The sequence below is a fragment of the Streptomyces sp. NPDC101234 genome (genome assembly GCF_044767525.1).
Lineage (GTDB): Bacteria > Actinomycetota > Actinomycetes > Streptomycetales > Streptomycetaceae > Streptomyces > Streptomyces sasae.
This window is the reverse complement of sequence record NZ_JBIWOA010000011.1, coordinates 1-112,153: the sequence shown is the minus strand read 5'-3', so window position 1 is coordinate 112,153 and position 112,153 is coordinate 1. Positions and strand designations below refer to the sequence as shown.

Here is a 112,153-nt window from a genome sequence, read left to right as displayed (position 1 = left end):
CCCCCAACCAGTCCGCCAACACCATGAACGCGGCCTTCGTCGAGTCGATCGCCGCGATCGCCGACCGCCTGGAGGCCGAGAAGGACTCGATCCGGGGCGTCATCTTCACCTCCGCCAAGAAGACCTTCTTCGCCGGCGGCGACCTGCGCGACCTCATCCGGGTCACCCCCGAGACCGCCCAGGACCTCTTCGACGGCGGCCTCGCCATCAAGCGCAACCTGCGCCGCATCGAGACCCTCGGCAAGCCCGTCGTCGCCGCCATCAACGGCGCGGCCCTGGGCGGCGGTTACGAGCTCGCCCTCGCCTGCCACCACCGGGTCGCCCTCGACACCCCCGGCACCAAGATCGGCTGCCCCGAGGTCACCCTCGGCCTGCTCCCCGGCGGTGGCGGAGTCGTCCGCACGGTACGCCTCCTGGGCATCGCCGACGCCCTGCTGAAGGTCCTCCTCCAGGGCACCCAGTACAACGCCACGCGCGCGTTGCAGAACGGCCTGATCCACGAGGTCGCCGCGACCCCCGACGAACTGCTGGCCAAGGCCCGCGCGTTCATCGACGCCAACCCCGAGTCCCAGCAGCCCTGGGACAAGCCCGGCTACCGGATCCCCGGCGGCACACCCGCCAACCCCAAGTTCGCCGCCAACCTGCCCGCGTTCCCGGCCAGCCTGCGCAAGCAGACCAACAACGCCCCCTACCCGGCGCCGCGCCGCATCCTCGCCGCCGCCGTCGAGGGCAGCCAGGTCGACTTCGAGACCGCCCAGGTCATCGAGGCCCGCTACTTCGTCGAGCTGGCCGCCGGGCAGATCTCGAAGAACATGATCCAGGCGTTCTTCTTCGATCTCCAGGCCGTCAACTCCGGCGCCAACCGCCCCAAGGGCGTCGAGCCCCGCAAGGTCACCAAGGTCGCCGTCCTCGGCGCGGGCATGATGGGCGCTGGCATCGCCTACTCGTGCGCCCGCGCGGGCATCGACGTCGTCCTCAAGGACGTCTCGACCGAGGCCGCTCAGAAGGGCAAGGGTTACTCCGAGAAGCTGTGCGCCAAGGCCGTCGCCAAGGGCCGCACCAGCCAGGAGAAGGCCGACGCGCTGCTCGCCCGGATCACGCCCACCGGGGACCCGCAGGACCTGGCCGGCTGCGACGCCGTCATCGAGGCCGTCTTCGAGGACACCGCCCTCAAGCACAAGGTCTTCCAGGAGATCGAGTCCGTCGTCGCCCCCGACGCGCTGCTCTGCTCCAACACCTCCACCCTGCCCATCACCGCCCTCGCCGAGGGCGTCGAGCGGCAGAGCGACTTCATCGGACTGCACTTCTTCTCGCCCGTCGACAAGATGCCGCTCGTCGAGATCATCAAGGGCGAGCGCACCGGCGACGAGGCCCTCGCCCGCGCCTTCGACCTGGTCCGGCAGATCAACAAGACGCCGATCGTCGTCAACGACTCGCGCGGCTTCTTCACCTCGCGCGTCATCGGCCACTTCATCAACGAGGGCGTCGCCATGGTCGGCGAGGGCATCGAGCCCGCCTCGGTCGAGCAGGCGGCCGCCCAGGCCGGCTACCCGGCCAAGGTGCTCTCCCTGATGGACGAGCTGACGCTCACCCTGCCCCAGAAGATCCGCCGCGAGTCCCGGCTGGCCATCGAGGAGGCCGGCGGCACCTGGCAGGCGCACCCGGCCGAGGCCGTCATCGACCGCATGGTCGACGAGTTCGGCCGCCCCGGGCGCAGCGGCGGAGCGGGCTTCTACGACTACGCCGAGGACGGCAGCCGTGCCGCCCTGTGGCCCGGCCTGCGTGAGCACTTCACCGAGCCCGGCCACCAGATCCCGTTCCGGGACATGCAGGAACGCATGCTCTTCGCCGAGGCGCTGGACACCGTGCGCCTCCTGGAGGAGGGCGTCCTGACCTCGGTCGCCGACGCCAACATCGGATCGATCTTCGGCATCGGGTTCCCCGGCTGGACGGGCGGTGTGCTCCAGTACGTCAACGGCTACGACGCCTACGGCGGGGCGAGTGCCGGGCTGCCCGGCTTCGTGGCACGCGCGCGTGAGCTCGCGGAGACCTACGGCGAGCGGTTCACCCCGCCCGCGCTGCTGGTCGAGAAGGCGGAGAAGGGGGAGACCTTCACCGACGCGCGCTGAGCCGAGCGCGTCACCCGGCCGACCGGCCTGTGTCGTTGAGCGACACGCCGGGCTTGCTCCCGGGGGAGGCGGAACCGGACGCTGACCGAACCGGTCCCGGTCCCGCCCCCCGGAGGAGCCCCCATGGGATACCGCCCCGCCCTCGCCCTGCTGGAGATCCTGCGCAGCGAGGGCGTGGACCGGATCTTCGGCAACCCCGGCACGACCGAACTGCCCTTCCTGGCCGCCCTGTCGGGGGCCGCCGACGCCCCCGAGTACGTCCCCGGCGTGCACGAGGGCGCGGTCGTCTCGATGGCCGACGGCTACGCCCGCGGCACCGGCCGCCCCGCCTTCGTCAGCCTGCACATCGCGGCGGGCCTCGCCAACGGCCTGATCGGCCTCCTCAACGCCCGCCGCTCCCGCACCCCGCTGGTGGTCACGGCGGGCCAGCAGGACCGCCGCCACCTCCAGCAGGACCCCATGCTCTCCGGCGACCTGACCGGCCTCGCCCGCCCGGCGGCGAAAGCGGTGTACGACCTCCAGCACGCCCGCGACCTGCCGCTGGCCCTGCGCCGCGCCTTCGCCCTCGCGGTACGGCCGCCCGCCGGGCCGGTGTTCCTGTCCGTCCCGATGGACCTGCTGACGGAGGACACGGAGGTCGAGGTCCCGGCCCGCACGGCGCCGCCGGTCCTCGGCCCGGCAACCGGCCTCGACCACGCGGCCGAGCTGCTGGCCGCCGCGCACCGGCCCGGGATCGTGGCCGGGGACGGAGTCGGCCGCGAGGGCGCGCTCGCCGAACTGATCCTGGTGGCCGAGGCCTGCGGCGCCCCGGTGCACCATCAGCCGATGGCCGACTGCCTGAACTTCCCCACCACGCACCCCCTGTACGCCGGGATGCTCCCGCCCCGCCATGACGCCATCCGCAAGGATCTCGCCCGCTACGACACCCTCTTCATCGCGGGCGCCCACGCCTTCACCCCGCACCACTACAGCCCGGGGCCCGCCCTGCCACCGAACCTTACGGTCGTCCAACTCGACTCGGACGCCGACGAGATCGGCCGCAACTTCCCGGCCGCCGCCCCACTGGTGGGCGGACTGGCCCCCTCGCTGAAGCGGCTGGCCGGCCTTCTGCGGGACCGGGTGCCCATGGCGGCGTCCCGGATCAGCGAGGCGGGCGACCGGCACACCGTCGAGCGCGCGGACGCCGAGGCCGCCGCGCGCGCCGCCTACTCCCCGGCACCCCTGGCCCCCTGGGCCGCCGCCCACGCCGTCGCCGACGGGCTGCCGCCGGATGCCGTGGTGGTCGAAGAGGCCATCACCGTAGGTCTGTTGCTCCGCCGCCTGGTCCGCCTCGACCGTCCCGGCAGCTACACCCACACCATCGGCGGCGGCCTCGGCTGGGGCATCGGCGCCGCCGTCGGCCGTGCCCTCGCCGAACCCGGCCGGCCCGTGGTGGCGGTCCTCGGCGACGGCTGCGCCCTCTTCGGCCTCCAGGGGCTGTGGAGCGCGGCCCGCGAGTCGGTACCGGTGCTGTTCGTCGTCATGGGCAACGGCTCCTACCGCACCCTCCAGGACACGTACGCGTCGATGGGCGGCAAGGGCGGCTGCCCGGGGACGGAACTGGGGGAACTGGACTTCACCCGGGCCGCCGACTTCTTCGGGGTGGCTTCGGTACGGGCGCGCAGTGCCGATCATCTGCGCGAACTGGTGGCTAGGGCGGGGGAGTTGCGTGCCCCGCTTCTGGTGGACGTGCCACTGCGCTCCTGAACTCCCCCTGCCGTACACCTTGTCGTCCCGCCCCCACCAAGACGACCATCGCTGCATGTCGGACCGTCAGCCTCCGAAGTCCGTGCTCGCCCGCGGCGCCCTCCTGCTCCGTGCCTGCGGGGACTGCGAGACCGCGCTCTCGCTGGCCGAGCTCGCCCAGCGCAGCGGCCTGCCGAAACCCACCGTGCACCGGCTGGTCGGCGAGCTGGTGCGGCTGGGGCTGGTCGAGCGGACCGCCGAGGGCAGCTACCGGCTCGCGCTCGCGCTGTTCGTGCTGGGGCAGTCGGCGCCGTCCGTGCGGGAGTTGCGGGACGCGGCGCTGCCGTACCTGGGCGATCTGCACGAGGCGACCCGGGAGAACGTGCATCTGGCCGTGCCGGACGGCTCCGACACCCTCTTCCTGGAGAAGGTCACCGGCCGGCGCGCCACCCCGATCGTCTCTCGCAGCGGCGGCCGGCTGCCCGCCCACTGCACCGCCACCGGCAAGGTCTTCCTGGCCCAGGACCCGTGTCCGCCGCAGCGCACCCTGCCCCGGCTGACCCCGCGCACCCTGGTACTGCCGGGCCAGCTCGCCCGCGACCTCGCCCTCACCCGGGCCCGCGGCTTCGGCGTGAACCTGGAGGAGGCGGAGGTCGGCATCTCGGCGGTCGCGGCGCCCGTGTACGCGCTCGGCCGCGGCTCCCGCCCGGTCGCCGCGCTCTCCGTGACCGGCGGGACCCGGCGCCTCGACGTGGACCGGGTCGGCGCCTCGGTCTGCGCGGCGGCACGGGCGCTGACCCGGAGACTGTCGGCCTGAACGGCGGCACGGGGCCCCTCGGAATCCATCGGGCGCAGGCGCCCCCCCGTAATCCGTCGGGCGCGGACGCCCCCTCGGAATCCGTTAGGCGCGGGCGCCACGCCCCCGGAACCCGTCAGCCCAATCCCTGCTGCATCGCCACCGCCAGCCCCTGCTCCGTGAGCCCCTCCCCGGACAGCTCCCCGGCGATCCGGCCGCGCACGAACACCAGCACCCGGTCGCACACCTCCGTCAGCTCGGCGAGGTCGGTCGAGGCGAGGAGTACGGCCGCACCGCCCGCCGCCAACTCGCCCACGATCCGGTGCATCTCGGCCCGTACGCCGATGTCGACGCCCCGGGTCGGATCGTCCAGGACGACGATCTTCGGGTCGGTGCCGAGCCACTTGGCGAAGACGACCTTCTGCTGGTTGCCGCCGGACAGCCGGGCCACCACGTCGTACGGCCCACCGCGCAGCCGCAGCCGTTCGGTCAGGTCGACGGTACGGCGGACCAGTTCGGCGCGCGCCGGCAGCACCCCCTCCCGGCCCAGCGCCAGCCAGGTCACCGACGTCGTGTTCTCCCACACCGTCCGGTCCGTCATCAGCCCGTACCGCTTGCGGTCGCTGGGCACGAAGGCGACCCCCGAGCGGATCGCCTCCCGCAACGAGCCCGGCTGTCCCCGGCCGCCGATGTCCACCCGGCCGGCCGACACGGCCGTACGCCCGCACACCACCTCCAACGCGTCCAGATGGCCCGCCCCTTGCAGCCCCGCGACCCCGACCACCTCTCCCGCCCGCACCGCCAGCGTCACATCGGCCAGCCGGCCCGGCACGCTCACCCCGGACAGCACCACCGGCGTCGGCCCCTCGGCCGCCGCCCGAGCCCGGCGCACCGGCTGCTGCGGACCGCCGCCGCCCAGCATCGCCGCCACCAGCTGCGGCACGTCCACCTCGGCCCGCCGCACGCCCGCCAGCGCAACCCGGCCGTCCCGCAGCACCGTCACCCGCTGTGCGAAGCGCATCACCTCGTCCAGGAAGTGGGTGACGTAGAGGACCGCGATGCCCCGGGCGGTGAGGGTGCGCAGGACGCGTTCCAGGCGGTCCACCGCTTCCTTCGGCAGCGCGGACGTCGGTTCGTCCAGGACCAGGAGGCGGGGGCTGCGCAGCAGGGCCCGGGCTATCTCCGTCAATTGCTGGTCGGCTAGGGGAAGTTCGGCGAGACGGGTGCCGAGGTCCACGTCCAGCCCCAGTTCGGCCAGGACCGGTCCCGCCGCCCGGTCCATCGCCGCCCGGTCGACGAGGCCGAACCGGCGCAGCTCCCCGTCCGGGAAGAGGTTCTCCCGCACGGTGAGGTCGGGGAACAGGCTCAACTCCTGGGAGACGACGGCGATCCGGGTGTCGTCGGCCAGGCGGACCGCACCCGCGTCCGCCGTCAGCGTGCCCGACAGGATCCGCACCAGAGTCGACTTGCCGGCGCCGTTCTCACCGACCAGGGCGTGCACCTCGCCGGTGCGCAGCGTGATCGACGCGCCGTCCAACGCCCGTACCCCGCCATAGGACTTGACGACATCGTCCGCCACCAGGACCTCGGTCATCTCAGCGGGCGTCCTTCAGCGGCCTGAGGTTGGCCTGCTCGTCGCCGAGCAGTTTGTCGATCGTCGGTTTGTACCAGTCGTAGGCCGCGGTCGCCGACTTCTGCCGGGCGATGATCGCGTCGATGCCGGAGGAGTCGACCACCGCGCCGGGGGAGAGGAACCAACCCTGCGGCAGTTTGCCGCCCTTGTCGCGGACCGCCTCGACCAGCATCGCCGTGGAGAGATAGCCCTTGAGGAAGTGCTGCGGGTCGATGGTGACGAAGTTCGAGCCGTCCTTGACCGCCTCCAGCGTCTTCGGGTCGACGTCGAAGCCCGCCGTCAGCCACTTCCCGTGCTCCGACTTCTTGATCTTGGCGAGGTTGTAGCTGTCCGCGTCCCCGACCCCCAGGAAGGCGAGCGCGTCCGGATGCGCGTTGACCTGCGCGGACCATGAGCTGTAGTTCTGCCCGGGATCGCTGTACGTCTGGAAGGGACCGAGCACCTTGACGCCCGGCGCCTCCTTCGCGAAGGTGTCGGAGATCCCCTTGGCCCGGTTGTCCAGCACGGGGGTGCCCGGGTTCGGCACTCCGATGACGATCTCCCCCTGGGGATTCGCGCCGAGCCGCTTCAGCGCCTCCTTCGCCATCAGCTCACCGAGGGCGTAGTTGTCGTTGCCCACATAGAAGTTCACCTTGCTGCCGTCGGTGGGCGAGGTGTCCAGGGCGACGACCGGGATGCCCTGGTCGACGGCGCGGGCGGCGGGGCGGGTGAAGATCGGCGGGTCCAGGTTCTCCAGGACGATGCCGTCCTTGGCGCGGGTGGTCAGGTTCTGGAAGAGCTGCGCCTCGGCCGGGCCGTCCGTGTTCGGCGGGCCCACCGCCTGGAAGTCGACCTTGCCCGCGTGGCTCGCGGCACTCTGCGCGCCGAGCACCATCTCATGGGCGAAGTTGAGCGAGATGTTGGCGACCGCTATGCCCATGTTCAGCTTGTCGCCCTTCCCGGAGCCGCTGTTGCCGCAGCCGGCCGCACCGAGCAGCAACAGCGCGCCCAGCGCGGCGGACACCGTACGGAATCGGGGGTGCATCACGGCCTCCCAGGCTCATCGGGGCTCATTTGCGTCGGCGCCCCGTGCGGCGCAGCGCGCTGTCCGCCGCGACCGCGACGAGGATGACCCCGCCGGTCGCGAACGACGTCCAGTTGATGGGTACTTCGAAGAACACCAGGCCCGCCGCCACGACCGACAGGATCATCGCCCCGGCCACCGCACCGACCACCGAACCCCGCCCGCCGGCCAGCGGGGTGCCACCGATGATGCAGGCCGCGATGGCCTGCAACTCGTAACCCTGGCCGAGGGTCGGGTCGCCGGCGCCGTAGAAGGCGAGCGCCAGGGCGGCCGCGCACGCCGTGGTCAGGCCGGACAGCGCAAGGGCCTGGATCCGGGTACGCACCACCGGGATACCGCTGAACTCGGCCGCGTCCGGATTGGAGCCGATCGCCCGCACCCGCGCCCCGAACCGGGTCCGGGACAGCACCACGGCGAGCACCACGGCCACCACCAGCAGCACCCACAGCGCGAACGGCACCCCGCCCGGATCCCCGCCCGCGAACGTGAAGAACGAGTCGTCCAGAGGGAGATCGGTGATCTGCCTGCCGTCCGCGAGCGCCAGCCCGACACCCCGGTACAGCATCAGCGTGCCCAGCGTCACGATGAACGACGGCAGCGCGAGCAGTGTCGTCACCAGGGCGTTGAACACCCCCAGCACCGCCCCCGTCACCAGCATCACCGGCACCGCCAGCCAGGCCTCCACCCCGGCCCGCACCAGCAGCGCCCCGACCACCAGGACCATCGCGTACGTCCCGCCCACCGACAGGTCGACCTCGCGCATCGCCAGCGCGAACACCATCCCGCACGCCATCAGCGAGATGTAGACCGAGTTGTGCGCGGTGGTCAGCAGGTTCCCGCTGCTCAGGAAGTCCGGGTACGGGATGCCGATCCCCGCCACGAGCAGCCCCAGCACGAGCAGCACGCCCAGCTCGTCCCGGACCAGCCGGCGGGGCAGCGGGCGTCGGCGCGGCCCGCCGCCCTGTCCACGGGCGCGCTCGGCATCGTCCACGGCACGCTCGGTCTCGGTCATCGGGCACGGCTCCCGTACGGCTGGCGCTGGGGGTGCGGCCCGTCCGGTGGATCAGGCCGCGCCCCGCAGCGTCGGTCCCCCGGCCGCGCACGGCAACCGGCCCGTTCCGGCGAGTGAAATGCGGGCTTGCCCGCGGCCCCGACGACTCCTCACACTCACCGCATGCAGACGCGGACCGCACTGGTGACCGGAGCGGCACAGGGCCTCGGGCAGGAGTTCGCGGTCGCGCTCGCCGGGCGCGGCTACCGGGTCGCCGGCCTCGACCTCGTCCCGCAGGGCGAGACCGCCGGAAAGGTCCTGGACTATCTGGAACTGGTCGCCGACGTCACCGACGAGGAGCAGGTACGGGCAGCACTGCGGCATGTGACCGACGCGTTCGGCACCCTGCACGTCGTCGTCAACAACGCGGGCGTCTACCCGGCGCGGCCCTTCGAGGAGACGACCGCCGAGGACTGGCGGCGGGTCATGCGCGTCAACCTGGAGGCGCCGTTCCTGGTGACCCGGGCCGCGCTGCCCCATCTCAAGGCGGCCGGATGGGGCCGCATCGTCAACATCGTGTCGGCGGCCGTGTTCACCGCACCGCCCGACATGGTCCCCTACGTCGCCTCGAAGACCGGCCTGATCGGCTTCACCCGCGCGCTGGCCGCGGCCCTCGGGCCGTACGACATCACCGTCAACGCGATCGCGCCCAGCATGGTGCGCACCGCCACAGCCGAGCGCACGGTCGGCGCGGACGGCGGCTTCGACCTCGTCCGCTCCCAGCAGGTCGTGCCGCGCACCCAGGAGACGGCCGACCTGGTCTCCACCCTGCTGTACGTGGTGGACGAGGGCAGCGGCTTCCTGACCGGGCAGACGCTCAACGTGTCAGGAGGGTCGGCCTTCCTCTGACTCCGGGCATGATTCCGGGAGCCATTGGTGGACCTCCGCCTTCAGAGACCGCTGGAAGGTCGTCAGCAGGGCCTGCACGATCAGCGGCTGCATGTGCGCGGACAGGGACTTCACGTCCTCCTCGGCCCGCTCCGCCACCTCGGCCCGGAACAGCTGCGACAGCTCGTGGGCGGCGGCCCGCGAGTGTTCGGTCAGCACCGTGCGCGCCGCGAGGATCGCCTTCTCGGACAGCGGTACGTCGAGGAGCTGCACGGCGAGCCGGAGCAGGCCGGGATCGATGCGGTAGGCGTCGCCGTCGGGCCGTACGACGTCCATGGCGACGAGCCGCTCGACGTCCTCCCCGTCCAGCGGCCGCCCGGCCCGCCGCCGCAGCTCCTGAGCCGTCACCGTCTCCTCCGCGTCCGGCGCCCAGGAGGCGACCACGGCCCGGTGGATCGCCAGGTCGTGGTCGCTGAGGCCGGGCGGCAGCCGGTCCAGATAGCGCTCGATCGCCGCCAGCGTCATGCCCTGGTGCTGGAGCTCCTCGATGAGCGCCAGCCGGGCCAGATGCTCCGGCCCGTAGTGGCCGACCCGGCGCGGGCCGATCACCGGCGGCGGGAGCAGCCCCTTGGTGCCGTAGAACCGGACCGTGCGGACCGTGGTGCCGGCCCGGACGGCCAGTTCGTCGATCGTGAGCGCAGGCTCCCCGGAACCACTGTCGGTGTCGGTCGTCATGCGCAGCAGTATCGCTGTCACACCGGCACTGTGACACCTGCGGCTCACCCGCGACGGCTGACCATCTGTTCGACCGATGTTCGCCCGGATGTCACGGTCATGACCTTGTGAGAAGTGCCGCTCTGTGACCTGCGCCATCGCATACTCCCTGGTCAGCGGGGGAAGGTGGCGCCTTGGTCTGTGCCCACCACCGAGCGCGCCGACCGAGAACGTCCGGACACCCGAGCGCGACCCGCTCGGGCGCACCAGAGAGTGGAACCACCTGTGAGCAAGGACGCCGTGGACACGGCACAGGCCGTCGCCACCCGGACCGACGCGGCCCAGGCGCCCGCGGACGCGGGCGACGCCGGCTACAGCAAGGACCTCAAGGCCCGCCACGTCAACATGATCGCCATCGGCGGCGCGATCGGCACCGGCCTCTTCCTGGGAGCCGGCGGACGCCTCCACAACGCCGGCCCGGCCCTCGCCCTCGCCTACCTGGTCTGCGGAATCTTCGCCTTCTTCGTGGTCCGCGCCCTCGGCGAGCTGGTCCTGTACCGGCCCTCCTCCGGTTCCTTCGTGTCGTACGCGCGCGAGTTCCTCGGCGAGAAGGGCGCCTACGTCGCCGGCTGGATGTACTTCCTGAACTGGTCGACCACCGGCATCGCCGACATCACCGCGATCGCGCTCTACACGCACTACTGGTCCATGTTCACCAGCATCCCCCAGTGGACGCTCGCGCTGGTCGCCCTGGCCGTCGTCCTGGCGGTGAACCTGATCTCGGTGAAGATCTTCGGCGAGATGGAGTTCTGGTTCGCGATCATCAAGGTCGCGACCCTGGTCGGCTTCATGCTGATCGGCATCTTCCTGCTGGCCACCCAGCACAAGGTCGACGGCCACACCCCGGGCCTGAGCACGATCGCCGACCACGGCGGTGTGTTCCCGCACGGCCTGATGCCGGTCGTCCTCGTCATGCAGGGCGTGATCTTCGCGTACGCGGCCCTGGAACTGGTCGGCGTCGCGGCCGGCGAGACCGCCCAGCCGGAGAAGGTCGTCCCGCGCGCGGTGAACTCGATCATGTGGCGGGTCGGCCTGTTCTACGTCGGCTCGGTCGTCCTGCTGGCCCTGCTCCTGCCCGGCTCGGTCTACTCGGCCGACGAGAGCCCCTTCGTCACGGTCCTCTCCAAGATCGGCGTCTCGGGCGCGGGCGACGTGATGAACATGGTCGTCCTCACCGCCGCGATGTCCTCCCTGAACTCCGGCCTGTACTCCACGGGCCGCATCCTGCGCTCGATGGCGACGGCGGGCTCCGCCCCGAAGTTCACGGCCCGGATGAACCGCAGCCAGGTCCCCTACGGCGGCATCCTGCTGACCTGCGCGGTCTGCGTGCTCGGTGTCGGCCTGAACTACCTGATGCCGAGCCAGGCGTTCGAGATCGTGCTGAACGTCGCCTCCCTCGGCATCATCAGCACCTGGGTGATCATCATGCTCTGCCACCTGGTCTTCGTCCGGCGTGCCAAGGCGGGCATGGTGGAGCGCCCCGCGTTCCGTCTCCGCTTCAGCCCGTACACCGAGATCGCCACGGTCGCCTTCCTGCTGGTCTGCCTCGGCATGATGTGGAACGACCCGGAGGTCGGCCGCAAGACCCTGCTGCTCATCCCCGTGATCGCGGCCCTGCTCGTGGCCGGCTGGTTCGGCGTCCGCCGCAGGGTCTCCGCGACGGCCGACCAGGAACTCTCCCAGCTGACGAAGTAGAAGGTCAGCGCCACTGTCAGTGGCATCGCCTACGGTGGCGTCATGTCGGAGAGTCCGGAGATCACGTACATCCGGGGTGACGCCACCGCGCCGTCGGGCAAAGGCGTCAAGGTGATCGCCCATGTCTGCAACGACCTGGGGGGCTGGGGAAAGGGCTTCGTCCTGGCGCTGTCGCGCCGCTGGCCGGAGCCCGAGAAGGCCTACCGCGCCTGGCACCGAGACCGCGCACACAACGACTTCGCCCTCGGCGCGGTCCAACTGGTCCGCGCCGACCGCTACATCTGGGTGGCCAACATGATCGGCCAACGCGGGACCAGGACGGGCAGCAAGGGAGTACCGGTCCGCTACGAGGCCATCGACACGGCGCTGGGCAGCCTGGCCGACAAGGCGCTGGAACTCGGCGCGTCGGTGCACATGCCGCGCATAGGGTGCGGGCTTGCGGGCGGAAAATGGTCCCGAGTCGAACCGCTGATCAAGGAACGGCTGGTGGGCCGGGGGGTCGCGGTCACGGTGTACGACCACGGCGAGGACTCGTCCCGGCACTGACTGCTTCGGTTCGGCAGGGCCACGGACCTCCACGTCGGCGGCGCGACGATCGTAGCCGTCATGACAGGCCGAGCCGTTCTGCGAGAACGGTGAGCGCGCTCGTGACCGTCGTCCCGGCCGTGGCGAGTGCTCCGGCTTGCCGCAGACTTTCCGTGAAGCGCTGCAAATGCCCGGCAGCCACCTCACGGTCCGGCTCATCCCGCTCCAGTGCGTTTCGCACCGTACCCAGCTCCCGCTGCGCCGCGGCCCGCTCATCCGCCGTCAGCCGCATCCGGTTCAGGGCAACGTGCAGTGTGGCCAGCAGATTCACCAACTCTTCGCTGCTGTCGTCTCCCTCGCGCACGATCTGGTCACGTGCGGCGGTGTACTGCCGACCGCTGCCGGCGTTGACGGAGCCCTGGACGTTCCGGAAGTCATATGTGGCACCGGTGCCAGGCATGATGGTTCCTCTCGTCTGGATGAGAGTCTGGCGAGTGGATTCTTCCCGACGTTTTCGTGCAGCCTTTGAAAGGTCCTGTCCTGTACCGGCGAGGAGGCCGCCGAATGCGAATGCGGAGAATCCCAGCATAAATCGCGGAACGCCGAAGATCTTTAGGGCGACGAAGCCATTTTCTTCGGGTGGCAAATTGGCGCTTTGGAATATCGCGGACATGGAGAGTGCGAAGCCCGTGATGGCGATCGGGCTCCCGGCGATCATGATCAGTCGGCCGAATCCCCGGCCTTGGAAGAGTTCGTCCTGGGGCTCGTAATCGGCGTCCACGATGACCCGGTTATCGTTGCCGTGGATGTCGCGTCCCGCAACGTACTGCTGACCCCCGCCGATGTTGGCCGGTCCGTGGACATCATGGAGGTACGTTGCCGGCCTCGGCGGGTCGCTGGCTGATGGCGGGATGAATTCACCTGACATTTTTTCCTGCGTCTCCGTGCTGTCGTTCGATCGGCGGATCGCGAAGTCGATGGTCCTTCTCGCATCGAACGGCATTTCGATGACATTGCAGTGGTCCACTCCGGGGTGCCGTATGCATCCGCTCTTTCTGGAAGATGTGGGTAGAGCATATGGAGCCGCGCCGACCGGGACAGCCGAACTATGGACTCCGTTTTGAAGCGTGTCGGCTGACGTGCGCCGCAGCTGTGTCCGCGAGTTCCTGCTGTTCTACCGAAAGAGTGAATAACGAGGTGCGGACCTGACGACCTGTCCTGGGCCGTGTGGTGCGCTCTGTGCAGGGCGCACCCTGGAGACCCTCCTACTTCAGGGCTGCGATGATCACGGCGAACGTGGAGATGCCGATCGTGAAGGTGGCGCCGAAGGCGATGAACCCCCGAGCGACCGCTGCTGGAGTGAGGGCGCCTTCCCACTTGGCGATCCCGAACCCGATGGCGCCCGCCAGGACGGAAAGCACAGTGAGAACGATGAACGCGAGCATCAGGAACATCACGTCGTGGACGCTCATGTGGCACCTCGCGGCTGCTGCGTGCAATCAGTCCTGACGGGCGGCGGCTGGGAGACCCGGATCCGAAGCGTGCGAGTGGCCCGGTGGAGGAACGTGGGGAAACGGGTCTGATGAATGATGAGCGTTTCGTCGTGTGAACCGCACCGAGAGTTGTTTCGCATGACCGATTCCTGAAGCCGTGGGGTGAGTTCGCCTGGGAAGGCGACCCTGCTGAGGGAACGCCGTGCCGGAATCACGCTTCGCTGCCGATGGGGTGGGGACAAGGCTGCAGCCGCGGCGACGAATGAGAACGGGATGGCGGTCGTCGGCACGAGACGCTGGAAGACAAGGGAGATGTCGATCACGAGTGCACCGCCTGGATCGCTGGGTGCCGGTGGGGAATTACGACGATCCCTGGGCAGAACCCGCCAGCGGGCCGGTTGGATGGTTCTCCGGTGACAACCGCGATTGTCCAGCGAACAACCGAGCGGGAGGGTGTGTGGCCGCCAGGGGGAAGCGACCGGGGCGACCTTGGGGATCGCCACGAGGGTCGTGTGACGAGATCAACCAGCTGGTTGCGCTGGTGCGTTCCTGGCTTGACGAGACATCGGTGTCGGTGGCACAGCTTCATCGGCAACTCACGCCGGACCACTTCGTCGCGAAGTCCGTGCCCGAGTTGCGCCGGCTTCGGGACTTGCTGTCCGGCGAGGCGCTGGAGTGGGACCTGGTCGAAGCCGTGGCCGATGTCTGCTTCCCGCACGAACCAGCTGACCGCGCCGGGCAGCGGCTTCAGGTGGCACGAGAGTTGTGGGACCAGGCACAGATCAGCCCGGGACCGATCAAGGAGACGCAGGAGCTGGCGCTCGCCCGGGACCTGCTGGCGGCCAAGGACCGGACCATCGAGGTCTATGAGGAGATGCAGCGCGTCAGGCAGGCCTACGAGGCCAGCGAGCGAGGTTGGCACCAGGCGCTGCAGATCTCCACGCTGCTGTTTGCCATGCTCGGCCAGGCCCAGGCCAAGGTTGCCGAGCTGAAACGTCGGGTCGACGCCCTGCAGTCATTGCCGACCCAGGACCTGGGAGAGCACCAGGCGCTGGAGCTGCGTCTCTCCCGTGCGCAGTGGCAGCAGGCCGAATTGCGCGCCCAGCTGGCGCGAGCCGAGCAGGAGCGGGACACCGCGCAGCAAGTCGCCGACCATGCCGCACGCCGCATGCAGGATCTGGAGGCAGACCTTGCTGACCTGCGTATCCGGACGGGGCACGACAACGCCGCCCCGTCGAAGGACGTGATCCCGCAGGCACCCTTGCTCGACCGGAATCCGATCAGACCCGACGACGCAGCTCTCGACGACGTCGACCGCGCGTTGGAGAAGGTACGCGCTGTACTCGACGAGGAGCACGAAGCCGTTCAGCAGGCCGCTGACGACGTGGGCTTCCCGACCGTTCAGCGCCGGCTGCCCGACGCCGACGACACCGAGGTGAGCATCGTGCCTGAGCAGGCGCAGCATGGGCGAGCGTCAGCTCTACCTGGCGTCGTGGAGGACCGAGAGATATTCGAAGTTGTCCGGGACAACAGGGACAACCGGACGGGCAGCCCCAAGACGTCCTTTCGCTCCGGCTCGAAGTGGCTCCGCCGGGCGTTCCGAGTCCACGGGCGGGCAGGCGGTGCTGGACCAGATCGGCCGCAGGACCGACCCGGGCCGGAGCCGGACAGGCAATCGCTGGAGCCCGAACCGGGCCGGTCCGGTGAGACCGCTGCACTGAGAGACAGCCGCGACACGCGACATGACCCGCGCCGCCGACACGAGGCCGGCGAACGCCGCCGCGAGACGGCGGTCTCCCTCCAGCGCTCCCTCCTTCCGCAAGAACTCGAAGAACCGGATGACTTGCGCATTGCGGCCACTTACCAGCCCGGTGGCTCCGAGGCGGCGGTGTGCGGCGACTGGTACGACGTGATCACCCTGGGAGGCGGCCGAGCGGCCTTGGTGATCGGCGACGTGATGGGCAGAGGCGTACGGGCTGCGGCTGTCATGGGTCAACTCCGCGCAGCGGTCCGTGCGTACGCCCGTCTGGACCTTCCTCCGCACGAGATCCTTCAGCTCTTGGACGGCCTCACGACGGAGATGGACGCCAACCAGATCGCCACGTGCGTGTACGCCGTCCACGATGCGAACGAGGGCCGACTGGTGTACGCCGCCGCCGGCCACCTGCCGATCCTCGTCCGCGATGACCGCGGAATCGTTGTGCGTGCCGACGAGCCGACCGGACCGCCACTCGGCACGGGCGGCTGGGCCTACACGTCGGGTTCGATCCCGCTGGGCTCCGGCTCCACGGCGGTGCTCTACACAGACGGCCTCGTCGAACGCCGTGACCAGGATATCGACGATGGTATTGCTGCTCTGGAACAGGCCCTGTCCGTGGCGAGTGGCCCGCCGCAGGCCGTCTGCGACTGGCTGGTCCGAGGCCTCGGTGTCCCTGCCGACCATGCCGACGACGTGGCCGTCCTGGTCCTCCAGCAGCTGGACCGCAGGGGGCCGGACGCCGCGCTGTTCCGCAGCGCGGCCCTGGAGCTCCTGGGCGGGGTGGAAGTCGCCCCCCCGTGCACGTGCGTTCGTCTCCGGGGTCCTGACGAGCTGGCGTTTTCCGCCGGCATTGCATGACCGGGGCGTCCTCGCCGCAAACGAACTCGTAGTCAACGCCCTCAAGTTCGGTACCCCGCCCATGCGCCTGCACCTCCGCCGCACGAACCGCCGCTTGGTCGTCGAAGTGAACGATGGCGACGACCACCTCCCACGCCGCCGCCACACGGAATCACAGGATGAGTCAGGCCGGGGCATCGCTGTCGTCGCGACGATTGCGTCGAACTGGGGGGCACGGCGGACACCGGGCGGTGGCAAGGCGGTCTGGTGCGAGTTCACGCTTGATGCGTGACGTCTTGTGGTGGAACGCGGTTCCCCGCGCCGCCCGCAGCCGCGACACCGGGAAACGGGCGCGCCTGCCGACAACCTCGGCTCCGGTGCCGCGGAACGCCCGTCAGACGCCTCGTCTGCCCGAGGCGTCTGACGGTGCTCATGGCGTACGTCGCCACAGTCCTCCGCATCCGCACCCAGGACCGGTGGGCGGGGTTCGGTGAGATGGCCGCCCCTCCCCGGGGACCACTGGGGCTTCCCCAGCCCACCGAATCCGGCAACCCCTCAGTGTACGCCGTTCGTAGCCTCGATCTGCTTCCAGGACTTCGGCTGCACCGGAGCCACCGCGGCCCTGAAGGCCGGCGCGGCCGGCCTGGTCGGCTCGAAGAGCCACGCATCGAACAACGACCCCAGCGACTTCCCCGACACCTTCTCCGCATACGCCTCGAAGTCGGCCACGGATGCGTTCCCGTACGCGTGCTCCTTCGGCCACCCCTTCAGGATCGCGAAGAACGCGTCGTCGCCGACCGCGTTCCGCAGCTCCTGAACGGCCAGCGCCCCCCGGTCGTACACGGCGATGTCGAACTGGTCGTCCGGACCCGGGTCGCCCGGCTTGACCGTCCAGAACGCGTCGTCGGCCGGATGCGACGCGTACACGTAGTCGGCGAGCTCCTGCGTCGTGCCCTCGCCCTCGTGCTCGGACCACAGCCACTGCGCGTACCGGGCGAACCCCTCGTTGATCCAGATGTCCTTCCAGCCCTTGAGGGAGACATCGTCGCCGTACCACTGGTGGGCCAGCTCGTGCACGACCACGGAGGTGTTGGAGCCGTTCGCGAACTGCTTCGGGCTGTAGTAGACGCGGGTCTGCGTCTCCAGCGCGTACCCGGTGGTGGTGTCGGGCACATACCCGCCGGCCGAGCTGAAGGGGTACGGCCCGAAGTAGCCGGAGAGCCAGTCGACGAGTTCCCCGGTCCGCTCCACGCTCGCACGTGCCGCCCCGTCGTTGTCGCCGAGGTCCTTGCTGTAGGCGTTGACGACCGGCACCCCGCCCTCGGAGGTACTCGTCGTGATGTCGAACTTCCCGACCGCCAAAGTGGCCAGATACGTCGCCTGCGGCTTGTTCTGCCGCCAGTTCCAGCGGGTCCAGCCGAGCTTCGAACTCGTCGACTGGAGCAGCCCGTTGGAGATGACCTGGGTGCCGTCGGGCACGGCCACCGAGACGTCGTAGGTGGCCTTGTCCAGCGGGTGGTCGTTGCTCGGGAACCACCACCAGGCGGACTCGGGCTCGTCCGCCGCGACGGCCCCGTCGGGCGTGCGGTGCCACGTGTCGAAGCCGTACGCGCTCTTCGTCGACGGCACCCCGCTGTAGCGGACGACGACGGTGATCGGCGTGTCCTTCGCGAGCGGGGTCTTCGGTGTGATCACCAGCTCGTGCTGACCGGACGTGGTGAAGGCGGCCTGCGCGCCGTTGACCCGTACCTCGCTGACGTCCAGCAGGAAGTCCAGGTCGAAGCTGGACAGGTCCTGCGTGGTCCGCGCCAGGATCGTCGCCGTACCCGCCAGCTCGTCGGTGGCCGGCTGGTACTGCAGCCGCAGGTCGTAGTGCGAGACGTCGTACCCGCCGTTGCCGTAGTACGGGTAGTAGGGGTCACCGATGCCCGGCGCGCCGGGGCTGTAGCTCGCGGCCGATGCCGGGATCGCCAGCAGGAGGGAGGCCGCCGCGAAGACACCCGGCGCGAGGATTCTGCGGTGCACGAGAACTCCAAGTCGGTAGGGGGCCGAGGCGTGCGCCCGCCACACCGGGGCGGGGACGCCAAGTCGATGGAGCACATTCGGTGGAGCACGAAACTGTTCGCAGCCTATTCAGTCCCTGTGCCCCCTGGCCTGTCCACGGCCCCTGCTGTCACACGATCGCCATTCGGCCGCAATCAGCCCTGTCGGTCCCTCAGATGCCCCCTTCTGCACAGGAGTTGACCGAGGTAGCGTCCGCCGCATGCCGAAACGTACGCGCTTCACGATCTGGAGACCGTTCGCCCTCGCGGCCGTCGCCACCCTGATCGCCGCCTTCCTCACCCCCGCCGTGGCCCAGGCCGCCGGCGCCCCGCGCGAGAGCCGACCGGTCTACTCGTACGCGAACGCCATCCGCGAGGCCGTCTGGGTGGACACCGGGCTCGACTCCGACGGCGACGGGAAGACCGACCGGGTCGCCGCCGACATCGTCCGGCCCGCCGAACCCGCGGCGCAGGGCCGCAAGGTGCCGGTCATCATGGACGCCAGCCCCTACTACTCGTGCTGCGGCCGCGGCAACGAGAGCCAGCTGAAGACGTACGACGCGCACGGCAACGTTGTCCAGATGCCGCTGTTCTACGACAACTACTTCGTGCCCCGCGGCTACGCCTTCGTGGGCGTCGACCTGGCCGGCACCAACCGCTCCGACGGCTGCGTCGACGTCGGCGGCCGCTCCGACATCCAGTCCGCGAAGGCCGTCGTCGACTGGCTGAACGGGCGGGCCAAGGCCTACAGCAGCCGTACCGGCACCACCACGGTCAAGGCGACCTGGACCAACGGCAGGACCGGCATGATCGGCAAGAGCTGGGACGGCACCATCGCCAACGGCGTCGCCGCCACCGGCGTCAAGGGCCTGAAGACGATCGTCCCGATCAGCGCCATCTCCTCCTGGTACGACTACTACTTCGCCCAGGGCGCCCCGCTGTACGACTCGGGGCCGGACTGGCTGGCGGGCGCCGTGGAGAGCGACGCGGCCCAGGCCAGGTGCAAGGCCGTACAGCAGAAGCTGATCGACGGCGCTCCGCGCAGCGGCGACTGGACCGATCTGTGGACCGAGCGGGACTACGTCAAGGACGCCTCCAAGGTGCGTGCCAGCGTGTTCCTCGTGCACGGCATGCAGGACCTCAACGTCCGCACCAAGCACTTCGGCCAGTGGTGGGACGCCCTCGCGAAGAACGGTGTGCAGCGCAAGATCTGGCTCTCCCAGACCGGGCACGTCGACCCCTTCGACTACCGGCGCGGCGCCTGGGTCGACACCCTGCACCGCTGGTTCGACCATGAACTCCTCGGCTACGACAACGGCATCGACCGTGAGCCGATGGCCGACGTCGAACGCCACCCCGACCAGTGGGTGACCTCGCCGGTCTGGCCGCCGCGCGGCACGCAGACCACCACCCTGCGCCCGGCCGCCGGCACCCTGCCCGGCGTCGGCTCCCTCGGCCTGCGCCGCACCTTTGGCACCGAGACCTTCACCGACGACCCGAAGCAGAGCGAGACCGACTGGGCGGCCCAGCTCGCCGCCTCCACACCGGACAAGGCCGGCTTCCTCACCGCGCCGCTCACCCACGACCTGCGCCTGTCCGGCTCCGCCAAGGTCACCGTCACCGCCACCCCGACCACCTCGACGGCCCACCTGACCGCCGTCCTGGTCGACCTCGGCCCGGACACCATCCGCGACTACGCCGACGACGCAGAGGGCATCACCACCCTCACCGACCGCACCTGCTGGGGCGAGAGCACGGCGGGCGACAGCGCCTGCTTCAAGGAGACGCAGGCCAAGACCAAGACCGTCGACTACACGGTGTTCAGCCGCGGCTGGGCCGACCTCGGTACCTACGCCGACCCCGGCAAGGGCGTCCCGCTCACCCCGGGCAAGGCGTACACGATCACCCTCGACCTGGCGGCCACCGACCATGTCGTACCCAAGGGCCACCGGCTGGCGCTGATCGTCGCGGGCACGGACAAGGACCTCATCGATCCGCCGTCCAGTACTCCGACGCTCACCCTGGACCTGTCCGCCACGGCGGCCAGGGTCCCGCTGGTCGGCGGCGCGGCCGCGTTCGAACGCGCCACCTCCGGCAGCACCTGGACCGCCCCCCGGGCGAACACCCTGGACGGTGTCCGCACCCCGCGCACCGTCCGGCACGTCCCCGCGAGCTGATCCCCCTCAGGCGGCCGGGCCGGCATCCACCAGCCCGGCCGCCTCCCGGGCACACCCCCAGGCCACCGTGACCCCGGCCCCGCCGTGCCCGTAGTTGTGCACCAGCACCCGCCCGTCCGGCCGGAGTTCGCGCGCCAGCCGGACGGCGCTCCGGTACGGCCGCAGCCCCACCCGGTGCCCCAGCACCCGCGCCCCGGCGATCTCCGGCCGGACCGCCGCACACCGCGCCACGATCCCCGCCGCAATGTCCGGATCCGGTTCCGGGGACCAGGCGTCCTCCTCCGCCGTACCCCCGAGCAGCAGACCGCCGGGCTGCGGGAAGAAGTACGCGGAGGCGCCCCCCTCGGCCTCGTCCTCGGACGTGTACCAGGTGGTGATCCCCGGGTTCTCCACCACGACCAGCTGCCCGCGCACCGGACGCACCGCCGGATCCGGAACCAGTGAACGGGCCCCGAGCCCCGTGCAGTTGACCACGACCGGTGCGGGCACCTCGGCCAGCCCGGTCACCACCCGCTCCTCGACCGTGCCGCCGGCCTTGTCCAATCGCTCCCGCAGCCAGGCCAGATGGACCGGCATGTCGATCAACGGCAGCCGCGCCGACAGACCTTCGTCCGTCTCGACCAGCCCCGGCACCCGGGCCGCCCACGGACCCGGTGTGTCCAGCCGCAGGCCGCCGTGTACGCCCTCGACCAGGCGTACGCCCGTCTGCTCCGGCCGGTCCGCCAGTTCCTCGTACACGACAAGGGAGGCGAGCGCCCATTCCCCGGCCAGCGCCTCCGGCTCGATGCGGTACGGCCACCACAGCGCGCCCGCGACCGCCGAGGTCGTACGCCCGCCGGTCTCCCGCGCCCACACCCGCACCCGGCGCCCGGCCTCGGCCAGCACCACCGCCGTGGTCAGCCCGATGACCCCGGCGCCGACCACGATCACCTCGTCACTCAGCTCACGGTTCATGCGGGGACGCTAGCGGAATATGTCATGCCGCGCTCAGATCGTCCCGATCTGGGGATACTCACAGCATGTCTGCCGCATACGCGACCTTCGGCCTGGCCCCGGCGATGCGCGCCGGCGGCGTCCTCGCCGACGGCGGCTACCGGATCCACCGGGACTTCGTGGACTTCATCGTCGACGGACACCCGCTGCTGTTCCAGCTCTCCGACCTGGACGCCGTCTCCCCGCTCGCCTCCGACGTCCCGCCCGCGATCTTCACCGCCCAGGTCCGCAGCCTCTTACTGGAGTCCGGCGCACCGCTGCCCGGCGACCGCTACGTCATCTACGGCTGCCCCGAGTGCGAGGACCTGGCCTGCGGCGCGGTCACCGCGGTCATCGAGCAGGACGGTGACGACTACATCTGGCGGGACTTCGCCTGGCAGACCGCAGACCAGGCCGACCTGGAGCTCAACGGCTACCACGGCATCGGACCGTTCCGCTTCCACGGCACCGAGTACCGCGACGCCCTCGGCGCCCTCCTCGAAGACAGCGGCCCGGCGCCCGGCCGCCGCGTCCTGCTCGTCGGCGCCCGCGTCGCCCTCCTCGCCAGACTGGCCGCCGCCCTGCGCACCATCGGCATCGGCGCCGACATCGCCCGCGACACCGAGGGCGTGCCCGCCGAGGAGCTGCGCGGCTACGGCGCCGTCGCCTTCGGCCCCACCGCCGGCGAGCCCGAGCGGGCCACCGTACGCCGGGCGTTCGAGCAGGCGGGCCTTGAGGTCCCCTACGTCGACGGGCTCGCCCCGATCGTCCCCCTCCTGGTCGCCCAGATCGAACACGCCCTCGACCGCAGCCCGCTCCCGCAGCGCAGGCTGACCGGACTGGTCGCCGCCCACGGCGCGGCCGGCATCGAGATCAGCTCGCCCTGCCGGGTCCGCGTCACCTCGTACCGCCTCGACCTCCTCTCCCGCCCCCGCACCCACGAGCTCTTCGACGGCGTCCTGGAACCCGGTCACCACCACATCCCCCTGGACGGCAAGGCGGCCAGGGGCGGGTCCTTCGTGGTCGCCCGGACCTCCGGAAGCGTGCTGGTGGAGGCGGTGACGCGCTGACCCCCGGGCGCGCGGACATTAGGATCGGCGTTCTGATGACTGCCACCCTCGTCGTAAAGAACCTCGCCGCCGGGCACGGCGACCGCTCGCTCTTCTCCGGGCTCGACCTCGTCGTCGCGCCCGGAGACGTGATCGGTCTCGTCGGTGCCAACGGCGCGGGCAAGTCCACGCTGCTCCGGCTGCTCGCCGGGCTCACCGCCCCCGAGCAGGGCGAACTGCGGCTCTCCCCGCCGACCGCGACCGTGGGCCATCTGCCCCAGGAGCCGGAGCGGCGGCCGGGGGAGACCGTCCGCGAGTTCCTCGCCCGGCGCACCGGCGTCGCCGAGGCCCAGCGCGTGATGGACGAGGCGACCCAGGCCCTGGTGGACGGGGCACCGGGCGCCGACGACGCCTACGCCGTAAGCCTGGAGCGGTGGCTCGACCTGGGCGGCGCCGACCTGGAGGAGCGTGCGGAGGAAACCGCCGACTCCCTGGGCCTGGCCGTGGACCTCGACCAGCCGATGACCTCCCTCTCCGGCGGCCAGGCCGCCCGAGCCGGCCTCGCGTCGCTGCTGCTGTCCCGCTACGACGTCTTCCTCCTCGACGAGCCCACCAACGACCTCGACCTGGACGGCCTGGAACGCCTCGAACGCTTCGTGACCGGGCTCCGCGCCGGCACGGTCGTCGTCAGCCACGACCGCGAGTTCCTCATCCGGACCGTCACCAAGGTCCTCGAACTCGACCTCGCCCAGCGGCAGATCAACCTCTACGGCGGCGGCTACGAGGCCTACCTGGAGGAACGGGACGTGGCCCGTCGGCACGCCCGCGACGACTACGAGGAGTACGCCGACAAGCGCGCCGCCCTCCAGGACCGCGCGCAGATGCAGCGCTCCTGGATGGACAAGGGCGTCAAGAACGCCCGGCGCAAGGCGTCCAACGACAACGACAAGATCGGCCGCAAGTTCCGCAGCGAGGCCAGCGAGAAGCAGGCCGCCAAGGCCCGCCAGACCCAGCGCATGATCGAACGCCTGGACGTCGTCGAGGAGCCCCGCAAGGAGTGGGAACTGCGTATGGAGATCGCGGCCGCCCCGCGCTCCGGCGCCGTGGTCGCCACCCTGCGGGACGCGGAGGTACGGCGCGGGGACTTCACCTTCGGCCCGGTGTCCCTGCAGGTCGACTGGGCGGACCGGGTCGCGGTCACCGGAGCGAACGGGGCGGGCAAGTCCACGCTGCTCGCCGCGCTGCTGGGCCGGGTGGAGCTGGACTCCGGGTACGCCGCGCTCGGTCCGGGCGTGGTGGTCGGCGAGGTCGACCAGGCACGCAAGCTCTTCCACGGCACCGAGTCCCTGCTGGACGCGTTCTGCGCGGCCGTCCCGGACACCGAACCGGTCGAAGTCCGCACCCTGCTCGCCAAGTTCGGTCTCAAGCAGGACCACGTACTCCGGTCGGCGACCACGCTCTCCCCGGGCGAACGCACCCGCGCGGCACTCGCGTTGCTCCAGGGCCGGGGCGTCAACCTGCTGGTCCTGGACGAGCCGACGAACCACCTCGACCTGCCCGCGATCGAGCAACTGGAGTCCGCCCTCGACACCTACGAGGGCACGCTCCTCCTGGTGACCCACGACCGCCGCATGCTGGACGCGGTACGGGTCACCCGCCGCCTGGAAGTAGCGGCGGGCAAGGTGACGGAAGCGCCCCTGTAGGCCCCTGCCGTACTCTGCGAGCATCTTCGATCATCGGGTAGGGAGGGACCCATGGGCACACCGAAGCGACCGACCGCGCGGATCGTGAACGAACAGGACGTCCTCGCACAGTTGCGCGGAACCCAGGACCGGGTCGCGGACGCCATCACCGTCTGGGCCGGAAGCATGGGGTTCGTGTACCTGCATGCCCTGTGGTTCACGGTCTGGATCGTCTGCAACGAGGGCGCGTTCGGCGAAAGCACGGTCTGGGACCCGTACCCCTTCGGACTGCTCACCATGATCGTCAGCCTGGAGGCGATCTTCCTGTCGACCTTCGTGATGGTCAGCCAGAACCGGCAGGCCGCCCGCGAGAACGTCCGCGCCGACCTGGACTTCGAGACCAACGTGCGCTCGGAGGTGTGGTCCATCCACATGGGCCGGGCCCTCGGCGTCGACCCCGTGGAGGTCGAGCGCCGCGTCCAGGAGCTGCTCGCGGAGAACCGCGCCCGGATGAACGGCGCTCCCCAGCCTCCCAAGGAGACGTGATCCGTCGTACGACCACGTACGCGTACAGTCATCCGACTGAGGCGCGGACCGCCGCCGCGTGGAACCATGGGCGGACGTCCGGGCGAGCCGGACCCGCGCCCCAGGGAGTGCACGCATGGGCCGTCCTCGCGGCCGGGCCGGTGACGGGACATGACCGACCGGCACGGCATGCTGCTGTCCTCCGGCATCGTGGCCGCGGCCGACGGCGGAACGGCGGCACCCGTCGTCGACGCCCCCCGGCCGCAGGACGTGCGCCGCGCGGCCGACCTGCTGCGGCTGCTGGTCTCGCTGGCCGCCCTCGCGCTGACGGTGCTGCTTGCGGTCGCCACCCGCGACTTCGCCCGCAGGGCACAGCAGGGCCTGCTCGCCGCGGCCACCGCGCTGCCGCCGGACCTGCGCGACACTCTGGTCGGCACGGTCCAGGCGGTCGCCATGCTCGCACCGCCGGCCGCTCTGGTCGTCCTCGTCGTACGGCGGCGGCTCGACGCGGTGTCCCGGGTGGTGCCCGCCGCGGCCCTGGGCGCGGCCGTCGCATGGACGCTCACCCGTCTCGCGCCGGCCGGGAGCAGACCCGAGCTGTGGCCGGAGGTGCTCGTCGGCCGCGGCGGACTGGTGCACGCGGGCTGGCCGTCGGCGGTCTACCTGGCGGCCTGCGCGTCGGCGGTCGTAGCAGCCCGCCCCTGGCTGGCACGGTCGTGGCGGCTGACACTGTGGGCCCTGACCGTCGGCTGCGCCGCGCTCGGCGTGCTGGCGGCCTCGCTCGTCCCGCTGGACGCGTTCGGCGCCCTGGTCGTCGGCGGCACCGCGGGATCGGCCGTGCTGCTCATGGCCGGCGGCCCGCCCGACCGCCCGCCGGCCCAGGCCGTCGCTGACGCGCTCGTCGCCTGCGGAATCCCCCTCGCCACCCTCCACGAACTGCCGGGGGACCGCCAACTCCCCGGAGAGGGCCTGCTCTACGGCGCCGAGACCACCGAGGGCGCGCGGCTCACCGTACGTGCCCTCGCCGCCGAGGACCGCAACCGCGACCTCTTCCACCGGCTCGCCCGGCGCTTTCTGCTCCGTCACCCGGCCGACCCGGGGGAGCAGACGCCGCTCGGCGCCGCCGAGCACGAACTGCTCATGCTGGTCTTCGCCGCCCGCACCGGCGCCCGGGTCGCCGATCCCGTCATCGCCTACCCGGTGGCCGGGGGCGGCGCGGTGGTGGTGACCGTCGGCGAGGACGCCCGCCCGCTCTCCGAGCTCCCCGCGGAGGAGCTGACCGACACGTTGCTCGGCGAGGCCTGGGCGGCCGTGGCCCGTATCCAGGAACACCGGCTGGCGCATCGGGCGTTGCGCCCCGAGCACATCCTCGTCGCACCGGAACGGCACGGCCCGGCTCACCGCGTTCGCGCGGGCCCAGCTGAACGCGACGCCCGAGACACTCGGCACCGATCTCGCGGAACTGCTCGCCACCACCGCCGTACGCGTCGGACCGGTCCGCGCCACCGCCTGCGCCCTGGCCGGCCTCGGCCCCGAACGGCTGGCGAGCGCCCTGCCGTACCTGCAACCGCTCGCCCTGATCGGCCCCGCCCGCCGCGAGGTCGCCCGCCACGACCAGGCCCGCGCCCGGGAGGCCGCGGCCGGCACCCGGCGCCCCGCCCTGCGTCCCGGCGGCCGGCCGAACCTCATGCACGACCTCGCCGCCGAGGTGCGTACGGCCTGCGACGTACCGGCCGCCAAGCCGGCCCCGCTCGCCCGGTTCACCTGGCAGAGCGTCCTGGGCCTGGCGGGCGCCTTCCTGGTGCTCCACCTCGTGCTGCCGCAGCTCGCCAACGCCCCGGCCGCGCTCCACGCGCTCCGGGACGCGAACTGGTGGTGGCTGCTCGCGGTCGTACCCGTCACCTTCGTCTCGCAGGGGTTCTCGACCTTTCTGCAACTGGGGAGCATCCGCGGGCGGCTGCCGTTCTGGGCCACGTACCAGGTGCAGTTCGCCAGCTCCTTCCTGAACCGGATCACCCCGGGCAACGTCGGCGGCATGGCGCTGAACCTGCGCTACCTGCAGAAGACGGGGATCGAGACCGGCGCGGCGACGGCCTCCGTCGGCATCCAGAGCCTCGCCGGGGCGGTCTCCAACGTCGTGGTCGCCACCGTGTTCTTCACCGCGGCCGGACAGCGTCACGGAGGGGTGCACCTCGACCTGCCCGTCGGCAGGTACGCCCTGCCCGCGATCGTCCTCGTGCTGGCCGCCGGCGGGCTGCTCGGCCTCACTCCGCCCGGCCGCCGCCTCCTGCGCGAGAAGGTGTGGCCGTTCCTGCGCGCGGCCGGGTCGACACTGACCGGGGTCGCCGCCGACCCCGGCAAGCTCGCCCTCGGCATCGTCGGCGCGCTCGGCCTGCCCCTAGTCCAGATCGTCGGGCTCGCCCTCAGCCTGCACGCGCTGGGCGGCGACCTGCCCTTCGTCCAGCTCGGCGCCGCCTACATGGCGGCCCGGCTGCTCGCCAATGCCGCTCCGGTCCCCGGCGGGCTCGGCGCGCTCGAAGCGGGCCTCATCGCGGGCCTGACCGCGCTCGGCGTGCCGGCCGGCCCCGCCACCTCGGCGGTGCTGGTCTACCGGCTGCTCACGTTCTGGCTGAACGTGCCGCTGGGCGCGGCCGCCCTCGGCTTCGTACAGCGACGCGGCTACGTGTGACGCCCCTGGGGCAGTCCGAGGGGCAGTGGCTCACATCCAGTCGTCGGGCCCGGGATCGCCGCCCGCCGCCACCGTGGCGAGCCGGTCCGTGTAGTGCTTCCAGCCCTCCCGGTGCGCGTCACATGCCTCCTGGGAGGGCAGACCGCGGTGGACGAGCCGCAGAAGGGTGCCCGTGGCGACCGGCTCCAGGGTGATCTCGACCGTGGTGGAGCCGGGCGGCACGGGCATCTCGTCCTCCACCCAGCCCCAGGTGAACACCAGCCGCTTGGGCGGGTCGACCTCGACGAAGCGGCCCTCCGCGACGTGCTCGCCGGTGACCCTGGTGCGATAGGCGCCACCGGGCTCGAAGCTGAACTCGCCGTCCTCGCCCATCCAGGACAGCCACCTCTCCCGGTCGGTGAAGAAGGAGAACACCGTCTCCGGGCGGGCGGCGATGGTCCGCTCCACGGTGACCGCGTTGTCGTTCACGAGTCCGTCCCTTCCGCGCGCTCCGCCGCCTCCGCGAGTTCGGCCAGCGTGTCCAGCTTGGTCTCCCACATGGACTGCAGATAGGCGGCCAGCGGTCCCAGCGCCTCCCGGTCGGCGCGGTAGAACCGCTTCTTGCCGTCCTGCCGCAGGGTGACCAGGCCTGAGTCACGCAGCACCTTGAGGTGCTGCGACACCGCGCCGAACGTGACGTCGAACCGCTCGGCGATCTCACCGGCGGACAGCTCGGCGTCCCACACCAGCCGCAGGATCTCGCGCCGCCGGGGCTCGGCGACCACCCGTACCGCATCCATGAAAGTCATTTTAGTCGCCACTTGAATTTGCCTGCATCCCTGAGTCATTTTAGTGTGGACTAAAACGAAGGGTTCGAGACGGACCCGATCGACCTGCCCCAGGAGCACTCCATGCCCGAGATAGCGATGCAGCTGGCCATCGAGGCCGACCCGGAGACCGTGTACACCGCGATCTCCACCACCGACGGGATCCACGGCTGGTTCACCACGACGGCCACCGCCGACGAGGGCGCGCACGAGCTGGGCTTCCCGGGCGTCCCCCAGTCCTGGCGGCTGCGGGTCGTCGAGGCCGAGCCCGGCAAGCGTCTGGTACTGGCCGGGGAGAACGGCCCCTGGACCGGGACCGAGCAGACGTACGAGATCCTCGCCCGTCCCGAGGGCGGCGTGACCCTGCGCTTCACCCACACCGGCTTCCCGGCCGTCGACGACGCCTACCGGGACTTCACCTACGGCTGGGCGACCAAGTTCACGCAGCTCAAGAGCTACGCCGAGACCGGCGAGCCGGCCCCCTTCTTCGGCTGACGACGACCCTTACCCACCGACTTCACCCACCGACGACGACTTCACCCACCGACTTCACCCGCTGAGGGAGACAGACATGAGCACCACCCAGTACGACGCCCTGCGCTCCGGCATCCGGGAGTGTGCCGACGCCGTGACCGCCACGGTCGCCGGTGTCCGCGACGAGCAGCTCCAGGAACCCACCCCCTGCGCGAAGTTCACCGTCGCCGACCTGGTCGACCACCTCATCGAAACCCTGCTGACGGCCGAGCGGGCCGCCCGCAGGGAAGCCCCGTCCGACGAAGCCCCGGCCGGGTCGCCGAGCGCCCTCGTCGACGCGGTGGGCCGGACCGCAGCGGCCTGGTCGGACGCCGCCGCCTACGAGGGGACGACGAAGTTCGGCGAGTGGGAGATGCCGGCCGTCGTCGTCGCCTCGATCACCCTGCAGGAACTTGCCGTGCACGGCTGGGACCTGGCCCGTGCGACCGGCCGGCCGTTCTCGCTCGGTGAGGACACCGGACGGCTCGTGCTCGACGCGGTGGAGCAGATCGCCGACCAGGTCCGGGGCAACGGCGGCTACGGCCCGCCCGTCGCGGTACCGGCCGACGCCCCGGCCTTCCGGCGGGCGCTGGCCACCAGCGGGCGGGATCCTGAGTGGAACAGCTGACCGACCGGGAGCCCGGCATGGCGATCGACGAGACGGCGGAGCGGGTCATCGGGCTGCCGCCCGAGCGGGTGGCGGGGTATGCCATGGACTGGCGGCACGACCACGAGTGGACGCAGGGCATCCGCACCGCCGAACTGACCCGCGAGGCGGACACGGGCGGCTTCGGCGTAGGCGCCGAGGTCACCCGTACCGCCCACTTCCTGGGCCGGCGCATCGACTACGTCCTGAGGGTCGCTGCGTACGACCCTCCCGGGCTCCTCGACATGGTGTCCGTGGCCGGGCCGATGCCCATGCACGTCACCTACTCCTTCACCGCGCACCCCGACGGCACCCTCGCCCGGATCCGGGTGCGCGGCGATTCCGGGCGCCTGTTCCGGCTGGCGGCACCCGTCATGGCGAGACAGGTCCGCTCGTCGATCGGCAAGGACCTACGGGACCTGGAACGCCGGCTGGCGGAATGACCGGGCGCTGCGGGTGCGCGGTGCGGGTCGGGCGGTGACACCGGGGGCGGCGCCGCGCGTACGGTTCACCGCTCGCCCCGCCCGGCTTCCTCGGCCGCCCGCTCCACCCGGTCCCGGTGTTCCGCCCAGGCCTTCGCGTCGCCGGGCGCCATGTTGGTACCGCCCGGCCGCTGACCGGTCGCCCCGTCGACGAGCTCGCGGACGACGTCGGCGTGACCGGCGTGCCGCTGGCTCTCGGCGACCATGTGGGTCAGGACGCGGTGGAGGGTGATCTCCTTCGGCGGGTCGACGGGCAGATGGCCGACCGCGTCGAGGGACAGGGCCGCGATCGTCTCGTCGGAGTGGGCGCAGGCCCGCCGGTACACGTCCACGATCTCCGCGCGCGTCTCGTCGGCTCGCGCCCACAGGTCCCCGTTCGGTTCGGTGTCACCGGTGATCCACAGCGGCGGCGCCTCGGCGAAGGGCCGCCCGAAGGTCTCCCCGAAGTACCAGGCCTCGGCACCGGCGAGATGCTTGACGAGGCCCAGCAGATTGGTACCCGTGGGAGTCAGGGGCCGCCGTATGTCGTACTCGGACAGCCCTTCCAGCTTCCACAGCAGGACGTCACGGGCGTCCTGGAGATAGGTCCGAAGGTCGGCCTTGAAGTCGGATGGCGTCATGGGCCCAGTCTCCGGACCGACGGATCTTCGTCCACCGAATTTGGGGGCACGAGATCACACCGGCAGGGCAACGCGCCCCGTCAGGGGCGTGGGGAACTGCGCGACCAGCCACAACGGCCCCGCAGTTCCCCACGACCCCCGGCAGGTACGGTCAGCGCTTACCGTTCTTCGGATCCAGCAGCCCCGCCCGGCGCAACGCGTCGGCCATCGCACTGTTGGCCGGCGCCGGCGCCGCCCCCTGACGAGAGCCCCCGCCCCCGCCCTGGCGCTGCTGCTGCCGCTGCTGAGGCGGACGTCCGCCGCCACCCCGCTGCGGTCGGCGCTCCCCGCCGGAGGCCGGCGCTTCCGCCTCGTCGTCCAGACGGAGCGTCAGCGAGATGCGCTTGCGCGGGATGTCGACGTCGAGGACCTTCACCTTCACGATGTCGCCGGGCTTCACCACATCCCGCGGATCCTTCACGAACGTCTTCGACAGCGCGGAGACATGCGCCAGACCGTCCTGGTGGACACCGACGTCGATGAACGCTCCGAAGGCCGCCACGTTCGTCACGACGCCCTCCAGCACCATCCCGGGGGCCAGGTCGGAGATCTTCTCGACGCCCTCCTTGAACGTGGCCGTCTTGAACGCCGGACGCGGGTCGCGGCCCGGCTTCTCCAGCTCCTTGAGGATGTCGCCGATGGTCGGCAGACCGAACGTCTCGTCCACGAAGTCCGCCGGCTTCAGCGAGCGCAGCACGCCCGTGTTGCCGATGAGCGCGGCCACTTCCTGGCCCGACGTCTTCACCATCCGCCGTACGACGGGGTACGCCTCCGGGTGGACGCTCGACGCGTCCAGCGGGTCGTCACCGCCGCGGATGCGGAGGAAGCCCGCGCACTGCTCGTAGGCCTTGGGGCCGAGCCGTGCCACGTTCTTGAGCTGGCCGCGGGAGGTGAACGGGCCGTTGGAGTCGCGATGGGCCACGATGTTCTCGGCGAGCCCGGAGGTGATGCCGGAGACCCGTGCGAGCAGCGGCGCGGAGGCGGTGTTGACGTCCACCCCGACGCCGTTCACACAGTCCTCGACCACCGCGTCCAGCGAACGCGACAGCTTCACCTCGGACAGGTCGTGCTGGTACTGGCCGACACCGATCGACTTGGGGTCGATCTTCACCAGCTCCGCGAGGGGGTCCTGGAGCCGGCGGGCGATCGACACGGCGCCGCGCAGCGACACGTCCATGTCGGGCAGTTCCTGGGAGGCGAAGGCGGAGGCCGAGTACACGGAGGCGCCGGCCTCGGACACCATCACCTTGGTGAGCTTCAACTCCGGGTGCTTGGTGATGAGTTCACCGGCGAGCTTGTCGGTCTCGCGGGACGCCGTGCCGTTGCCGATCGCGACCAGGTCGACCGCGTGCTCCTTGGCGAGGCGGGCGAGCTTGGCGATCGCCTCGTCCCATTTGTTGGCCGGGACGTGCGGGTAGATGACGTCGGTGGCGACGACCTTGCCGGTGGCGTCGACCACGGCGACCTTCACGCCCGTACGGAAACCGGGGTCCAGGCCCAGCGTGGAGCGGGTGCCGGCCGGGGCGGCGAGGAGCAGGTCGCGCAGGTTCGCCGCGAAGACGTTGACAGCCTCGTCCTCGGCGGCGGTGCGCAGCCGCAGCCGCAGGTCGATGCCGAGGTGGACGAGGATCCGGGTGCGCCAGGCCCAGCGGACCGTGTCCGAGAGCCACTTGTCGGCGGGGCGCCCGCGGTCGGTGATCGCGAACTTGTGGGCGACGATGCCCTCGAACGAGGACGGCCCCTCGGTCGCCTCCTCCGGCTCCAGGACCAGGTCGAGGACCTCCTCCTTCTCACCGCGCAGCATCGCCAGGATGCGGTGCGAGGGCAGTGCGGTGAAGGGCTCGGCGAAGTCGAAGTAGTCGGCGAACTTGGCGCCCGCCTCCTCCTTGCCGTCCCGCACCTTCGCGGCGAGCCGGCCGCGCACCCACATGCGCTCGCGCAGCTCACCGATCAGGTCGGCGTCCTCGGAGAACCGCTCGGTGAGGATCGCGCGGGCGCCGTCCAGGGCGGCCTGCGGATCGGCGACACCCTTGTCGGCGTCGACGAAGGCGGCGGCCGCCGCCAGCGGCTCCACCCCCGGATCCCCGAGCAGTCCCTCGGCCAGCGGCTCCAGGCCGGCCTCCCGCGCGATCTGGGCCTTCGTCCGCCGCTTCGGCTTGTACGGCAGGTAGATGTCCTCGAGCCGCGCCTTGGTCTCGGCGCCCCGGATCTGCGCCTCCAACTCGGCGGTGAGCTTGCCCTGCTCGCGCACCGACTCCAGGATCGCCGACCGCCGCTCCTCCAGCTCCCGCAGATAGCGCAGCCGCTCCTCGAGGGTGCGCAGCTGCGCGTCGTCGAGCATCTCGGTCGCTTCCTTGCGGTAGCGGGCGATGAAGGGCACCGTCGAACCGCCGTCGAGCAGCTCCACGGCAGCCTTGACCTGCCGCTCCCGTACGCCGAGCTCCTCGGCGATCCTGCCTTCGATGGACCCTACTGAGGACCCGGGTGTCGTCACGATCCCGTACCGCCTTCTCCACTGAGGTTGCGCGGCAATTGTGGCAGGTGACACCGACAACCGGGCCGCAGGGCGCCATTCCCGCGACACGACCGCGGGGCTGGGGTGGTGTGTGCCCGTGGGCATGCGACGGCACTTGGTCCCAGGTCCGCACCCCTGTGCGACCACAGCCGTTCGGCGCCACCCGCCCACGGCTCTTCGCTACTGCATCTCGCCCGCGTCCGCCATGCGGCGTGCGCCCGTACCAGCCGTGCCGCGTCCGCCACGCCACGGTTGCCCGCATCCGTTATGACGCGGCGCCCCGCGTCGGCATGCCGCGGCGGCGCAGGCTCGCTACGCCGCGGTCGTGCGTACTCGCCGCGCCACGGCGGTGTGTGGTCTTCGAGGCGTGGGTCCCTCGGAATCCGAATCTCTTTCGAATGCGCCTCTTCTGAATCCGCCGCGACGGCGTTCAGCCCCACGGCCGTATCCGGCGGTGCCGAACCGGGCCCAGGCCGTCGCTCTGCGAGACCGGCGGCCGGGCCAGGGCAGGCCCGTCAGCTCCTCCCGATCAGATCTGCCGGGAACGCGCCCGCCGCCACCGCGGTCCCCGCGAACCCCGCCGCCAGCTCCGTCAGCCGCGCCACCCCGTCGGCTCCGAGGTGCTCGTACGGCGCCCGGTCCAGCCGGTCGGTCTCCGCCTCGATCTCCGCCCGCAGAGCCACCCCCGCCCCGGTCAGCTCGCCCGCCGCATCGAGCAGACCGCGCTCCCGGAGCCGTTCCACCGCCGCGTCCCAGTCGTCCTGGCTCCAGCCGCGCGTGGCGAACACCCACTTCGGGGCCATGCCCTTGCCGGTCGCCGTGTGCGTCACCACCGCCTCCAGCCCGTCGAGACCGGCCGCGAGCAGCACCGCGAGGTGCCCGTCGCCGCGGTGCTCGCGCAGCAGCGTGCCCGCGTACCAGTAGGCGAGGTGCGGCTCCTCCGGCACCGGCAGGTCCGCGTGGGCCGAGTACAGCGGGCGGCCGGAGCGGGAGCAGGCCTCGGTGGCCCGCAGCGCGAGCCGTGCCGCCTCGGCCAGCTCGCCGGAGGCGACCGTGTCCGCGCCGAGCAGCCGCCGCATCGACGCGTCCACGGCACGCGCGCGTGCCGCGAGGACGTCCTGCGGGGACGCGATCTCCCAGACGGCCGGCACATGCCGGGCCACCAGCTCGTGCTTGTAGTTGTAGAACGTCGCCGTCACCGTGCCGGCCCCGACCGGTCCCAATGCGGCCGACCGCACCGCGAAGTTGGCGGCCCGCCGGTGGGTGACCCCCAGCGCACCGAGCTCCTCGCTCAGTTCGGGGCTGAAGTAGTGGGTCGCGTGCAGCGAGTTGAGCATGGTGCAGCACCGGCGGGCGGCGCGCGGCTCCAGGGCGGCGGTAGTCATGGCGAGCAGGCTACTGACTGGTCGGTACGGACTCCAGTGCCCGGTCCCTCATGGCGGACGTCATGGCAGAAAAGGTGGGGAGCTCGTCATTGCAGCCATCCCATGACGCGCCGACAATCGATGGCATGGCGCAGCGAACCGTCCTCGTCGTCCTCTTCGACGGCGTCCAGAGCCTCGACGTCACCGGCCCCGTGGAGGTCTTCACGGGCGCCGAGAAACACACCCCGGGCAGCTACCGCATCCGTACGGCCTCCCTGGACGGCGCCGCCGTGCGCACCTCCAGCGGGCTCACCGTCGTACCGGACGCGGCCCTGAGCGAGGAGGCGTCCGACCCGTACACGCTCCTCGTCCCCGGCGGACAGGGGACCCGGCGCCGTGACCCGGAGCTGGTGGAGTGGCTGCGCGCGCACGGGCCGCACGCCGGGCGGCTCGTCTCGGTCTGCACCGGAGCCGTCCTGCTCGCCGCCGCCGGGCTGCTCGACGGCCACCGGGCGACCACCCACTGGGCGTACTGCGACAAGCTGGCCCGCGACCACCCGGCCGTCGACGTCGACCCCGACCCGATCTACGTCCGGGACGGCCATGTCTCCACCTCGGCCGGTGTCACCTCCGGCATCGACCTCTCCCTCGCCCTCGTCGAGGAGGACCTGGGCCGGGACGTCGCGCTCGCCGTCGCCCGGCACCTGGTGGTGTTCCTGCGCAGACCCGGCAACCAGGCCCAGTTCAGTGCCCAGCTCGCCGCGCAGACGGCACAGCGCGAGCCGCTCCGGGAGGTCCAGCAGTGGATCACCGAGCACCCGGACGGCGACCTCGGCGTCGAGGCCCTGGCCGCCCGCGCCGCGCTCTCGCCCCGCCACTTCGCCCGCGCCTTCCAGGCCGAGACCGGGACGACCCCCGGCCGGTACGTCGACCGGGTCCGCCTCGAACACGCCCGCCGGCTCCTGGAGGACACCGGCGACGGTGTCGAGGAGGTCTCCCGCGCCAGCGGCTACGGCACGCCCGAGGCGATGCGCCGCGCCTTCCTCAAGGCCCTCGGGACGAGCCCCGCCGAGTACCGGCGCAGGTTCCGCCCGGCAACAGTCGTTCAACCCGGTTAGGAGAACCATGCAGCTCGCGATCGTCCTCTTCGACCGTTTCACCGCCCTCGACGCCGTGGGGCCGTACGAGACCCTGGGGCGGCTCCCGGACTCCGAGGTCGTCTTCGTCGCCGAGCGGGCGGGCCCGGTCCGTACCGACAACGGAACCCTCGCCCTGGTCGCCGACCGGCCCCTGGCCGAGGTGCCGAGCCCCGACGTCGTGGTCGTCCCGGGCGGCCCCGGCCAGACCTCGCAGATGGAGAACACGGCGCTGCTCGACTGGATCCGCGCCGCCGACGCCACCAGCACCTGGACGACGTCCGTGTGCACCGGCTCGCTGCTGCTCGCCGCCGCGGGCCTGCTCGAAGGGCGCCGCGCGACCTCGCACTGGCTGGCCCTCGACGAACTGCGGAAGTACGGCGTCGAGGCGACGGGGGAGCGGGTGGTGACCGACGGCAAGTACGTCACCGCGGCCGGCGTCTCCTCCGGCATCGACATGGGGCTCGCCCTGCTCGGCCGGATCTCCTCGGACGCCGTCGCCCAGACCGTACAGCTCGGGATCGAGTACGACCCGCAGCCACCCTACGACGCGGGGGCGCCGGAGAAGGCGCCCCCCGAGGTCGTCGAGCTGCTCCGCTCCAGGAGCCGGTTCATCCTCGGCCGGGGAGGGACCACGTGAAGCGCGCCTGACGGCGCTCCAGGAAGGCGGCGACGCCCTCGGCGGTGTCGCCGCTGCCGCGGGCCTGCTCCGTCCAGTGGTCGTCCCGGTCGGTGCGGCCGTTCGCGAACTCCTTCGCGGCGGCCTGCGTCAGCTGCGAGCGCGCCACCAGGACCGCGGTGAACTCGGCCACCCGCCCGTCCAGGTCGCCCTCGGGCAGCACCTCGTCGACCAGACCGGTGCGCAGCGCCCGCTCCGCGTCGATCAGCTCGGCGGAGAAGAGCAGGTACTTGGTGGTCGCCGGACCGACGAGGGAGACCAGGCGGCGGGTCGAGGAAGCCGGGTACACGATGCCGAGCCTGGCCGGGGTCACCCCGAACAGCGCGCCCTCCTGCGCGAACCGCAGATCGCAGGCCGCGGCGAGCTGCGAGCCGCCGCCGACGCAGTGACCGCGCACCGCCGCGAGGGTCGGTTTGGGGAACGCGGCGAGGGCCTCCTCGGCGGCGACCGCGAGGCCCTGTGCGTCGGCGGGGGAGCGCTGGAGGGTGGAGATGTCGGCGCCGGCACAGAAGGTGCCGCCTTCGCCGGTCAGCACGAGGGCCCGCACGGCGGGGTCGGCCGACAGATCGTCGAGGAGGGGCGGGAGGGCCCGCCACATCGCCGCGGTCATCGCGTTGCGTTTGGCCGGGTTGCTGATGACTACGGTGGCAACGGCGTCTTTGACCTGGTGGTCGAGGCGGGGCTCCATGTGCGGGATCGTATCGACGCCCGCGCTGCGGGGCCGCCACCGCGTCCCCGGGAAAGTTCTCATACCCGTACAACCCGAATAGTTCGCGAAGTCGGCATGGACGAGGGCAGGATGCGTCCCTCAACTGACGTTGTCATACGCCAATGGTCAGAACCGTTCGATAGTTGCTGACTTCTGGTCAGTCATCCGGTGCGGAGCCGGTCGTTACCAACACTCGACGTGTGGTGACAATCGAGCGCGAGGGTGGCGACCGGACGATGGAGAACCACGGGCGTGGGCACGACCCGCGTCCAGAGGCGGGCGGCGCGCCGCCGGATCCGCTGCCGTACGAAGGAGTCTGGCGGTTCACCGCCGCCGCCGTGGATGCCTCGGTCCCGCAGGCGCGCCGCGCTGTACGGGACCTGCTCCAGCGCCAGGGTGTCCCGATCTCGGAGGACCTGGTGTACGGGCTGTTGCTGATCGTCTCCGAACTGGTCACCAACGCGGTCAAGCATGCGGCGCTGCTGTCGCCGATGCTCGCCGTGGAGGTCGCCGTCGGCGCCGAGTGGGTCCGGGTGTCGGTGGAGGACAACCACCCCTACCGCCCGACCGCCCTGGAGGCCGACCACGGGCAGCTCGGCGGTCGGGGGCTGCTGCTGGTCCGGGAGGTGGCCCGGGAGGCGGGCGGAGTCGTGGACGTGGAGCACACGTCGAGCGGCGGCAAGGTGATCTGGGCCGCCCTGCCGCTCAAACCCGCGGCGCTGCCGTGAGCTGATTCACCGGCCGAGTTGCCTCACCAGCCGGCGGACGGGCCCGTCAGCTCCCTGACCGCGGGGCGGGCCGCGTCCAGCACGGTCATGAACCAGGACGAGAAGGTGTCCCGGGCGTGCCGCTCGGCCAGCTCGGCGGCCGTCACGAAGGCGGTCGCCTCGACCTCGTCCGCGTCGGGTGCGAGGGGCGCCTGCACCATGCCGACGAACAGGTGGTTGAACTCCTGCTCGACCAGGCCGGAGGCCGGGTCCGGGTGGTTGTAGCGGACCGTGCCCGCCTCGGCGAGCAGTGACGGGGAGACCCCCAGCTCCTCGAACGTGCGGCGGGCCGCCGCCGCGAAGGGGGCCTCGCCGGGGTAGGGGTGGCCGCAGCAGGTGTTGGACCACACACCGGGGGAGTGGTACTTGCCGAGCGCCCGCTGCTGGAGCAGCAGTCTGCCCTGTTCGTCGAAGAGGAAGACGGAGAACGCCCGGTGCAGCTGCCCGGGTGGCTGATGGGCGGCCAGCTTCTCCGCGGTGCCGATGGTCACACCCTTCTCGTCGACGAGTTCAAGCAAAATCGCGTCTGCGGTGCCCTCCGACGTGCTCTGCGTCGCGGTGGCAGGTGTGATCGGCATACCCATCCTTCGCCTCGGTCTTCGCACCCCAAGTCTGCCGTACGAATCCGACACTCCCGGCACTTCCCGGCCCGGGCACGCCGGAAGGGGGACCCGGTAGTTGATCGTGCCCTACGGGTGCGACCGGGAACCGTCCGGGGGCCTCGAACACAAGGACGCCGGGGGAGTCCGGACCGATGCGTTCCAGGCCAGGGGCGGGGCGCGGTCAGTGGCAGAGCCGGACCTCGTGCTCCGCGTGGCCGCTCGGCTCCAGCTGGAAGGTGCAGTGCTCCACGTCGAAGTGATGCCCCAGGCAGCCCTGCAGCTCGTGCAGCATCTTCTCGTGGCCGATGGCGTTCAGCACGTCCGAGCGGACCACCACGTGCGCCGACAGCACCGGCATCCCCGAGGTGATCGTCCAGGCGTGCAGATCGTGCACGTCCTGGACGCCGTCCAGCGCCAGGATGTGCGTCCGCACCTCCGCCATGTCGACGTCCTTGGGCGCCGACTCCAGCAGGACGTCCAGGGTCTCCCGCAGCAGCTTCAGCGTCCTCGGCACGATCATCAGGCCGATGACCAGCGAGGCGATCGGGTCGGCCGCCTGCCAGCCGGTGGTCAGGATCACCGTGGCCGAGATCAGCACGGCCAGCGAGCCCAGCGCGTCGGCCGCCACCTCCAGGAAGGCGGCGCGCACGTTCAGGCTCTCCGCCTGGCCGCGCACCAGCAGCGTGAGCGAGATCATGTTGGCGACCAGACCGATCAGACCGAACACGATCATCAGGCCGCCCCGGGTGTCCGCGGGCGTGAGGAACCGCTGGATCGCCTCGTAGAGCACATAGCCGCCGACCACGAGCAGCAGCATGCAGTTGGCCAGGGCGGCCAGGATCTCGGCACGGGCGAAGCCGAAGGTGCGGTTGGCGCTCGCCGGCCGGTTGGCGAAGTGGATCGCCAGCAGGGCCATGCCGAGGCCCAGCGCGTCCGTCGCCATGTGGGCCGCGTCCGCGATCAGCGCCAGCGAGTCGGCCAGCAGCCCGCCGGTGATCTCGACCACCATCACCCCGAGGGTGATGGCGAGCGCCACCCGGAGCCGCCCGCGGTACGCCAGCGCGGCGGTGCCGGTGGGCGGCGCGTGGCTGTGCGTGTGGCCGTGGTCGTGCCCTGCCCCCATGAGATACGCCTCCTGTGTTCCGCCCGGGCTCACAGTGAACTACGGGTGGGGGGTATCCGGCAACGCGGCACTGAACACCGTTGTCATGTGCCTTGACCTGCGGAAACGAATCCCAGGTCAGGGCAGCCTCAGTTACCCCGTGTGAGTGAGGGTGCATCCCGGGTGGTCGGCTCGCACCCGTCGTGCGCCGGCGCCCCTTGTCCCCGATGTCCGCTCTGTGGATGCGGGTTTGTGGGCCGGGGCCCGGATCACGGATGATGATCTCGGCAAAGGCGAAGGCAGGGTGGGTCGACCGTGCCGTAAACGGCCGGTGAACAAGCAATCCTCACCATCCGCTAACCTCTGCCGAATGCCGCTCGGGGGCCACCAGGCACACCGCGCCCCATCACGCAGGAGATACCGGCGCCCGTGCGCCGCACCCAGGGAGTGAGTTTCGGTTGTCGACCGCCATCGTCACCGGTCAGCCGGTCCCCGGATCGTCACTGGAGAGCGATCTGCGGGCGCTCGGCTTCGAGGTGCTCACGGCCTTCGACGCCGCTGACACCGGGAACCTCCTCGCCGCGGTGCCCGCCGACCGGCGGGTGGCCGTCGTCGACGCCCGCTTCGTCGGCCATCTGCACGCCCTGCGCCTCGGTCTGACCGACCCGCGCTTCCCGCTCGCCGCGATCCCGGGCGCCGTCACCGCCCAGCCGGCCGGCCGCCAGGCCCTGAGCCGGGCGCTGGCCCGGGAGACCTCCGGCGGCGGCACCGACCTCGCGGTCGACGGCCTCGTCACCGCCCTGGACGCCGACGTCCACCGCCCCGAGCTGGGCAGCCTCGTCGCCGCCGTGCCCGCCGACCCGCAGGCCCGCAACGAGGCGCGGCAGGCCGTCGCGGCCGTCGACGACGAGGCCGTACGCCTGAAGTCCGCCGTGAAGTCCCGCGACGGGTTCTTCACCACCTTCTTCATCAGCCCGTACTCGCGCTACATCGCCCGCTGGTGCGCCCGGCGCGGACTGACCCCCAACCAGGTCACCACCGCCTCCCTGCTCACCGCCCTGATCGCGGCGAGCTGCGCGGCCACCGGCACCCGCGCCGGGTTCGTCGCCGCCGGCGTGCTGCTGATCTGCTCGTTCGTCCTGGACTGCACGGACGGTCAGCTCGCCCGCTACTCCCTGCAGTACTCCACGCTCGGCGCCTGGCTGGACGCCACCTTCGACCGGGCCAAGGAGTACGCCTACTACGCCGGCCTCGCCCTCGGCGCGGCCCGCGGCGGCGACGACGTGTGGGCCCTCGCCCTCGGCGCGATGATCCTGCAGACCTGCCGGCACGTGGTCGACTTCTCCTTCAACGAGGCCAACCACGACGCCACCGCCAACACCAGCCCCACCGCCGCCCTCTCCGACAAGCTCGACAGCGTCGGCTGGACGGTCTGGGTGCGCCGGATGATAGTGCTGCCCATCGGCGAACGGTGGGCACTCATAGCCGTCCTGACGGCGGCCACCACTCCGCGGATCACCTTCTACGTGCTGCTGATCGGCTGCGCCTTCGCCGCGACGTACACCACGGCCGGGCGGGTCCTGCGGTCCCTGACCCGGAAGGCGAGGCGCACCGACCGGGCGGCGCAGGCGCTGGCGGACCTGGCCGACAACGGCCCCCTCGCGGGACTCGCCTCCCGCACCCGGCGGGCCCCGCTGGGCTCCCCGCTCCTGCTGGCGCTCGCCGGAGTGGCGGTTCTCACCGTCTCCCTCTTCTCCGGGGTGACCTGGGCGCCGGTCGTAGGCGCATTCCTCTACGCCGTCGCCTCCGGCCGGGCCCTCGCCGCCCCGCTCAAGGGCGCCCTCGACTGGCTGGTCCCGCCCCTCTTCCGGGCCGCCGAATACGGCACCGTCCTCGTCCTCGCAAGCAAAGCCGGGGTAAACGGAGCCCTTCCTGCGGCTTTCGGCCTGGTGGCCGCCGTCGCCTACCATCACTACGACACGGTGTACCGCATCCGCGGCAACGCCGGGGCGCCGCCCGCCTGGCTGGTACGTGCCATCGGGGGGCAGGAAGGGCGGACGCTGCTCGTCACCGTCCTGGCCGCGCTGCTCACCGCCGCGCAGTTCAAGGCCGCGCTCACGGTCCTTGCCGTGGCCGTGGCCGGGCTGGTGCTCGTCGAGAGCATCCGCTTCTGGGTGTCCGCAGGGGCGCCCGCCGTACACGACGAAGGAGAACCCGCATGATCGGCCTCGTGCTGGCGGCCGGCGCCGGACGGCGTCTGCGCCCCTACACCGACAGCCTGCCCAAGGCGCTGGTGCCGGTGGGGCCTGCGGGCATAGAGGACTCGATCACCGTTCTCGACCTGACCCTCGGCAACTTCGCCGAGATCGGCCTGACCGAGGTCGCGATCATCGTCGGCTACCGCAAGGAGGCCGTCTACGAACGCCAGGCGGCCCTGGAGGCCAAGTACGGCCTCAAGCTCACCCTCATCGACAACGACAAGGCCGAGGAGTGGAACAACGCCTACTCCCTGTGGTGCGGCCGTGACGCCCTCAAGGACGGCGTGATCCTCGCCAACGGCGACACCGTGCACCCGGTCTCCGTCGAGAAGACGCTGCTCGCCGCCCGCGGCGACGGCAAGAAGATCATCCTCGCGCTCGACACCGTGAAGTCCCTCGCGGACGAGGAGATGAAGGTCGTCGTCGACGACGCCAAGGGCATGACGAAGATCACCAAGCTGATGGACCCCGCCGAGGCCACCGGCGAGTACATCGGCGTCACCCTCATCGAGGGCGACGCGGCCCCCGAACTCGCCGACGCGCTGAAGGCGGTCTGGGAGACCGACCCGCAGCAGTTCTACGAGCACGGCTACCAGGAGCTGGTCAACCGCGGCTTCCGGATCGACATCGCGCCCATCGGCGACCTTCAGTGGGTCGAGATCGACAACCACGACGATCTCGCCAGGGGACGGGAGATCGCGTGCCAGTACTGACCCGGCTGATCCCCTCGCCGGTCGTCGTCGACATCCGCCCGGGTGCCCTCGACGACCTCGCGAGCGTGCTCGCCGACGAACGCATCTCGCACTCGGGCCGGCTCGCCGTCGCCGTCAGCGGCGGCTCCGGCTCCAAGCTGCGCGAGCGCGTCTCGCCGAGCCTGCCCGGCGCCACCTGGTACGAGGTCGGCGGCGGCACCCTTGACGACGCGATCCGGCTGGCCGGCGACATCAAGGCCGGTCACTACGACGCGGTGGTCGGGCTCGGCGGCGGGAAGATCATCGACTGCGCGAAGTTCGCGGCCGCCCGGGTGGGCCTGCCCCTGGTCGCCGTGCCGACGAACCTCGCCCACGACGGCCTGTGCTCGCCCGTCGCCACCCTGGACAACGACGCGGGCCGCGGCTCCTACGGCGTACCGAACCCGATCGCGGTCGTCATCGACCTCGACGTCATCCGGGAGGCCCCGGCGCGCTTCGTGCGCTCCGGCATCGGCGACGCCGTCTCCAACATCTCGGCGATCGCGGACTGGGAGCTGTCCCACCGCGTCAACGGCGAGAAGATCGACGGTCTGGCGGCCGCCATGGCCCGGCAGGCCGGCGAGGCGGTACTGCGCCACCCCGGCGGCATCGGCGACAACGACTTCCTCCAGGTCCTCGCCGAGGCCCTGGTGCTCAGCGGTATCGCCATGTCGGTGTCGGGCGACTCCCGCCCGTCCTCCGGCGCCTGCCACGAGATCAACCACGCCTTCGACCTGCTGTTCCCGAGGCGTGCCGCCAGCCATGGCGAGCAGTGCGGGCTCGGCGCGGCCTTCGCGATGTATCTGCGCGGAGCCCACGAGGAGTCCGTGTTCATGGCCGATGTGCTGCGCCGGCACGGACTGCCGGTGCTGCCGGAGGAGATCGGCTTCACCGTGGACGAGTTCGTCCGGGTCGTCGAGTTCGCCCCGGAGACCCGGCCCGGCCGCTACACCATCCTCGAACACCTCGAACTCAAGACCCACCAGATCAAGGACCTCTACGTCGACTATGTCAAGGCCATCGGTAGCTGAACTCCGTCCGGTCGTGCACCCCGCTGGGGTCAAGGACCGGCGCAGCGGTGAGCACTGGATGGGACGCCTCTACATGCGTGAGGTGTCCCTGCGGGTAGACCGCTACCTGGTGAACACCAGGGTCACGCCCAACCAGCTCACGTATCTGATGACCGTGTTCGGCGTACTCGCCTGCCCGGCCCTGATGGTGCCGGGCATCTGGGGCGCCGTGCTCGGCGTGGTGTGCGTCCAGATGTACCTGCTCCTGGACTGCGTCGACGGCGAGGTGGCCCGCTGGAAGCAGCAGTACTCGCTGGGCGGGGTCTACCTCGACCGGGTAGGCGCCTACCTGACCGACGCGGCCGTCCTGGTCGGGCTCGGGCTGCGCGCCGCAGACCTGTTCGGCAGCGGCCGTATCGACTGGCTGTGGGCCTTCCTCGGCACCCTGGCCGCGCTCGGCGCGATCCTGATCAAGGCCGAGACCGACCTGGTCGGCGTCGCCCGCCACCAGGCCGGCCTGCCGGTGGTCAAGGAGGCCGCCGCAGAGATGCGGTCCTCCGGGATGGCGCTGGCCCGCCGGGCCGCCGCCCTGTTCCGGTTCCACCGGCTGATCCTCGGCATCGAGGCCTCGCTGCTGATCCTGGCCCTCGCCGTCGCCGACCACTTCCACGGCGACCTCTTCTGGACCCGGCTCGGCACCGTGGTGCTCGCCGGCATCGCGCTGCTGCAGACCCTGCTGCACCTGGTCTCCGTCCTCGCGTCGAGCAGGCTGCGGTGAGCGCCGGGCTGAAGGTCGGCGCGGTCGTCATCACCATGGGCAACCGCCCCGACGAGCTGCGCGCCCTCCTCGACTCGGTCGCCAAGCAGGACGGCGAGCGGGTCGAGGTGGTCGTCGTCGGCAACGGCTCGCCCGTCCCGGACGTCCCCGAGGGCGTCCGCACCCTGGAGCTGCCCGAGAACCTAGGGATCCCGGGCGGCCGCAACGTCGGCATAGAGGCCTTCGGCCCCAGTGGTCGCGATGTCGACATATTGCTCTTCCTCGACGACGACGGTCTGCTCCCCGAGCACGACACCGCCGAGCTGTGCCGCGCGGCCTTCGCCACCGACCCGCAGCTCGGCATCATCAGCTTCCGTATCGCCGACCCGGACACCGGCGAGACCCAGCGCCGGCACGTGCCGAGGCTGCGGGCCTCCGACCCGATGCGCTCCTCCCGGGTCACCACCTTCCTCGGCGGTGCCAACGCCGTCCGTACCCAGGTCCTCGCCGAGGTCGGCGGCCTGCCGGACGAGTTCTTCTACGCCCATGAGGAGACCGACCTGGCCTGGCGCGCACTCGACGCCGGCTGGATGATCGACTACCGCTCCGACATGGTCCTGTTCCACCCCACGACCGCCCCTTCCCGGCATGCGGTCTACCACCGGATGGTCGCCCGCAACCGGGTCTGGCTGGCCCGCCGCAACCTGCCCGCCCCCCTGGTCCCCGTCTACCTCGGGGTGTGGATGCTGCTGACCCTGGTGCGCCGCCCCTCCCGGCCGGCCCTGCACGCCTGGTTCGCCGGCTTCCGGGAGGGCTGGACCACCCCGTGCGGACCCCGCCGCCCGATGCGCTGGCGGACCGTGTGGAAGCTCACGCGACTGGGCCGTCCCCCCGTGATCTGACAGGCTCGAAGGTGTCCGGCCGCGTGCGAAGGCGCGCGGCGACCCCCCGAAAACGTATCCCGCGGCGGATACGTGTCGCGTCCTGTAGCACAATTCCGTAAGACGATCGCAAGACCAACGTAAGACGAATCCGAAGACGGATACGAGGACGAAGGCTTCCACCCTTGAGTGAGACAACGCATGACGGCGGTATCGCGCTGAGCGCGGCGCCGTCGCCCGACGAGGGCCTCACGGCGGCGCAGCTCGCCGCCAGGTACGGGCTCGCGGTGAGCGGCGCCCGGCCCTCGCTCGTCGAGTACGTACGCCAGCTCTGGGGGCGGCGCCACTTCATCCTGGCCTTCTCCCAGGCGAAGCTCACCGCCCAGTACAGCCAGGCCAAGCTCGGCCAGCTGTGGCAGGTGGCCACACCGCTGCTGAACGCGGCCGTGTACTACTTCATCTTCGGTGTCATCCTGCACGCCAGTCGCGGCATGTCCCAGGACGTCTACATCCCGTTCCTGGTGACCGGCGTCTTCACCTTCACCTTCACGCAGAGCTCGATCATGACGGGCGTCCGCGCGATCTCCGGAAACCTCGGCCTGGTGCGTGCGCTGCACTTCCCGCGCGCCTCGCTGCCGATCTCCTTCGCGCTCCAGCAGCTCCAGCAGCTGCTGTTCTCGATGATCGTCATGATCGCCGTGGTGGTCGGCTTCGGCAGCCGTCCGGGCCTGTCCTGGGTGCTGGTCGTCCCGATCCTGTTCCTGCTGTTCCTGTTCAACACCGGGCTGGCCCTGATCGTGGCCCGGATGGGCGCCAAGACGCCGGACCTCGCCCAGCTGCTGCCGTTCGTCCTGCGCACCTGGATGTACATGTCCGGCGTGATGTTCTCGATCAGCAAGATGATGGAGGGCCGGCCGGAGTGGGCCCGGCTGCTGCTGCAGGTGAACCCCGCCACCGTCTACATGGACCTGATGCGCTACGCGCTGATCGACGGCTACGGCGCCTCGAACCTCCCGCCGCACGTCTGGGCCGTCGCCCTCGCCTGGGCCCTGGTGATCTTCGTCGGCGGTTTCGTGTACTTCTGGAAGGCCGAGGAGCGGTACGGCCGTGGCTGAGCGGACCATAGGGGAGCGGACGATGGGAGAGCAGTCCATGGGAGAGCAGTCCATGGGGGAGCGCATCCCCACCGTCATCGCGGAGGACGTGCACATCGTCTACCGGGTCAACGGCGCCAAGACCGGCAAGGGCAGCGCGACCTCCGCCCTCAGCCGGATCGTCAGGCGCGGCGACGAGCGCGGCATCCGCAAGGTGCACGCGGTCCGGGGTGTCTCCTTCGTCGCCTACCGCGGCGAGGCCATCGGCCTGATCGGATCCAACGGCTCCGGCAAGTCCACCCTGCTGCGCGCCATCGCCGGCCTGCTCCCCGCCGAGAAGGGCAGGGTCTACACCAACGGCCAGCCCTCGCTGCTCGGCGTCAACGCGGCCCTGATGAACGACCTCACCGGTGAGAAGAACGTCATCCTGGGCGGTCTCGCCATGGGGATGTCCCGCGAGCAGATCAAGGCCCGCTACCAGCAGATCGTCGACTTCTCCGGGATCAACGAGAAGGGCGACTTCATCACCCTGCCCATGCGCACCTACTCCTCCGGCATGGGGGCCCGGCTCCGCTTCTCCATCGCCGCCGCCAAGGACCATGACGTCCTCATGATCGACGAGGCGCTGGCCACCGGTGACGCGGCCTTCCGCAGGCGCTCCGAGGCCCGGATCCGCGAACTGCGCGAGCACGCGGGCACGGTTTTCCTGGTCAGCCACAACAACAACTCGATCCGCGACACCTGTGAACGCGTGCTGTGGCTGGAGCGCGGCGAACTGCGCATGGACGGCCCGACCGAAGAGGTGCTCAAGGAGTACGAGAAGTTCACGGGGAAGTAGCCCGCGCGTTCACGGGCGAGCAGCCGTTTTTGTCCGGGGTCCCGCCGCAACCTTTTCGGCGGGACCCCGCGTCTGCAAAGGAAACGTCAACTCCGCCTCGCCTTAGGAATCTTGACGCCAATCGGTGTGTTGTTGTGATCTGCGGGACACCCCGACGAACCTCGATGCGTTGTACAACGTAAGCTGTACCGGTCCCGGAAAGCGGCATGTGGGGCGATAATGCGCGACACCCTCCGCCGGGCCGCCCCGTGGATTGTCGGGCGGCGTGTCCGAAATAGTGTGTATTGGGTCGGCAGTGTAGAACGGGAGATGTGACGGCAATGGCTACGGAAACTCCCCAGCTCAACGCAGGCCGCGCCGTCCCCGCCCCGGGCAGCGAACGGTGACGGCGACCACCTCGGCGCCCGTCGGCGACCCGGAGCGCGGCACCCTGGACAAGGCCGCCGACGAGAACTTCCCGGTGGCCCCCTTCTTCCTGCCGAAGGCCTGGCGTGACGACCTGATGGCGGTGTACGGCTTCGCCCGCCTCGTCGACGACATCGGCGACGGCGACCTGGCCCCCGGCGGCGCCGACGCCCGGCTGCTCGGGGTGTCCGACGCGGAGGCCGAGGACCGCCTGGTCCTCCTCGACGCCTTCGAGGCCGACCTGCGCCGCGTCTTCGACGCCACCCCGCACCACCCCCTGCTGCGCCGTCTGCAGCCCACGGTCCGCCGCCGCGCGCTGACCCCCGAGCCGTTCCTCGGGCTGATCGCCGCCAACCGCCAGGACCAGCTCGTCAAGCGGTACGAGACCTACGACGACCTGCTCGCCTACTGCGAGCTGTCCGCCAACCCCGTCGGCCGCCTGGTCCTCGCCGTCACCGGCACCTCGACCCCCGAGCGGATCCGCCTCTCCGACGCGATCTGCACGGCGCTCCAGATCGTCGAACACCTCCAGGACGTGGCCGAGGACCTCGGCCGCGACCGGATCTATCTGCCCGCCGAGGACATGAAGCGCTTTCACGTCCAGGAGGCGGATCTCGCCAGGAAAACCGCGGGCGCTTCGGTGCGTGCACTGGTTGCATATGAAGCACAACGCGCCCGCGATCTCCTGAATGAAGGCGCCCCCCTTGTGGGTAGCGTCCACGGCAGGTTGAAGCTGCTGCTCGCGGGGTTCGTGGCGGGGGGAAGGGCGGCGGTCCACGCGATCGCCGCCGCCGAATACGACGTACTTCCAGGCCCGCCCAAGCCCGGCAAGGGCCGGTTGCTGCGTGAGGCGGGCGTGACTTTGCGAGGAGAGGGGTGATCCGGACCGTGGACTCTCCCACACCTGTGTCCGCACCGGTACTCGCCGCCTACAGCTACTGCGAGACCGTCACCGGACAGCAGGCACGGAACTTCGCCTATGGCATCAGGCTGCTGCCGGCGTCCAAGCGACGCGCCATGTCGGCGCTCTACGCCTTCTCCCGGCGCGTCGACGACATCGGCGACGGCGCGCTGGCCGACGACGTGAAGGTGGCCCGCCTGGAGGACACCCGGGCGCTGCTCGCCCGGGTCCAGGACGGCGCGGTCGCCGAGGACGACACCGACCCGGTCGCGGTCGCCCTCGCGCACGCAGCCCAGGCCTTCCCGATCCCGCTGGGCGGCCTGGACGAGCTGATCGACGGCGTGCTGATGGACGTACGCGGTGAGACCTACGAGACCTGGGACGACCTCAAGGTCTACTGCCGCTGTGTGGCCGGTGCCATCGGCCGGCTCTCGCTCGGTGTGTTCGGCACGGAACCGGGGGCGCGCGGCGCGGAGCGCGCGCCGGAGTATGCCGACACGCTCGGGCTCGCGCTCCAGCTAACCAACATCCTCAGGGACGTCCGCGAGGACGCCGGGAACGGCCGTACCTATCTGCCCTCCGACGACCTCGCCAAGTTCGGCTGCGCGGCCGGTTTCCATGGGCCGACCCCGCCGGAGGGCTCCGACTTCGCGGGCCTGGTGCACTTCGAAGTACGGCGCGCCCGTGCCCTTTTCGCCGAGGGCTACCGGCTGCTGCCCATGCTCGACCGGCGCAGCGGCGCCTGCGTCGCCGCCATGGCCGGCATCTACCGCCGGCTGCTCGACCGCATCGAGCGCGAACCGGAGGCGGTGCTGCGCGGCCGGGTCTCGCTGCCCGGACGCGAGAAGGCGTACGTCGCCGTACGCGGCCTGTCCGGCATCGACACCCGTCGGCACACCTCCCGGCTGACCGTCAGGAGGCGCGCCTGATGGACAATGTGGGCCAAGGTGATTCCGCCGGAGAAAAGCGGCAGGCAACCCTCCGCGGCGGGCCGGCGTCCCTGACTGCGACGGTCTGCCGTGCCCCGTTCCACAGGGGCGGCGGGCAGGCAGGGGAGGGCGCACGATGACCGACGGCACGCGATCCGAACGGACGCACGACGACATCCCGTCCGGGCGCACGGCCGTGGTGATCGGTGGCGGCCTGGCCGGCATCACGGCCGCGCTCGCGCTCGCCGACGCGGGGGTGCGCGTCACCCTTCTCGAAGGCAGGCCGCGGCTCGGCGGGCTCGCCTTCTCCTTCCAGCGCGGCGACCTGACCGTGGACAACGGCCAGCACGTGTACCTGCGTTGCTGCACCGCCTACCGCTGGTTCCTCGACCGCATCGAGGGCGCGGAGCTGGCACCGCTGCAGGACCGCCTCGACGTGCCCGTGCTCGACCTCGCCAAGCCGGAGGGACGGCGCCTGGGCAGGCTTCGACGCGACCCGCTGCCCGTGCCCCTGCATCTGGGGCGCAGCCTGGCCGCCTATCCGCACCTCTCGCTCGCCGAGCGGGCCAAGGTCGGGCGTGCCGCGCTCGCGCTCAAGGGGCTCGACCTCGCCGATCCGAGCCTGGACGCACAGGACTTCGGCAGCTGGCTGGCCGCCCACGGCCAGTCGGCGCGTGCCGTCGAGGCCCTGTGGGACCTGGTCGGGGTCGCCACCCTCAACGCGGTCGCGGGCGACGCCTCGCTGGGGCTCGCCGCGATGGTGTTCAAGACCGGTCTGCTGTCCGACCCGGGCGCGGCCGACATCGGCTGGGCCCATGTGCCGCTGGGCGAACTGCACGACCGGCTCGCCCGCAAGGCGCTCGACTCCGCGGGCGTGCGTACCGAGGTCCGTACACGCGTCACCTCCGTCTCCACTAACGAGAACGGGAGCTGGAACGTTCAGGTTCCCGGCGAGACGCTGACCGCCGACGCCGTCGTGCTCGCCGTCGCCCAGCGCGAGGCCCACGACCTGCTGCCCGCCGGCGCCCTGGACGCCCCGGAGAACCTGCTGGACATCGGCACCGCGCCGATCCTCAACGTCCATGTGGTCTACGACCGCACGGTGCTCACCAAGCCGTTCTTCGCGGCCCTCGGCACCCCGGTCCAGTGGGTGTTCGACCGCACCCACGCTTCCGGACTGCGCGCGGGCCAGTACCTCGCGCTCTCCCAGTCGGCCGCCCAGGACGAGATCGACGCACCCGTGGCCGAACTGCGCGAGCGGTATCTGCCCGAGCTGGAACGGCTGCTGCCCGGCGCGCGCGGCGCCGAGGTGAAGGACTTCTTCGTGACCCGGGAGCGCACCGCGACGTTCGCCCCCACCCCCGGCGTCGGGCGGCTGCGGCCCGGCGCCCGCACCAAGGCCCCCGGCCTGTACCTGGCCGGAGCGTGGACCGCCACCGGGTGGCCCGCGACCATGGAGAGTGCGGTCCGCAGCGGTGTGAGCGCGGCGGACGCCGTGCTGGGCACCCTGGGCCGGCCCCGCCCCCGTCACCTCTTCGAGTTCGAGGAGGCGGCGTGACGCTCGATCAGCAGGCGGCAGGCCCCCGCACCCCCGGTACCGCAACAAGAGGAGAAACTGTGCCCACTGTGCCCCCGGCCGAGACGGCTGCCGACGCGGTGGACGTGACCGCGCTCCTGGAGCGCGGCCGGACCCTTGCCACACCGGTACTGCGGGCGGCCGTCGACCGCCTGGCACCTCCCATGGACACCGTTGCCGCCTACCACTTCGGCTGGATCGACGCCGAGGGCAACCCCGCCGACGGCGACGGCGGAAAAGCGGTGCGCCCCGCTCTCGCCGTGCTCTCGGCCGAGGTCACCGGTGCCGCCCCCGAGGTCGGCATCCCCGGCGCCGTCGCCGTCGAACTCGTCCACAACTTCTCCCTGCTGCACGACGACCTGATGGACGGCGACGAACAGCGCCGCCACCGTGACACCGTCTGGAAGGTGCACGGACCCGCCCAGGCCATCCTGGTCGGTGACGCCCTGTTCGCCCTCGCCAACGAGATCCTCCTCGAACTCGGCACCGTCGAGGCCGGCCGCGCCACCCGCCGGCTCACCACCGCCTCCCGCGCCCTCATCGACGGCCAGGCCCAGGACATCTCCTACGAGCACCGCGACCGGGTCAGCGTCGAGGAGTGCCTGGAGATGGAGGGCAACAAGACCGGCGCCCTGCTCGCCGCCTCCAGCTCCATCGGCGCGGTGCTCGGCGGCGCCGACGACCGCACCGCCGACACCCTGGAGAAGTACGGCTACCACCTCGGCCTCGCCTTCCAGGCCGTCGACGACCTGCTCGGCATCTGGGGCGACCCGGACGCCACCGGCAAGCAGACCTGGAGCGACCTGCGCCAGCGCAAGAAGTCCCTGCCGGTCGTCGCCGCGCTCGCGGCGGGCGGGTCCGCCTCCGAGCGGCTCGGCGAGATCCTCGCCGCCGACGCCAAGAGCAGCGACTTCGAGAACTTCTCCGAGGAGGAGTTCGCCGCCCGCGCCGCCCTGATCGAGGAGGCCGGCGGCCGGGAGTGGACCGCCGAGGAGGCCCGCCGTCAGCACGCCATCGCCGTCGAGGCCCTGCACGCCGTCGACATGCCCGACCCGGTGAGGGCGCGGTTCACGGCGCTCGCCGACTTCGTCGTCGTACGAAAGAGATGATCACTATCGGTCGAATAGCCCTCGCGTAGTCGCCGGCCGGTGCGAGCGCGCAGCCAGCACCGGCCGACGGCGGACCCACAGCAGAACGATTTCGTACGACTGCACGAAGGGGAAGCCATGACAGCGACGACCGACGGAAGCACCGGGGCCACCGTTCCGCCCCGGGCCGACTCGGCCACCACCGACCACGCCACCCCCGGGGCGGCCGGGGTGCAAGAAGCCGCCGAACGCGCCGTGCGGCGCGCCACCGACCATCTGCTGGCCCGCCAGGACGCGCAGGGCTGGTGGAAGGGCGTCCTGGAGACCAACGTCACCATGGACGCCGAGGATCTGCTGCTCCGTCAGTTCCTGGGTATCCGCGACGAGTCGACGACGGCCGCCGCCGGTCTCTTCATCCGCGGCGAGCAGCGCGAGGACGGCACCTGGGCCACCTTCTACGGCGGCCCGGGCGAACTCTCCGCCACCATCGAGGCGTACGTCGCCCTGCGGCTGGCCGGGGACGCCCCGGACGCACCCCACATGGCGAAGGCGTCGGCCTGGATCCGGGAGCGCGGCGGGATCGCCTCGGCCCGGGTGTTCACCCGGATCTGGCTGGCCCTGTTCGGCTGGTGGAAGTGGGAGGACCTGCCCGAACTCCCCCCGGAACTCCTGTACTTCCCCAAGTGGTTCCCGCTCAGCATCTACAACTTCGGCCAGTGGGCCCGGCAGACGATCGTGCCGCTCACCGTCGTCTCGGCCAAACGCCCGGTGCGCCCCGCCCCCTTCCCGCTGGACGAGCTCCACACCGACCCGGCCGACCCCAACCCGCCGCAGCCCCTCGCCCCGGTGGCCAGCTGGGAGGGCGTCTTCCAGCGCCTCGACAAGGTTGTCCGCGGCTACCGCAAGGTCGCGCTGCGCCGGTTGCGCGGCTCCGCCCTGAACTCGGCCGCCCACTGGATCGTCGAACGCCAGGAGAACGACGGCGCCTGGGGCGGTATCCAGCCCCCGGCCGTCTACTCGGTGATCGCCCTGTACCTGCTGGGCTACGACCTCGAACACCCCGTGCTGCGTGCCGGCCTCGAGTCGCTGGATCGTTACGCCGTGTGGCGCGAGGACGGCTCCCGGATGATCGAGGCCTGCCAGTCGCCGGTGTGGGACACCTGCCTGGCGACCATCGCACTGGCCGACGCCGGGCTCCCCGCCGACCACCCGCAACTCGTCAAGGCCGCCGACTGGATGCTCGGCGAGCAGGTCGTCCGGCCCGGCGACTGGGCTGTGAAGCGCCCCCAACTCCCGCCGGGAGGCTGGGCGTTCGAGTTCCACAACGACAACTACCCCGACATCGACGACACCGCCGAGGTCGTCCTCGCGCTGCGCCGGGTCAGGCACCACGATCCCGAGCGCATGGAGAAGGCCATCGGGCGCGGGGTGCGCTGGAACCTCGGCATGCAGTCGAAGAACGGGGCCTGGGGCGCCTTCGACGTCGACAACACCAGCCCGTTTCCCAACCGGCTGCCGTTCTGCGACTTCGGCGAGGTCATCGACCCGCCCTCGGCCGACGTCACCGCGCACGTCGTGGAGATGCTCGCCTTCGAGGGCATGTCCCACGACCCGCGCACCCGGCGCGGCATCGAGTGGCTGCTCGCCGAACAGGAGCCGAACGGCTCCTGGTTCGGGCGCTGGGGCGTCAACTACGTCTACGGCACCGGATCCGTGGTGCCCGCGCTCACCGCGGCCGGACTGCCCGCCTCGCACCCGGCGATCCGGCGCGCGGCGACCTGGCTGGAGAACGTCCAGAACGACGACGGCGGCTGGGGCGAGGACCTGCGCTCCTACAAGCACGTCGGCGAATGGAGCGGTCGCGGCGCCTCCACCGCCTCCCAGACGGCGTGGGCGCTGATGGCGCTCCTGGCGGCGGGGGAGAAGGACTCCAAGGCCGTCGAGCGGGGTGTGCAGTGGCTCGCCGAGACGCAGGCCGAGGACGGCTCCTGGGACGAGCCGTACTTCACCGGTACCGGCTTCCCCTGGGACTTCTCCATCAACTACCACCTCTACCGGCAGGTCTTCCCGCTCACCGCGCTCGGCCGCTATGTCCACGGCGAGCCCGCGCCCAAGGCCGAGAGGAGCTGAATTGAGCACCACGCCCGCTCCGGCCCCGCTGCTGATCGCCTGCGCGCTCGGCATCGAGCACCTCGCCCTGCGCGCCGGCGAACGCGGGGGCGCGGACGGGCCGGTCACCGTACTGCGTACGGGCATGGGCCCCAAGGCGGCGGAACGGTCCGTCACCCGGGTCCTCGCCGACCCGGCGCTGGCCGCTGCCGCCGTGCTGGCCACCGGCTTCTGCGCCGGACTCGCCCCGGGGATGCACCCCGGCGACCTGGTGGTCGCCGAGGAGACCCGGGACCCGCGCGGCCATGTGCCCTGCGTCGGAACCGAACTCCTCGTCAAGGAACTGGTGCGGACCCTGCCCGGTCGCACCGTCCACACCGGTCCCCTCACCGGCTCCGATCACGTCGTCCGAGGTCACGAACGATCAGATCTGTTCGCGACCGGCGCAATCGCGGTCGACATGGAGTCGGCGGCCACGCTCCTGAGCGCCGTACGCACGGGCGAGCGCCCTGTTGCGGCTGTACGGGTGGTCGTGGACGCTCCTGAACATGAACTCGTCCGGATCGGCACGGTGCGCGGTGGAATATCGGCTTTCCGCGTACTTCGATCCGTTCTTCCAGCTTTCTTCGAATGGCACCGTTCTTTGCTGCTCCCTCGGAGGTGAGCCAGATGGCCATGCCGCTGCGTCAGACGATCAAGGTCGCTACCTACTTGGCTGAACAGAAGCTTCGCAAGCGGGACAAGTTCCCGCTGATCGTGGAGCTGGAACCGCTCTTCGCATGCAACCTGAAATGCGAGGGCTGCGGGAAGATCCAGCACCCCGCCGGAGTGCTGAAGCAGCGTATGCCCGTCGCGCAGGCCGTCGGAGCGGTGCTGGAGTCCGGCGCGCCGATGGTGTCCATCGCGGGCGGCGAACCTCTGATGCACCCTCAGATCGACGAGATCGTGCGGCAGTTGGTGGCGAAGCGGAAGTACGTCTTCCTCTGCACCAACGCCATGCTGCTGCGCAAGAAGATGGACAGGTTCACGCCCTCGCCCTACTTCGCCTTCGCGGTGCACATCGACGGGCTGCGCGAGCGGCACGACGAGTCCGTCGCGAAGGAAGGCGTGTTCGACGAGGCGGTGGCGGCCATCAAGGAGGCCAAGCGGCGCGGCTTCCGGGTGACCACCAACTCGACCTTCTTCAACACGGACACCCCGCAGACCATCGTCGAGGTGCTCAACTTCCTCAACGACGACCTCAAGGTCGACGAGATGATGATCTCGCCCGCCTACGCCTACGAGAAGGCGCCCGACCAGGAGCACTTCCTGGGCGTGGAGCAGACCCGCGAGCTGTTCAAGAAGGCCTTCTCGGGCGGCAACCGGAAGAAGTGGCGGCTCAACCACTCCCCGCTCTTCCTGGACTTCCTGGAGGGCAAGGTCGACTTCCCGTGCACGGCCTGGGCGATCCCCAACTACTCGCTCTTCGGCTGGCAGCGCCCCTGCTACCTGATGAGCGACGGGTACGTGCCGACGTACCGCGAACTCATCGAGAAGACCGACTGGGACAAGTACGGCCGCGGCAAGGACCCGCGCTGCGCCAACTGCATGGCGCACTGCGGCTACGAGCCCACCGCCGTCCTCGCCACCATGGGGTCGCTCAAGGAGTCGCTGCGCGCCATGCGCGAGACGGTCTCCGGGAACCGGGAGTGACGGCATGACCGCCATCTCCCTGGGCCTCCCCGAGGTCCCGGCCCGTCCCGTCGCCGAGCGGCGCCCGTCCCGGCAGATCCAGGTCGGACCGGTGCCGGTCGGCGGCGGCGCCCCGGTGTCCGTGCAGTCGATGACCACCACCCGCACCTCGGACATCGGCGCCACCCTCCAGCAGATCGCCGAACTCACCGCGTCCGGCTGCCAGATCGTCCGGGTCGCCTGCCCCACGCAGGACGACGCGGACGCTCTGGCGACCATCGCGAGGAAGTCCCAGATCCCGGTGATCGCGGACATCCACTTCCAGCCGAAGTACGTGTTCGCGGCGATCGAGGCCGGCTGCGCGGCGGTTCGCGTGAACCCGGGCAACATCAAGAAGTTCGACGACCAGGTGCGGGAGATCGCACGGGCCGCCAAGGACCACGGCACCCCGATCCGCATCGGGGTCAACGCGGGCTCGCTCGACCGGCGGCTCCTGGAGAAGTACGGCAAGGCGACCCCGGAGGCGCTCGTCGAGAGCGCTCTGTGGGAGGCCTCGCTCTTCGAGGAGCACGACTTCCGGGACATCAAGATATCGGTCAAGCACAACGACCCGGTCGTGATGATCGAGGCATACCGTCAGCTGGCCGCCCAGTGCGACTACCCGCTGCACCTCGGCGTCACCGAGGCGGGCCCGGCCTTCCAGGGCACGGTCAAGTCGGCGGTGGCCTTCGGGGCGCTGCTCTCGCAGGGCATCGGCGACACCATCCGGGTGTCCCTGAGCGCCCCGCCCGCCGAGGAGGTCAAGGTCGGCATCCAGATCCTGGAGTCGCTGAACCTGCGGCAGCGGAGGCTGGAGATCGTCTCCTGCCCGTCCTGCGGCCGGGCCCAGGTCGACGTCTACAAGCTGGCGGACGAGGTGACGGCAGGCCTGGAGGGCATGGAGGTACCGCTCCGCGTCGCCGTCATGGGATGCGTGGTCAACGGCCCCGGCGAGGCACGGGAGGCCGACCTGGGGGTCGCCTCCGGCAACGGCAAGGGCCAGATCTTCGTCAAGGGCGAGGTCGTCAAGACCGTGCCCGAGTCGAAGATCGTGGAGACCCTCATCGAGGAAGCGATGAAGATCGCCGAGCAGATGGAGCAGGACGGCGCCGGGTCCGGAGCACCCGCCGTCACCGTGAGCTGAACAGCACGGACCGAGAGGGGGCCGAGCGTGACGATTCTGGAGAAGATCCGGGGACCACGCGACCTGAAGGCGCTGTCCGAGGCGGAACTCGGTGAACTGTCCGAAGAAATACGCGAGTTCCTGGTGCACGCGGTCGCCAGGACCGGCGGCCACCTCGGCCCCAACCTGGGCGTCGTCGAGCTGACCGTCGCACTGCACCGGGTCTTCGAGTCCCCGGTGGACCGCATCCTCTGGGACACCGGCCACCAGAGCTATGTCCACAAGCTGCTGACCGGCCGTCAGGACTTCTCCAAGCTGCGCGGCAAGGGCGGCCTGTCCGGATACCCCTCGCGCGAGGAGTCCGAGCACGACGTCATCGAGAACAGCCACGCCTCCACCGCGCTCGGCTGGGCCGACGGCCTCGCCAAGGCCCGCCAGGTGCAGGGGGAGAAGGGCCATGTCGTCGCGGTCATCGGCGACGGCGCGCTGACCGGCGGAATGGCCTGGGAGGCGCTCAACAACATCGCGGCCGCCAAGGACCGGCCGCTGATCATCGTCGTCAACGACAACGAGCGGTCCTACGCCCCGACCATCGGCGGCCTCGCCAACCACCTGGCGACCCTGCGGACGACCGACAGCTACGAGAAGGTGCTGGCCTGGGGCAAGGACGTACTCCTGCGCACCCCGATCGTCGGCAACACCATCTACGAGTCCCTGCACGGCGCCAAGAAGGGCTTCAAGGACGCCTTCGCCCCGCAGGGCATGTTCGAGGACCTCGGCCTCAAGTACGTCGGCCCGATCGACGGCCACGACATCAAGGCGGTCGAGTCGGCGCTGCGGCGCGCGAAACGCTTCCACGGGCCGGTCCTCGTGCACTGCCTCACCGAGAAGGGCCGCGGCTACGAGCCCGCGCTCGCCCACGAGGAGGACCACTTCCACACCGTCGGCGTGATGGACCCGCTCACCTGCGAGCCGCTCGCGCCGTCCAACGGCCCTTCCTGGACCTCGGTGTTCGGCGACGAGATCGTCCGGATCGGTGAGGAGCGGGACGACGTCGTGGCGATCACCGCGGCCATGCTGCACCCGGTCGGCCTCGGCAGGTTCGCCGAACGGTTCCCCGACCGGGTCTGGGACGTCGGCATCGCCGAGCAGCACGCGGCGGTCTCCGCGGCGGGCCTGGCGACCGGGGGACTGCACCCCGTCGTCGCCGTCTACGCCACGTTCCTCAACCGTGCCTTCGACCAGTTGCTGATGGACGTGGCACTGCACCGCTGCGGGGTGACGTTCGTCCTGGACCGGGCGGGTGTCACGGGCGTCGACGGCGCCTCCCACAACGGCATGTGGGACATGTCGGTCCTCCAGGTGGTGCCCGGCCTCCGGATCGCCGCCCCACGCGACGCCGAACAGCTGCGCCTCCAGCTGCGCGAGGCGGTCGCAGTCGACGACGCGCCGACGCTGGTGCGCTTCCCGAAGGAGTCGGTGGGGCCGGAGATCCCGGCGGTCGACCGGTTCGGCGGGGTGGATGTGCTGCGTGGCGACACGGACGCGCAGGTGCTGCTGGTCGCGGTCGGGGTGATGGCGCCGGTCTGCCTCCAGGCCGCGGAGCTGCTGGCCGCTCGCGGGATCAGCTGCACGGTCGTGGACCCCCGTTGGGTGAAGCCCGTGGACCCGGCGCTGCCCGTCCTGGCCGCCCGGCACGAGCTGGTGGCCGTGGTCGAGGACAACAGCCGGGCGGCCGGCGTCGGCGCGGCGGTCTCGCTGGCGCTCGGTGATGCCGAAGTGGACGTACCGGTACGGCGGTTCGGGATTCCGGAGCAGTTCCTGGCGCATGCCAAGCGGGGTGAGGTGCTGGCCGACATCGGGCTGACGCCGGTGGAGATCGCGGGGCGGATCGGGGCGAGTCTCGCGGGGCGGGGGGCCGATGCCAAGGGGGGTGCCGCGGGGGGTCGTTCGGCGGGTGCGGCGCCGTCCGGGCTGGTCGCGCAGTTCCCCGCGCCCCTGAGGGGCGCTGATGCCGAGGGCGTTGACAAGGAGAGGCAATGAGTACGGAGTTCGACCTCGGTGCGTTGCTCGCCGAGCGTGGCGGTGAGCGGTACGAGCTGCACGGCAAGTACCTGAACCACCAGCTCCCGCGCATGCTGCACACCATCGGCTTCGACAAGGTCTACGAGCGGGCCGAGGGGGCCCACTTCTGGGACGCGGACGGCAACGACTACCTGGACATGCTCGCCGGGTTCGGGGTGATGGGCCTGGGCCGCCACCACCCCGTCGTCCGCAAGGCCCTGCACGACGTCCTGGACGCGCAGCTCGCCGACCTCACCCGCTTCGACTGCCAGCCGCTGCCCGGCCTGCTCGCCGAACGGCTCCTCGCGCACAGCCCGCACCTGGACCGGGTGTTCTTCGGCAACAGCGGCACGGAATCGGTGGAGACGGCCCTGAAGTTCGCCCGGTTCGCCACCGGCAGACCCCGCGTCCTCTACTGCGACCACGCCTTCCACGGTCTGACCACCGGCTCGCTGTCGGTCAACGGCGAGAACGGCTTCCGGGACGGCTTCGCCCCCCTCCTGCCCGACACGGCCGTCCCCCTCGGCGACCTGGACGCGCTCGCCCGGGAGCTCAAGAAGGGCGATGTCGCCGCCCTGATCGTCGAGCCGATCCAGGGCAAGGGCGTCCACGAGGCCCCGCCCGGCTATCTGCGCGCCGCCCAGGAACTGCTGCACCGGCACAAGGCGCTGCTCATCGCCGACGAGGTGCAGACCGGCCTCGGCCGCACCGGCGACTTCTACGCCTACCAGCACGAGGAAGGCGTGGAGCCGGACCTGGTGTGCGTGGCGAAGGCGCTGTCCGGCGGGTATGTCCCGGTCGGCGCCACCCTCGGCAAGGACTGGATCTTCAAGAAGGTCTACTCGTCCATGGACCGCGTCCTGGTCCACTCGGCGAGCTTCGGTGCCAACGCCCAGGCGATGGCCGCCGGGCTCGCCGTCCTCGCCGTCATGGAGAACGACCGGATCGTCGCCAACGCCCGGGCGACGGGGGAGCAGCTCAGGTCCCGGCTCGCGGCACTGACCGACAAGTACGAGCTGCTCGCCGACGTACGCGGCCGGGGCCTGATGATCGGCATCGAGTTCGGCAGGCCGAGCTCGCTCAAGCTGCGCAGCCGCTGGACCATGCTCCAGGCCGCCCGCAAGGGCCTGTTCGCCCAGATGGTCGTCGTACCGCTGCTGCAACGCCACCGGATCCTCACCCAGGTCTCCGGCGACCACCTGGAGGTGATCAAGCTCATCCCGCCGCTGATCGTCGAAGAGAAGGACGTCGACCGCTTCGTGGACGCCTTCACGGACGTGATGGACGACGCGCACAGCGGCGGCGGCCTGATGTGGGACTTCGGCAGGACCCTGATCAAGCAGGCGGTGGCGAACCGCTAGTGTTTTGTCTCTGAGGCAAGAAAATTGCCGCGGAGGCAAAAACGCGGCTGAATGGAGGCATGAACACCTCCGAGAACGAGCGAGCGGGTGGGCCGGTCGAGGACCTGCCCTCCGTCGCCCCGCGGCTGCGTTCCCTGCGCCGCCGTGCCGGCCTCACCCTGGAGGCCGCCGCCCGGGAGGCCGGGCTGTCGCCCGCGCACCTGTCCCGGCTGGAGACGGGGCAGCGCCAGCCCTCCCTGCCGATGCTACTCGCACTCGCGCGTGTCTACGGCACGACGGTCTCGGAGCTGCTCGGGGAGACCGTCGCCGACCGGGACGCGATCATCCGCGCCGGTGACATGGAACCGACCAAGGCCGGCGGCTGGACGTACTGGCAGTCCGGTGCGCCCGGCCGGGGGATGCAGTCGCTGCGCGTCCGGGTGCCGTACGGCTCGCAGGGCGACATCGTGCGGGTGCATCCCGGCGAGGAGTGGCTGTACGTCCTGCACGGGCGGCTCCGGCTCCGTCTCGGTGACACCACGCACGTGCTCGCGCCCGGCGACAGCGCGCACTTCGACTCGCTGACCCCCCACCGGCTCGCCGCCGAGGACCACGACGGTGTCGAGCTCCTGTTCGTCCACACCCTGCTGCAGAGTCCCCTGGCCGCGCTGTGCCTGGGGCCGATCACTGGAGAGATGCCGTGAGCAACTTCGAGGAGAAGTTCCCCCGGGCCCTGTGGGTCCGGCTGATCATCTACATCGCCGTCGGACACGTCTTCGCCGCGTTCCTCTACCTGCTGTTCGCCGTCGGCGGCAAGGGCTGAGCCCAGGGCCCCGCCCTCAGTCGAGGAGGCGCTCGCGCAGCCGCTCCCGGGTCTCGGGGGCGAGCCGGAGCCCCTGCGTGAGGTACGTGTCCACGTCACCCCAGGTCTCCTCGATGCTCTCGATGGCCGCCGTCAGATACTCCGCGCGGGCGTCGAAGAGCGGGCTGAGCAGCTCCATCACCTCGGGGCTGTACACGCTCTCCCCGCTGCCGCTGCGCCGCACCTTGTAACGGCGGTGCTTGGCGTTGGACTCCAGGTAGTCGGCGAGGATCGCGTCCCGCTCCACGCCCACCGCGAGCAGCGAGACGGCTATCGAGATGCCGGCCCGGTCCTTGCCGGCCGCGCAGTGCATCAGCGCCGGGACACTGTCCTCGGCGACCGCGTGCAGCACGCGCGAGTGCTCGCCGGTGCGCTCCTTGACGATCGTGCGGTACGAGTTGACCATCCGGTCCGCTGCCCTGCCGTCGCCCAGGAGCCCGCGCAGCTGCTCGATGTCACCCTCGCGGACCATCTTCCAGAACTCGGCGCCGTGCGCCGGGTCGGTCAGCGGCAGGTTCACGTTCCGCACGCCGGGGAGCTCGACATCCGGGCCCTCCAGCTTGTGGTCGGCCGCGTTGCGGAAGTCGAAGATCGTGTGCAGGCCGAGGGAGGCGAGGAACTCCGCGTCCTGCTCCGTCGCGTGCGCGAGATGCCCGCTGCGGAACAGCACGCCCGGCCGCACCCGCCGCCCGTCCGCCGTCGGCAGGCCGCCCACGTCACGGAAGTTGCGCACACCGGCCAGCTCGGGCTCGGTCGACGGGACCTGCTGCGTCACGGGGGGCTCCTCCCGGCCGGCCCCGTCGGCGCTGCTCGTCGACGGGCACTGGCTCGACCATACGACATCGGTTTCCACGGGCAATGAGTTGTCCACAGGCGTTGCCTCAGAGGCCGCGGCACTTGATGATGTTGGTGCTTGAGCGGATCTGTTGGCCCTTGTGTGAGGTTTCTCGATGGTGGACATCGCCGAAAACGGACGTACCTGGCTCCTGTCGGGCCCCGGCAGCAGCTACGCGCTGCACCTCACGGAGGCCGGGGAACTGCTCCATCTGCACTGGGGCCCAAGAATTCAGCTCGCCGACGCCGAGGCCCTCGCCGTGCACCCGCTGCCCGGCTACTGGCCCTTCGAGTCCCCGCTCGACGGCCGTGAGGAGTACCCCGTCGAGGGCGGTCCCCGGTTCGTCCGTCCCGCGCTGTCCCTGCGCACCGAGGAGCGCCGCGGCACCGAGTGGACCTTCGAGTCGTACGAGACCCAGGGCGACGAGCTCCGGCTGCGCTTCCGTGACGACGGGATCCTCATCACCCTGCACTACCGGATGCGCGACGACGTGGTCGAACGCTGGGTGACCGTCGGCAACGAGGGGCACGCGCGCGTGGAGCTGCTGCGTGCCGACCCGGCCGCCTGGACGCTGCCCGACCGCGAGGGCTGGCGGCTCTCGCAGCTGCACGGCCGCTGGGCCGCCGAGTCCCGGCTCACCCAGGCCCCGCTCACGTACGGCGAGAAGGTCATCGGCAGCCGCCGCGGCCACACCAGCCACCAGCACCTGCCCTGGGTCGCCCTCGACACGGACGCCACCGAGGAGCGCGGCGAGGTCTGGGGCTGCGCCCTCGGCTGGTCGGGCTCCTGGCGGATCGCCGTAGCCCAGCTGCCGGACGCGCGCGTGCAGATCACCGGCGGCGCCGGCTACGACGACTCCGGCCTGCTGATGCTGGCCGAGGGGGAGTCGTACACCAGCCCCGTCTTCGCGGGCCTGTGGAGCGACGGCGGCTTCGGCGGGGCCAGCCGTGCCTGGCACGCCTACCAGCGTGCGTACATCATCCCGGACGCCGACCAGGACCGGCCGGTGCTGTTCAACTCCTGGGAGGCCACCACCTTCGACATCTCCGAGGAGCAGCAGGCCACCCTCGCCCGGCGGGCCGCCGCCATCGGTGTCGAGCTCTTCGTGGTCGACGACGGCTGGTTCGGCGCCCGCACCAGCGACCGCGCGGGCCTCGGCGACTGGACCCCCAACCCGGACCGCTTCCCGAAGGGCCTCAAGCCCCTGGCCGACTATGTGCACGCCCTCGGCATGCAGTTCGGCATCTGGGTCGAGCCCGAGATGGTCAACGCGGACAGCGACCTGTACCGCGCGCACCCCGACTGGGTCCAGTACCAGGAGGGGCGGAAGCGGACGGAACTCCGTAATCAGCTTGTGCTCAACCTCGCCCGCGAGGACGTCCAGGAGTACCTCTGGCAGCAGCTCGACACCCTGCTGTCCAACGCCCCCATCGACTACGTCAAGTGGGACTTCAACCGCTGCTTCACCGACGCGGGCTGGCCCGGCGAGCCCTACCCGCAGCGCCTCTGGGTCGACCATGTGCGAGGGCTGTACGCCCTGCTCGACCGGATCCGCGCGGCCCACCCGAACGTCGCCATCGAGTCCTGCTCCGGCGGTGGCGGCCGGATCGACCTCGGCATCATGACCCGTACCGACGAGGTGTGGACCTCCGACAACACCGACCCGCTGGACCGGCTCGCCATCCAGCACGGCTTCAGCCAGATCCACCCTGCCCGGGTGATGTCCGCCTGGGTCACCGACAGCCCGAACCACCAGCTCAACGGCCGGGTCAGCTCGCTGCGTTTCCGCTTCGTCAGCTCCATGGCGGGTGCGCTCGGCGTCGGTGGCGACCTCTCGCAGTGGACCGAGGAGGAGCTCGCCGAGGCCGGCCGCTGGGTGGAGCTCTACAAGGAGATCCGGCCCCTGGTGCAGCGCGGCGACCAGTTCCGGCTGCGGCCGCCGACCGGCGGGCTCAGCGCCGTGCAGTACACGCTCGGCGACGAGACCGTCGTCCTCGCCTGGCTCCAGGCGCAGAGCTACGGCGAGCCGGTGCCGGCGTTGCGGCTGCAGGGACTGGACCCGACGGCATCGTACGAATGCCGCGAAACCGGCGAAGTGTACCGAGGTGCCGTGCTGTTGCACCACGGGCTGCGGGTCGGCCTGAAGGGTGACCTGGATGCGACGGTAATCCAGCTACGCCGCATCTGACTCTTATGTCTGAATTAGCACCTTCGCCATAACTCGGCCTGAAATAAGGGGACGTGGTGTGACGTGCGTGAGGAGCGTCATATTCGTGACCGTCCGTCGCGCGTCATGTCCACGTAATTCGCGAGCTTTTCAGGGGAATCGAAAAACGCGCGCGGACGGAATTCACGGAGGGTGACCGGGAATTCCCGTAGCGGATCAAGTGGAACTCCGACAGCGGGAACCGGTCCCTTGTCCACGCGCGTCCTGCTCGCTTACGTTCGCCGCACATCCGGACGGAACGCCGAATCCTGCCGCCGTCCGGAGTCCCCACACACTCACCCGTGCCCGGCAGGAGCGGGGGACCCACCAGGTAAGACCGCCTGTTCCGGTTCCCGGGACGGCTAGGGGTGTAGTCACGTCTTTTTCGCGTGGCCGGGCAGCTCCAGCCCGAACCCGACAGCTCACCTCGCAGGCGTCGGAGAGGAATGCGCCATGCCCGCGAAGGGTAAGCACCGCCGCCCCAAGAGCCAGCGTTTCACCCGCTCCATAGCCGTCGCCGGTACCGGTGGCGCAGCGCTGGCCCTGCCGCTCATGGGGGCCACCGGCGCCCACGCGGCCACTGTGCAGTCCGTGTCCGAAAAGGCCGCGCAGTCGATTCCGACCGTCGAGAAGACGGCCGTGAAGAGGGCGGCTGTGAAGAAGTCCGCCGCCGCGTATTCCGGGCACCGCAGCTACACCGTGGTCTCCGGCGACTGGCTGGCGAAGATCGCCCGCGAGCAGCACGTCAGCGGCGGCTGGCACCGGCTCTACGCCGACAACCGGCAGGCCGTCGGCGACAACCCCTCGCTGATCCACCCCGGCCTCGAGCTCACGCTCGGCGACCGCCACACCGTGACGCCGGACACCTCGACCTCGGACTCCCGCTCCGGGGAACGGTCCGACTCGCAGTCGTCCGGCGCCGCTTCGTCGTCCTCCTCGGCCACCACGACCGCCGCCGGCTTCGCCCTTCCGGTCTCCGGCGGCACCCTCGGCACCGGCTACCACGTCGCCGGCAGTATGTGGTCCAGCGGCTACCACACGGGCGTCGACTTCGTCGTCCCGAGCGGCACCCCGGTCAAGGCCGTCGGCACGGGCACGGTCGTCACGGCCGGCTGGGGCGGCGCCTACGGCAACCAGGTCGTCATCAGGCTCGCCGACGGCTACTACGCGCAGTACGGCCACCTCTCCGCGCTCTCCGTCTCGGTCGGCCAGACCGTGACCGCGGGCCAGCAGATCGGCCTCTCCGGTGCCACCGGCAACGTGACCGGCCCGCACCTCCACTTCGAGATCCGGACCACCCCCGACTACGGCTCGGACGTGGACCCGGTCGCCTACCTCCGCGCGAAGGGCCTCGCCGTCGGCTGACGCCGGCGCCGCTCCTGGCCCGACACACACTCCGAAGGCCGGACCCCCGATCCCCGGGTCCGGCCTTCGGTGCGTTGCTTTCCTGTGGCGGGTGTGTCCGGGGCATCGACAGCGAGGGCGGTGAGGCAGCACAGTGGCCTCCATGGCTGCAAGCGCTTTCTATCACTCCCTCGCCGTGCCGCCCCGGAAGGAACCCGCCGTATGACGACCACCCGCCGAGCCTTCGGAGTCCTGGCCGCCGGAACCGCCCTCGCGGCCCTCGCTCCCGCCGCACCCGCGACCGCCGCCGCCCCGCACCACGGCCTGATCGCCGCCGACGACTTCCGCCACGGCCTCGGCCAGTGGTTCGTGGAGTTGGAGCAGGGCGGCACGGTCACCGCGGCCCGCGGGATCCTGGAGGTCGACGTGCCCGCGGGCGCGACCGTCTGGTTCCGGCGCCGGCTCGAAGGGTCGTACGTCCTGGAGTACACCGCGACCCCGGTGTCGGCCGGCGGCGCCGACGACCGCGTCTCCGACCTCAACAACTTCTGGAACGCCACCGATGTGCGCTCCCCGGACGACCTGTTCGCCCCCTCGCGCACCGGCGCGCTCGCCGACTACGACTACCTGAAGACCTACTACGTCGGCTTCGGCGCCAACTACAACACCACCACCCGGCTGCGCCGCTACGTCGGCGAGCCCGGCGTCCGGCCGCTGATCTACGACTACACCGAGCCCCTGCTCGTCGCGAACCGGCCCAACCGCGTCCGGATCGTCTCCGACGGCCGGGCCGTACGGTGGTGGAACAACGGCCGGCTGGTGTTCGACTACGCCGACCCGGAGCCTTATACGGGCGGGCACTTCGCGTTCCGGACCACCTGGAGCCACTTTCGGATCAGCGACTTCCGAGTCCGGCGATCAAACCGTCAACGCCGGTGATCAGAGCCTTATTCCAGGCTTGGCAGAGTATTTGAAAGTGTCTTATCTCACCGATCGTCAACCCCTTATTACGGTCGCGTAGGTCACAGCCGAAGGTGAATCATGGTCCGATGTGGCAGACGATTCGAAGAGTGACAATGCATCAGTGATCGGGTCGTACGTGGCGCTGGGGGACAGCTTCAGCGAGGGCGTCGGCGACCCAGGCCCCGACGGGGCGTTCGTCGGCTGGGCCGACCGGTTCGCGGTACTGCTGTCGGACCGGCGGCCCGAGGGCGACTTCGAGTACTCCAACCTGGCCGTGCGCGGGAAGCTGCTCGACCAGATCGTGGCGGACCAGGTGCCGCAGGCCCTGGAACTCGCCCCCGACCTGGTCTCCTTCTGCGCGGGCGGCAACGACATCATCCGCCCCGGGACCGACCCGGACGAGGTGGCCGAGCGGTTCGAGCGGGCCGTGGTCCGACTGACCGAGGCCGTCGGCACGGTCATGGTGACCACCGGATTCGACACCCGGGACGTGCCCGTCCTCAAGCACATGCGCGGCAAGATCGCCACGTACAACGGACATGTCCGGGCCATCGCCGACCGGTACGGCTGTCCGGTCCTGGACCTGTGGTCCCTGAAGACCGTGCAGGACCGGCGGGCCTGGGACGACGACCGGCTGCACCTCTCTCCCGAGGGGCACACGCGCGTGGCGCTGCGCGCCGGTCAGGTGCTCGGCGTCGAGGTACCGGCCGACCCGGACCAGCCGTGGCCGGCGCTGCCGCCCCGCGGCACCCTGGAGGTCCGCCGCGACGATGTGCACTGGGCCCGCGAGTACCTGGTCCCGTGGATCGGGCGGCGGCTGCGCGGCGAGTCGTCGGGCGACCATGTGACGGCCAAGGGGGCGCTCTCCCCGGACGACATCAAGATGCGGATCGCCGCCGTGGCTTGAGGCGGGTAGGGGGCGGCCTCCATGCGGGCCGCCCCTTACTGCTCCTCGGGCAGCCCCAGTTCGCGTGCCAGCGCCTCGTCCACCCACTCCTGTGCCCGGGAGCGCGGTACGGAGCCCGGGTAGGACGTGAGCTGGACGGCCAGCCCGTCGAGCAGCGCGGTGAGCCGCAGGGCCGCGGCCGCCGGGTCGGGGCACCGGAACTCGCCGGCGGCCACCCCCTCGGCGATGACCTCGGCGATCGCCGCCTTCCACTGCTGGTCCAGGTCCTTGGTGACGTCCCGCAGCGCGGGCTCGCGCAGCGCCACCGCCCAGCCCTCGATCCACAGCCGCCAGCCCTTGGCCTGCCCGGTCGGCGCGTACCAGCGCACCGCCGCCCGCAGCCGGCGCGACGCCGACGTACGGCGGCCCAGCAGCTTGCGCAGATGCGTCAGGTCGTCCTCGGCGGCACGGGCGAAGGCTGCGGCGACCAGCTTCTCCTTCGTCGAGAAGTGGTACAGCACCAGCGCGTTGCTCACGCCGAGGGCGGACGCGACATCGGCGATCCGTACCGCCGCCACGCCCCGCGTCTCGATCTGCTCGATGGCGGCCCGCAGCAGTTCCTCGCGCCGCTCGGCCACACTCAACCGCACTCTCGCCACGCGGTCACCCTAATCGGTCGTCGTACCGCCCGCGTCGCCGTCCCGGCCCAGCGGCAGCCGCATGAGCGTCAGGTCCAGCCAGCGGCCGAACTTGGTGCCCACCTCCCGGACCGTGCCGACCTGTTCGAAACCGAACCGCTCGTGCAGCCGGACGGACGCGGTGTTCTCCGCCTCGATACCCGCGATCACGACATGGTGTCCCGCCTCACGCGCCGAGGCGACGAGGGCAGCGAGGAGCGCCGAGCCGATACCCAGTCCCTGCCGGCCCTCGCGGACGTAGACCGAATCCTCCACCGTGTGCCGGTAACCGGTCAGCTCCCGCCACGGGCCGTAGGCCGCGAACCCGGCCACCTCGCCCGCCACTTCGGCCACCAGCGCAGAGCCCCGTTCGAGGTGCGCGGCGAACCAGACCGCTCCCTCGGCGGGGGACTGCGGGGTCTCGGTCCACAGGGCCGTCGAGTGCTCGATCGCGTGGTTGCGGATCGCGCGGACCGCCTCCGCGTCACCGGGGCGGGCCGGGCGGACCGTCACCACGTCGCTTCTCTCGTATATTGGATTCATGTCCAACATAGTAGATCCTCCGGTGGACCCCCTGGTGGCACGGATCGCGGCCCGTGTCCGCACCGAACGGGAGCGTCGCCGCTGGACCCTGGCCCAGCTCGCGGACGCCTCCGGTGTCTCCCCAGCGATGATCAGCCGGATCGAGCGCGGCGAGAGCAGCCCGACCGCCGTCGTCCTCGGCAAGCTCTCCGCCGCCTTCCAGCTCAGCGTCGCCTCGCTGCTCGCCCTCGCCGAAGGTGTGCCCGAGGAGACCGAGACACCGGTGGGGGTACGGCGCGGCGCCGACGCGGCCGAGTGGCGCGACCCCGGCACCGGCTACCGGCGCCGCCAGATCACCGGCCCGCGCTTCCCCGCGGAGATCGCCGAGATCCGGCTGCCCGCCGGCGCCCGGGTGCCGTACCCGGCCGCCGCCTTCGCCTTCGTACGACAGCTCGTCTGGGTCCTGGACGGCCGGCTCACCTTCCACGACGGCGACACGGTCCACGAACTCGACGCCGGTGACACCATCGAACTCGGCGCGCCGGCCGAGCGCGTCTTCGCCAACACCACCGACGCCGAGTGCCGTTACGCCGTCGTCCTCAGCCGCGACACCCGGCCGTGAGCCGGCCGCTGCCCCGGGGCGGCACGCTCCTGCTGGCCGTCATCGCAGGGACGGCGATAGCCAACAACTACGCCGTCCAGCCCGCGCTCACCGCGGTCGCCGCCGACCTGGGCGTGCCGCTCTCGGTGATCGGCCTGGTGCCCACCGCCGCGCTCACCGGCTGCATGACCGGCTTCGCCCTGCTGCTCCCGCTCACCGACCACCTCGCCCCCAACCGCCTGGTCACCGCCCAGCTCACCGCGCTGGCCGCCGCCCTCACCCTCGCCGCCACCGCACGCGACCCCGCGGTCCTCCTGGCCGCCTACCTGCTGACAGGCGCCGCGGCCAGTGTCGCCGCCCAGGCCGGCAACATCGCCGGCCGCCATGCGCCGCCCGGCCGCGGGGGCACCGGCGTGGCCGTCGTGGCCGCCGGCATGTCGGCCGGCATCCTGCTCGGCAGGCTGGCCGGAGGTGCCCTCACCGATGCTCTCGGCTGGCGCCGGATGCTCCTCGTCTTCGCGGCCCTCGCCCTGCTCGGCGCGCTCGCCGCCGCCACGCTCCTGCCCCGGCAGCGGCCGCACACCGACAGCGGCTACCGCGCCACCCTCAAGGCACTTCCGCCGCTGCTCCTGCACCAGCCGGGGCTGCGCCGCGCGGTGGCCACCGGCGGGCTCTGGTACTTCGCCTTCAACCTCGTCTGGATCGCCCTCACCCTTGCTCTGGCCCAGCCGCCGCACTCCCTCGGTCCGACCGCCATCGGCCTCTACAGCCTGGCCGGACTCCTCGGCTTCGCCGCGCTCCCGTTCACCGGCCGCCTCACCGACCGGTACGGCCCGCACACCGTGATCACCGCCGCCATGCTGGCCGCCGCGGCCGGCACGGCCCTGCTGGCCACCGGCCTGGACACCCCGCCGGTCACCGCCCTCGGACTCGCCCTCTTCGACGCCGGCTGCTTCGCCGCCCAGGCCGCCAACCAGAGCCGCGTCATCGCCCTCGGCCCCGCCCGCTCCGGCAGCCTCAGCAGTGTCTACCTGGTGGTGTACTTCACCGTCGGCGCCGTCGGTACGGCCGTCGCCGCACCCCTGCTCGACGCCCTCGGCTGGCAGGGCACCGCCCTCACGGCGCTGAGCGCGTCGCTTCTCGCCGCTGTCCTGGGGCGCCGCTGAGCGCCCCTCGGGTCACCGGTACCAGCCGAACCGCTCCGCGATCACCGGCAGCCGGTCGGTCACCAGGGCGTGGGCGGCGGCACGCGGGGTCGTGCCGTCACCGTCCGCGCGGTCCAGCATCAGCTCCACCAGGGCCCGCATCGAGCGGCGGGTGTGGGCGAACGCCTCGTCGGCGTCCGGGCCGATGTCGCCGAAGAGGGTCCACCACCACCAGGCGTTGGTCCCCGAGTTGACCACCACGTCCGGCAGCACGGTCACCCCGCGCGCGGCGAGCCGTTCCTCCGCCTCGGGCAGCACCGGCATGTTGGCCGCCTCCACGATCCAGCGGGCGGTGACCAGGTACTCGTTGGCCGCGTCGATCGCGTACGACACCGCCGCCGGCACCAGCACCTCCGCGTCGGCGGCCAGCCAGGCGTCGCCCGGCAGCTCGAGATCGCCGGGGCGCAGCACCGCGCGGTCGACGGTGCCGTACGCGTCCCGCGCGCGCAGCAGCGCCTCGACGTCCAGGCCCGCCGGGTTGGCGATCGTGCCCTTGACGTCGGCGACGGCCACCACCGTCAGTCCCGCGCGGGCGAGGAACCGCGCCGTGGCCCCGCCCATGGTGCCCAGCCCCTGCACGGCGACCCGTGTCCCCGCATACGGGACCCCGGCCCGGTCCAGGGCCGTGAGAACCGACTCGGCCACCCCGCAGCCGCCGGCCAGCTCGTCGAGACCGATCCCGTCGACCTCGACCGCGAAGGCGTCCGCCAGCCGCCGCCGGGCGGCCGTCTCGTCGTCCAGCAGCGGATACACGGCCTGGACGGACGAGACCAGCCCCGCCTCGGCGGCCGCCCGGTCCACCAGGTCCTGGGTGAGCCCGAGGTCCTCGCCGGTGGTCCAGAAGCTCTCGATGTACGGCCGCATGGCGCGCAGATAGCGCACGAGGAGCGCATACGACCCCGGGTCCTGCGGATCGCAGTCGATGCCGCCCTTGGCGCCGCCCAGGGGGATGTAGCGGCCCGCGGGGTTGTAGTGCAGGGCCTCCTTCATCGTCATACCGCGCGCGAGCCCGGTGACCTCCTCCAGCGTGCAGCCCGGCCGCATCCGCAGACCGCCGCTGGCCACACCCCGCACCAGCCGGTCGACGACCAGGAAGCCCTGGCGGCCGGTGACGTGGTCGGTCCAGACGAGGGACATCAGGGGAGCGGCCATGGTGGCTCCTGCGAGGGGTGCGAGGCGGGGTATTACTGAACAGTGGGTCAGTATCCGGAGGGGAATGGTCAGGTGTCAACGCCGGTTGTCCGAGGGGCCGACCATAATGGAGAACCTCGGCAATACCACTGGAGGTACCGTGACCGGTTCGAGTTCCCTGAGCGCCGGGCTCCGAGCGTTGCGGCCCGCTGCCTTCGGCGCGGACCCCGGCGGCGAGCGCCTGGCCCGCATCCAGGGCTCACCGCACTTCAAGGACGGTGTCTTCCAGAACCCCGGGGGCACCGCCCGTACCCGGCCCTCGGGCTCGATGCTGGAGTTCGCGAAACTCTACTTCGACAAGGAGCAGCGACCCCGCCGCGCTCCGAGAGGCACCATCCCGGTTCATGCCACGACCGTGGCCGACCTCGCCCGCCCCGCGGCGAGCGGGCTGCGGGTGACGTGGACGGGGCACTCCAGCGTGCTCGCCGAGATCGACGGGCACCGCGTGCTGTTCGACCCCGTCTGGGGCGAGCGCTGTTCCCCGTTCCCGTTCGCCGGGCCCAAGCGGCTGCACCCGGTGCCGCTGCCGCTGGCCGCGCTCGGCCCGGTCGACGTGGTGGTCATCTCGCACGACCACTACGACCACCTCGACCTGCCCACCATCAAGGCGCTGGCCGGCACGGACACCCTGTTCGCCGTGCCGCTCGGCGTCGGCGCCCACCTCGAACAGTGGGGCGTCCCCGCCGACCGGCTGCGTGAGCTGGACTGGCACGAGGAGACCAAGGTCGGCGGACTGACCCTGACGGCCACTCCCGCCCGCCACTTCTGCGGCCGCGGGCTGCGCAACACCCAGCACACCCTCTGGGCGTCCTGGGTCGTCGCGGGCGAGGAGCACCGGATCTACCACAGCGGTGACACCGGCTACTTCGAGGGCTTCAAGGACATCGGCGCCGACCACGGGCCGTTCGACCTGACGATGATCCAGGTCGGTGCGTACAGCGACTTCTGGCCGGACATACACATGACACCCGAGGAGGGCGTGCGCGCCCACCTCGACCTGCAGGGCGGCGGTCCGCACGGGGTGCTGCTGCCGATCCACTGGGGCACCTTCAACCTCGCCCCGCACGCCTGGGCCGAGCCGGGGGAGTGGACGAAGGACGCGGGCGACGAGGTGGGTCAGGCGGTGGCGCTGCCGCGTCCCGGTGAGCCCTTCGAGCCGTCCGGGAAGCTGCCTGCCGACCGGTGGTGGCGTGAGGTGTCGGCACCGATCGCCCGGCCGTGGCGCCGCACCGTCCAGCCGCGGAGCGAGGCCGGGCCGGAGACCCTGGACCTCGCCGGCGAAGCGGTGACTCCTGAGGCGGACGATCTTGTGAAGTAAGGGCGCCACTGTTGTGGCGGTGCCGTGAAAGTGGCGTGCATGCCCCTGCACAACCTGGGCAGGGGCATGGGCATGAGCCATGCACATATGCCAACCCCTGCTTTTTTACCGGGACTTGAGCTGTCCCGGCGCTTCTACACCGAGGCCGTACGCTCGCTGCTGGAGGAGGCCGCCCCCGGGATACCCCACACGGCGGCCCGGATCGGCCCGGGCTCCGAAGTCCTCGGCTACGACACCGAACGCTCCGCCGACCACGAATGGGGGCCGCGCCTCCAGCTCTTCCTCCACCCCCACGACGTGCCGCGCCATGCCGCCCGTATCCGGCACATGCTCGCCCAGCATCTCCCGAAGACCTTCCACGGCTGGCCCACCCACTTCGCCGCCACCGGGGACCCGGACGTGCGGGTCATGCAGATCACCGACGGACCGGTGCACCACCGTGTCGAGGTGACCGCCGTCTCCTCCTGGTTCCGCGCCACCCTCGGCTTCGACCCGGCCTCCGGCGTCACCCCGGCACAGTGGCTCGCCACTCCCACCCAGCTCCTCGCCGAGGTCACCGGCGGCGCCGTCTTCCACGACGGCCTCCACACCCTCACCCCGGCGCGGACCGCGCTGCGCTGGTACCCCCATGACCTCTGGCTCCATGTCCTCGCCTCCCAGTGGCGGCGCATCGCCCAGAAGGAGGCCTTCGTCGGCCGCTGCGGCGAGGTCGGCGACGAACTGGGCTCCGCCGTCGAGGCCGGCCGTCTGGTCCGCGACCTCATGCGGCTCTGCCTGCTCATGAACCGGCGCTACCCGCCGTACGGCAAATGGCTCGGCAGCGCGTTCGCCCGTACCCCCGCGGCCCCCCGGCTCACGTCCGTCCTCACCTCCGTGCTCGCCGCCACGGACTGGCACGTACGTGAGCGGCACCTGGTCCACGCCTACGGGATCGTCGCCCATCTGCACAACGAACTGGAGCTCACCGACCGCGTCGACCCCGCCACGCGCCCCTACCACTCCAGACCCTTCCAGGTGCTGCGCGCCGACCGCTTCACCCGTGCCCTCACCGCCCGCATCAAGGACCCGGACCTGCGCGACCTGGCGACGGTCGGCGCGGTGGACCAGTTCATCGACAGCGCGGACGTCCTCAACGACCCGGACCTGACCCGGGCCGCGACCGACGCGGTGACGGGGATCGACGCGGTGACGGGCATCGACGTCCACGACGGCGCCCCCTGCGGGCCGGCGAACGGCGGCCGAGATCATCGTCGTCACTCTAGGTGATGTTTTGGGGGGTGTTCGGGAGGCCGTGTGGGCCGTGCGAGTGTCCTGCCGGGACGGCCGGGGCGCACGGACGGGCGGTTGGCGCGCGGGTGGGGAGCATCGGGCGCCCCGGCCCTCACCTTCTATGTGCGACCGTTTTTGAGCAGGTCGGACCGGACGATGGCGGTTCGAGGGCGAGATGCCGAGGGGGTTATCGGTCTTTCGTACGACGGCTCATACCAGAGCGGGACCATCTCCGGGTGACTTTGTCAACTGCCCACCGCACATGATGCCTTGGCGACTACTGTGAGTGTCCGTCGGGCGACGCGGGGCCGAATTCTTTTGCGGTCCCCTCGGCCGGCACCGCGATGGCGCATGCCCACCTCGCGCGGCCCGCGCGAGAAACCAGGCCCGACGGACCAGTACGAGGACGCAGATGTCTCACCTCCGTGCACCGGCCGCCCGCGCCGACCGCCGTGAGGGCGGCCGGCACGGACGTCCGGTCGCCCGCCCCGTTCCCGCGCTGCCCGAGACCCACATACGGCCTCAGCTGATGCGCCTCGCCGTGCTGCCGCCGGTCGCGGTGGCGCTCAGCGGCTGCGCGGCCGTCCTGTTCACCGTCCGCTCCACCGGGGCACGGCCCAGCCTCACCCTGCTGGCCGTGCTCGCCGGAGCGGTCTCGGTGACGGCCGCGGGCATCGTGATCGCGGCCGTGGCCGCGGGCCGGGCCGCCCGCTCGGTCAGCGACCGCGTCGCCGGGCTGCGCCGCAACGCCGCCCGCGGCGAGGCCGATCTGCTCGCCCTCGTCGACGCGCTGCGCCGCGGCGACACCCCGCCCCAGCGCAAGCCGCGCGGCGGACCGCCCGTGGACGCCGACGACTTCGAACTGCTCGCCGCCGACCTCTCCCGCGCGCACGACGGCGCCGTCACCGCCGTCGTGCAGGCCGCCCAGCTCTCCAGCCAGGCCGGCAGCGAACAGAAGCTGGAGGTCTTCGTCAACCTGGCGCGGCGGCTTCAGTCCCTCGTGCACCGGGAAATCTCGATCCTCGACGAACTGGAGAACGAGATCGAGGACCCGGACCTCCTCAAGGGCCTCTTCCACGTCGACCACCTGGCCACCCGCATCCGGCGGCACGCCGAGAACCTCGCCGTGCTCGGCGGCGCCGTCTCCCGGCGGCAGTGGAGCAACCCGGTCTCCATGACCGAGGTGCTGCGCTCCGCCATCGCCGAGGTCGAGCAGTACTCCCGGGTCAAACTCGTCCCCCCGATCGACGGCGAACTGCGCGGCCACGCCGTAGCCGATGTCATCCACCTCCTCGCCGAACTCGTCGAGAACGCCACCGTGTTCTCCGCCCCGCACACCCAGGTACTGCTCCGCGCCAACCTCGTCACCTCCGGCCTCGCGGTCGAGGTCGAGGACCGCGGACTCGGCATGCCGGTCGGCGAACAGTCCAAGATGAACGCCCTGCTCGCCGACCCCGACCAGGTCAACGTGGCCAGCCTGCTGGCCGACGGCCGCATCGGCCTCTTCGTCGTCTCCCAGCTGGCCCGCCGCCACGGCATCAACGTCCGCCTCCAGACCAACATCTACGGCGGCGTCCAGGCCGTCCTCGTCGTCCCTCAGGGCCTGCTCGGTACCGCGCCGGGCACGTCCGGGGCCGTACCGCAGCCGCGTGACCCGGGGGCCGGTGCCGGAGCACCGGTGGCGCCGGCGGGCGGGCTCGCCGAGGCGTCCCACGACACCGGGGCACTGGACGGTATCCGGGGCGGAGCCGTCGGCCCCGACGCGGACAGCGGCGAGCAGGGAGCCGCTCCCGCCGGCCGGCGGCCCGCACAGCAGAGCGGTCCGGCCACACCCGCCGCCGGTGGGCGGCGACGACACGCACAGCACGGTGGCGCACCCGCGCCGCTGCCGGTGCGCGGCGCCCAGGAGAGCCGGGCCAACCCCGCCGAGGCGCTGCCCGGCATCCGGCCCGAGGACCGTCCGGTGGTCGCCGAACACGCGGGCACCGCACCCGTCCCGCGCGTCGGCGCCGTTCGCGGCACCATGGGCAAACCCCAACTGCCGCGCCGCCGCGCCCAGGAACACATCGTCCCCCAGCTCCGCGGCGGCCCGGCACCCCGCCAGGACAACGAGACCCCGGTCGGACACGACCCCGGCCTGATGGCCGCCTTCCAACGCGGCATCGGCCTCGCCGAGGCCCAACAACACCTGGAGGCCGACCAGAAGGAGCCGGCAGCCGCCGAGCCCATGGACGGAGCACATGGTGAGTCCCTCTACACCGGGCTGTCCGGTATGGGCCTCGCCGACATGGCCGCCGACGACATGAGGGCAGCCGGCCCGGGTATCGACGAGGCGACCAGCACATCCCATGCCACCCATGCGGATGCCACGCACATGGAGACCGCACACATGGAGACCGCACACATGGAGACCGCACACATGGGCGTGGCCCACAGGGGCGGGCCCCGTGTGGAGGGTGGGCACATGGTCCCGGACTACACGACCCCAGACCAGTCGCCCCCGGGCGGATCGACCCTGGGCGGATCGACCCTGGGCCGGTCCGCCCTGGATCCCCTCGCACCGGAACACATGGGTCCGGAGCACATGGGTCCGGAGTACCGGGCCTCGCAGCACACGGGTCCGGACCACCTGACCCCAGACCGCCACACCACGGACCACCTGGCCTCAGACCCTATGGCCTCCGCATATACGAGCCAGGCACACAGGGACCCGGCAGACCCCCACTCGCACCCCCAGCCCCACACTCTCGCGCCGTCCCACTCCCCGGCCCTGCGCCAGGTGCACACCTCCGACTACACCCACCGGCCCGACGGGAGCGCCCCGGCCGGATGACCAGCACCGTTTCCACCTCCACCCCCACCCCCAGCGCTCCCGCAGACCTTCGTAACTCAAGGAGTCGATCCACCATGGCGAGCGATGCGCCGACCGCCCAGGTATCCGACCTCGACTGGCTGATGAGCGGCCTAGTGCAGCGCGTACCGCACACCAGCAGCGCGGTGCTCCTGTCCTGCGACGGGCTGGTGAAGTCCGTCCACGGCCTCGACCCGGACAGCGCCGACCACATGGCCGCGCTCGCCTCCGGCCTGTACTCGCTCGGCCGCAGCGCGGGCGTCCGGTTCGGCGACGGCGGGGACGTCCGCCAGGTCGTCGTCGAACTCGACTCGACGCTGCTGTTCGTCACCACCGCCGGCTCCGGCACCTGCCTCGCCGTACTGGCCGGCCGGGAGGCCGACGCCGCCGTCCTCGGCTACGAGATGGCGATGCTGGTGAAGAGCGTCCGCCCGTACCTCGTCACCGCGCCCCGGCAGCACGCCGTCGAACCCACGGCGATGAGGCCTTGAGGGTGGCGGCAGCCGGCGACGGGCCGTGGCTGGACGACGCGGCCGGACGCCTGGTGCGCCCGTTCACGGTCAGCAACGGCCGCACCGAGCCCAGCATCGCCCTCGACCTGATGTCGCAGGTGATGGCCACCGGGTCCGTGCCCCTCGGCTACCTCGGCCCCGAGCACGCGCAGGCGCTCGATCTGTGCCGCGCACCCGTCTCGGTCGCCGAGATCGCGGCGCACCTCAAGCTGCCGGCCGCCGTCACCAAGGTGCTGCTCTCCGACCTCGTCGACTGCGGGGCGCTGACCGCCAAGCCCCCCGTCTTCCACCACAACCCCACTGACCGGTCCCTTCTGGAGGCAGTGCTCGATGGACTACGACGACAGCTCTGACCCCTTCCCCACCGCGCTGAAAATCCTGGTGGCCGGTGGGTTCGGGGTCGGCAAGACCACCTTCGTGGGCGCGGTCAGCGAGATCGCGCCGCTGTCCACGGAGGAGCTCCTCACCACGGTCAGCGCCGCGACCGACAACCTCGACGGGATCGAGAACAAGGTCGAGACGACCGTGGCGATGGACTTCGGCCGCATCACCCTGGACGCGGAACACGTGCTCTACCTGTTCGGCACGCCCGGACAGGAGCGGTTCTGGTTCATGTGGGACGAGCTGTCCGAGGGCGCGCTCGGCGCGGTCATCCTGGCCGACACCCGCCGCCTCGAGGACTGCTTCGCGGCCGTCGACTTCTTCGAGGAGCGCGGCCTGGGCTTCATCGTCGCCATCAACGAGTTCGACGGCTCCTACCGCTACGAACCCGACGAGGTGCGCGCCGCCATCGACCTCGACCCGGAGATCCCGGTGGTCCGCTGCGATGCCCGTATCTCCAGTTCCGGCGTCCAGACCCTGCTCACCCTCGTCCGTCATCTCATCGCCCACGCCCCGGTCTCCGCACCGAGCCACGGCGCCCACATGTGAACCCCACACACCCCACACGGAGTCCGTATATGACCCACGTCCACAGCGACGGAGCCTGCCCATGAGGTACGACCCGGCGCGCCCGGCCGGTCGTCTGCTGCTCACGCCGGAGGACAAGGAGGCGCCCGTGCGCATCCGGCGCCTCGGCCAACTCCGCCTGGGCGGACACCCCGACCCCGAGCTCGACGCCTACGCCGACCGGCTCGCCGAGGTCACCCGGACGCCGTACGCCATGGTCAACTTCATCGACGAGAACCGGCAGTTCTTCGCCGGCCTGCACCTGCCGGCCGTGGCACCGCCCGTGGTGAAGCCGGACGGCAGCACGCCGGTGCTGGGCCGGGAGCTGGCCCGCGACCATGGTTTCTGCCCCCATGTGGTGGTCCGCCGCAAGGCGCTGGTCCTGGAGGACGTCAGCGACTACCCGCGGTTCGCGGGCAACCCGGTCGTCGACGAGTTCGGTATCCGCTCCTATCTGGGCGCCCCGCTCATCGACAGCACGGGAACGGCGCTCGGCACGGTGTGCGTGGTCGACGTGGAGCCGCGGCCCTGGGGCCGGCCAGGTCTGGAGACCATCAAGTCCTCGGCGGCGGAGCTGGTGGCCCGTATCGAGCGACGCGAGGCCGACGGTCTCCCGCTGTTGTGAAGAGGGGAACAGCCCCGTCACCAGCCGACCGGCCCGGTACCGGCCCCGTCGCCGGCGCGGACCCCCGGACACAGCAAGCCCCCAGGCACCCGGCGGAGGCCCACGCGTCCCCGGCCGTACTGCACCCGGTCGTCGGCCGGACGGGCGAAGCGGGCGGCATCCTCGACACGGTGCCCTTCCCGGGTCCCCCGCCTCCACCAGGACTTTCAGCCTCCAAGATCAGGCGTGAAGCGGAGCTGTGGCGGCGCTTAAGAAAACCTCGATGGACCTGAGGCGCCCGGATACGGCAGATTGCTGTGCGATTCCACCCCCCATGCCCGACCGCGGGCCGCTTCGGCGTGCCCGCGGCCGGGACCTCACGCACAGGAGCCGTAGCGTTGAAGGCGCTGGTCAAGGAGAAGGCGGAACCCGGGCTGTGGCTCGCTGACGTGCCGGAGCCCGCGGTCGGACCGGGTGACGTACTGATCAAGGTGCTGCGCACCGGCATCTGCGGCACCGATCTGCACATCCGTGCCTGGGACGGCTGGGCCCAGCAGGCCGTCACCACCCCGCTGGTGGTCGGGCACGAGTTCGTCGGCGAGGTCGTCGGGACCGGCCGCGATGTCGCGGACGTCAAGGTCGGCGACCGGGTCAGCGGCGAGGGACACCTCGTCTGCGGCAAGTGCCGCAACTGCCAGGCCGGGCGGCGCCATCTGTGCCGGGCCACGGTCGGCCTCGGCGTCGGCCGCGACGGCGCGTTCGCCGAGTACGTGGTGCTGCCCGCCACCAATGTGTGGGTGCACCGGGTCCCCGTCGAGCTCGACGTGGCCGCGATCTTCGACCCGTTCGGCAACGCCGTGCACACCGCCCTCACCTTCCCGCTCGTCGGCGAGGACGTCCTGATCACGGGCGCCGGCCCGATCGGCCTGATGGCGGCCGCCGTGGCCCGGCACGCGGGTGCGCGCCACGTCGTGATCACCGACGTCAGCGAGGAACGCCTCGACCTCGCCCGCAAGATCGGCGTGAGCCTCGCCCTGAACGTGTCCCAGGCGCAGATCGCCGACGGACAGCGGGAGCTGGGCCTGCGCGAGGGCTTCGACATCGGCCTGGAGATGTCCGGCCGCCCCGAGGCGATGCAGGACATGATCGCCAACATGACGCACGGCGGCCGTATCGCCATGCTCGGCCTGCCCGCCCAGGAGTTCCCCGTCGACTGGGCCCGGATCGTCACCTCGATGATCACCGTCAAGGGCATCTACGGCCGGGAGATGTTCGAGACCTGGTACGCCATGTCGGTGCTGCTGGAAGGCGGCCTCGACCTCGCACCCGTGATCACCGGCCGCTACGGGTACCGCGACTTCGAGGCGGCGTTCGCCGACGCGGCGAGCGGCCGCGGCGGCAAGGTCATCCTCGACTGGACCAGCTGACTCCGGACCCTCCGAATCTCCTTAGGGATTGATGATGTTCGACTCCGTGCGCGACGACCTGCGCGCCACCCTCGACGAGATCCGCGCCGCCGGACTGCACAAGCCGGAGCGTGTGATCGGCACCCCGCAGTCCGCGACCGTCGCCGTGACCGCCGGCGGCCGCCCCGGCGAGGTCCTCAACTTCTGCGCCAACAACTACCTGGGCCTCGCCGACCACCCCGAGGTGGTCGCCGCCGCCCACGAGGCCCTGGACCGCTGGGGCTACGGCATGGCCTCCGTCCGCTTCATCTGCGGCACCCAGGAGGTCCACAAGGAACTGGAGGCCCGCCTCTCCGGGTTTCTCGGCCAGGAGGACACGATCCTCTACTCCTCCTGCTTCGACGCCAACGGCGGAGTCTTCGAGACCCTGCTCGGCGAGGAGGACGCGGTGATCTCCGACGCCCTCAACCACGCCTCGATCATCGACGGCATCCGGCTCTCCAAGGCCCGCCGCATGCGCTACGCCAACCGTGACCTGGCCGACCTGGAGCGGCAGTTGAAGGAGGCGCAGACCGCCCGGCGCAGGCTGGTCGTCACCGACGGGGTCTTCTCCATGGACGGTTATGTCGCGCCGCTCCGCGAGATCTGCGACCTCGCCGACCGCTACGACGCGATGGTCATGGTCGACGACTCGCACGCCGTCGGCTTCGTCGGCCCGTCCGGCCGCGGCACCCCCGAACTGCATGGCGTCATGGACCGCGTCGACATCGTCACCGGCACCCTCGGCAAGGCCCTCGGCGGCGCCTCCGGCGGTTATGTCGCGGCCCGTGCCGAGATCGTCGCCCTGCTCCGCCAGCGCTCCCGCCCGTACCTCTTCTCCAACACCCTCGCTCCGGTGATCGCGGCGGCCTCGCTCAAGGTGCTCGACCTGCTGGAGTCGGCCGACGACCTGCGCGTCCGGCTCGCCGAGAACACCGCGCTGTTCCGCCGCCGGATGACCGAGGAGGGCTTCGACATCCTCCCCGGCGACCACGCCATCGCCCCCGTGATGATCGGCGAGGCGGCACAGGCGTCCCGGATGGCCGAGCTGCTGCTGGAACGGGGCGTCTATGTGATCGGCTTCTCGTACCCGGTGGTCCCGCAGGGCCAGGCCCGGATCCGCGTACAGCTGTCCGCGGCCCACTCGACGGCCGACGTCGACCGAGCGGTCGACGCCTTCATCGCGGCCCGGACGGAACTGACGGGCTGAACAGGACCGGACCGTCGGCCGGGACCCGCGGGCTGGACGACCCGGGTCGGATCGGTGGGCGGGACGACCCGGGTCGGATCGGTGGGCTGGGTAGGACCGGCGGGCTGACCGGGACTGGCAGCCCGTATGGGACCGGCGCGCTGACCGAGATCGGTGGGCTGACCGGCACCGGCGGCTTGTATGGGACCGGCGCGCTGACCGAGATCGGCGGCTCGAACGAGATCGGTGGGCTGACCGGCACCGTCGGCCCGAGTGGGACCGGAGGGCCGAGTGGGGGCGGCCGGGTGAGTGGCCCCGACATATTGCAATAATCAACCCCATGATCGAGGCGCGGCGGCTCCACATCCTCCGTGCGGTGGCCGACCACCGTACGGTGACGGCGGCTGCCGCCGCGCTGTATCTGACGCCCTCGGCGGTCTCCCAGCAGCTGGCCGCCCTGGAGCAGGAGACCGGCCACCGCCTGGTCGAACGCGGCGCGAAGGGCGTACGGCTGACCCCGGCCGGCGAGATCCTGCTCGGCCACACCAATGCGGTCCTCGCCCAGCTGGAGCGGGCCGAGGCCGAGTTGGCCGCCTACAGCTCCGGCGAGGCCGGCACGGTCACCGTCGCCGCCTTCGCGACCGGTATCGCGCAGGTGGTCGCCCCCGCGGTGGCCCGTCTCGCCCGCACCGCACCCGGCATACGGATCCGCGTCCAGGACGCCGAGGGCGACGCCAGCCTTCCGATGGTCCTGGACCGGCAGGTCGATGTCGCGGTCGCCGTCGAGTACCGGGGTGCCCCGCCGGCCGACGACCCGAGGCTCACCCACGCGCCCCTGTACGCCGAGCCGTTCGACGCGGTCGTCCCGCTCCGCCACCGACTGGCGGAGTCCGCCGAAGTCCCCCTCGCCGAGCTCGCCAAGGACACCTGGATCGGCCCGTACCCCGGCAACCCCTGCCACGACGTGGTCGTCCTGGCCTGTGAGAGCGCCGGCTTCCAGCCCCGCCTCGAACACTCCTCCGACGACTTCCGTGCCGTGGTGGCCCTGGCCGCGGCCGACGCGGGCGTGGCGCTCGTCCCGCGCTCCGCGCTGCGCGGCATGGATCTGACCGGCGTGGTCGTACGCCCCGTCGACGGCGTCGCCCCGACCCGCCGTGTCTTCGCGGCCGTACGGCGCGGAGCCGAGGACCACCCGCTGATCCGCCCGGTGCTGGAGGCGCTGGGCGAGGCGGCCCGGCCGTGAGCCGTCCTTAACGCGCACGTCTCATATCAGGGATATCGTCCCGGATATGAGACATGAAGACGTCGTCGCTCCCGACCCCGTCGATGCCCGCCTCGGTAGCCGCCTTGCCGAACTGCGGGCCGAACACGGCTGGTCCCTGGGCGAGTTGGCGGACCGCAGCGGGGTGAGCAGATCCACCCTGTCCCGGGCCGAACGGGCCGAGACCAGCCCCACGGCCGCACTCCTCAACCGGCTCTGCAACGTCTACGGCCGGACCATGTCCCAGCTGCTCAGCGAGGTCGAGGCGGAACCCGCCCCCGTGCTGCGCTCGGCCGAGCAGCAGGTGTGGGAGGACCGCGCCTCCGGTTTCGTACGGCGGTCCGTGTCGCCGCCGCACGGCGGACTGCGCGGCGAACTCGTCGAGGGCAGGCTCGCGGCGGGCGCCGACATCGCCTACGACCGGCCTCCCGTACCCGGCCTGGAGCAGCACATCTGGGTCCTCGACGGGAGGCTCGCCGTGACCGCGCAGGACGTCGAGCATCTCCTGGACGTCGGTGACTGTCTGCGGCTGCGGGTGTGGGGGCCGACGCGGTTCCGGTGTGCCGGCACGGGGGAGGCGCGGTATGTGCTGGCGGTGGTGCGGCAGTGAGGACACTGTGCTTGAGCGCGGAGCAACTGTCGGACCGGGTGGGGGAGTTGGCGGAGCTGCTGGCCGACACCGTGAGCGGCGGGGCGTCCATCGGTTTCCTCGCGCCCTTCGAGCGGGCGCAGGCCGTCGCCTGGTGGGAGGGGCGGGTGGCCGCCGTCGCCGCCGGACACCTTGCCGTCTGGGCTGCCCTGGACCACCATGACCGGGTGGTCGGGACCGTCGGCCTCGCCTTCGCCTTCCCCGGCAAACCCAACAGCCGGCACCGCGCCGAGCTGGTGAAACTGATGGTCCACCGGGACGCCCGCGGCCAGGGCGTCGGACGCGCGCTGCTGACCGTCGCGGAGGAGGCCGCGGCCGCCGCCGGGATCACCCTGCTCCACCTCGACACCGAGACGGACAGTCCCGCCGAGCACCTCTACCGCACGGCCGGCTGGACCCGTGCCGGGGTCATTCCCGACTACGCGGCCGACCCCGCCGGGGTGCTCCGCCCGACGACCCTGTACTACAAGCAGGTCGGAGCTCTGACCTGCTGACTGTCAGTGGCAGGGATTACGGTTCGTGGCATGCCGGAAGCCGAAGACGTACGCCGTGTCGCTCTGTCCCTGCCGGACACCACCGAGAAGACCGCCTGGAGCATGCCCACCTTCCGGGTCGCCGGGAAGATGTTCGCCACACTGCCCGAGGACGAGACCTCCATCGCCGTGCGCTGTCCCAAGGAGGAACGCGACGAACTGGTGCTCGCCGAGCCCGGCAAGTTCTGGATCGCCGATCATGAGTCCCAGTTCGCCTGGGTCCGGGTGCGGCTCGCCGCGCTGGAGGACGAGGCCGAACTGCGGGACATCCTCGCCGACTCCTGGAGACAGGCCGCCCCGCCCCGGCTCCTGGACTCCTACCCGGAGTTGGGGCTGCCGGACGAGAGCTGATCACGCCGGAGCCGGGACCGGCACCGTGCCGATCACGCCAGGAGCGGCACCGTACCCGTCACACCCGCATCGGCACCGAGACGAACCGGCTGATCCGCTCCCGCAGGCTTCCCGCGTCCAGACCGTGCGCGGCCACATGCTCCTCGACCGTGCCGTAGCGCCGCAGTTCGCGCCGCCCCACGCCCAGCCCGAGCACCCGGTGCGGCACGTCGGCGAGCGCCTCGCTCACGGCGGCCGTGGAGGTCCCCGCCAGATACGGCTCGACCAGCACGACGTCGGTACCCGCGGACTCGGTGGCCCGGCGCAGCGCGGCCGCGTCGAAGGGCCGTACGGTCGTCGCGTACAGGACGGTGACGTCCAGGCCCTCGGTGGCCTCCAGGACGGCGTCCAGCATCGGTCCGACGGCGACGACCACACCGGCGCGGCCCTCGCGGACCGTGCTCAGGCGCCGCCCGTCCACCGGCAGCGGCCGCCGGTTCGACTGCAGGGAGAGACGGACGTACACCTTGTCGTCGCCCGCGGCGACCGCGTGCCGCAGCAGGGTCTCCGCCTCGTCGGGATGCCCGGGCACCTGCACGGTCCAGCCGTCCAGGGTGTCCAGCAGGGCCACATCGCCGGGCGCCATGTGCGTATAGCCGCCGGCCGGCCAGTCGAAGGAGGCGGCCGCGCTGACCAGCACCGCGCCGGCGTCCTGGTGGCCGAGGTCCAGCTTGACCTGCTCGAAGGGCCGCTCGACGAGGAAGCTGGCGAAGGTGTGCACGACCGGCCGCAGCCCGGTCAGCGCGAGCCCGGCCGCCGTCCCGACCAGGAGCTGCTCGCGGATACCGACGTTGATCACCCGGTCGGGGTGACGGCGCCGCGCCTCCTCCAGGGTGGCCGCGCCGATCTCGGCGAGAACGACCGCGACCCGCGGGTCCTCGTCGAGAAGCCGGGAGACGACGGGGACGAAACGATCACGCATGGTGTCCATGGAGATGACTGCCTTTCTGGCGTCGTGGGGTTGTGGTCAGTCCGACTTGGGTTCGACGCGGGCGACCACCACATGCGGGCGGCCCGGATGCGGGGCGGTGAACGCGGCGTACAGCGCCTCGTGGTCACGGCCGTCGACGGTCACCGCCGACCAGCCGGCCGCCTCGAAGCGGGCGGCGATCCCGCCGGGCCGGGCGTGCCGGGCCGAGGAGTTGTCGACGACGACGGTGTGCAGCCGCTCCAGCCCGGCGGGCCCGGCGAAGGCGATCGCCTCGTGGTTGCTGCCCTCGTCCAGTTCGGCGTCCCCGATCAGCACCCACACCCGCGGCTCGTCCAGCCCCTGGATGCGCAGCCCCAGGGCCTCCCCGACACCGATCGGCAGCCCGTGCCCCAGCGAGCCGCTGCCGATCTCGGCGCCCGGGACGAGGGTCCGGTCGGGGTGGTGGCCGAGCGGGGAGTCGTACGAGCCGAAGCCCGGCAGCCACTCCACGGGCACGAAGCCCTTGGCGGCGAGCACCGCGTAGTACGCCATCGGCCCGTGCCCCTTGCTGAGCAGGAACCGGTCCCGGGCCGGATCGTCGAACCGGCCGGGCGTGACCCGGAGCACCCGGTCGTAGAGCACCCACAGCACGTCGAGCGTGGAGGTGGCGGCCGGGCCGTGCTTCTCGTCGCCGGTCATGAGGCTCATCAGGGCGGGCAGGGCGGCGTAGGTGTCCGTGGGGTGCTCGGTGATCGTCATACCGACGATCGTGCAACCTCGACCAAACTTGAGGTCAAGCCGTCGCTCCGCCCCACGTAAAAGGCGTGCGCGACCACCTGACGGAGTGCGGTATTGTTTCCTTGCGCGTTTCGACCGGGGAAACCCCAGGTCAAACGGCACCGGGACGTGGCGCAGCTTGGTAGCGCACTTGACTGGGGGTCAAGGGGTCGCAGGTTCAAATCCTGTCGTCCCGACGGTGCGAAGGGTCTTCGTGGGCGAGAGTCTGTGGGGGCCCTTTTTCGCGCGGGTGTTTCCGGCTTCGAGGTTGAGCATGCCGCTCATCGGCACCTTCACCCGGAGACCACGCGTTACATCCATCTGCCGGCGGCCGCGCAGCCGGCGCGGTACCTGGGCGAATGCTCACCGGATCCGGACGCCTACGCGGCGGCGGGTCCGGTCGAGGTGAGCCGGCGCAGGGGGTGAGCCGGGCGGAGGAGTCCTCGGCCCGCTCTGTCGGCCGGGTTGTCGTGCGCTCAGTTCGTGGGCGCGGTCGTCGTGTTCAACGCGCGTTCGACATGGGCGCGTTGCCATTCCTCCGGCTGCGGATCGCTCGTGAGCCCCAGTCCGTGTCGTGCGAACTGGTGGAACAGCGCGCCGTGTGCCGGCAGCCGTGGGTGGTCGACACGCTCGCCGCTGAATCGGGCCAGTACCGGCCTTCCGGGCGTCCACGGCGGGCGCAGCCTCCCGGGCGGGGCGGTCTTGGCCGGGTGGATCACGATCTGCCACGACTCCGTGTCGCTGTCGGCGAGCACGAAGCGGAACCCGCCGATGTCCGCCCAAGGCACCCTTCTCCGGAGGAGGGGACGCACGATGATCACGCCCTCGGCGTCGAACCGCACAAGGAACAGGCGCCTGAGCACCGGGTACAGCAGGCTGGTGACGAGTGCCGGAAAGCTGGCGAGTGCCGTGACGGGTCCCATGGGCACTGTGTCGTAGGCGGACAGGGCGGCCCCGACGAAACCGCCCCCCATGAACACGGAGAAGAGCCAGGGGGAGGCGAGGTGCACATCGAAGACGTCGACGGTCGTCGTGCGGTGCCGATCTGCCAATCCGATCCTCCAGCGAGCGGGGGCCGTGCGGCCCATCGGGCATCGCATCAGCTGATATGAATTCACTGTGTGCAGGATAAGCCTGAATGAAGCCGGCAGGGCGGGTGCCGACACGCTGGCGGTCGAGGGGGACGGCAGCGGGACCTCGGGAGACCCCACCAGGCTGACCCGCTCGTCCTGGCACCGGCGGACCGTCAGTGCGGGCGTAAGCTAGGGTGGACCGACATCCGGGGATTGTTCCACCAGGGCTGATGCGGTAGCTGAGGTACCGGAGGGGAGGCCGCTCATGAGTACCGCCGACGCGTCTTCGCCGGCCGCTCTCGCGGACAAGATCGACGCGTTGTTCCGCATCGTACGGCGTCCCAACCGTGAGCAGTTCAGCCATGAGGAGGTCGCCCGGGCGTGCCGGGAGGCCACCGGGGAGAGCTTCTCCGCCACGTACATGTGGCAGTTGCGCACGGGCCGCCGGGACAACCCGACGAAGCGGCATCTCGAAGCGCTCGCCCAGTTCTTCGACGTACCGGTCGCCTACTTCTTCGACGACGACAAGGGCGCTGCCATCGCCAGGGAGCTGGAGTTGCTGGGGGCACTGCGGGACGCCGGAGTCCGTAGCGTGGCACTGCGGGCGGTGAATCTCTCGCCCGAGCACGTCAGTACGATCAGCGACATGATCGACGTGCTTGCCCGGCGTGAAAGCGCGGGCCGCGACCGCACCGACGGCTGACGGCCCCGTGCGACGGTGGCGGCACAGCGGTCACGGGGAAGAGGGACAGCCCGTGTGGAGCGGTCGGAGCGACGAGCGCCTGTGGCAGCGGTGTCGGGTGCTGGTGGATGGCCTGGATCTGCCGACCCCCTTCGACACGGCCCGGTTCATCGACATGCTGGCGCGCACCCGGGGCCGGCCGATCGAGCTGGTGCCGGTCGCCGCCAGGCCTCACCTCCCGTGCGGGCTGCTCGTCACCACTGACCAGGCGGACCGCATCCTCTACCCCGCTGACACCACGCCCCTGCACCAGCAGCACATCCAGCTGCACGAGATCGCGCACCTGCTGTGCGGTCACCACGAGACCTCCCCCGCCGCCTCCTCGGCGGCCCAGGTCCTGCTGCCGCACCTCCCCGCGGCACTGGTCCAGCGGGTACTGGGCCGTACCGTGTATACCGAGCCGCAGGAGGCGGAGGCCGAGCTCGTGGCCTCCCTCATCCTGAACCGCGCCGCACAACTCGACCGCGCGGGGGCCGCCGTGAGCGCGCCGGCCGGATCGGCGGAGGCCCGGATGCGTTCCCTGTTCGCCCCGCCCGAGCGGCAGAACACGGACCGGCCAGACGCACGGCGGCGCCCGTGGAGAACCTGACCGCGTGTCTCGCCGCGCTGGTCTTCCTGGTGTTCGCCGGGCACCGGCTCACGCTCGCCCGCGGCGGGGGAGCGGATCCGGCGCAGCGCGACGTGGCCGGGTTCGCGCTGTGCGCCGGACTGGCCATGCTGCTCAACGCCCCCGCTCTGCTGCACGTGTTGGAACGGTTCCTTCCCGCGCCCTGTGCCGAACTGCTGCTCCCCTGGGAGTTGAAGGCGGCCGCGGGCACCTTCCTCGCCCTGGTCGCGCTGGCCCTCGATCCACGGGTGACCGATCCTGTGCCGGCAAGGCGCCGTCGCCGGATCGGCGCCGCCGCCGTCGTCGTCCAGGCGGCCGCACTGGGTCTGTTCCTCGCCTCCGGCGTCACCGGCGACGGTGCGTACTTCGTGGCAGCGCCCGGCCGGGGCCGGGTTCTCGCCGCCTACAACGTGCTCTTCGCCGCCTACCTCTGCTGGACTCTGTACGTGCTCGCCCGTGCCCTGGTCCGGCACGCGCGCCGGACCGGCCCGGGCCCGCTGCGCACGGGACTGCGGCTGGCCGCGCTGGCCACGGCCACCGCGATGGTGTGGACCCTGTGGACTCTCGACGATGCCGCCGCCGACATCACCACGGGACGTCAGGGACTGAGCGAGGACCTCCTCTCCACGACCCTCGGGATGCTCACCGCCGTCCTGCTCACGGCCGGCGCCACCGCCACCCTCTGGGGCGAACGGATCACCGCCCCGCTGCGCCGGCTTCGCGCCCGCCGTGCCCACCGAGCCCTCGAACCGCTGTGGGCGGCGCTCCACGCCGAACTGCCCGAGATCGCGCTGGATCCGGATGCCGCCCGCCGCCGTCCCGGCCTGCGCCAGGCGGAGTTCGCCCGGTACCGCAGGGTCATCGAGATCCGGGACGGCATCCTGGCGCTACGGCCCTACCAGTGGGCGGAACCCCTCGACCGGGCCGTGCGGGAACTGGACCGTACCGGTGTCGAAGCCGTCGACCGAGAGGCCGCACTCGAAGCGGTGGTCATCGCAGCGGCACTGGAGAACAAACGGGCCGGACGGCCGTACGGCGGCACTCCGGACCAGGCCGGGCCGACGCCTTCGACGCGACTGGAGACGGTCGAGGACGAGGCGGCCTGGCTGGTCCGTGTCGCGGGAGCGTTCACCCGTTCCCCTGTGGTGCGCGACATCCGCGACCGGGTGCGGGCACAGGTCACGGCGGACTGAGCCGCGGAGGTCACATACCGGCCAGGCGCTGGACCTTGCCGAGTCTGCAGGTGACGTCCGAGGTGACCTGGGCCGTCCCGCCGGCCGTCTCCTTGGCCTGCTGGTTCGCCGCCAGGCTGTTCGCGATCGCGGCGCCCTCCGCCACCCGCGTCCCGCCCCCGTCCACGAACTCGACCTGGATGGTGTAGGTCGCCGTGTCGCTGCCGTGGTTGGTCACCGTGAGTTCGGCCTTGGGAATCTTCGTGGTGGCGTCGACCGCACAGGAGTCGATCGTCACGTCGGCCGAGGTGGCTCCGCCCTTACCGACGGTCGCGGTCGGAGCGCCGGTGGCGGCCGTGGCCGACGGCGGGACGGCGGTCGGGGTGCTCTTGTCGCCGCCGGTGACAGCGGGACCGTCGCTGGACGAACAGGCGGTGACGGTGGCCAGGGCGGCCACGGCAAGCAGTGTCGCCGTGGACATGGTCCTTGTTCGGATGTGCAACGGAGCTTCTCTTCCTCTGAAGGGACGACGAGCACAGCACCAGCTCATATGAATGATATTAGACCATTATTCATATGAGCTGATGTGACGATCGAGGGGCCCTATCGGGCCGAGGTCGCGGGGTCGGGTTCCGCACCGGTCAGCAGCGGTCCGATGTCCTCGGCTCTCCAGGCGTCGAACAGCACTCGCGTCGAACCGGTGGGCCGCGCGGTCAGCCGTACGACGTGGGAGGGGCCGCCGATGACCTCGGCCCGCGGCTGGGCCAGGAGCTTCGACCAGGGCTCGTTGGACAGGCGGGAGGTCGTCGACCTCACCCGGCCGGGCCAGGCCGACGCGATCGCCTCCGCCGCGTCCTGGCCCGGCGTCGTCACACAGGCGACCTCCACGGCATCTGCCCCTGACGACCCCGTCACGCCGATGCCCAGCGGTGTCTCCGAGATCCCCGGATCAAGGCCGATCTGTGCGGCCTCGACCTCGCCGAGACAGTCCGCGATCCCGCCGACCGCCTCGTTGTCGGCCAGTGGCCCGTCGCCGGCCAGTGCCTTGTCGATGTCCGCGCTCGCCCCTGCGTAGACGATCCGTTGCGGTGAGACCCGTACGACGTTCAGCGCGGTGAGGATGCCCAGCTGCGCGAGCGGGTCCGTCTCGTCGATCTTGTGATGGTCGCGGATGATCCATGTCGCTTCCCCGCCCGCGAGGTCCTGCTTGGCGTACCCGAGTTTCCGCAGCTTCGAGCCGATGGCCGTCGTGTCGAAGGATCCGTACAGGAAGCCGACCGGGTCGGGCGGACGGCCGACGGAGAGGGCGGTCCGGGCCGCGAACGGATCGATGCCGGTCGGATCGGGCAGCAGTGCCGCGGCGTCGGCCAGCTGCGACTCGCCGTACCCGAGCAGCGGGTCCCGCTTCGAGCCGGACCCGCCTCCGCTCCGGGCGCGGACCCCGGCCACGTCGCCGAACTCGATCCAGTGCCGTGCCGGGTCGGTGTCCTGTACCTGGCTCAGCGCGGTGGCCAGCTCGGTCCGCGGTCTCTTTCCGTCCTCGTCGCCCTTCGCCGGGCTGCTCGCGCCGCAGCCGCTCGCGATGGCGACCGACAGGAGTGCGCATGCTCCGCCGCCCCACCGCGCCGTGCGGGATCGTCCTGGTCTCAAGAATCTGCCCCCCGGCTTCGACGCCATGAACCATGTCATGAACTGAGATGTATGAGGCTACATCATTCATTCACTTAGGCTGGCAATCGATGGGCAAGGCTCCGCCGAAGGGCCGAGAATCTCACTGCGGCAGAGCCACACCCGTGCGGGTCGAGCTGTAGATCAGGCGCTGGCCGAGGTGGGTGAGGCTGTGCCGGGCGGTGCCGTGGGGGCGCGCGGTGGTGATCAGGCCGCTCGCGCGCAGGGCGTTGAGGTGGTGGCTGGCGGTCGCGGTGGAGATGCCGACACGGGTGGCGAGTTCGGTGGTGCTGCGGACGGTGGTGAGGGCGGCGAGGACTGCGGCCCGGGTACGGCCCAGCAGGCGGGTGAGGCCGGGATCGGGGTGCAGGCCGTCCTCGGGCAGGAGGGCGTGCTTGTGGTGCACGGGGAAGAAGAGCTCGACGGGAGCCTGCTCGTCGTAGTTGTCGAGGCGGGTCGTGGGGGCGCTGAGGAAGAACACGGGTACCAGCAGCAGGCCCCGGCCGGCCAGGTGGAAGTCGACGGTGTGCGGGATGTGGCAGGGGACGGTCAGGACGGGAAACTCCCAGCTGATCGACGGATGCAGGCCGTTCAGCATGTTCCCGGCGGTAGCCGCCGCGCCGCCGGTCACGGCCTGGACGGCGCGCTGCACATGCCGCCAGGTCGGCGCGACGGCCAGTCGGTGGTAGACATCCAGCAGACGGGCCAGCCGGCTGGTGGCGTCCGGTCGCCCGTGGTGGACGTCGACGATCCATCGCGGCAGGTCGGGACGGAGGCTGCGGGTCACGGCCAGATCGGCGGTCGCCTCGGCCGTCGGTTTCGACCGCACTGCTTCCAGCCCGTCGCTCAGGCTCGCGGCGCCCGTCGGGGCGACGAGGAACTCGGGCAGCGTGCCGTGGTCGGGAGTCACCAGGTCGAACACCGGCTGTGCGTGCGGGCCGACGGCTGCGCGGGCCTGGGAGGACCAGCGGACGAACGGCTGGCTGTACGACTGCGGCTGTTGCAGGAACTGGAGGCTGAACACGGTCTCCATCAGCGGCTCGGGATGTGTCACCCAGCGGATCCGCTGCAGGTCCGCCGCGGTGAAATGAATACGAAGCATCAGCCCCCCAGCTGCACGCGCAGTCTGCACGCTCCGCCCACCCCGGCCGTGCCCGGCGAACGGCAACGCGTCGATGTCATCTGCTGAACGCAGATGACCGGTTTGGTCGGCGGAGCCGACACAGGACCCGGTGATCGAACCGGGGATGCCGGGAACCCGCCTCGAAGGACCGTTCCTCCCGGTTGCGAGCACGGTCGAAGTCGATGGCGCCCGTTTCCGTCGCTGTGCACGATGAGTCATGTCAGCCCCGCGGGGGTGACGCTCAACTCCACCAAGGGATCGACATCCCTGGTGGACGTGCGTAATGACATGTCCATGACCATCCTGGAAAGGGAGTGTCTTCAAATGACGCGAACCAAGCGGGTTTCTCGCAGCCGTCGCCGCCTCGGCCTCGTCACGGCCGGCCTCACGGCGGTCTTCCTCACCGGGCTGCCCGTGGCTTCGGCCTCGGCGGCCCCGCACGCCTCCGGGTCGGTGATGATCGAGAGCGGCCCGTTCCACGGCTACGTGCTGTGTGCCGGCGCCAACGACGAATCGGTCTGGCTCAAGACCATCAACACCACCGACCCCTACTGCAAGTGGAAGGTGTTCGGCTCTTCCTCCCAGTTCACGCTGTACAACGCGGCCAAGGACCAGGTCATGGCCTACACCGGTGGCAACCAGGGCGCTGTGGTGATGGAGGATCAGGGGACCTCGCCCCTGGGTGCGAACGGCGAGCTGTGGTCCTGGGGTGGGGAGGAGGACTGGGGGGCCTCGGCACTGCAGTCCTTCTGGGACAGTGGTCAGAACGTCGACGCCATGGCCACCGACGGGGACTACCCCCGCACCGACCCGGTCCACACCCGTGGCTGGCGCCACGGCAACCAGCGTGAACTGACCTGGAACGCGATCAGCGCCGGCTGAGCCCCACCCCGACCAGCCCGAGCCGGACGCCACGCCCGGCTCGGGCTGCGGTGCGAGCGCACGCCGGGGGCCGGTGAAAGACGGTGAGCGGGTGCCTGTTGCGGCGGCCGGCCGTCCGCCGTGATCGGCGCCGCTCGCGCGTCACCGCATATCCGTCAGCCCCACCGGCCCGGTGGACTTGTCAGCCGGCGGCGCCGTGGGGACGGGTGTCCCGTCCAGGGGCTGCATGTGCGGGTCGAACGCCGCTTTCATGGGCGGGCCCAGGGGGCCGTCGTCCAGGACACACTCCCCGCTGACAGGCTCGGAGAACGTGCAACCGGACTTCGGGTTGCCCCACCGGCCGATGTAGTTCAGCCAGGACCATTCGCCGGTGAAGCTGCCCACGGGCTGCCACGCGAACACTTTCAGGGCCTGCTGGGTGTCCCACAGCGTGCCGGCGCTCGTGTCGTCGTCGAGGCTGTCCCCGTTGGGCAGGCGCTTGTAGGTGTGGCGTCCCGCGTCGGCATACAGGCCATGGGACCCCTGGGCCGCATAGACCACCGGGTGCTCGCCGGCCAGGGCGACGTCATTGCCGCCGTAGGGGAATGTCTGCCCGCCGTCGTGCTGACTGAGGGAGATTTGCCGGGGCGTTCCGTCGACGAAGCGGAGGGTGACGTTCTCCCAGTCGCCGACGTGGTTGCCGAAGGTGGAATAGCCCCCGACGCATCCCCAGGGGGAGTACCAGCCGATGCAGACGCGTTTGCCGTTGTTGTAGGGGTAGAACGTCCAGTAGATGACGTCGGTGACGTTCGTCGGGCGGCCGTTGTCGGTGCGGTGGACGACCTCGGCATAGGCCGGAGCCGTGCTGCGATCGGGGCGCTGCCCGGCCAGGAACGGCGGGTCGGTGCAGGAATCGCAGCCCAGCGGCTGGTTGGTCACGAGGAACTGCTGGTCGGGCTTGTCGCTGTCCGGATGTGTCTCCACATGGGTGTTCTTCAGGAGCGATTCCGCGTCGGACGGGAAGTAGGACTCGTCCTGCTGGAGCCAGATCCGGGGGGCGAAGCGGCGCGCCAGGGCGTCATCGGTCGCCGACGCCGACGCCGACGCCGACGCCGTGGCGGTCGGAGCGGAGCGGCCGCCGGGTGCGGCCAGTGCTGGCGGGGCTGTCGGCAGCACCAGGAGAGCGGCGGTGAAGACCGTGGTGATCAGACCGGCCCCCCGACATCGCGCGGAGGCCGACCAGCCTTTCGTTAAAACTGTCACGAATATCCTTTTGTGGGGGGTCTCATGGGAAAGCGATTCTCGACGTGCCGGCAGAGCAGGGCGCACGGCCGGGTGAGCGGAAGGGGCGAAAGCGTCGTCGTGGCCTCCGGCGCACAGGGAGGCCGCTGAGGAGCGGTGCCTGCTTGATCGTGTACAGCAGAACATCGAGGCGGGCAGGGGCGCTAGGAAGAAGAACCGGACGGATTACCGGAACAAACCAGGAGCGCCGGGCACAACCCGCACCGCGAAGACGTCGTCGCTGCGCCTCCCCGGGGGTCGTTCGGCCGACTCTTTATGTTCCGCGGACGTCGAGCCGGAGTACTCTGACGAGTGAGAGTTTGAACTCTCAAACATTCGCTCATCGGAGAACGTCATGCGCGTCGCGATCACCGGCTCCACCGGACTCATCGGTTCCGCCCTCGCCCGCTCCCTCCTCGCCGACGGCCACCAGGTGCTGCGGCTGACCCGCGGCCGGACCGTGCCCCGGCCGGCCGACGGCAGTGAATCCGCGCCCTGGGAGCCCGGGGCCCGGCTGGACCCCGCAGTCCTGAACGATGTCGACGCCGTGGTCCACCTGGCCGGTGCCGGGGTCGGCGACCGGCTCTGGAGTGCGACGTACAAGCAGGAGATACGGCTCAGCCGGCTCCAGGGGACGCGGACCGTCGCCGAGGCGTGCGCCGAGGCCGCCCGGCCGCCCCGCGTGCTGGTCTCCGCCTCCGCCACCGGCTACTACGGCGACACCGGCGAGCGTGTCGTCACGGAGTCCGACCCGGCCGGGGACGACTTCCTCGCCTCCGTCTGCGTCGGCTGGGAGTCCGCCGCCACACCGGCCGAGCGGGCCGGTGTCCGGGTCGTCCACCCGCGGACCGGTCTTGTGGTCTCCGCCGACGGCGGCGCCTGGGGCAAGCTGTTCCCGCTGTTCCGGTTCGGCCTCGGCGGCCGGCTCGGCTCCGGCGACCAGCACTGGCCGTTCATCTCGCTGCCCGACCACATCGCCGCGCTGCGCTACGTGATCGACCACGACGACATCGCCGGACCGCTCAACTTCACCGCCCCGAAACCGCTGACGAACCGTGAGATCACCCGCGCGATGGGCCGGATCCTGCACCGGCCCACCCTCGCCGCCGTCCCCGCCTTCGCGCTGAAGGCCGTCCTCGGCGAGTTCGCCGACGGCATCACCGGCAGCTGCCGCGCCGTCCCCGCCGGCCTGCAGAAGGCGGGCTTCACCTTCCGGCAGCCCGGCATCGACGAGGCTCTGCGCGCCGCCCTCTCCAAGGATTAGCCGACCTGGTCCGCCACCCCCGAGGCCACATCGGAGGCCACGCCCGAGGTCACCCGCGAGGTGCCCCCGACGCCGCAAGGACCGCCGCGAGCGAGGAGCCCGGCTCGATCCGGTGGTCGTCGCCCATCACCATCCGGTGCGCCGTGAGGATGTGGTCGCGGGTGGCGGCCGCGGCGGCCTCCGGGTCCCGGCGCTCGCAGGCTTCCAGGATCGCCGCGTGGTGGTGCCCCGCCGGGCTGTGCCGCAGATCGAAGTGCATCCGGATGCGCTCGGCCTGGCCGGCGAGGCTCTCGATCTCGCGCAGCAGCACCGAGGATCCCGCCCGCTGGTAAAGGGCCATGTGGAAGCGGCGGTTGAGCTCGTTGAAGTCCCGCTGCGCATGGGCGCCCGCCAGGGCCGCGTCCAGCCGCTCGTGCGCGTCACGCATCGCGGCGAGATCCTCCTCCCGCAGCCTCGGTACGGCGATCCGGGCGGCCAGCGTCTCCAGGTGGATCCGCAGCGCGGCCACCTCCTCCGCGAGCCCCAGATCCACGTCGGCCACCACCACACCCCGGTAGGGCAGCCGTCGTACCAGACCGGCGCTGTCCAGCTGGAGGATCGCCTCGCGGACCGGGGTCCGGCTCAGGCCCAGGCTCGCGGCGATCTCCGTGGGGTCGAGCCGGTCCCCGGGGGCCAGCTCGCCGGAGACGATGCGCTCCTGCAGGTGCTCGAACACCAGGTCAGCGGCGCGCCGCTGGATGCTGGGCATATCCACCCGCTCCTTCGTTCTTCCCTCATCGACTCCGGACAACTTAGCGTCACGGCCTTGTCCGTACAGAATATCCAATGTTCAATGTCCAGCACATTGGATGCTCGGCAGTCTCGTATGCCTGCCGTACGCCCCCGACGGAGTACCTGTGACGATCTTTCTCACCGATGCCGACGTCCGAGCGGCCTTCGGCTGGCCCGAGGCCGTCGCCGCCCTGCGTGCCGCCTACTCCGCGCCACCGGACGAGGCCCGCTTCCCGCTGCGCACGATGGCCCGCGGCGAGGGCCTGTGGCTGCGCACCCTCAGCGGGGTGCCCGGCGACGGCGCCCCGATGGGCGCCAAGCTGATCGCCGCCTCCCCGCGGAGCGGGCGGGCCTCGTACCTGATCCCGCTCTTCGACCAGGACACCGTCGAACTGCTCGCGCTCCTCGACGGCAACGCGATCACCGGCTTCCGTACGGCGGCCACCTCGGCGCTCGCCGCCGACGCGCTCGCCCCCGCCGGCCCCCTGAAGGTCGGTGTGATCGGCTCCGGCTTCGAGGCCCAGCACCATGTCCGCGCGCTCGCCGCGGTCCGCGAGCTCTCCTCGGTCACCGTGTTCAGCCCCAACCCGGCCAGCCGCACCCGCTTCACGGAGCGGCTCGCCGACCTGGGCGTGCCGTTGTACCAGGAGGACAGCGCCGAGGCGGCTGTCGAGGGTGCCGCTCTGGTGCTCTGCGCGGCCCGTTCCCGGGACGAACGGCCGACCCTGCGTGAGGTGCGGGCGGGCACCACCGTCGTCTCGATCGGCTCCACGCTGCCCGAACAGCGTGAGCTGGGCACGGAGGCGATGGCGCGGGCGGCCCTGATCGTCGCCGACCAGGTCCACGAAGTGGCTTACGAGACCGGGGACTTGATAGCTGCGAAGGAGGCCGGCGTCGACTTTGCGGGGAAGCTGGTCCCGCTCGCCGACGTCATCTCCGGGCGGACACAGGGGCGTTCGGATCCGGACGCGATCGTCGTCTACAAGTCAGTCGGCTCCGCCGTCCAGGACCTCGCGGTCGCCGCGATGTGCGTCCGCCGGGCCGCCGAACTCTCCCTCGGCACCGAACTGCCGGTCACCGTCACCCCGGTCGCGAAGTGAGGACCTCCGTGCGCAGTGAACTCGACGACCCGTCCCTGCTGAAGAGCGCCGCCTACGTCGACGGCAAGTGGCTGACGACCCTGGACACCTTCGCCGTACACGACCCGGCCACGGGCGAGGTACTGGCCCGGGTTCCCTTCCTGGACCGCGCGCGGACCGCGGCCGCGATCGACGCGGCGCACCGCGCCCTGCCCTCCTGGCGGGCCCTGGCCGCCAAGGAGCGGTCGCGGATCCTGCGCCGCTGGTACGACCTGGTCACCGCGCACGCCGAGGACCTCGCCCGGCTGATCGTCCTGGAGGAGGGCAAGCCGTTCGCGGAGGCGCTCGGTGAAGTCGCCTACGCCGCTTCCTTCCTGGAGTGGTTCGCCGAGGAGGCCAAGCGGGTGCGCGGGGACGTGATGGCGGCGCCCGAGGCCTCGCGGCGGATCGTCGTCCTCAAGGAACCGGTCGGCGTCTGCGCCGCGATCACGCCCTGGAACTTCCCGGCCGCGATGATCACCCGCAAGGCGGGCCCCGCCCTCGCCGCCGGCTGCACCATGGTCCTCAAGCCCGCCGAGCAGACCCCGCTCACCGCCCTCGCCCTCGCCGAACTGGCCGAGCGCGCAGGGGTTTTGGCCGGTGTCTTCAACGTGCTCACCGGCGACCCCCGCGAGATCGGCCCCGAGCTGACCGCCAACCCCCTCGTCCGGAAGATCACGTTCACCGGTTCCACCGAGGTCGGCCGGCTGCTGCTCGCCCAGTCGGCGGCGACCGTGAAGCGGACCTCCATGGAACTGGGCGGCAACGCGCCCGTGCTGGTCTTCGACGACGCCGACCTCGACCTCGCGGTGGCGGGCGTGCTCGCGGCCAAGTACCGCAACACCGGACAGGCCTGCATCAGCGCCAACAGGGTCTACGTCCAGGACGGCGTGTACGACGCGTTCGCCGCGAAGCTCGCCGAGAAGGTCGCCGGGCTCGCCGTCGGAGACGGGTTCGAGGAGGGCGTGCAGCAGGGGCCGTTGATCGACGAGGAGGCCGTCGCCAAGGTGGAGGCCCATGTGGCCGACGCGGTCGGACTGGGCGCCGAGGTGATGCAGGGCGGCCGGCGGCACGCGCGCGGCGGGCTGTTCTACGAGCCGACCGTCCTCACCGGCGTCACCGCCGCCATGGCCGTGACCCGCGAGGAGACCTTCGGCCCCGTCACCCCGCTGATCCGGTTCACCGGCGAACAGGACGCGGTCCGCGCCGCCAACGACAACGAATTCGGCCTCGCCGCCTACCTGTTCGCCCGGGACGCCGAACGCATCTGGCGGGTCGGCGCCGCTCTGGAGGCGGGCATGGTCGGCGTCAACACCGGACTCATCTCGAACGAGATCGCGCCCTTCGGAGGCGTCAAGCAGTCCGGGACCGGCCGCGAGGGCTCGGTCTACGGCATCGAGGAATTCCTGGAACTCAAGTACCTCGCCTGGGAAGGCGCCGGCACCCCCAAGATCTGAAAGGACCACCCGGACATGGCCCGTTACACCCGCGCCGAAGCCCGCGAATGGGCGCGCGAGAACCTCGTCGGCGTCGTCAACTGCACCATCCCGTCCTTCACGGGCGACCTCAGGCACATCAACGAGAAGGCGATCCGGCACGACACCCGGCTCGCGATCGAGCACGGCTTCATGGGCACCCTCGGTGTCTCGGAGGTCGCCATCCAGCTCCCCGAGTACCTGGACTTCCTCCGCGTCATCAAGGACGAGGCCGGTGACCGCTTCCTCCTCACCCACCACGCCGGCTGGAGCACGCTGGAGCAGAACATCGAGGCGGTCAGGGGCGCGGAGGAGGCCGGCGCCGAGCTGGTGCTGCTGTCGTACCCGCCGAACTTCTACCCGGAGTCCGAGCAGGACGTCTACGACTACACCAAGGCCGTCTGCGACGCGACGGACCTGGCCGTCATGCTCTTCCCCATGTACCTGTGGGGCTTCAGCCCCCGCATCCACCCCTCCGACATCCCCCTCCGGCTGCTCCGGCGGCTCGTCGACGACTGCCCCAACATCGCCGCGATCAAGGCCGAGGGCGGCTTCCCGGGCATCCAGAGCGTCATCGAGTGCCACCGGCACTTCGGCGACGAGGTGGTCATCTCCATGCCGATCGAGGGCGAGCTGATCCCGCTCTCCCAGATCATGCCGCTCCAGTTCTCGGCCACCAGCGACCACGAGTACTACGGCCCGATGATCCCGCGCGCCTTCCAGCTGCTGCGGGAGGGAAAGTACGACGAGGCCGCCGACCTCTACTGGCAGCTGCACCCGGCCCGCAAGATCAAGTCCGGGCTGGCCCCCGCCCTGCACGGCGGGGCGTTCATCAACCGGCAGGCCTGGAAGTTCCAGGGCTGGCTCCAGGGCTACAACGGCGGCCCGCTGCGCCAGCCCACCCAGCGCATCCACGACGCCCAGATGACCGCCCTGCGCAAGGGCCTCGTCGACGCCGGACTGGAACCGAGCATGGACCCGTTCCGCGAGTTCTTCGTGGGCCGCAACCCCGCGTAGCGGTGCGCGTGGAGAGCCGCGGCCGACTGCGGTCCGTCCGCCGGCTGCGGGTCCGTCCTGGCTGGTCGCGCAGTTCCTCGCGCCCCTCCAGCGCGCTGTCGTTAACCTGTCGTTATGTGCCCGAACCGCCTGCAAGGGGCCGAATCCGCGTCGTCCCCGGCCGTGGGGGCGCGGGCGACGACGCCGGCGTTCGCCCTTCGGCAGGCGGTGGCGAGTGCCGGGGGACTGGGTGGTCTGGTGCACCTGTGGGACCCCGGCACGGCCCGGCTGACCCTGGACGCGGTGGACGGCATCGCCGCCGGGGCCGCGCGGGCCTGGGCGGAGCTTCGCGAGGAGCAGGACGTGCCGCCGGCCCGCGCCCTGCGGCGCGGTGTCCTTGTCCGGGTGGACGGCGACTGCCTGGGGACGGGCGCGACCGGCACGGTGGCGGTGCCGCTCGTCGGTACGGCAGGACCGATCGGCACGCTCTCGGTACTGCTGGCCGGTCCCGGCGGTCCCGACGACGTACAGCTGTCGTTTCTGCACGCGGTGGCGGCCTGGACCGCCGAGCGCCTGGAACGCTCCGCCGGGCGGCCGCCGCGCCGGGAGCCGGGACCCGGTCACGAGCGGCCGGTCCGCGCCGTGGAGCTGACCGCGGCGCTCGCCGAGGCCGTGACCGTCCAGGACGTCGTACGCGCCGTCGCCGAGCACGTCCTGTCTCCCTTCGGCGCCGATGGACTGATCGTCTCCATCTACGAGGACGGCCGGCTGACCAGGGTCGGCGAGGTCGGCTATCCGCTGGACTACCTGAAGCGGTTCGAGGGCTCGCTCAACGTCATCGCCGGTATGCCCGTCACCGACGTGCTGCGGACCCGCAGGCCGCAGTTCCTGGAGTCGCCCGCCCAGATCTACGCGCGCTATCCCGCCGTCACCGACAAGATCATGATGGGGACCTCGCCCAAGATGGCGTGGGCGTTCCTGCCGCTGGTCGCCTCCGGGCGGGCCGTCGGGGTGTTGATCCTGTCCTACAACAAGCCGCGCGTCTTCAGCGAGGAGGACCGCACCCTTCTGACCGCACTCGGCGCCCTGGTCGGCCAGGCGCTGGAGCGGGCCCGCCTCTACGACCTGGAGCACGCCCTTGCCCAGGAACTGCAGAGCGCCCTGCTGCCGCAGACGCTGCCGCGGCTGCCCGCCGCCGTCGCGGCCGCACGCTATCTCCCGGCGGGCCGGGGCGAGCAGGTGGGCGGCGACTGGTTCGACGTGATCCCGCTCTCCGCCGACCGGATCGCCATGGTGATCGGCGACGTGATGGGCCACGGCATCGCGGAGGCGGCCACCATGGGCCGGCTGCGCACCGCCGTACGCACCCTCGCCGACCTCGACATGGCCCCGGACGAACTGCTCGGCCATCTCAACGACCTGGTCAGCGAGCTGGGCGAGGACTTCTACGCCACCTGCCTGTACGCCGTCTACGACCCGGTCGGCCGCTCCTGCAGCTACTCCCTCGCCGGTCATCCGCCGCCGGTGTTCGTGTACCCCGACGGCACCGTGCACAGCCCCGTCCTGAGCCCCGATCCGCCGCTCGGCGCCGCCACCCCGCCGTTCGCCGCGCACGAGCTGCCGGTTCCCGACGGGAGCCTGGTCGTCCTGTGCACCGATGGGCTCATCGAGTCCGCCGTCCGGGACGCCGAGCAGGGACTGTCCCAGTTGCTGCGCGTCCTGTCCGAGGCCGCCGTCGGACCGGCCCGCTTCTCCGGCGCCGACCAGGAGGCGGACGTCCGGGGCATCGAGGAGCTGTGCGACACGGTCGTCACGGCCCTGCTGCCCGACCGGGGGCAGACCACCGACGACGCGGCCCTGCTCATCGCCCACACCCGGGCCCTGCCCGCCGACGACGTCGCCTCCTTCGGCCTGCCGGACGACCCGCGGGCCGCGGGCCAGGCCCGTGAGATCGTCCGCGACCAGCTCTGCCACTGGGGCCTGGACGACCTGTCGATGACCACCGAACTCCTGGTGAGCGAGCTGGTCGGCAACGTCATCCGGCACGGCAAGGGCCCCATGCGGCTCCGGCTGCTGCGCAGCCGCATCCTCACCTGCGAGGTCTACGACGGCAGCCTCAGCACCCCGCGCATCCGCCACGCCACCTACACCGACGAGGGCGGCCGCGGCCTCCAGCTGGTCGCCGCCCTGTCCCGGCGCTGGGGAGCCCGCTACCTCCGCGACGCGAAGTGCATCTGGACGGAGCAGGACATCCCCAACGGCACCGCGGAACGGGTCGGCACCGCTTTCTGAGGGGCGGCCCGCCGACCGTCAGCGCGCGTACCGCGCCCGTACGATCTTCGGGTAGCGGGCGGTGAACACCGCGGGGACGACGAAGCCGAGCACCTGGAAGGTCACCTTGAGCCCGGTGCCGGCCCCGGCCGCCCCGCAGGCCGTGAGCGCGATCGCGGTGACCGTGAAGGCGGCCGCCCAGGCCGCCGTGATGACCACGTTGACGCGCAGGAACACCGGGTTGTCCCAGAGCTCCTCGGGTGTCGAACGACGCGCGATGCCCAGTGTGAACGGCCGCCGGAGCAGCAGGGTCGCCCAGGCGGTCACCGCCAGCCAGGCGAAGGACAGCGCCCCGCCGTAGTGCGAGACCGACGAGTCCGGGGCCGCGAAGGCGACGACCGCCGTCAGGACGACGAAGAACGCGGCCGTGGAGGCATGAGCCTTCGCCACGCACTTCTCGGACTCCTGGCCGACCGGCCCGCCAGCGGCTACGACCTGCTGAAGCTGTTCGACACCTCGCTCGCCCACGTCTGGCCGGCCACCCAGAGCCAGCTCTACGGGGAACTGAACCGGCTCGCGGAGGCCGGGCTGGTCGACGTCTCGGCCGAGGGGCCGCGCCGGCGCAAGGAGTACACGGTCACCGAGGAGGGGCTCAAGGAGCTGCGGGCGTGGCTGGTCGCGCCGACACAGCAGCAGCCGCAGCGCAGCGAACTGCTGCTCAGGGTGTTCTTCTTCGACCTGGCGACGGACGAGCAGGCCCGCGCGGTCCTGGCCGAGCGGGAGCAGCGGGCCACGGCCTACCACGAGCGGCTCATGGAGCTGAGAACCGCACTGGAGGACGAGGAGGGACCGCTCACCTCCAACGGCCTGATCGCCCTCGAATACGGCCTGCGCCGGGCCGAGATGGAGCGGGAGTGGGCCCGCTGGGCCGCCGAACGGCTCGGGTGAGAACCGTCGGCGGCACGTCGGCCCTGTGTCAGCTCACGAACCCCACATGGGCGAGGGCCTGCTTCAGCAGCACCCCGTGGCCGCCGGGCATCTCGCTCTGCACGGCCTCCAGCATGGCCTCCTGCGGGCTGAACCACACCAGGTCCAGCGCGTCCTGCCGGGGCCGGCAGTCACCGGTCACCGGCACGATGTAGGCCAGCGACACCGCGTGCTGACGCGGGTCGTGGTACGGGGTGACGCCGTGCGTCGGGAAGTACTCCGCCACCGTGAACGGCTGCAGGGAGGCCGGCACCCGGGGCAGCGCGACCGGGCCGAGGTCCTTCTCCAGATGACGCAGCAGCGCGTCGCGGACCCGCTCGTGGTGCAGGACACGGCCGGAGACGAGGGTCCGGCTGACCGTTCCGTCCGGGCCGATGCGGAGCAGCAGCCCGATGCTGGTGACTTCGCCGCTGTCGTCGACACGCACGGGCACGGCCTCCACGTACAGGATCGGCATGCGGGCGCGAGCCATCTCCAGCTCGTCGGAGGACAGCCAACCGGGCGTGGTATCGGTCATGTCAGACATTGCTTGATCATACTTTCCGGGCGGGGCGCGCGCTCAGTCGCGGCCGGGGTCGGATGCGGGAAGTCCGTAGAGGCGAAGGGCGTTGTCGCGTCCTGTCCAGGCGGCGATCCGCACCGCGTCGGTCGAGCTCAGTTCGTCGGCGTCCACCCGGTCCTGGAGCAGTCCGGCCAGACCCTGGCGGAAGGCCAGTGCGCCGAGATGGTGGAACTCGGCAACACCATAGGCGTCCGAGCTGTACAGCAGTTTGCGGAACGGAGTGATCTCCGTCGCCTCCGCCAGTACCGCCCCCGCCCGGGCCGGGCCCACGAAGTGCAGGGCGAGCCCGACGTCGTGGTACACATGCTCGAACACCGTTGCCAGATAGGCGGCTTGGCGGTGGTACGGCCAGCAGTGCAGCAGCAGCACCGGGACGGTGCCTGCGGTCATCCGCAGCCAGTCGGTGAGCAGGGCCGGGTCCGCGTGGTGGATCCGCAGGTCCGAGTCCCCGAAACCGGCGTGGAGTTGGAGCGGCAGCCCGAGGGTGACGGCCGTCCACAGCAGATGGCGTATCAGCACGGGGTCGGTGAGCCTGCCGCCGCCGGCCGCCAGCCACAGCGCGGCCGCCCGGGTCACCTCGGCGTACGTCGGCCGCGCCGGGTCCAGGGCGAAGCCGGTGCGATAGGCGGCGACCGACTTGACCGCGACCACCCCGGGCCGCCGTACGGCCTCCTCGGCCGCGGCCCGGAAGGCGCCCGCGTACTCGCCCGCCTCGATGCCCCGCGCGGCCACCGCCTCGGCGATGCTCTCGAGGCGGACGACCTCGTACGCGACGCCACCCGCGGCGTCCGCGAGCTCGGCGGGGGAGGTGACCGGGTGCGGGGCGTAGCCGGTGTCCACGCAGAAACTCTCCGCGTGCGCGGCCGTCAGGAACCGGCGGTTGACCTCCTGCCAGCCCAGTTCCGCCCGGCGCGCCAGGTACTCGGCGGCGGGGGCGTGCCGGGGCAGGTCCAGCAGGGGCGCGCAGTGCCGTCGTACGGCGATGCCGACCGGGCTGTCGAACGGCGACACGCCCGGCCAGGCCTCCCCCTCGGTCAGCAGCGACTCGAACTCCGGGCCGGTGAGGTCGGCGGTGACCGCGCCGTGGCAGTGGTGGTCCACGAGCGGCAGCGCGTCGAGGGCCTCCCTGACGGTCCCCGCCATCAGTACTTCCAGCGGTAGGCCGCCGCCACCCCGGCGTCGTCGAGCCCGGCGACGGCCGCCGTCTCGCCCTCCCGTACGGCGATCACCGCGTCCGCGAGGATCGGGCCCAGTGCGGTGCGCAGCACCTCGTCCTCGCGGAAGGCCTCCACGGCCTGCGGCAGCGAGGCCGGCAGCCGCCGCACACCGCGGGCCACCGCTTCGTCGGGGATCAGCCGGGCCGGGTCGTCGGCGACCTCCTCGGGCAGGGGGGCGGCCGAGGTGAGCCCGTCGAGTCCGGCGGCGATGGCGCAGCCGAGGGCCAGATACGGGTTGGCGGCCAGGTCGACCGGCTTGATCTCCAGGTTGGCGTCCTGGCGCTGGTGACCGGCCGTGCCGGTGACGATCCGGATGCCGGTCTCCCGGGTCTCCCGGCCCCAGGCCGTGAACACCCCTGCCCACTGGGAGGGTTTGAGTCTCAGATAGCTGGCCGGGCTCGGCGCGGTCACCGCCGTCAGCGCGGGCAGATGCGTCAGCAGCCCGGCCACGAACGATTCCGCCTCGCCCGTCATGCCGTACCGGCCGTCGCCCCCGGCGTGCAGATTGACCCCGTCGCGCCAGGCGGAGAGATGGATGTGGCCGCCGTTGCCGACGCCCCGCTCGGCGACGGCCGGGGCGAAGGAGGCCCGCAGGCCGTGCCGGTGCGAGACCGCGCGGATGGTCTGCCGTACCAGCACGCTCTGGTCGGCCGCCGCCACCGGGTCCAGGGCGTCGGTGGACACCTCGAACTGCCCCGGGGCGTACTCGGGGTGGAGCTGGGCGACCGGCACGTCCTGCTTCTCGAAGGCCGTGAGCAGGTCGGCGGCGTAGTCGCTCAGCTCGACCTGCCGGGTGGCGCCGTAGGCCGGGCCGGAGGTCGCCGGAGCGAACTCGTCGGCCGGCGCGGCGGCCCGGCCGACCGCCCACTCGACCTCGATACCCGCCTTGAAGGTGAGACCGTGCCGGTCCTCGGCGCCGGCGACGATCCGGCGCAGGAAGGTACGGCTGCACGCCGGGTGCCGGTCGCCCTCCTGGGTGATCCGGTCGACGGGGGCCCAGGCCCAGCCGGGCTGCCCGGCCAGCACCACCAGCCGGTCCAGGTCGGGGTAGAGACGCAGGTCGCCGTCGGGCGAGCCGAGGGCGTCGGTGCGTACGATCGCGTCGTTCGCCAGGAAGGTGTCGAACACCGGGGACATGCCGACGCCCCAGGCCACCGCGGGCTGGAGCCGCTGCCAGGGGACCGTCTTCACCCTGCAGATCCCGGCGGTGTCCACATAGGCCAGCACGATCCCGCGCACGCCCTGTGCGGACAGCTCATGGGCGAGGGCATGGGCCCGGGCGAGATCACCGGGGCGCCCGCCGGGCACGGGGTCGACAGGGGGTGGCATACGACGTCCTCCTCGGCGGCTCGACGGGCTCGGATGCGCGCGTCCCGGTCAGGGTTTCACGGCGACCGCGCCGAACTGCGGTACCGGCGCCGGGGAGTCGGCCCCGGCGCGCCACTGCGAGCAGGGCACGAGCCCCGGCTCCAGCAGCTCCAGCCCGTCAAGGAAGCCGGCGATCTCGGCGCGGGTCCGGGCGGTGACCGGCGGGGTGGCGTGGTCGTTCCAGAACCGCACCGCCTCGATGGTGCCCTGCCCGCCCACCTCCGCGTCGACCGTCGGGTGGGTGAGGACGAGGAAGCTGCCGGAGGGGACCGCGGCCATGATCCGCCGTACCACCTCACGGGCCGTGTCCGTGTCGAGGACGAAGTTGAGGATGCCCAGCATCATCACCGCGACCGGGCGGGTGAGGTCCAGCGTCCCGGCGGCCCGCCGCACGATCGTGTCCGGGTCGTGGACATCGGCGTCCACGTACTCGGTGACGCCTTCCGGGGAGCTGGTCAGCAGCGTGCGGGCGTACATCAGCACCATCGGGTCGTTGTCGACATACACGATCCGTGACTCGGGGGCGACCCCCTGCGCGATCTCGTGCGTGTTCTCGACCGTCGGCAGCCCGGTGCCGATGTCCAGAAACTGCCGTATCCCGTGCCCGTCCGCGAGGAGTCGCACCGCCCGGCCGAGGAAGGCCCGGTCCGCGCGGGCCACCTCCCTGATCACCGGCAGCATCCCGGCGACCTGCTCGCCGACCCGCTGGTCGGCCGTGTAGTTGTCCCGGCCGCCGATCCAGTAGTTCCACACCCGCGCGCCGTTCGCCACGGACGCCGCCGGCTCCGCCGGCCCGATGCCGCTCACGTCCGCCGTCCTTCCTCCGCCACAACGCCGTTGGCCGACATTGTGCCGTCCTGTGATCGAGCTGTCACAGGAATCCCGACGGCCGTTTCGGATACGCAGGGTGCCGGTCACTGTGCCCCGGGTGCTAGGTGTCCGTGCGCCCGAGCCGTGTTCAGGGCCGTGTTCAGGGCCTGACCAACCGGTCCTGCTCGACGGGGGGAGTGCCGTCGTGCCAGGGCAGCGGCTTGCCGAAGCGGACCAGTTCGCCGTAGAGGGCGGGGTCGACATGCTCGGCGAGAAGCAGGTCGAGCACGGCGCGGGCGGCTTCGGCGGGGGACTGGGCCCGGCTGTAGTCGCTGAACCAGGGCCGGGAGGTGGCGGTGTCGACCATGCCCGGACAGACGGACGCGATCAGGGTGCCGGACGCCAGGTCCCGGTCCCGGCGTTCGGCGGCGACCGCGCGGACAGCGGCGACCTGGGCGACCTTCGAGGGCACGTTCAGCCACACCGGCCAGCCCGCCTCGGCGGCGGTGCCCCGGTGGACGGCGCCGCGCCAGGACTCGACCGCGTACTCGACCTGGTCGAGGCTCGCGCCGTCGAACAGCGGGTGCAGCCGCGGGTCGAGGTGGCCGAGGGTGCCGAGGGAACTGGCCACGACGAGCAGCCGGCCGCCCGGCCGCAGGACCGGTCCGAAGGAGCGCAGGATCGCGTGGGTGGCGGTGTTGGAGACGTCGATGAACTCGTCGGCCCGTGCCGACTGCGACTCGTCGGGCAGTACGCGGGCGACGGCGTTGGAGACGACGATGTCCACCCCGCCGTACCGGGCGCGGAGTCCGTCGGAGAGGCGGGCGACGGCGTCGGTGTCGGTGACGTCCAGGACCCGGCCCTCGACCCGGGCGCGGGTGCCGGGCAGCCCGGCGACGTCGGCGGCGGCGTCCGACACGCGCCGCTGGTCGCGACCGGTGAGCAGGACCAGGTCGGCCGGGCGCATCCGGGCGGCGAGGCCTTCGACGAGGGCGCGGCCGAGTCCTTGGTTGGCACCGGTCACGAGGGCGATACGGGAAGCGTTCATGGACTCCACGCTAGGAACGCCTCACCCATGAGTCCAACGAAAGTCACGCACAGCTGGTATGTGTGAACGTCATGGACTTCAACGATGTCTCCCTGACCGCCCTGCGGGTCTTCCGCGCGGTGGCCGAACGGGGGACCTTCACCGCGGCCGCCGCCGCGCTGGGGTACACCCAGTCGGCGGTGTCCCGGCAGATCGCCGCGATCGAGCGGGCGGCCGGCGCGGAGCTGCTGGAGCGGCGGCGCGAGGGGGTGCGGCTCACCGCGGCCGGCCGGGTCGTCATGCGGCGCGCCACGGTCGTCCTCGACGAGATCGAGGCGACGGCGCGCGAACTGTCCGGGCTGCCCGAACCGGGCGGGACGGTACGGCTGGGCTGGTTCCCCACCGCCGGCGCCGTACTCGTGCCCCGGGCCCTCACCGCCCTGCGCCGGACCGACCCCGGACTGCGGGTGGTCGGCCGGGAGGGCACCACCCCGGCACTCGTGCGCGCGCTGCGCGCCGGCAGCCTGGACCTGGCCCTGCTCGCGTCGGCACCGCCCTTCCGGCCACCGGACGCCGAGTCACCCGCGCTGGTCCTGGTGACCCTCACCGAACATGCCCTGTGCCTGGCGCTGCCGGCCGTCCATCCTCTCGCCCGCGGGGACTTCGTCGATGTGGCCGACCTGCGCGGGCAGCGCTGGATCGCCGGCTCCGCCTCCGGCGAGGACCGGCTGATGGGGGTGTGGCCCGGCCTGGACGAGCGGCCGGAGATCGCCCATGTCGCCCGCGACTGGCTGGCCAGGCTCCAGCTGGTCGCCGCGGGCTGCGGCCTGACGACCGTACCGCCCGCCATCGCCTCGGCCGCGCCGCCGGGCGTCCGGATCCTGCCCGTCCGCGGCGGGCCCCAGGAACAGCGACGCCAGTTGCTGGCCAGGCTGCCCGGCCCGCCGGCCGAGGCGGTCACCCGGGTGACGGCCGCCCTGCGCGCGACGGCGCTCGACACCGACGTACCGGCTCGGCCCTGATCCCCCTCCTCGGGACAACCAGCGAGACGGTACTTACACCTTTGCCATGTCAGGACATAGCATCGGTCCCCGCATGAACACGATGACGCTCTGGCACATATCCGGCTGGGAGTTCGCCGCCCTGGCCCTCGCCACGCTGCTGGTCGGTTTCTCCAAGACCGCCGTCAGCGGGGCCAACACCGTAAGCCTCGCCATCTTCGCGGCGGTCCTCCCGGCCCGCGCCTCCACCGGCGTCCTGCTCCCGCTGCTCATCGTGGGCGACGTGCTGGCCGTGGCGACCTACCGCAGGCACGCCCACTGGCCCACCCTGTGGCGGCTGTTCCCGGCGGTCGCGGTCGGCGTGCTGATCGGCACGCTGTTCCTGGTGTGGGCCGGGGACGGTGTCGTACGGACCTCGATCGGCGCGATCCTGCTGTTCATGGCCGGAGTCACGGTGTGGCGGCGCCGCAAGGCCGACGGCGCCGACGACGACCCGGACGCGGTCACCACGCGGGCGGGCCGGGCGAAAGCCGGTTCGTACGGCGTCCTCGGCGGCTTCACCACGATGGTCGCCAACGCCGGCGGCCCGGTGATGTCGATGTACCTGCTGTCGGCCGGCTTCCGGAAACTCGGCTTCCTGGGCACCTCGGCGTTCTTCTTCCTGGTCGTGAACGTCTCCAAGGTGCCCTTCAGCGCCGGCCTCGGTCTGATCGACGGCAACTCGCTGCTGCTCGACGCCGTGCTCGCGGTGTTCGTGGTCCCCGGCGCGCTCATCGGCCGCTGGGCGGTGAACCGGATCAACCAGCGGCTGTTCGAGCAGCTGGTGATCGCCGCGACGATCGTCGGCGGCCTCCAGCTGCTCCTGCGCTAGCCGGCCGCCCGGCCGTCCAGTCGGTTCAGCAGCCCGGGAAGCTCCGCGAACGAGTCCAGCACATGATCGGGCGTGCCGCTCGCCCGTTCCAGCGTGTCCGGCCGGAACTTCCCGGTCCTGACCAGCACCCCGGTGATGCCGAGGCGCTGTGCCGCGAGGACGTCCGACTCGACGTCGTCCCCGATCATCAGCGCCTCCCCGGCGTCCACCCCGAGCCGCCCGAGCGCCGCCTCGAAGAAGGCCGCCGACGGCTTCCCGGTCACCTCGGCCTCGACCCCCGCCGCCGCTTCGAGCCCCGTCAGGAACGCCCCCGCGTCCAGTTGCAGCCCCGCGTCGGTACGCCAGTACAGGTTCCGGTGCATGGCGACGAGCCGTGCGCCTCGCTGCACCTGCCCGAACGCCCGGTTCAGCGCCTCGTACCCGAACTCCGGCCCGGCACCACCGAGCAGCACGACATCGGGTACGACCGTGTCGTCGTCCGCGGCCACGAGGGTGACCCCGGCCAGGTCCTCCCGGACGTCCCCGCTGTTGAGCAGCGCGCACCGGGCACCGGCGAGGTGGGCGGCCGTCGCGGCGGGCGCGGTCAGGATGTCCTCGGCGGTCACCGGGAAGCCGGCCGCCACCAGCGTGTCCGCGATCGAGGCGCGGGTCCGGGACGTCGTGTTGGTCACCAGCGCGCTACCGAACCCGGCCTCGCGGACCGCCCGCAGGGCCGCGACCGCGCCGGGCAGCGGACGCCAGGACACGGTGAGCACCCCGTCGATGTCGATCAGCACCCCACGCACGGAAGCCATGCCTGGACGATAACCGCGGGGGAGCGGCGGAGCCGGGAATGCGACGGCGGGAGGCGGTGTTGGAAGGGTCGTGAATGACATGCTCGGGTCAGTAATCCCGGGTGTGGGTGAAGGGAGGACCTCATGGCACGCAGCACCGCGCGTCCCGTCGTCAGGCTGAAGTCGACGGCCGGGACCGGCGTCACGTACGTGACCCGCAAGAACCGCCGGAACGACCCCGACCGGCTGGTCCTGCGCAAGTACGACCCCGTGGCCGGCGCGCACGTCGACTTCCGCGAAGAGCGCTGACCCACCGAGAACGACCGGGCCCGAGCCCATCGGGCAAGGGCCCCAGGAGGGAAACCCCATGAAGTCCCGCATTCATCCCGACACCCGGCTCGTCGTCTTCCGCGACCGTGCCGCGGACACCGCGTTCCTGACCCGCTCCACCGCCGACTCGTCCCGGACGGTCGAGTGGGAGGACGGCAACACCTACCCGGTGATCGACGTCGAGATCTCGTCCGCGTCGCACCCCTTCTACACCGGCAAGGCGCGCGTCCTGGACAGCGCCGGCCGGGTGGAGCGTTTCGAGCGCCGCTACGGCCGTACCGCCGCCGTCCGCGGCTGACGCGCCCCGGCGGCCGACGACACGAGGAGGACAGAACCATGAAGGTGCGCAAGTCCCTGCGCTCACTGAAGGCCAAGCCCGGCGCCCAGGTGGTCCGCCGACGCGGCGTGGTCTACGTGATCAACAAGAAGGACCCCCGCTTCAAGGCCCGCCAGGGCTGACGGGGACCCACCCCAGGACGGGCGCCCCGCCCCCCCCCCGGCGGCCGGCCCCCGGCCCCGCCCCCCGGGGCCCCCCCGTCCGCGCCCCCCCTGGCCCCGCCCCGCCGGATCCACGGCGGGCCCGCCCCGGCCCGCCCCCA

At 71.5% G+C, this 112,153-nt stretch carries 107 protein-coding genes, 1 tRNA gene, 1 pseudogene and 1 riboswitch (1 of these 110 cut by a window edge); of the genes and pseudogenes, 73 read left to right on the top strand and 36 right to left on the bottom strand.

Features of this window, described 5'->3' with window-relative positions:
• The 3 genes from ACIRR9_RS21355 to ACIRR9_RS21345 all read left to right on the top strand — a co-directional run.
• Window positions 1-2,129 carry the 3' portion of a 3-hydroxyacyl-CoA dehydrogenase NAD-binding domain-containing protein gene (locus tag ACIRR9_RS21355; RefSeq protein ID WP_403753978.1) on the top strand. Its footprint begins 67 nt before the window's first position, so 2,129 of the gene's 2,196 nt are visible here — the last part of the coding sequence; the start codon falls outside the window, past its left edge; it ends in the stop codon at window positions 2,127-2,129.
• A 123-nt stretch (window positions 2,130-2,252) separates the two neighbouring features.
• A complete protein-coding gene (locus ACIRR9_RS21350; RefSeq protein ID WP_403753975.1) occupies window positions 2,253-3,875 on the top strand; it encodes a thiamine pyrophosphate-binding protein in 1,623 nt (540 codons plus the stop codon).
• 55 nt (window positions 3,876-3,930) lie between these two features.
• A complete protein-coding gene (locus ACIRR9_RS21345) occupies window positions 3,931-4,671 on the top strand; it encodes an IclR family transcriptional regulator (protein ID WP_403254332.1) in 741 nt (246 codons plus the stop codon).
• Window positions 4,672-4,786: 115 nt separating this feature from the next.
• Here the strand turns inward: ACIRR9_RS21345 and ACIRR9_RS21340 are convergent, their stop codons facing one another.
• The 3 genes from ACIRR9_RS21340 to ACIRR9_RS21330 are packed head-to-tail and all read right to left on the bottom strand — an operon-like array spanning window position 4,787 to window position 8,358.
• Window positions 4,787-6,244 (bottom strand): sugar ABC transporter ATP-binding protein, encoded by a 1,458-nt coding sequence (locus ACIRR9_RS21340; RefSeq protein ID WP_403753972.1) that lies wholly within the window; start codon window positions 6,242-6,244, stop codon window positions 4,787-4,789.
• Window position 6,245: 1 nt separating this feature from the next.
• Complete coding sequence (locus tag ACIRR9_RS21335) at window positions 6,246-7,307, bottom strand: sugar ABC transporter substrate-binding protein (protein WP_403753969.1); 1,062 nt, start codon at window positions 7,305-7,307, stop codon at window positions 6,246-6,248.
• 25 nt (window positions 7,308-7,332) lie between these two features.
• Window positions 7,333-8,358: an ABC transporter permease gene (locus ACIRR9_RS21330; RefSeq protein WP_403753966.1), complete on the bottom strand. Its 1,026-nt coding sequence runs from the start codon at window positions 8,356-8,358 to the stop codon at window positions 7,333-7,335.
• Window positions 8,359-8,520: 162 nt separating this feature from the next.
• Here ACIRR9_RS21330 and ACIRR9_RS21325 point away from each other — a divergent pair, with 162 nt between their 5' ends.
• Window positions 8,521-9,246 carry an SDR family NAD(P)-dependent oxidoreductase gene (locus tag ACIRR9_RS21325; RefSeq protein ID WP_403753963.1) on the top strand — a complete coding sequence of 242 codons (726 nt, stop codon included), beginning with the start codon at window positions 8,521-8,523 and terminating at the stop codon, window positions 9,244-9,246.
• Here ACIRR9_RS21325 and ACIRR9_RS21320 read toward each other — a convergent pair.
• Complete coding sequence (locus tag ACIRR9_RS21320) at window positions 9,223-9,960, bottom strand: MerR family transcriptional regulator (protein ID WP_403754424.1); 738 nt, start codon at window positions 9,958-9,960, stop codon at window positions 9,223-9,225. The genes ACIRR9_RS21325 and ACIRR9_RS21320 overlap by 24 nt on opposite strands.
• A 264-nt stretch (window positions 9,961-10,224) precedes the next feature.
• On the opposite strand from ACIRR9_RS21320, the gene ACIRR9_RS21315 reads away from it, so the two are divergent.
• Together ACIRR9_RS21315 and ACIRR9_RS21310 are read left to right on the top strand one after the other, a co-directional pair.
• The gene (locus ACIRR9_RS21315; RefSeq protein WP_403753960.1) at window positions 10,225-11,694 is read left to right on the top strand and encodes an amino acid permease; all 1,470 of its coding nucleotides are present in this window, start codon (window positions 10,225-10,227) and stop codon (window positions 11,692-11,694) included.
• Between the two features lie 42 nt (window positions 11,695-11,736).
• Window positions 11,737-12,240: a macro domain-containing protein gene (locus ACIRR9_RS21310; RefSeq protein ID WP_403753957.1), complete on the top strand. Its 504-nt coding sequence runs from the start codon at window positions 11,737-11,739 to the stop codon at window positions 12,238-12,240.
• A gap of 58 nt (window positions 12,241-12,298) precedes the next feature.
• On the opposite strand, the gene ACIRR9_RS21305 is transcribed toward ACIRR9_RS21310, so the two are convergent.
• The gene (locus ACIRR9_RS21305) at window positions 12,299-13,246 is read right to left on the bottom strand and encodes a hypothetical protein (protein WP_403753954.1); all 948 of its coding nucleotides are present in this window, start codon (window positions 13,244-13,246) and stop codon (window positions 12,299-12,301) included.
• A gap of 238 nt (window positions 13,247-13,484) precedes the next feature.
• Window positions 13,485-13,691 (bottom strand): hypothetical protein, encoded by a 207-nt coding sequence (locus ACIRR9_RS21300; protein ID WP_403753951.1) that lies wholly within the window; start codon window positions 13,689-13,691, stop codon window positions 13,485-13,487.
• Between the two features lie 1,795 nt (window positions 13,692-15,486).
• On the opposite strand from ACIRR9_RS21300, the pseudogene ACIRR9_RS21295 reads away from it, so the two are divergent.
• Window positions 15,487-16,600 (top strand): annotated as a pseudogene (locus ACIRR9_RS21295) (SpoIIE family protein phosphatase); the annotation flags it as partial.
• A gap of 263 nt (window positions 16,601-16,863) precedes the next feature.
• On the opposite strand, the gene ACIRR9_RS21290 reads toward ACIRR9_RS21295, so the two are convergent.
• The gene (locus ACIRR9_RS21290; protein ID WP_403753948.1) at window positions 16,864-18,333 is read right to left on the bottom strand and encodes a M1 family metallopeptidase; all 1,470 of its coding nucleotides are present in this window, start codon (window positions 18,331-18,333) and stop codon (window positions 16,864-16,866) included.
• A 238-nt stretch (window positions 18,334-18,571) separates the two neighbouring features.
• On the opposite strand from ACIRR9_RS21290, the gene ACIRR9_RS21285 reads away from it, so the two are divergent.
• Complete coding sequence (locus ACIRR9_RS21285) at window positions 18,572-20,527, top strand: Xaa-Pro dipeptidyl-peptidase (protein ID WP_403753945.1); 1,956 nt, start codon at window positions 18,572-18,574, stop codon at window positions 20,525-20,527.
• 6 nt (window positions 20,528-20,533) lie between these two features.
• Here ACIRR9_RS21285 and ACIRR9_RS21280 read toward each other — a convergent pair whose 3' ends face one another.
• The gene (locus tag ACIRR9_RS21280) at window positions 20,534-21,481 is read right to left on the bottom strand and encodes an FAD-dependent oxidoreductase (protein ID WP_403753942.1); all 948 of its coding nucleotides are present in this window, start codon (window positions 21,479-21,481) and stop codon (window positions 20,534-20,536) included.
• Between the two features lie 65 nt (window positions 21,482-21,546).
• On the opposite strand from ACIRR9_RS21280, the gene ACIRR9_RS21275 reads away from it, so the two are divergent.
• Genes ACIRR9_RS21275 through ACIRR9_RS21265 form a run of 3 tightly spaced genes read left to right on the top strand, consistent with a single transcriptional unit; the run spans window position 21,547 to window position 24,776 of the window.
• Window positions 21,547-22,569, top strand: a complete 1,023-nt coding sequence (locus tag ACIRR9_RS21275) for an oxidoreductase (protein ID WP_403753939.1) — start codon at window positions 21,547-21,549, stop codon at window positions 22,567-22,569.
• A 35-nt stretch (window positions 22,570-22,604) separates the two neighbouring features.
• Window positions 22,605-24,251 carry an ABC-F family ATP-binding cassette domain-containing protein gene (locus ACIRR9_RS21270; RefSeq protein ID WP_403753936.1) on the top strand — a complete coding sequence of 549 codons (1,647 nt, stop codon included), beginning with the start codon at window positions 22,605-22,607 and terminating at the stop codon, window positions 24,249-24,251.
• Window positions 24,252-24,302: 51 nt separating this feature from the next.
• On the top strand, window positions 24,303-24,776 hold the full coding sequence (locus tag ACIRR9_RS21265) for a DUF1003 domain-containing protein (protein WP_403753933.1): 474 nt from the start codon (window positions 24,303-24,305) through the stop codon (window positions 24,774-24,776).
• Window positions 24,777-25,414: 638 nt separating this feature from the next.
• On the opposite strand, the gene ACIRR9_RS21260 is transcribed toward ACIRR9_RS21265, so the two are convergent.
• On the bottom strand, window positions 25,415-25,603 hold the full coding sequence (locus ACIRR9_RS21260; protein WP_403753930.1) for a hypothetical protein: 189 nt from the start codon (window positions 25,601-25,603) through the stop codon (window positions 25,415-25,417).
• 839 nt (window positions 25,604-26,442) lie between these two features.
• Between ACIRR9_RS21260 and ACIRR9_RS21255 the strand changes: the two genes are divergently transcribed.
• Entirely contained in the window at window positions 26,443-27,444 is a 1,002-nt protein-coding gene (locus ACIRR9_RS21255; protein WP_403753927.1) for a YbhN family protein, read from the top strand.
• A gap of 30 nt (window positions 27,445-27,474) precedes the next feature.
• Here ACIRR9_RS21255 and ACIRR9_RS21250 read toward each other — a convergent pair whose 3' ends face one another.
• Window positions 27,475-27,912, bottom strand: a complete 438-nt coding sequence (locus ACIRR9_RS21250; RefSeq protein WP_403753924.1) for an SRPBCC domain-containing protein — start codon at window positions 27,910-27,912, stop codon at window positions 27,475-27,477.
• Window positions 27,909-28,223 carry an ArsR/SmtB family transcription factor gene (locus ACIRR9_RS21245; protein ID WP_403753921.1) on the bottom strand — a complete coding sequence of 105 codons (315 nt, stop codon included), beginning with the start codon at window positions 28,221-28,223 and terminating at the stop codon, window positions 27,909-27,911. Before ACIRR9_RS21245 ends, ACIRR9_RS21250 begins: the two co-directional genes overlap by 4 nt.
• 111 nt (window positions 28,224-28,334) lie before the next feature.
• On the opposite strand from ACIRR9_RS21245, the gene ACIRR9_RS21240 reads away from it, so the two are divergent.
• The 3 genes from ACIRR9_RS21240 (at window position 28,335) to ACIRR9_RS21230 (ending at window position 29,852) form a co-directional block, all read left to right on the top strand.
• A complete protein-coding gene (locus tag ACIRR9_RS21240) occupies window positions 28,335-28,745 on the top strand; it encodes an SRPBCC domain-containing protein (protein ID WP_365335401.1) in 411 nt (136 codons plus the stop codon).
• Between the two features lie 76 nt (window positions 28,746-28,821).
• Window positions 28,822-29,391, top strand: a complete 570-nt coding sequence (locus ACIRR9_RS21235) for a TIGR03086 family metal-binding protein (RefSeq protein WP_403753916.1) — start codon at window positions 28,822-28,824, stop codon at window positions 29,389-29,391.
• A gap of 17 nt (window positions 29,392-29,408) precedes the next feature.
• Window positions 29,409-29,852: an SRPBCC family protein gene (locus ACIRR9_RS21230; RefSeq protein ID WP_365335545.1), complete on the top strand. Its 444-nt coding sequence runs from the start codon at window positions 29,409-29,411 to the stop codon at window positions 29,850-29,852.
• Between the two features lie 65 nt (window positions 29,853-29,917).
• On the opposite strand, the gene ACIRR9_RS21225 is transcribed toward ACIRR9_RS21230, so the two are convergent.
• The 3 genes from ACIRR9_RS21225 to ACIRR9_RS21215 all read right to left on the bottom strand — a co-directional run bounded on the left by ACIRR9_RS21225 (window position 29,918) and on the right by ACIRR9_RS21215 (window position 34,450).
• Entirely contained in the window at window positions 29,918-30,511 is a 594-nt protein-coding gene (locus ACIRR9_RS21225; protein ID WP_403753913.1) for a DinB family protein, read from the bottom strand.
• Window positions 30,512-30,662: 151 nt separating this feature from the next.
• Complete coding sequence (locus tag ACIRR9_RS21220) at window positions 30,663-33,044, bottom strand: Tex family protein (protein ID WP_403753910.1); 2,382 nt, start codon at window positions 33,042-33,044, stop codon at window positions 30,663-30,665.
• A gap of 536 nt (window positions 33,045-33,580) precedes the next feature.
• Entirely contained in the window at window positions 33,581-34,450 is an 870-nt protein-coding gene (locus ACIRR9_RS21215; protein ID WP_403753908.1) for a hypothetical protein, read from the bottom strand.
• Between the two features lie 125 nt (window positions 34,451-34,575).
• Between ACIRR9_RS21215 and ACIRR9_RS21210 the strand changes: the two genes are divergently transcribed.
• Together ACIRR9_RS21210 and ACIRR9_RS21205 are read left to right on the top strand one after the other, a co-directional pair.
• Complete coding sequence (locus tag ACIRR9_RS21210; protein WP_403753905.1) at window positions 34,576-35,547, top strand: GlxA family transcriptional regulator; 972 nt, start codon at window positions 34,576-34,578, stop codon at window positions 35,545-35,547.
• Window positions 35,548-35,554: 7 nt separating this feature from the next.
• Window positions 35,555-36,205, top strand: a complete 651-nt coding sequence (locus tag ACIRR9_RS21205) for a DJ-1/PfpI family protein (RefSeq protein ID WP_403753902.1) — start codon at window positions 35,555-35,557, stop codon at window positions 36,203-36,205.
• On the opposite strand, the gene ACIRR9_RS21200 is transcribed toward ACIRR9_RS21205, so the two are convergent.
• The gene (locus ACIRR9_RS21200; protein ID WP_403753899.1) at window positions 36,177-36,932 is read right to left on the bottom strand and encodes an enoyl-CoA hydratase/isomerase family protein; all 756 of its coding nucleotides are present in this window, start codon (window positions 36,930-36,932) and stop codon (window positions 36,177-36,179) included. The genes ACIRR9_RS21205 and ACIRR9_RS21200 overlap by 29 nt on opposite strands.
• 257 nt (window positions 36,933-37,189) lie before the next feature.
• Here ACIRR9_RS21200 and ACIRR9_RS21195 point away from each other — a divergent pair, with 257 nt between their 5' ends.
• A complete protein-coding gene (locus ACIRR9_RS21195) occupies window positions 37,190-37,681 on the top strand; it encodes an ATP-binding protein (RefSeq protein WP_403754421.1) in 492 nt (163 codons plus the stop codon).
• Between the two features lie 23 nt (window positions 37,682-37,704).
• Here ACIRR9_RS21195 and idi read toward each other — a convergent pair whose 3' ends face one another.
• Complete coding sequence (gene idi / locus ACIRR9_RS21190) at window positions 37,705-38,298, bottom strand: isopentenyl-diphosphate Delta-isomerase (RefSeq protein ID WP_316766195.1); 594 nt, start codon at window positions 38,296-38,298, stop codon at window positions 37,705-37,707.
• A gap of 205 nt (window positions 38,299-38,503) precedes the next feature.
• Entirely contained in the window at window positions 38,504-39,445 is a 942-nt protein-coding gene (locus tag ACIRR9_RS21185; protein ID WP_403753896.1) for a cation diffusion facilitator family transporter, read from the bottom strand.
• A gap of 437 nt (window positions 39,446-39,882) precedes the next feature.
• On the opposite strand from ACIRR9_RS21185, the gene ACIRR9_RS21180 reads away from it, so the two are divergent.
• The 20 genes from ACIRR9_RS21180 (at window position 39,883) to ACIRR9_RS21085 (ending at window position 61,061) form a co-directional block, all read left to right on the top strand.
• The gene (locus tag ACIRR9_RS21180; protein ID WP_403753893.1) at window positions 39,883-41,646 is read left to right on the top strand and encodes a DUF5941 domain-containing protein; all 1,764 of its coding nucleotides are present in this window, start codon (window positions 39,883-39,885) and stop codon (window positions 41,644-41,646) included.
• Window positions 41,643-42,395 carry a sugar phosphate nucleotidyltransferase gene (locus ACIRR9_RS21175; RefSeq protein ID WP_403753890.1) on the top strand — a complete coding sequence of 251 codons (753 nt, stop codon included), beginning with the start codon at window positions 41,643-41,645 and terminating at the stop codon, window positions 42,393-42,395. The genes ACIRR9_RS21180 and ACIRR9_RS21175 overlap by 4 nt, the downstream gene beginning before the upstream one ends.
• Entirely contained in the window at window positions 42,383-43,444 is a 1,062-nt protein-coding gene (locus ACIRR9_RS21170; protein WP_316766202.1) for an iron-containing alcohol dehydrogenase family protein, read from the top strand. Before ACIRR9_RS21175 ends, ACIRR9_RS21170 begins: the two co-directional genes overlap by 13 nt.
• Before the next feature lie 13 nt (window positions 43,445-43,457).
• The gene (locus tag ACIRR9_RS21165) at window positions 43,458-44,201 is read left to right on the top strand and encodes a CDP-alcohol phosphatidyltransferase family protein (RefSeq protein WP_403753887.1); all 744 of its coding nucleotides are present in this window, start codon (window positions 43,458-43,460) and stop codon (window positions 44,199-44,201) included.
• The gene (locus ACIRR9_RS21160) at window positions 44,198-45,082 is read left to right on the top strand and encodes a glycosyltransferase family 2 protein (protein WP_123972060.1); all 885 of its coding nucleotides are present in this window, start codon (window positions 44,198-44,200) and stop codon (window positions 45,080-45,082) included. Before ACIRR9_RS21165 ends, ACIRR9_RS21160 begins: the two co-directional genes overlap by 4 nt.
• A gap of 164 nt (window positions 45,083-45,246) precedes the next feature.
• A complete protein-coding gene (locus ACIRR9_RS21155; protein WP_403753883.1) occupies window positions 45,247-46,176 on the top strand; it encodes an ABC transporter permease in 930 nt (309 codons plus the stop codon).
• 22 nt (window positions 46,177-46,198) lie between these two features.
• Window positions 46,199-46,993 (top strand): ABC transporter ATP-binding protein, encoded by a 795-nt coding sequence (locus ACIRR9_RS21150; RefSeq protein WP_384563800.1) that lies wholly within the window; start codon window positions 46,199-46,201, stop codon window positions 46,991-46,993.
• A gap of 382 nt (window positions 46,994-47,375) precedes the next feature.
• Window positions 47,376-48,278 (top strand): squalene synthase HpnC, encoded by a 903-nt coding sequence (gene hpnC / locus ACIRR9_RS21145; RefSeq protein WP_316766210.1) that lies wholly within the window; start codon window positions 47,376-47,378, stop codon window positions 48,276-48,278.
• Entirely contained in the window at window positions 48,275-49,228 is a 954-nt protein-coding gene (gene hpnD, locus ACIRR9_RS21140) for a presqualene diphosphate synthase HpnD (protein WP_403753878.1), read from the top strand. Before hpnC ends, hpnD begins: the two co-directional genes overlap by 4 nt.
• Window positions 49,228-49,368, top strand: coding sequence for a DUF6380 family protein (locus ACIRR9_RS21135; RefSeq protein WP_221305068.1), 141 nt, complete (start codon window positions 49,228-49,230; stop codon window positions 49,366-49,368). The genes hpnD and ACIRR9_RS21135 overlap by 1 nt, the downstream gene beginning before the upstream one ends.
• Window positions 49,314-50,786 (top strand): hydroxysqualene dehydroxylase HpnE, encoded by a 1,473-nt coding sequence (gene hpnE / locus ACIRR9_RS21130; protein ID WP_403754418.1) that lies wholly within the window; start codon window positions 49,314-49,316, stop codon window positions 50,784-50,786. Before ACIRR9_RS21135 ends, hpnE begins: the two co-directional genes overlap by 55 nt.
• Complete coding sequence (locus ACIRR9_RS21125) at window positions 50,783-51,913, top strand: polyprenyl synthetase family protein (RefSeq protein WP_316766218.1); 1,131 nt, start codon at window positions 50,783-50,785, stop codon at window positions 51,911-51,913. The genes hpnE and ACIRR9_RS21125 overlap by 4 nt, the downstream gene beginning before the upstream one ends.
• Before the next feature lie 117 nt (window positions 51,914-52,030).
• Window positions 52,031-54,022 (top strand): squalene--hopene cyclase, encoded by a 1,992-nt coding sequence (gene shc, locus ACIRR9_RS21120; RefSeq protein WP_365335430.1) that lies wholly within the window; start codon window positions 52,031-52,033, stop codon window positions 54,020-54,022.
• Between the two features lies 1 nt (window position 54,023).
• Entirely contained in the window at window positions 54,024-54,665 is a 642-nt protein-coding gene (locus ACIRR9_RS21115) for a 1-hydroxy-2-methyl-2-butenyl 4-diphosphate reductase (protein WP_403753873.1), read from the top strand.
• Window positions 54,666-54,670: 5 nt separating this feature from the next.
• Window positions 54,671-55,693, top strand: a complete 1,023-nt coding sequence (gene hpnH, locus ACIRR9_RS21110) for an adenosyl-hopene transferase HpnH (RefSeq protein ID WP_365335434.1) — start codon at window positions 54,671-54,673, stop codon at window positions 55,691-55,693.
• A 4-nt stretch (window positions 55,694-55,697) separates the two neighbouring features.
• The gene (ispG, locus tag ACIRR9_RS21105) at window positions 55,698-56,855 is read left to right on the top strand and encodes a flavodoxin-dependent (E)-4-hydroxy-3-methylbut-2-enyl-diphosphate synthase (protein WP_403753869.1); all 1,158 of its coding nucleotides are present in this window, start codon (window positions 55,698-55,700) and stop codon (window positions 56,853-56,855) included.
• Window positions 56,856-56,882: 27 nt separating this feature from the next.
• On the top strand, window positions 56,883-58,877 hold the full coding sequence (gene dxs, locus ACIRR9_RS21100) for a 1-deoxy-D-xylulose-5-phosphate synthase (RefSeq protein ID WP_403753866.1): 1,995 nt from the start codon (window positions 56,883-56,885) through the stop codon (window positions 58,875-58,877).
• Window positions 58,874-60,259, top strand: coding sequence for an aspartate aminotransferase family protein (locus ACIRR9_RS21095; RefSeq protein WP_403753863.1), 1,386 nt, complete (start codon window positions 58,874-58,876; stop codon window positions 60,257-60,259). Before dxs ends, ACIRR9_RS21095 begins: the two co-directional genes overlap by 4 nt.
• A 59-nt stretch (window positions 60,260-60,318) precedes the next feature.
• Entirely contained in the window at window positions 60,319-60,942 is a 624-nt protein-coding gene (locus ACIRR9_RS21090) for a helix-turn-helix domain-containing protein (RefSeq protein WP_403753860.1), read from the top strand.
• Entirely contained in the window at window positions 60,939-61,061 is a 123-nt protein-coding gene (locus ACIRR9_RS21085; RefSeq protein ID WP_403753857.1) for a DUF6126 family protein, read from the top strand. The genes ACIRR9_RS21090 and ACIRR9_RS21085 overlap by 4 nt, the downstream gene beginning before the upstream one ends.
• Before the next feature lie 16 nt (window positions 61,062-61,077).
• Here ACIRR9_RS21085 and ACIRR9_RS21080 read toward each other — a convergent pair whose 3' ends face one another.
• Window positions 61,078-61,875, bottom strand: a complete 798-nt coding sequence (locus ACIRR9_RS21080) for a tyrosine-protein phosphatase (RefSeq protein ID WP_403753854.1) — start codon at window positions 61,873-61,875, stop codon at window positions 61,078-61,080.
• A gap of 175 nt (window positions 61,876-62,050) precedes the next feature.
• Here ACIRR9_RS21080 and ACIRR9_RS21075 point away from each other — a divergent pair, with 175 nt between their 5' ends.
• The 4 genes from ACIRR9_RS21075 (at window position 62,051) to ACIRR9_RS21060 (ending at window position 67,355) form a co-directional block, all read left to right on the top strand.
• The gene (locus tag ACIRR9_RS21075) at window positions 62,051-64,123 is read left to right on the top strand and encodes an alpha-galactosidase (RefSeq protein ID WP_403753851.1); all 2,073 of its coding nucleotides are present in this window, start codon (window positions 62,051-62,053) and stop codon (window positions 64,121-64,123) included.
• A gap of 305 nt (window positions 64,124-64,428) precedes the next feature.
• A riboswitch (cyclic di-AMP (ydaO/yuaA leader) is annotated at window positions 64,429-64,590 on the top strand.
• Window positions 64,591-64,594: 4 nt separating this feature from the next.
• On the top strand, window positions 64,595-65,506 hold the full coding sequence (locus ACIRR9_RS21070) for a peptidoglycan DD-metalloendopeptidase family protein (RefSeq protein ID WP_403753848.1): 912 nt from the start codon (window positions 64,595-64,597) through the stop codon (window positions 65,504-65,506).
• 201 nt (window positions 65,507-65,707) lie between these two features.
• Window positions 65,708-66,424 (top strand): DUF6250 domain-containing protein, encoded by a 717-nt coding sequence (locus ACIRR9_RS21065; protein WP_403753846.1) that lies wholly within the window; start codon window positions 65,708-65,710, stop codon window positions 66,422-66,424.
• A gap of 145 nt (window positions 66,425-66,569) precedes the next feature.
• Window positions 66,570-67,355 (top strand): SGNH/GDSL hydrolase family protein, encoded by a 786-nt coding sequence (locus tag ACIRR9_RS21060; RefSeq protein WP_365335453.1) that lies wholly within the window; start codon window positions 66,570-66,572, stop codon window positions 67,353-67,355.
• 35 nt (window positions 67,356-67,390) lie between these two features.
• Here the strand turns inward: ACIRR9_RS21060 and ACIRR9_RS21055 are convergent, their stop codons facing one another.
• Complete coding sequence (locus tag ACIRR9_RS21055; protein WP_403753842.1) at window positions 67,391-67,993, bottom strand: TetR/AcrR family transcriptional regulator; 603 nt, start codon at window positions 67,991-67,993, stop codon at window positions 67,391-67,393.
• Window positions 67,994-68,002: 9 nt separating this feature from the next.
• Window positions 68,003-68,554: a GNAT family N-acetyltransferase gene (locus tag ACIRR9_RS21050; protein WP_403753839.1), complete on the bottom strand. Its 552-nt coding sequence runs from the start codon at window positions 68,552-68,554 to the stop codon at window positions 68,003-68,005.
• Here ACIRR9_RS21050 and ACIRR9_RS21045 point away from each other — a divergent pair.
• Window positions 68,553-69,155 carry an XRE family transcriptional regulator gene (locus tag ACIRR9_RS21045; RefSeq protein ID WP_365335459.1) on the top strand — a complete coding sequence of 201 codons (603 nt, stop codon included), beginning with the start codon at window positions 68,553-68,555 and terminating at the stop codon, window positions 69,153-69,155. The two genes, ACIRR9_RS21050 and ACIRR9_RS21045, sit on opposite strands and share 2 nt — an antisense overlap.
• The gene (locus ACIRR9_RS21040; RefSeq protein WP_403753836.1) at window positions 69,152-70,300 is read left to right on the top strand and encodes an MFS transporter; all 1,149 of its coding nucleotides are present in this window, start codon (window positions 69,152-69,154) and stop codon (window positions 70,298-70,300) included. Before ACIRR9_RS21045 ends, ACIRR9_RS21040 begins: the two co-directional genes overlap by 4 nt.
• Window positions 70,301-70,312: 12 nt before the next feature.
• On the opposite strand, the gene ACIRR9_RS21035 is transcribed toward ACIRR9_RS21040, so the two are convergent.
• Window positions 70,313-71,491 (bottom strand): Glu/Leu/Phe/Val dehydrogenase dimerization domain-containing protein, encoded by a 1,179-nt coding sequence (locus ACIRR9_RS21035; protein ID WP_403753833.1) that lies wholly within the window; start codon window positions 71,489-71,491, stop codon window positions 70,313-70,315.
• Window positions 71,492-71,630: 139 nt separating this feature from the next.
• On the opposite strand from ACIRR9_RS21035, the gene ACIRR9_RS21030 reads away from it, so the two are divergent.
• The 13 genes from ACIRR9_RS21030 to ACIRR9_RS20970 all read left to right on the top strand — a co-directional run bounded on the left by ACIRR9_RS21030 (window position 71,631) and on the right by ACIRR9_RS20970 (window position 84,460).
• Window positions 71,631-72,848, top strand: a complete 1,218-nt coding sequence (locus tag ACIRR9_RS21030) for an MBL fold metallo-hydrolase (protein WP_403753830.1) — start codon at window positions 71,631-71,633, stop codon at window positions 72,846-72,848.
• An 87-nt stretch (window positions 72,849-72,935) separates the two neighbouring features.
• Entirely contained in the window at window positions 72,936-74,114 is a 1,179-nt protein-coding gene (locus ACIRR9_RS21025; protein WP_403754415.1) for a DUF4037 domain-containing protein, read from the top strand.
• A gap of 415 nt (window positions 74,115-74,529) precedes the next feature.
• Window positions 74,530-76,950 (top strand): ATP-binding protein, encoded by a 2,421-nt coding sequence (locus ACIRR9_RS21020; protein WP_403753827.1) that lies wholly within the window; start codon window positions 74,530-74,532, stop codon window positions 76,948-76,950.
• 74 nt (window positions 76,951-77,024) lie between these two features.
• Entirely contained in the window at window positions 77,025-77,459 is a 435-nt protein-coding gene (locus ACIRR9_RS21015) for a roadblock/LC7 domain-containing protein (RefSeq protein ID WP_360532108.1), read from the top strand.
• A gap of 2 nt (window positions 77,460-77,461) precedes the next feature.
• Window positions 77,462-77,833 (top strand): DUF742 domain-containing protein, encoded by a 372-nt coding sequence (locus tag ACIRR9_RS21010; protein WP_365335467.1) that lies wholly within the window; start codon window positions 77,462-77,464, stop codon window positions 77,831-77,833.
• Entirely contained in the window at window positions 77,811-78,410 is a 600-nt protein-coding gene (locus ACIRR9_RS21005) for an ATP/GTP-binding protein (RefSeq protein ID WP_365335469.1), read from the top strand. The genes ACIRR9_RS21010 and ACIRR9_RS21005 overlap by 23 nt, the downstream gene beginning before the upstream one ends.
• 61 nt (window positions 78,411-78,471) lie before the next feature.
• The gene (locus tag ACIRR9_RS21000) at window positions 78,472-79,053 is read left to right on the top strand and encodes a GAF domain-containing protein (protein ID WP_403753822.1); all 582 of its coding nucleotides are present in this window, start codon (window positions 78,472-78,474) and stop codon (window positions 79,051-79,053) included.
• Window positions 79,054-79,430: 377 nt separating this feature from the next.
• Window positions 79,431-80,459, top strand: a complete 1,029-nt coding sequence (gene tdh, locus ACIRR9_RS20995; RefSeq protein ID WP_365335473.1) for an L-threonine 3-dehydrogenase — start codon at window positions 79,431-79,433, stop codon at window positions 80,457-80,459.
• 34 nt (window positions 80,460-80,493) lie between these two features.
• Window positions 80,494-81,687 carry a glycine C-acetyltransferase gene (locus ACIRR9_RS20990; protein ID WP_403754412.1) on the top strand — a complete coding sequence of 398 codons (1,194 nt, stop codon included), beginning with the start codon at window positions 80,494-80,496 and terminating at the stop codon, window positions 81,685-81,687.
• 319 nt (window positions 81,688-82,006) lie between these two features.
• Window positions 82,007-82,909, top strand: a complete 903-nt coding sequence (locus ACIRR9_RS20985; RefSeq protein ID WP_123972033.1) for a LysR family transcriptional regulator — start codon at window positions 82,007-82,009, stop codon at window positions 82,907-82,909.
• Window positions 82,910-82,955: 46 nt separating this feature from the next.
• Window positions 82,956-83,537, top strand: a complete 582-nt coding sequence (locus ACIRR9_RS20980) for a helix-turn-helix domain-containing protein (protein ID WP_403753817.1) — start codon at window positions 82,956-82,958, stop codon at window positions 83,535-83,537.
• Between the two features lie 11 nt (window positions 83,538-83,548).
• The gene (locus ACIRR9_RS20975; RefSeq protein ID WP_403753814.1) at window positions 83,549-84,070 is read left to right on the top strand and encodes a GNAT family N-acetyltransferase; all 522 of its coding nucleotides are present in this window, start codon (window positions 83,549-83,551) and stop codon (window positions 84,068-84,070) included.
• Window positions 84,071-84,100: 30 nt separating this feature from the next.
• Window positions 84,101-84,460: an MmcQ/YjbR family DNA-binding protein gene (locus ACIRR9_RS20970; protein ID WP_403753811.1), complete on the top strand. Its 360-nt coding sequence runs from the start codon at window positions 84,101-84,103 to the stop codon at window positions 84,458-84,460.
• Between the two features lie 58 nt (window positions 84,461-84,518).
• Here ACIRR9_RS20970 and ACIRR9_RS20965 read toward each other — a convergent pair whose 3' ends face one another.
• Together ACIRR9_RS20965 and ACIRR9_RS20960 are read right to left on the bottom strand one after the other, a co-directional pair.
• Window positions 84,519-85,430: a transketolase family protein gene (locus ACIRR9_RS20965; protein WP_403753808.1), complete on the bottom strand. Its 912-nt coding sequence runs from the start codon at window positions 85,428-85,430 to the stop codon at window positions 84,519-84,521.
• A 36-nt stretch (window positions 85,431-85,466) separates the two neighbouring features.
• The gene (locus tag ACIRR9_RS20960) at window positions 85,467-86,168 is read right to left on the bottom strand and encodes a transketolase (RefSeq protein ID WP_365335484.1); all 702 of its coding nucleotides are present in this window, start codon (window positions 86,166-86,168) and stop codon (window positions 85,467-85,469) included.
• Window positions 86,169-86,309: 141 nt separating this feature from the next.
• On the opposite strand from ACIRR9_RS20960, the gene ACIRR9_RS20955 reads away from it, so the two are divergent.
• Window positions 86,310-86,383 (top strand) — tRNA-Pro (locus ACIRR9_RS20955).
• A gap of 279 nt (window positions 86,384-86,662) precedes the next feature.
• Here ACIRR9_RS20955 and ACIRR9_RS20950 read toward each other — a convergent pair.
• On the bottom strand, window positions 86,663-87,238 hold the full coding sequence (locus ACIRR9_RS20950) for a hypothetical protein (RefSeq protein ID WP_403753805.1): 576 nt from the start codon (window positions 87,236-87,238) through the stop codon (window positions 86,663-86,665).
• A gap of 286 nt (window positions 87,239-87,524) precedes the next feature.
• On the opposite strand from ACIRR9_RS20950, the gene ACIRR9_RS20945 reads away from it, so the two are divergent.
• The 3 genes from ACIRR9_RS20945 to ACIRR9_RS20935 all read left to right on the top strand — a co-directional run bounded on the left by ACIRR9_RS20945 (window position 87,525) and on the right by ACIRR9_RS20935 (window position 89,801).
• Window positions 87,525-87,962, top strand: coding sequence for an XRE family transcriptional regulator (locus ACIRR9_RS20945; RefSeq protein ID WP_403753802.1), 438 nt, complete (start codon window positions 87,525-87,527; stop codon window positions 87,960-87,962).
• A gap of 103 nt (window positions 87,963-88,065) precedes the next feature.
• On the top strand, window positions 88,066-88,590 hold the full coding sequence (locus ACIRR9_RS20940; RefSeq protein WP_403753799.1) for a ParH-like protein: 525 nt from the start codon (window positions 88,066-88,068) through the stop codon (window positions 88,588-88,590).
• Entirely contained in the window at window positions 88,578-89,801 is a 1,224-nt protein-coding gene (locus ACIRR9_RS20935) for an MAB_1171c family putative transporter (RefSeq protein WP_403753796.1), read from the top strand. The genes ACIRR9_RS20940 and ACIRR9_RS20935 overlap by 13 nt, the downstream gene beginning before the upstream one ends.
• A 10-nt stretch (window positions 89,802-89,811) precedes the next feature.
• Here the strand turns inward: ACIRR9_RS20935 and ACIRR9_RS20930 are convergent, their stop codons facing one another.
• The 3 genes from ACIRR9_RS20930 to ACIRR9_RS20920 form a co-directional block, all read right to left on the bottom strand.
• Window positions 89,812-90,261, bottom strand: a complete 450-nt coding sequence (locus ACIRR9_RS20930; RefSeq protein ID WP_403753793.1) for a hypothetical protein — start codon at window positions 90,259-90,261, stop codon at window positions 89,812-89,814.
• A gap of 122 nt (window positions 90,262-90,383) precedes the next feature.
• Window positions 90,384-91,430, bottom strand: coding sequence for a hypothetical protein (locus ACIRR9_RS20925; RefSeq protein ID WP_403753790.1), 1,047 nt, complete (start codon window positions 91,428-91,430; stop codon window positions 90,384-90,386).
• A gap of 121 nt (window positions 91,431-91,551) precedes the next feature.
• Window positions 91,552-92,550 (bottom strand): winged helix-turn-helix domain-containing protein, encoded by a 999-nt coding sequence (locus ACIRR9_RS20920; RefSeq protein ID WP_403753787.1) that lies wholly within the window; start codon window positions 92,548-92,550, stop codon window positions 91,552-91,554.
• Window positions 92,551-92,895: 345 nt separating this feature from the next.
• Between ACIRR9_RS20920 and ACIRR9_RS20915 the strand changes: the two genes are divergently transcribed.
• The gene (locus ACIRR9_RS20915) at window positions 92,896-93,453 is read left to right on the top strand and encodes a hypothetical protein (RefSeq protein ID WP_403753784.1); all 558 of its coding nucleotides are present in this window, start codon (window positions 92,896-92,898) and stop codon (window positions 93,451-93,453) included.
• Window positions 93,454-93,594: 141 nt separating this feature from the next.
• Here the strand turns inward: ACIRR9_RS20915 and ACIRR9_RS20910 are convergent, their stop codons facing one another.
• On the bottom strand, window positions 93,595-94,695 hold the full coding sequence (locus tag ACIRR9_RS20910; RefSeq protein ID WP_403753781.1) for a Vps62-related protein: 1,101 nt from the start codon (window positions 94,693-94,695) through the stop codon (window positions 93,595-93,597).
• Window positions 94,696-95,068: 373 nt separating this feature from the next.
• Here ACIRR9_RS20910 and ACIRR9_RS20905 point away from each other — a divergent pair, with 373 nt between their 5' ends.
• Window positions 95,069-95,977 (top strand): TIGR01777 family oxidoreductase, encoded by a 909-nt coding sequence (locus tag ACIRR9_RS20905; RefSeq protein WP_403753779.1) that lies wholly within the window; start codon window positions 95,069-95,071, stop codon window positions 95,975-95,977.
• A 49-nt stretch (window positions 95,978-96,026) separates the two neighbouring features.
• On the opposite strand, the gene ACIRR9_RS20900 is transcribed toward ACIRR9_RS20905, so the two are convergent.
• On the bottom strand, window positions 96,027-96,725 hold the full coding sequence (locus ACIRR9_RS20900) for a GntR family transcriptional regulator (RefSeq protein ID WP_403753776.1): 699 nt from the start codon (window positions 96,723-96,725) through the stop codon (window positions 96,027-96,029).
• Window positions 96,726-96,873: 148 nt separating this feature from the next.
• Between ACIRR9_RS20900 and ACIRR9_RS20895 the strand changes: the two genes are divergently transcribed.
• The 4 genes from ACIRR9_RS20895 (at window position 96,874) to ACIRR9_RS20880 (ending at window position 102,629) form a co-directional block, all read left to right on the top strand.
• Complete coding sequence (locus ACIRR9_RS20895) at window positions 96,874-97,848, top strand: ornithine cyclodeaminase family protein (protein WP_403753773.1); 975 nt, start codon at window positions 96,874-96,876, stop codon at window positions 97,846-97,848.
• Window positions 97,849-97,856: 8 nt separating this feature from the next.
• Window positions 97,857-99,323, top strand: a complete 1,467-nt coding sequence (locus ACIRR9_RS20890; RefSeq protein ID WP_403753770.1) for an NAD-dependent succinate-semialdehyde dehydrogenase — start codon at window positions 97,857-97,859, stop codon at window positions 99,321-99,323.
• Window positions 99,324-99,338: 15 nt separating this feature from the next.
• Window positions 99,339-100,358 (top strand): dihydrodipicolinate synthase family protein, encoded by a 1,020-nt coding sequence (locus ACIRR9_RS20885; protein WP_403753768.1) that lies wholly within the window; start codon window positions 99,339-99,341, stop codon window positions 100,356-100,358.
• Between the two features lie 114 nt (window positions 100,359-100,472).
• Window positions 100,473-102,629 carry a SpoIIE family protein phosphatase gene (locus ACIRR9_RS20880; protein ID WP_403753765.1) on the top strand — a complete coding sequence of 719 codons (2,157 nt, stop codon included), beginning with the start codon at window positions 100,473-100,475 and terminating at the stop codon, window positions 102,627-102,629.
• Window positions 102,630-102,647: 18 nt separating this feature from the next.
• Here the strand turns inward: ACIRR9_RS20880 and ACIRR9_RS20875 are convergent, their stop codons facing one another.
• Window positions 102,648-103,058, bottom strand: coding sequence for a hypothetical protein (locus ACIRR9_RS20875; RefSeq protein ID WP_403753762.1), 411 nt, complete (start codon window positions 103,056-103,058; stop codon window positions 102,648-102,650).
• Here ACIRR9_RS20875 and ACIRR9_RS20870 point away from each other — a divergent pair.
• Window positions 103,044-103,556, top strand: a complete 513-nt coding sequence (locus ACIRR9_RS20870; protein ID WP_403753759.1) for a PadR family transcriptional regulator — start codon at window positions 103,044-103,046, stop codon at window positions 103,554-103,556. The genes ACIRR9_RS20875 and ACIRR9_RS20870 overlap by 15 nt on opposite strands.
• Window positions 103,557-103,584: 28 nt before the next feature.
• Here ACIRR9_RS20870 and ACIRR9_RS20865 read toward each other — a convergent pair whose 3' ends face one another.
• The 5 genes from ACIRR9_RS20865 to ACIRR9_RS20845 all read right to left on the bottom strand — a co-directional run bounded on the left by ACIRR9_RS20865 (window position 103,585) and on the right by ACIRR9_RS20845 (window position 108,600).
• A complete protein-coding gene (locus ACIRR9_RS20865) occupies window positions 103,585-104,112 on the bottom strand; it encodes an NUDIX hydrolase family protein (protein ID WP_365335508.1) in 528 nt (175 codons plus the stop codon).
• 42 nt (window positions 104,113-104,154) lie between these two features.
• Window positions 104,155-105,300 (bottom strand): amidohydrolase family protein, encoded by a 1,146-nt coding sequence (locus tag ACIRR9_RS20860; RefSeq protein ID WP_403753756.1) that lies wholly within the window; start codon window positions 105,298-105,300, stop codon window positions 104,155-104,157.
• Entirely contained in the window at window positions 105,300-106,703 is a 1,404-nt protein-coding gene (locus ACIRR9_RS20855; protein ID WP_403753753.1) for a glutamine synthetase, read from the bottom strand. The genes ACIRR9_RS20860 and ACIRR9_RS20855 overlap by 1 nt, the downstream gene beginning before the upstream one ends.
• Window positions 106,704-106,751: 48 nt before the next feature.
• The gene (locus ACIRR9_RS20850) at window positions 106,752-107,549 is read right to left on the bottom strand and encodes an SAM-dependent methyltransferase (RefSeq protein ID WP_403753750.1); all 798 of its coding nucleotides are present in this window, start codon (window positions 107,547-107,549) and stop codon (window positions 106,752-106,754) included.
• A gap of 163 nt (window positions 107,550-107,712) precedes the next feature.
• The gene (locus tag ACIRR9_RS20845; protein ID WP_403753747.1) at window positions 107,713-108,600 is read right to left on the bottom strand and encodes an SDR family NAD(P)-dependent oxidoreductase; all 888 of its coding nucleotides are present in this window, start codon (window positions 108,598-108,600) and stop codon (window positions 107,713-107,715) included.
• Between the two features lie 71 nt (window positions 108,601-108,671).
• On the opposite strand from ACIRR9_RS20845, the gene ACIRR9_RS20840 reads away from it, so the two are divergent.
• Both ACIRR9_RS20840 and ACIRR9_RS20835 read left to right on the top strand, forming a co-directional pair.
• Window positions 108,672-109,601 carry a LysR family transcriptional regulator gene (locus ACIRR9_RS20840; RefSeq protein ID WP_403753744.1) on the top strand — a complete coding sequence of 310 codons (930 nt, stop codon included), beginning with the start codon at window positions 108,672-108,674 and terminating at the stop codon, window positions 109,599-109,601.
• Between the two features lie 73 nt (window positions 109,602-109,674).
• Window positions 109,675-110,451, top strand: coding sequence for a sulfite exporter TauE/SafE family protein (locus tag ACIRR9_RS20835; RefSeq protein ID WP_403753741.1), 777 nt, complete (start codon window positions 109,675-109,677; stop codon window positions 110,449-110,451).
• Here the strand turns inward: ACIRR9_RS20835 and ACIRR9_RS20830 are convergent.
• Entirely contained in the window at window positions 110,448-111,245 is a 798-nt protein-coding gene (locus ACIRR9_RS20830) for an HAD-IIA family hydrolase (RefSeq protein ID WP_403753738.1), read from the bottom strand. The two genes, ACIRR9_RS20835 and ACIRR9_RS20830, sit on opposite strands and share 4 nt — an antisense overlap.
• A gap of 123 nt (window positions 111,246-111,368) precedes the next feature.
• Here ACIRR9_RS20830 and rpmG point away from each other — a divergent pair, with 123 nt between their 5' ends.
• Genes rpmG through ykgO form a run of 3 tightly spaced genes read left to right on the top strand, consistent with a single transcriptional unit; the run spans window position 111,369 to window position 112,013 of the window.
• Window positions 111,369-111,533, top strand: a complete 165-nt coding sequence (rpmG, locus tag ACIRR9_RS20825; protein ID WP_046728127.1) for a 50S ribosomal protein L33 — start codon at window positions 111,369-111,371, stop codon at window positions 111,531-111,533.
• A 58-nt stretch (window positions 111,534-111,591) separates the two neighbouring features.
• The gene (locus tag ACIRR9_RS20820; protein ID WP_384563504.1) at window positions 111,592-111,852 is read left to right on the top strand and encodes a type B 50S ribosomal protein L31; all 261 of its coding nucleotides are present in this window, start codon (window positions 111,592-111,594) and stop codon (window positions 111,850-111,852) included.
• Between the two features lie 38 nt (window positions 111,853-111,890).
• On the top strand, window positions 111,891-112,013 hold the full coding sequence (gene ykgO, locus ACIRR9_RS20815) for a type B 50S ribosomal protein L36 (protein ID WP_046728129.1): 123 nt from the start codon (window positions 111,891-111,893) through the stop codon (window positions 112,011-112,013).
• The last annotated feature ends 140 nt before the right edge of the window (window positions 112,014-112,153 follow it).

Bases quoted from the DNA above. Each gene is read 5' to 3' on its own strand.
- ACIRR9_RS20865 (WP_365335508.1), bottom strand. From the start codon at position 104,112: ATGACCGATACCACGCCCGGTTGGCTGTCCTCCGACGAGCTGGAGATG.
- ACIRR9_RS21300 (WP_403753951.1), bottom strand. From the start codon at position 13,691: ATGAGCGTCCACGACGTGATGTTCCTGATGCTCGCGTTCATCGTTCTC.
- ACIRR9_RS20855 (WP_403753753.1), bottom strand. From the start codon at position 106,703: ATGCCACCCCCTGTCGACCCCGTGCCCGGCGGGCGCCCCGGTGATCTC.
- ACIRR9_RS21345 (WP_403254332.1), top strand. From the start codon at position 3,931: ATGTCGGACCGTCAGCCTCCGAAGTCCGTGCTCGCCCGCGGCGCCCTC.
- ACIRR9_RS21185 (WP_403753896.1), bottom strand. From the start codon at position 39,445: ATGGGGGCAGGGCACGACCACGGCCACACGCACAGCCACGCGCCGCCC.
- ACIRR9_RS21175 (WP_403753890.1), top strand. From the start codon at position 41,643: ATGATCGGCCTCGTGCTGGCGGCCGGCGCCGGACGGCGTCTGCGCCCC.
- ACIRR9_RS21045 (WP_365335459.1), top strand. From the start codon at position 68,553: ATGTCCAACATAGTAGATCCTCCGGTGGACCCCCTGGTGGCACGGATC.
- shc (WP_365335430.1), top strand. From the start codon at position 52,031: ATGACAGCGACGACCGACGGAAGCACCGGGGCCACCGTTCCGCCCCGG.
- ACIRR9_RS21330 (WP_403753966.1), bottom strand. From the start codon at position 8,358: ATGACCGAGACCGAGCGTGCCGTGGACGATGCCGAGCGCGCCCGTGGA.
- ACIRR9_RS21325 (WP_403753963.1), top strand. From the start codon at position 8,521: ATGCAGACGCGGACCGCACTGGTGACCGGAGCGGCACAGGGCCTCGGG.
- ACIRR9_RS21215 (WP_403753908.1), bottom strand. From the start codon at position 34,450: ATGACTACCGCCGCCCTGGAGCCGCGCGCCGCCCGCCGGTGCTGCACC.
- ACIRR9_RS21320 (WP_403754424.1), bottom strand. From the start codon at position 9,960: ATGACGACCGACACCGACAGTGGTTCCGGGGAGCCTGCGCTCACGATC.
- hpnH (WP_365335434.1), top strand. From the start codon at position 54,671: ATGGCCATGCCGCTGCGTCAGACGATCAAGGTCGCTACCTACTTGGCT.
- ACIRR9_RS21020 (WP_403753827.1), top strand. From the start codon at position 74,530: ATGTCTCACCTCCGTGCACCGGCCGCCCGCGCCGACCGCCGTGAGGGC.
- ACIRR9_RS21195 (WP_403754421.1), top strand. From the start codon at position 37,190: ATGGAGAACCACGGGCGTGGGCACGACCCGCGTCCAGAGGCGGGCGGC.
- ACIRR9_RS21260 (WP_403753930.1), bottom strand. From the start codon at position 25,603: ATGAGCAGCACGGCCGATCCCGCGGTGCCGCCGACGACCAGGGCGCCG.
- rpmG (WP_046728127.1), top strand. From the start codon at position 111,369: ATGGCACGCAGCACCGCGCGTCCCGTCGTCAGGCTGAAGTCGACGGCC.
- ACIRR9_RS21095 (WP_403753863.1), top strand. From the start codon at position 58,874: ATGAGTACGGAGTTCGACCTCGGTGCGTTGCTCGCCGAGCGTGGCGGT.
- ACIRR9_RS21235 (WP_403753916.1), top strand. From the start codon at position 28,822: ATGAGCACCACCCAGTACGACGCCCTGCGCTCCGGCATCCGGGAGTGT.
- ACIRR9_RS21255 (WP_403753927.1), top strand. From the start codon at position 26,443: ATGCACGACCTCGCCGCCGAGGTGCGTACGGCCTGCGACGTACCGGCC.
- ACIRR9_RS21200 (WP_403753899.1), bottom strand. From the start codon at position 36,932: ATGGAGCCCCGCCTCGACCACCAGGTCAAAGACGCCGTTGCCACCGTA.
- idi (WP_316766195.1), bottom strand. From the start codon at position 38,298: ATGCCGATCACACCTGCCACCGCGACGCAGAGCACGTCGGAGGGCACC.
- ACIRR9_RS21070 (WP_403753848.1), top strand. From the start codon at position 64,595: ATGCCCGCGAAGGGTAAGCACCGCCGCCCCAAGAGCCAGCGTTTCACC.
- ACIRR9_RS20965 (WP_403753808.1), bottom strand. From the start codon at position 85,430: ATGGACACCATGCGTGATCGTTTCGTCCCCGTCGTCTCCCGGCTTCTC.
- ACIRR9_RS21065 (WP_403753846.1), top strand. From the start codon at position 65,708: ATGACGACCACCCGCCGAGCCTTCGGAGTCCTGGCCGCCGGAACCGCC.
- ACIRR9_RS21335 (WP_403753969.1), bottom strand. From the start codon at position 7,307: ATGCACCCCCGATTCCGTACGGTGTCCGCCGCGCTGGGCGCGCTGTTG.
- ACIRR9_RS21135 (WP_221305068.1), top strand. From the start codon at position 49,228: ATGGACAATGTGGGCCAAGGTGATTCCGCCGGAGAAAAGCGGCAGGCA.
- ACIRR9_RS21210 (WP_403753905.1), top strand. From the start codon at position 34,576: ATGGCGCAGCGAACCGTCCTCGTCGTCCTCTTCGACGGCGTCCAGAGC.
- ACIRR9_RS21050 (WP_403753839.1), bottom strand. From the start codon at position 68,554: ATGAATCCAATATACGAGAGAAGCGACGTGGTGACGGTCCGCCCGGCC.
- ACIRR9_RS20840 (WP_403753744.1), top strand. From the start codon at position 108,672: ATGGACTTCAACGATGTCTCCCTGACCGCCCTGCGGGTCTTCCGCGCG.
- ACIRR9_RS21150 (WP_384563800.1), top strand. From the start codon at position 46,199: ATGGGAGAGCAGTCCATGGGAGAGCAGTCCATGGGGGAGCGCATCCCC.
- ACIRR9_RS21285 (WP_403753945.1), top strand. From the start codon at position 18,572: ATGCCGAAACGTACGCGCTTCACGATCTGGAGACCGTTCGCCCTCGCG.
- ACIRR9_RS20905 (WP_403753779.1), top strand. From the start codon at position 95,069: ATGCGCGTCGCGATCACCGGCTCCACCGGACTCATCGGTTCCGCCCTC.
- ACIRR9_RS20985 (WP_123972033.1), top strand. From the start codon at position 82,007: ATGATCGAGGCGCGGCGGCTCCACATCCTCCGTGCGGTGGCCGACCAC.
- ACIRR9_RS21270 (WP_403753936.1), top strand. From the start codon at position 22,605: ATGACTGCCACCCTCGTCGTAAAGAACCTCGCCGCCGGGCACGGCGAC.
- ACIRR9_RS20885 (WP_403753768.1), top strand. From the start codon at position 99,339: ATGGCCCGTTACACCCGCGCCGAAGCCCGCGAATGGGCGCGCGAGAAC.
- ACIRR9_RS21240 (WP_365335401.1), top strand. From the start codon at position 28,335: ATGCCCGAGATAGCGATGCAGCTGGCCATCGAGGCCGACCCGGAGACC.
- ACIRR9_RS20920 (WP_403753787.1), bottom strand. From the start codon at position 92,550: ATGCTTCGTATTCATTTCACCGCGGCGGACCTGCAGCGGATCCGCTGG.
- ACIRR9_RS20820 (WP_384563504.1), top strand. From the start codon at position 111,592: ATGAAGTCCCGCATTCATCCCGACACCCGGCTCGTCGTCTTCCGCGAC.
- ACIRR9_RS20990 (WP_403754412.1), top strand. From the start codon at position 80,494: ATGTTCGACTCCGTGCGCGACGACCTGCGCGCCACCCTCGACGAGATC.
- ACIRR9_RS21205 (WP_403753902.1), top strand. From the start codon at position 35,555: ATGCAGCTCGCGATCGTCCTCTTCGACCGTTTCACCGCCCTCGACGCC.
- ACIRR9_RS21015 (WP_360532108.1), top strand. From the start codon at position 77,025: ATGGCGAGCGATGCGCCGACCGCCCAGGTATCCGACCTCGACTGGCTG.
- ykgO (WP_046728129.1), top strand. From the start codon at position 111,891: ATGAAGGTGCGCAAGTCCCTGCGCTCACTGAAGGCCAAGCCCGGCGCC.
- ACIRR9_RS20860 (WP_403753756.1), bottom strand. From the start codon at position 105,300: ATGGCGGGGACCGTCAGGGAGGCCCTCGACGCGCTGCCGCTCGTGGAC.
- ACIRR9_RS20900 (WP_403753776.1), bottom strand. From the start codon at position 96,725: ATGCCCAGCATCCAGCGGCGCGCCGCTGACCTGGTGTTCGAGCACCTG.
- ACIRR9_RS21025 (WP_403754415.1), top strand. From the start codon at position 72,936: ATGCCAACCCCTGCTTTTTTACCGGGACTTGAGCTGTCCCGGCGCTTC.
- ACIRR9_RS20880 (WP_403753765.1), top strand. From the start codon at position 100,473: ATGTGCCCGAACCGCCTGCAAGGGGCCGAATCCGCGTCGTCCCCGGCC.
- ACIRR9_RS21280 (WP_403753942.1), bottom strand. From the start codon at position 21,481: ATGAACCGTGAGCTGAGTGACGAGGTGATCGTGGTCGGCGCCGGGGTC.
- ACIRR9_RS21000 (WP_403753822.1), top strand. From the start codon at position 78,472: ATGAGGTACGACCCGGCGCGCCCGGCCGGTCGTCTGCTGCTCACGCCG.
- ACIRR9_RS20835 (WP_403753741.1), top strand. From the start codon at position 109,675: ATGAACACGATGACGCTCTGGCACATATCCGGCTGGGAGTTCGCCGCC.
- ACIRR9_RS20945 (WP_403753802.1), top strand. From the start codon at position 87,525: ATGAGTACCGCCGACGCGTCTTCGCCGGCCGCTCTCGCGGACAAGATC.
- ACIRR9_RS21090 (WP_403753860.1), top strand. From the start codon at position 60,319: ATGAACACCTCCGAGAACGAGCGAGCGGGTGGGCCGGTCGAGGACCTG.
- ACIRR9_RS21310 (WP_403753957.1), top strand. From the start codon at position 11,737: ATGTCGGAGAGTCCGGAGATCACGTACATCCGGGGTGACGCCACCGCG.
- ACIRR9_RS21005 (WP_365335469.1), top strand. From the start codon at position 77,811: ATGGACTACGACGACAGCTCTGACCCCTTCCCCACCGCGCTGAAAATC.
- ACIRR9_RS21230 (WP_365335545.1), top strand. From the start codon at position 29,409: ATGGCGATCGACGAGACGGCGGAGCGGGTCATCGGGCTGCCGCCCGAG.
- ACIRR9_RS20980 (WP_403753817.1), top strand. From the start codon at position 82,956: ATGAGACATGAAGACGTCGTCGCTCCCGACCCCGTCGATGCCCGCCTC.
- ACIRR9_RS20915 (WP_403753784.1), top strand. From the start codon at position 92,896: ATGACGCGAACCAAGCGGGTTTCTCGCAGCCGTCGCCGCCTCGGCCTC.
- ispG (WP_403753869.1), top strand. From the start codon at position 55,698: ATGACCGCCATCTCCCTGGGCCTCCCCGAGGTCCCGGCCCGTCCCGTC.
- ACIRR9_RS21265 (WP_403753933.1), top strand. From the start codon at position 24,303: ATGGGCACACCGAAGCGACCGACCGCGCGGATCGTGAACGAACAGGAC.
- ACIRR9_RS21340 (WP_403753972.1), bottom strand. From the start codon at position 6,244: ATGACCGAGGTCCTGGTGGCGGACGATGTCGTCAAGTCCTATGGCGGG.
- ACIRR9_RS20830 (WP_403753738.1), bottom strand. From the start codon at position 111,245: ATGGCTTCCGTGCGTGGGGTGCTGATCGACATCGACGGGGTGCTCACC.
- ACIRR9_RS21075 (WP_403753851.1), top strand. From the start codon at position 62,051: ATGGTGGACATCGCCGAAAACGGACGTACCTGGCTCCTGTCGGGCCCC.
- ACIRR9_RS21225 (WP_403753913.1), bottom strand. From the start codon at position 30,511: ATGACGCCATCCGACTTCAAGGCCGACCTTCGGACCTATCTCCAGGAC.
- ACIRR9_RS21245 (WP_403753921.1), bottom strand. From the start codon at position 28,223: ATGGATGCGGTACGGGTGGTCGCCGAGCCCCGGCGGCGCGAGATCCTG.
- ACIRR9_RS20970 (WP_403753811.1), top strand. From the start codon at position 84,101: ATGCCGGAAGCCGAAGACGTACGCCGTGTCGCTCTGTCCCTGCCGGAC.
- ACIRR9_RS21275 (WP_403753939.1), top strand. From the start codon at position 21,547: ATGTCTGCCGCATACGCGACCTTCGGCCTGGCCCCGGCGATGCGCGCC.
- ACIRR9_RS20845 (WP_403753747.1), bottom strand. From the start codon at position 108,600: ATGAACGCTTCCCGTATCGCCCTCGTGACCGGTGCCAACCAAGGACTC.
- ACIRR9_RS20930 (WP_403753793.1), bottom strand. From the start codon at position 90,261: ATGTCCACGGCGACACTGCTTGCCGTGGCCGCCCTGGCCACCGTCACC.
- ACIRR9_RS20870 (WP_403753759.1), top strand. From the start codon at position 103,044: ATGAGCCTTCGCCACGCACTTCTCGGACTCCTGGCCGACCGGCCCGCC.
- ACIRR9_RS21350 (WP_403753975.1), top strand. From the start codon at position 2,253: ATGGGATACCGCCCCGCCCTCGCCCTGCTGGAGATCCTGCGCAGCGAG.
- ACIRR9_RS21035 (WP_403753833.1), bottom strand. From the start codon at position 71,491: ATGGCCGCTCCCCTGATGTCCCTCGTCTGGACCGACCACGTCACCGGC.
- ACIRR9_RS20960 (WP_365335484.1), bottom strand. From the start codon at position 86,168: ATGACGATCACCGAGCACCCCACGGACACCTACGCCGCCCTGCCCGCC.